The following is a 94,602-nucleotide window of genomic DNA, read 5'->3' as shown; positions in this document are numbered from 1 at the left end:
GGCTTCACTGCCTTGGGCGCGCGGCATGCGGCGCTCGCCCCCCTGCCCGCCGAAGCCGCCTTCCGTGCCGCCCGCCTGGGCACGTTGCACCCGGCGCTCTCCGCTGGCGGGCATGGCGCCCTGCGGGCGCTGCTGGCGGACGAGGGTCAGCGCGCCCATCGGCACGTGCAGCACGTCGCGCGCCTGGGCGACGACGAAATAGACCTGGGCGGTCATCTGCGTCATCAGTTCGCCGCCGTCGTTGGGTACGTCGAACAGCGCGTTGTACAGCACCACGTTGTTGGTGACGGTGGGCGTCGGCTCGACCTTGGCGAGCTTGCCGTACCAGCGCCTGCCCTGGCTGCCGAGCGTGGTGAAATAGGCATCCATGCCCGTGCGCAGCCGGCTCACGTCGGCTTCGGACACCTGGGTCTGCACCGTCATGGTGGTCAGGTCGGCCACGCGAAGGATGGTCGGCGCCGACTGGTTGGTGTTCAGCGTCTGCCCCTGGCGGGCGGTGATGGAGACCACGGTGCCGTTCATCGGCGACAGGATGCTGGAGTATTGCAGGTTGGCTTCGTCGGCGCGCAGGCTGGATTCGTTCTGCTCGATCTGCGCGCGCAGCGCTTCGAGCGAGGCCTCGGCCGACTTGGCGCTGGCCTCGGCGGTCTGCAGGCTTTCCTTGGTGGTGGCGTCCTCCGCCATCAGGGCTTGCTGGCGTCGGAGCTGGATGTGCGCCAGCGCGAGCTGGGCCTCGCGGTCCTTGAGGGTGGCGCGCAGGTTGCGCAATTGGGCGCGGGAGGCATCGACTTTCGAGAGGTACACGGTGGAGTCGATTTCGCCGAGCAGATCGCCGGCCTTGACCACCGAGCCGACTTCGACGTGGATCTTCTTCAACTGGCCGGACACCTGGGCGCCGACGTCGACGTAGTCGCGCGGCTGCAGAGTGCCGGTGGCGGTGACGACGTCCTCGACGTCGCCGCGCTGCACGGTGGCGAACTGGTAGGCGGCATTGGGATCGTTGCGTCCGGACAGGTGGGGCCATGCCAGCCAGGCACCTGTACCGGCGAGGGCAAGGACGAGAACGGCGAGGCTCGTGCGCAGCGCGCGGTTCTTGTTCGTGGGGGAGGGGGCAGTCATCGTTTGCGTCGTTCAGAGGTTCGAAGTGGAAGCCGGGCGCGGTGGTCAGGCATGGCCGTGAGCCGGCAGTGTGCCAAGCATAGGGGCTTGGCCGCGGCGGCTTGTATCGAATTGCAGTGCCTGTTGTACGGAGCCGTTGCTTGAAGTGAGTGTTTCTTGACCAGAATCAATAAGTGCTCGTGAAGAGCTGGGTTTAATGGCTCGGAAATTTAGACGCCGTCTAAATGGACGGCAAGGCAGCTTTCAATCTCACAAGGAGAACAACATGAAACTCAAGGCAATTGCGATCGCTTCAGCGCTGGCCGTGGCCGGTACCGCATGGGCCGCGACCAGCCGCGACGAGCCGATCCAGCCGATCGATCCGGCGAAGGTCGTGAACCCGGCCATGGTCGAACTGGGCAAGAAACTCTACTTCGATCCGCGTTTGTCGCGCTCTGGCTTCATTTCCTGTAATTCTTGCCACAACCTGTCGATGGGCGGCAGCGACAACCTGAAGACCTCGATTGGCGACAAGTGGCAGCAAGGCCCGATCAACTCGCCCACCGTGCTGAATTCCAGCCTGGCCGTGGCGCAGTTCTGGGACGGCCGTGCCGCCGACCTGAAGGAGCAGGCCGGTGGCCCGATCGCCAACCCGGGAGAAATGGCCTTCACGCACGATCTTGCGGTCGATACGCTGCGCTCGATTCCGGGCTATGTGGCCGAGTTCAAGGCGGTGTTCGGCTCTGCCGCCATCAACATCGACAAGATCACCCGTGCGATCGCGTCCTTCGAGGAGACCTTGGTGACGCCGAACTCCCCGTTCGACCAGTGGCTGAAGGGCGATGACAAGGCCTTGACCGACCGTGAGCTGGCCGGCTATGGCCTGTTCAAGGAAAGCGGCTGCGTGGCCTGCCACAATGGTCCGGCGGTGGGTGGGACTTCGTTCCAGAAGATGGGTCTGTTCGAGCCGTACAAGACCAACAACCCGGCCGAAGGCCGTGCCGGCGTCACCGGCAAGGACGAGGATCGCATGAACTTCAAGGTGCCGACGCTGCGCAACGTGGAACTGACCTATCCGTACTTCCACGATGGCGAAGCGGAGACCCTGGAAGAGGCCGTCGACATCATGGGGCGTCTGCAGCTTGGCCGTAAGTACAGCGAGCAGGAAATCTCCGACATCGTCGCCTTCCTGAAGACGCTGACCGGCGATCAGCCCACCTTCGTGATGCCGCTGCTGCCGCCGTCGTCCAACGACACGCCGAAGCCGAATCCCTGGCAGTAAGCCGTCGCGCTACCGGCCCGGCCGGCTCCTGCGGTATATTGGAGCGGCCGGGCGTTTCCTCAGGGATGGGTCGGCGACTGCCGCCTGGATCGGAAGCCGGCAATGCTTCCGATAGTCCCGAAGACAAAAGCGAGGTCCGAACGGGCCCAGAGAGAGACATGAACGTTCATACCACCGAAGATGCGATCGCCTGCCTGCGCAGCGTCGGTGTCCCGGTTACCCTGCAGCGTATCGAGATTGCACGCGTGCTGTTCGCGCGCCCGGTGCATCTGTCGGCCGACCAGGTACTCGAGCGGGTGCGCGTCAGCGCTCCCGAGACTTCGCGTGCCACGGTCTACAACACGCTGCGCCTGTTCCGCGAGAAGAACTTGGTACGCGAATTGATCGTCGATCCGGACCGGGTGGTGTTCGATTCGAACACCGATCCGCATTACCACTTGTACGACGTCGACACGGGCGAAGTGCGCGATGTCGCGGCCGATGAACTGAGCGTCGTCGGCGTGCCGAAATTGCCCGAGGGCGTCGAGCTCGAGCAGCTCGATGTGATCATCCGGGTGCGAAGCCGGCGCGCCTGAGTGCGCTGCCTCCGGAAAGACGCCGGGCCGCATTGCGCGGCCCGGTTTTTTTGCGCCTTTATGCCGATCAGTTGGCAGTGGGGGTGCTTTCGGCGGCGGGGCCGCTGTCCGGCGAAGTGATGAAGCCCATCTTCTCGACGCCGGCCTCGCGTGCCTCCGACATGACTTCGGCGAGCTTCTGGTAACGCGTTTCACGGTCCGCCCGCAGGTGCAGTTCCGGCTGCGGCTTCTGCTCGGCCATCGCCTTCAGGCGCGCCGGCAGCGAAGTATCGTCGAGCGGCTCGTTGTTCCAGAACAGCTGGCCTTCGCCGTTGATCGAGAGCGACACGGTTTCGGGTTTTTCTTCCGTGGGCTGGCTGGACGCCTGCGGCAGGTCGATCTTGACCGAATGCGTCAGCAGCGGCGCCGTGATCATGAACACGATCAGCAGCACCAGCATGACGTCGATCAGCGGCACCATGTTGATTTCGCTTTGCAGGGGACGGCTGTCCCCGTTGTTGAAGCCGCCGAATGCCATCACGCAGCTCCGTTGGCCGGCGCCGTTGAGATGGCGGGCGAGCGGTCGTTGGCGGCCTGGACGCTGACGGGGGCGATGCGGGCACCGGTCGAGAACCAGGCTTGCAGGTCATGGGCGAAGGCGTCCAGTTCGGACAGCTCGACGCGATTGGCGCGCGTGACGGCGTTGTAGGCCAGTACCGCCGGGATGGCCACGAAGAGGCCGAACGCGGTCATGATCAGCGCTTCGCCGACGGGGCCGGCAACCTTGTCGAGGGTCGCCATGCCCGATACGCTGATGTTCACCAGCGCGTGGTAGATGCCCCAGACGGTGCCGAACAGGCCCACGAAGGGCGCGGTCGAGCCGATGGAGGCCAGCACGGTCATGCCCGATTCCAACCCGGCGGTCGACAGGGCGATAGATTTGCGCAGGGCTCGGGTGATGACTTCGTCGGTGTCGAGCTTGCTGCCCAGGGTTTCATTGGCTGGGTGGCGGCGGAGATGCTGCGCAGCGGCCGCGCCCTGCTGGGCGAGGGCCTCGAAGGACGAGTCGGGCGCCTGGTCGCTCAGGCGCTTCAGGCCGGCATCCAGGTTCGGCGCGGTCCAGAAAGCTTCGATTGCGCCGGCATGGCGGCGAGTGCGCAACTGGCGCAATCCCCGTACCAGGATCAGGTACCAGCTCATGATCGACATCAGCAGCAGTATCAGTGCGACGGCGCGGATCACTGCATCGGACTGTGCCCACAGATGAGCCAGCCCGAAGGCCTGCGTTGTTTCCATTGTTCAGTTTCCTGTGAGTTTGAAGACGATTGGTACCAGTACCCAGGCCTCGACCGGGGTGTCGCCCCGTTTGGCGGGTACGAAGCGCCAGCGGGCAACCGCTTGTTCTGCGGCGCGGTCCAGGCGTTCGGAGCCCGAGCTGGTGCGCACCTCGATGCGGCTCGGCTGGCCGTCGGACGAGACCAGGACGCGCAGCATGACCTGTCCTTCCTCGCGCAGTCTGCGCGACAACGGGGGGTAGGGCGGGGTCGGGTTGTTGAGGTAGGCCGCATCGAAGCGCGCAGCGGTGATCTGGTCGCCGCCGGTGGGCGGGCCCGGGGGAGCCGGGCTCGACGGGGCCGCCGCAGCCGGTGCGTCGGTCGTGGGTTCAGCCGATTCGGGCGGGCTGGGTTCTTCCGGCGCAGCTTCCTCCTGGGTCAGCGCGGTCGGCGACTCGGTGACTTTGGGTATGGGCTTGGGTTTCGGCTTGGGCTTCGGTTGGACCTTGGGTGGTGGCGGCTTGACCTCGGGCTTGACCGGTTCGGGCTGCGGCGGCGTTTCGACCGGCGCGGGAGACGTCTGCTCGATGGCCGGCTCCGCCGGGATCAGGGCGACGGCGATACTGGTCAGTTCGGGGACTGCAGTCGGACGGTTCGCCAGATGGGCGATCGTCGCCAGCCCGGCCAGGTGAGCAATCACGACGAAGGTCGCCAGGCCGACACGCTGGGGACTGCTGCCACACGAGAGGTGCGGGCTTGCCCATGAGCGCTCGACCGGCGTATCGACGGTTTCGAGCCGGTATTTGAGCGGATCGGGGGGCGGGTAGAGTGGCAACGGCGGGAGGGCGTGGGCGGCGGTGGTCATCGGTCGGGAAAAAATGCGCCCCGCAGGGCGCATGCCGTCAGGCGAATTTCGTCCATTGGGGTCAGGAGGCGTGCGGCTCCATTTGCGATTGCAGGTAGTTTTGCAGCCCTACGCTGTCGATCAGGCCAAGCTGGGTCTCGAGATAGTCGATGTGTTCCTCGGTGTCGTCGAGGATGTGCTCGAACAGTTCACGCGAGACGTAGTCCTTACAGGACTCACAGTACGCGATGGCTTCGATGAGATTGGTGCGGCCGCCGAGTTCGAGCTTGAGGTCGCCCTGCAGGCATTCGGCGGTGTTCTCGCCGATCAGCAGTTTGTCGAGATTCTGCAGGTTGGGCAGGCCTTCGAGGAAGAGGACGCGCTCGATGAGCATGTCCGCATGTTTCATTTCCTCGATCGATTCCTCGTACTCGTGCTTGCCGAGCCGGTCGAAGCCCCAGTTCTTGTACATGCGCGCATGCAGGAAGTACTGGTTGATCGCGGTCAGCTCGATGGTGAGCTGACGGTTGAGGTACTGAATGACTTTCTTGTCGCCTTTCATACGGCCTCCAGAGCAAGCGGGAATATGGGCCGGGCGAACACGGGGGTGCTCGCTTCGGGGGTGCCGGTGTGCTCTGCCAGCGCCGAACGCAGACAGTCGTGCGCGCAACGCGCACAACGCCCGCATTCGGTCGTCACGCCAAGATCCCGGCGCAGATGGCGCAGGGTCGTAGCGCCCTCGCGCACTGCGGCGACGATGTGGCGCTCGGTGACGGCATTACACACACAGACGTACATATTCTAGCCTCGCTGCTCGATTCTGCCCGAAGGCCTGCGACTTACTTGGTCAGGATCAGCTTTCCGGAACGTGTTGCACGCAGCACGTAATGCACCCCCAGATGCACGATGGTCACCGCATTCCGGCCGGCGAGCAGTACATCGGTGGACAGGGGGGCTCCAGCGGGGAGTGGCCAGGCCACTGGACGTGTCTGGCTGCCGGGCACGAACCGATCGGCTTGCGCCGGACATTTATCCTGTCGGGAATACATTCTGTGCTTGTACTAATAGTAACGATTCGCATTACATCACGCTTCTTGAAGAGGAGTCAATCGTGACGCAAGGCGACCATTCGCGCGGCCAATACCGATTGCATCGACAAGCATCGCAGAGGCGCGCTTTTCTTGTTATAAGCTGCTGTATATGAAAGGAATTCAAGCTCGGCGAGAGTGTGGTGGCGATGCTTCTGCGAGGTCGCCGCGCGGGGTTCCCAAAGACGTGGTTCGGGCGTCAAGAGCGTGTTCCGCCCCCGCTTTCCGGTAGTTGTCGATGTCATAAAAAGAAAGGGCACGGGAGGGTGCCTGCATCCCTCCCGCGCCCTCCCCGGAGGATGGCTTGCAGGGCGATCAGGTGTGAGCGCCGCCGACCGCGTTCGCGATGACGGGTTCGGTGAGCTCCGGGGTACACAGCTCGATGAAGCGGTAGGCGAAGCCGCGCAGATAGTGTCCGCGGCGTATTGCGATGCGGGTGACGTTCTCGGTGAACAATTCGTCGCTGTCGAGTTTTCGCAGGCCGGGGTCCCGTTCCGGACTGAAGGCCATCGAAGCGAGGATGCCCACGCCCAGTTCCAGCTCCACATAGGTCTTGATCACGTCGGCGTCGAGCGCGGACATCACGACTTCGGGTTTGAGCCCCACGCTGGCGAAAGTCTTGTCGATGCGGGTGCGGCCGGTAAAGCCCTCGTGATAGGTGATGATCGGGTACTCGGCGATCGCCTCCAGCGTCAGCGGCTGCACCGCTTCGAGAGGGTGCCCCGCGGGCACGACCACCGCATGCTGCCAGCCGTAGTACGGAAAGGTGGCAAGCTCGGGCACCTCGGCCAGGGCTTCGGTGGCGATGCCGATGTCGGCTTCGCCGTCGAGCAGCATCTGGACGATTTCGTCCGGGCTGCCCTGGTGCAGCCTCAGGTGGACCTTCGGGAAGGCCTTCTTGAAAGCCGTGACGACTTTCGGCAGGGCATAGCGCGCCTGGGTGTGCGTGGTGACGACGGTGAGCTGGCCTTCATCCACGTTGCTGTATTGCTCCGCCAGGCGCTTGATGTTGGCGGCGTCGAGCAGCATGCGCTCGACCATCACCACGAGCTCCTTGCCGGGGGCGGTCAGGCCGAGCAGGCGCTTGCCCTTGCGGGTGAACAGCTCGACGCCGAGTTCGTCCTCGAGATCCTTGATGTGCTTCGACACGCCCGACTGCGAGGTGAACAAGGCGTTTGCCACCTCGGTCAGGTTGAAACCGCGCCTCACCGTTTCGCGGATGATGCGCAACTGCTGGAAGTTCATTTTCCCGCTCCCGCTGTTGCAGCGTGGCTTTGTTCGAAGATGCTCAAGCGCGAGGGCAGCAGCCGCACCGACTGGCCTTCCTCCAGCGAGAGTTCCGAAACACGTTCGCGCGTCAGTTCGACCTCGAAATGCTGGCCGGTGGCGCCGTTCAGGCCATCGAGCTCGACACGGGCGGTGACGCCGAACGCCAGGATGCGGCTGATCCTGGCCGCGATGCCTTGCCCCGCGGCGCCGTCGACGACGATGTCCAGCTCGTGGGGACGGGCGAAGGCGACCACTTCCGCTCCCTGGCCGAAGCTGCCGGCGGCGTGGTTGAGGTGGTCGTCGCCGACGCGCAGACCGTCGCCTTCCACACGGCCGTGGAAGAAGTTCACCGCGCCGAGGAAGCCATAGACGAAGGGCGTGGCGGGGTGGCGGTAGACCTCTTCCGGCGTGCCGATCTGTTCGACGTGGCCGTGGTTCATCAGCACGACGCGGTCGGCGACTTCCAGCGCCTCCTCCTGGTCGTGGGTGACGAAGATCGAGGTGATGTGCAGATCGTCGTGCAGCTTGCGCAGCCAGCGCCGGAGTTCCTTGCGGACTTTGGCGTCGAGCGCGCCGAAGGGTTCGTCCAGCAGCAGCACGCGCGGTTCCACCGCCAGTGCGCGCGCCAGAGCGATGCGCTGGCGCTGGCCGCCGGACAGCTGCGACGGGAAACGGTCGGCCAGCCAGTCGAGCTGGACCAGGTTCAGCAACTCGTGCACTTTCTGCGCGATCTGCTTTTCGGACGGCCGTTCGCGGCGCGGTTTCATGCGCATGCCGAAGGCGACGTTGTCGAATACGGTCATGTGGCGGAACAGCGCGTAGTGCTGGAACACGAAGCCGACCTGGCGATCGCGCACATGGGTGCCCGAGGCGTCCTCTCCGTCGAGCAGCACCTGCCCGGAATCGGCCTGTTCCAGCCCGGCGATGATGCGCAGCAGCGTGGTCTTGCCGCAGCCCGACGGGCCGAGCAGGGCGACCAGTTCGCCGGTCGGGAAGTCGAGCGAGATGTCGTCGAGTGCGGTGAAGGCGCCGAACTGCTTCTGGATGTTGCGTACCTGGATGCTCATGATGCGTCGTCCTGTGAATTGCGGTAGGCCACGGCAGCGCGGTGTTCGACCCAGGTCTTGATGCCCAGGGTCACCAGCGCCAGCAGGGCCAGCAGCGAGGCCACCGCGAAGGCGGCGGCGAACTGGTATTCGTTGTAGAGAATCTCGACGTGCAGCGGCAGGGTGTTGGTTTCGCCGCGGATGTGGCCGGATACGACCGATACCGCGCCGAACTCGCCCATCGCCCGCGCATTGGTCAGGATCACGCCGTACAGCAGGCCCCACTTGATGTTGGGCAGGGTGACGTGCCAGAAGGTCTGCAGGCCGTTGGCGCCGAGCACGATCGCCGCTTCTTCTTCTTCCTTGCCCTGTGCCTGCATCAGCGGGATCAGCTCGCGGGCGATGAAGGGGAAGGTGACGAATACGGTGGCGAGCACGATGCCCGGCACGGCGAAGATGATCTTCACGTCGTGCTCCGACAGCCACGGTCCGAACCAGCCCTGGGCGCCGAACACCAGCACGTAGATCAGGCCTGCGATGACCGGCGATACGGAGAACGGCAGGTCGATCAGCGTGATCAGGAAATGCTTGCCGCGGAACTCGAACTTGGCGATCGCCCAGGCCGCGCATACGCCGAACACCAGGTTCAGCGGCAGCGCGATGACGGCCGCGAGCAGGGTCAGGCGCAATGCCGACAGTGCGTCGGGGTCGATCAGTGCCGTGGCATAGGTTTCCCAGCCCTTTCTTAGCGCCTCGATGAACACCGCGATCAGCGGCATCAGCAGGAAGATCGTGAAGAAGCTGAGGGCGGTGCCCAGGATCAGCCACTTCACCAGCGGCGTCTCGCGCGTCGCCGCGCGGCTTTCGAAGCGGGTGGCCTGGTCGCCGCCCAGGTGCAATGTGGTCGCGCCGGCCATCAGCGGTCCCTCCCGGTACGTTTGGCCGTCCATGCCTGAAGGCCGTTGATGATGAGCAGCAGGATGAAGGACAGGAGCAGCATCACGGTCGCGATGGCCGTGGCGCCGGCATAGTCGTATTGCTCGAGCTTGGTGATGATCATCAGCGGGGTGATCTCGGACACCATCGGGATGTTGCCGGCGATGAAGATCACCGAGCCGTATTCGCCCACTGCGCGGGCGAAGGCGAGCGCGAAGCCCGTGAGCAGCGCCGGGAACAGGATCGGCAGGATGACGTGGCGGAAGGCCTGCCAGCGCCGCGCGCCGAGGCTGGTGGCGGCTTCTTCGAGCTCGGTGTCGAGGTCTTCGAGAATCGGCTGCACCGTGCGCACGACGAAGGGCAGGCCGATGAACACCAGCGCAACCAGCACGCCCAGCGGTTTGAAGGCCACCTGGATGCCGAGTGGGTCGAGGTACTGGCCGAACCAGCCGTTCTTCGCGTACAGCGCGGTCAGCGAGATGCCCGCCACCGCCGTGGGCAGCGCGAAAGGCAGATCCACCAGGGCGTCGATCAGCTTCTTGCCCGGGAAGGAATAGCGCACCAGCGCCCAGGCCAGCATCAGGCCGAATACCGCGTTGATGGCGGCGGCGAGCAGGGACATGCCGAACGACAGTTTGTACGAGGCCAGCACGCGCGGTGCGGTGACGACGTTCCAGAACTCGTCAAGGCTCAGCTCGGCGGTTTTCAGGAATACCGCGGCGAGCGGGATGAGCACGATCAGCGACAGATAGCCGAGCGTGTAGCCGAGCGTCAGGTTGAAGCCCGGCAGAACGCGGAAGGTCTTGGTTGCGGACATCAGCGCGCCACCGGGAACTTGCCGAGGCCTGGCTCGGCGGGGGAGGCGGACTGCGGCGCATGGTGCCCGGTGCGGGCTGGTCTGTGCCGGGAGAAAGCCGGAAACGGCATGATGAAGACTCCTGTAAGCGATAGCTCAGGAGTCTACAAGTGCCAAGATGGATCAAAAAATAATAAAAAAGAAATTCGATATAAAGTTTTGTGCTTTAGGCTGCCGCGACGATGCAGGGCCGCGGCAGCCCCGCGGTAGAAGGCGCCCGATGCTCAGAACGCCGGCACGACGGCACCCTTGTACTTGTCGGCGATGAACTGCCTGACTTCGGGCGAGGTCAGCGCGTCGGCCAGCTTCTTCATCGCCGGGCTGCCGGCGTTGTCCTCGCGTCCGACCAGCAGGTTGGCGTAGGGCGAGCTGGCGTCCTCGATGAAGAGGGAGTCGGTGATCGGGTTGAGCTTGGCCTGGATCGCGTAGTTGGTGTTGATCAGGGCGAGGTCGACCTGGCCCAGGACGCGCGGCAGCGTGGCGGCTTCGAGTTCGCGGAACTTCAGCTTCTTGGGGTTGGAGACGATGTCGCGGGGGGTGGCGATGACGTTGGCCGGGTCCTTGAGCGTGATCAGCCCCTGCCTGGCCAGCAGCAGCAAGGCGCGGCCGGAATTGGAGGGATCGTTGGGCAGGGCGACGGTGCCGCCGTCGGGCAGGTCGGCAATGCTCTTGTGCTTGGACGAGTAGCCGGCGAAGGGTTCGACGTGGATTTTCGCGACGACGGTCTGGATGTCGTTCTTTTGCTTCTTCTTGAATTCATCCAGGTAGGGCTGGTGCAGGAAGAAGTTGCCGTCCACGCGTTTCTCGTTGGTCTGCATGGAGGGCTGCACGTAGTCGGTGAAGACCTTGATCTCGAGTTCCACGCCTTCTTTGGCCAGCCCGGGTTTGACGAATTCGAGCAGTTCGGCGTGCGGCACGGGGGTGGCGGCGATGACCAGCTTGTCCGCGGCATGCGCGGCGGTGGTGAAGGCAAGGGTGCCGAGGGCGGCGCACAGCAGTTTGCGAAGCGTGAGGTTCATGATGGGTTCCTGGGTTGATGCGTCATTTACGGGTGAAGTGCAGCACGAGGCGATCGCCCGCGTGCTGGATGAGTTGCACCAGCACCACCAGCAGCGCGACGGTGATCACCATCACTTCGGTCTGGAAGCGCTGGTAGCCGAAGCGGATGGCGAGGTCGCCCAGGCCGCCGCCGCCGATCACGCCGGACATCGCCGCGTAGGATATCAAGGTGATCGCGGTGACCGTCGTCGCGGCGATGAGCCCGGGCAGGGCCTCGGGGAGCAGGGCGCCGAAGATGATGCGGTGGGTGCGGATGCCCATGGACTGGCAGGCCTCGATGATGCCGCGGTCGATCTCGCGCAGCACATTCTCCACCAGGCGGGCGAAAAAGGGCGCAGTGGCCACCACCAGCGGCGGAATCGCGCCTTCGACGCCGAGCGAGGTGCCGATCAGGATCACCGTCACCGGGATCATCACGATCAGCAGGATCAGGAAGGGGACCGAACGCAGCACGTTCACGATGAAGGACAGCACGCGGTACAGGCCGCGCCGCTCCAGCAATTGCCCGTTGGAGGTGACGAACAGCAGGATGCCGAGCGGCAGGCCGAACAGGATGGTGAAGAACAGCGACACGCCGGTCATCACCAGGGTTTCCCAGGTGGCGAACGCGATGTCGCCCCATTCGATCATCGACAGGTCGATCATTGCAGCACCTCGTGGTGGATGCGATGCCGGTCCAGTTCGGCGAACACCTTGCGGATGTCCTCGTTGCCGCCTTCGAGTTCGAGCAGCAACTGGCCGAAAGGCAGGTCCTTGATGCTCGATACCTCGCCCTGCAGGATCGTGAAGCGCGCCGCGCTGGCCGCCATGATGCGGCTCAGGATGGGCTGGTAGGTGACGTCGCCGAGATAGGTCAGGCGCACCAGCGTGCCGCGCAGCTTGTCCTGGGCGAAGGCATGGGCAGGGTCGAGCATTGCGGCGGTGAGCGGGTCCCCCTGCGCCACCATGCTGCGGGTGACCGGATGCCGCGGGTGCAGGAACACGTCGGCCACCCTGCCGCTTTCGACGATGCGCCCGCCGTCGATGACTGCCACCCGGTCGCACAGCGTGCGGATGACCTGCATTTCGTGCGTGATCAGCACGATCGTGAGGCCGAGCCGGCGGTTGATGTCGAGCAGCAGGCGCAGGATGGATTGCGTGGTCTCGGGGTCGAGCGCGGAAGTCGCCTCGTCGCACAGCAGCAAGCGCGGCCGGTTGGCGAGCGCCCGCGCGATACCGACGCGCTGCTTCTGCCCGCCGGACAACTGCGCGGGGTACTTGTTCGCATGCTCGCTCAGCCCCACCAGCGCCAGCAGCTCGGATACGCGTTCGGCGCGCCGGGCGGCATCCAGGTTGCCGGTGCAGCGCAGTGGCCAGTCGATGTTGCCGGCCACGGTCTTGGCGCTGAGCAGGTTGAAATGCTGGAAGATCATGCCGATGCGCTGGCGCAGTGTATGCAGGCGGTTGTGGTCGAAGCCGGTGATGTCCTCGCCGTCGATCAGCACCTGGCCGGTGCTCGGGCGTTCGAGCAGGTTCAGGCTGCGCAGCAGTGTGCTCTTGCCGGCGCCGGAACGGCCGATGATGCCGAACACCTCGCCCTTGCCGATTTCCAGGGTGATGTCGTCCAGCGCGCTGACTTCCTGGCCTTCGACGCGATAGGTTTTGCTGAGTCGTTCGATCTTGATCACGGAGGCTGCTGCGGCGGAGTCGGGCACGAAAACGCGGAGTGTATCAACGCGATCCTGGCGGCACCATCGCTCCCCGCGATGCCGTGCGGCTCATTCGAGGTGCAGGAGGATGCGCAGGCTCGGATCGTTGGCGTAATGCGACGGAAGGTAGCCGATGGCGCCGGGGTTCTCGAGCAGGAGCCGGCGCGCATCGCTCGCGTCGGCGGCTTCCTTGGGTGGCAGGGCACGGCCGGTGAATACCATGCGCGACCAGTAGGCCCGGATCTGGCTCGGGTTCTTGCCGGTCAGGAGCCGGTAGAACTGGTCGCGCGACTCGCCGGGGGGAAGGTCGAGCAGCAGCAGGGGGGTGCGAGCGGCGAGCGTCGCGCGGCGCCCCAGGTAAAGCTGTTCGGCTTCGTCCCGGCTCAATGCCTCGACGGCGCCGTCGCGCGCCGTGGCGATCAGGAGCTCTGCTCTCGTCTCCCCCGTGGCGAAGGCCAGCAGGATGGAGACGAGGACGATCCAGAGGCGGGGTGCGCCGTGTCGATCAGAAGACCACATCGATCGAGATGCTCAAAGTGTTGATCTTGCGATCGCTGACGCGGGTGGAAGCGATGTCGCCGGTCGGGAAGAAGGCCCCCCATCCGTCAGCGTCGACGTGGGTGCGCGTCAGCTCGATCTTCAGCGCCGCGTTGGTGTGCGCATCCCAGCGCAGGCCCGCGCCGATGCTGCGCTGGCTTGCGTTGCGCGACGCATTGAAGGCCTCGACCGCCGGCAGCCCTGCGCTGAGCGCGTCGCCGACGATCGGCTCGTCCTGCCGGGTACGGGCAAGCCTGACGTAAGGCGTGGTGGGGCCGATGTGCCGCCCCACCGTCAGGTGCCATCCGTGGGCGCTGTTGACGAACCCCGAGGCGCGGCGCGCGGCGTATTCGCCGATCAACTGCCAGCGGTTGTCGTCCCACTGGAAGCCCGCTGACGTAAACGAGGTCGAAGCGCCGTTCCCCTGCATTTCGGCGAGGATGTGCCGGCCTTCCGGCAGGGCCTCCAGAGCGTGCTGCAGGACGCCGAATTCGGCGTCGCCCCAGCGCAGATCGAGGCGCGCACGCGAATAGCCGAGGTGGAGCGTCAGCGATCCTCTGGATAGCCCGAGGTTGAGGCCGCGCAGGCGCGAGAGCGAGGCCCGGCCGGATTCGGTGATGTCGACGCGGCTGCGTCCGAAGTAGGGATGGAGTTCCAGGTCGACATCCCCGATCCGGGTGCGGTAAAGGAGGTCGATGCCGTCGAGATCGGCAAAGGGGTTGAGCGTGTAGACCTCGACCGGAGGGCGTACCCAGGGGTGTGCGTAGTTGATGTCGAGCGAGTCCGACAGCATGAAGGCCGGCACGCGCAGGCGCCCCGCGCGCAGCGTGAATTCCGGGGCGGGCGCGAAGCTGAGGAAGGCCAGCGAGGCGCGGGGTGTGTAGTTGTTCTTGGGCGTCTTGCGGGTCAGGACCTGGAGAACGGCCTCGGTGCTGCCGCCGAGGCGAAAATTGCCTTGCATGCCGAGGACCGAGTCGGAGCCGAGCTTGACCGTGTCGGAGCCGGGCGCTTCGATGCCCACGCGGAGGAACTGGAGGTCGTCCGTCTGCGTGGCCACGGCGCCCAGGGTGCCGAAGCCGGAGAAGGTGGCGGTTTCGATGTCTGCTGCGGCCGGGCTGGCATGCAGGGCCGCGGCGATCGCAAGGGCGGTCAGTCTGTTCTTCATCGATTCTTGGCCTTTGCCGACTCCTGTTCCAGCCATTGCAGCGTCAGGTCGCGGTCCTGGGGACGGGCGAAATGGAAACCTTGTCCGTAGTCGCAGCCGAGCTCGCGCAATACCTCGAGCTGGTGTTCGTCCTCGATGCACTCGGCGACGACAGTCATGCCGAGATCGTGGGCCAGCTCGATGCTGCGCCGGACGATGGCCTGCAGGCGGCGGTCCTCGGTGATCGAACGGACGAACGAGCCGTCGAGCTTGACCGAGTCGCAAGGCATCGTATGCAGGTAGCTCAGCGTGGAGAAGCCGGTGCCGAAGTCGTCGATCAGAATCTCGATGCCGGCGCTGCGCAACTCCTGCAGGCTGCGCGTCGCGGGGCCGTCGGGGCGGGCGAGCAGGCTCTCCGTGACTTCGAAGCGGATCAGTTCGTGGGGCAGGCCGTTGCGGTCGATGACCGCGAGCAGCTCCGTGGCGAGCGTCGGGCGGGCCAGTTGCCGTGCGGAAAGGTTGACGCTGACGCGCGCGCGCAGGCTTTCGGGGCGGTTCTTCCAGTTGCGCATGTCGGCGCAGGCGATGCGCAGCACTTCCATGCCGAGATCGTGGATCAGGTCCAGGGTCTCGGCCAGGGGGATGAATTCGGATGGCGACAGAAGCCCGTGTGTCGGGTGCGGCCAGCGCACCAGCGCCTCGAAGCTTGCCGTGCGGTGGTCCGACAGCGCGACGATCGGTTGGTAGTGGACCGCCAGCCCCCCATGGGCGAGCGCCCAGCGCAGGTCGGATTCGAGCTGCAGGGCACGGACGGCGTGGGTGTGCATCGAGGCGTGGAAGAACTCGATCGGTGAAGTCTCGCTCTGGCGGGCCTTGTGCAGGGCGTTGTCGGCATCGCGCAGCAGGGCTTGCGCATCTTCGTCCCCGGCGTCGCTCAGTGCGATGCCGATCCTGCAGCGCGGGTGCAGGATGCGGTCGGCCGTCGGCGCGGAGAACGAGGGCAGGGCAACGAGTGTTTCGCAGATCCGCAGCGCATCGGCCGAATTCGACAAGTCGTTCAGCAGCACCGCGAACTGGTCGCCGCCCACGCGCGCGGCGACGTCGCCCTCGCGCATTGCGGCCTTGATGTGGGCGGCGACGCGGCGCAGCAGTTCGTCGCCGACGGCGTGACCGTAGCTGTCATTGACGAGGCTGAAGCGCTCGAGGTTGATGGCGACGACCGCGACCATGTCATCGCTGTCGCGCCGGCGCTGGGCAAGGGCGTGGTTGACGTGCTCGATGAACAGTGCCCGGTTCGGGAGGCCGGTCAGCCCGTCGTGCAGCGCGTCGTGGATCAGTTGCTCTTCTGCGCGCTTGCGGATGTCGATGTCGCTGATGGAGCCGGCCATGCGCGAGATCTGCGGTGTGCCGTTGTGGCGCGCGACACCGCGGGTCAGGACCCAGCGGTAGTTGCCGTCGGGTAACCGGACGCGGTGTTCCATCATGAACTGCGCGCTCTCGCCCTTGAGGTGCTCGATCATGCGCTCGCGGTATTCGGGTAGCTCCTCGGGGTGGATGTAGTCGAGGAAGGCCTCGGGGGAGGCAATGAGCCCGCCCGGCGGCAGGTCGAGGATTTCGCAGAAACGATCCGAATAATAGGCCGTGCCGGCGGGAATGTCCCAGTCCCACAGCCCGTCGTTTGCGCCGCGCAACGCGAGCGAGTGGCGCTCTTCGCTGATCTTGAGCCGTGTCGCGGTGTCCTGCAGCTCCGCGACGCGCCGCTGCAGCGTCGCCGCCATGATGTTGAAGTGGCGGGAGATGACCGACAGCTCGTCGTGGCCGCGGGAGGGAACGCGGTGTTCGAGGTGCCCGTCCGCGATGGCCTTGCTGCCGGCGAGCAGTTGCCCCAGGTTGCGGGTGAGCAGGTAGCCGATCGTCGACAGCAGCAGGAAGGTCAGCACGATCTCGGACAGTGCGATCGCCAGGCCTTGCTCGGTGATCGCGCGGCGGGCTGCGGCGAGGCCGGACACCGACACGCCGAACTGCAGCAGGCCCACCTCATTGCGCGGCAGCAGCAGGGGATGGCGCACATGCACGATTTCGTTGCCCAGCACGCCTTCGAAGAAGCCGGTGCGGATCACCGTGGGTTCGGGCAGCGTCTCGATGTCGGGCCGGCCGGCGCTGACCAGCGGCGTGCGGTCGGGCGAGATGATGCGGACATAGACCAGGCCTTCGCTGGCGCCGAGCAGCAGTTCGCCGAGGATGTCCTGCAGCTCTCCGTAGCGCTGCTGTTCGCCGTAGGTGGTGGCCATGGCGTGCAGCATGCTCGAGTTCTGGCTGATGGTGGTGTCCAGGCTCGCCGATGCTGCGTTGTTCATCAGGCGCACGCTGTTGGCCAGCAGCAGGCTCAGCAGCACCACTTGTACCGTGGTGCTTGCCAGCAGCAGGCGGAAGCGGATCGAAGCGTGTCGAAAGCGGAGGAACATCGAGATCGTCCGGTGGCGCCGGGCAGTGAGGCCGGCGTGATGGGAAACGAAGCGTGAGGGCTGGTGGGCTCAGCGCCTTGCCTGGCGCTTGACTGTGGCCGAGGCGTCGATGCGCCCTTCTCCGGCAAAGGCTTCCAGATTGGCTTCGATGCGGTCGGGGTCGTACAGATAGTTGACCATGAGGCCCCATGACTGCGCGAGTCCTTTGGGCGAGGTGTCGGCCTGCCAGTTCAGGCGTTCGACGCGTGCGCCATTGCCGAGATGGAAGCGTGCCACGGTGTCGGCCGGCTTGCCGTCGCGGTTCGCATGCAGCAGGTAGCGGGCGGCGACGCGAAGCAGGGGGTCGTGCAGGGTACGCGCGAGCTGGGGGTCGGACGTCCAGGCGTCCTTGCCCTCCATCAGCTCCGCGAACAGCGCGGAGTCCGGCCCCTCGATGCCGGCGGCGGCGAGGCGCTTCCAGTCTGCCGGGAAAATGGCTTGCGCCAGTTCCTGCGGGTTGCGCTGGACCCAGCGAACCAGGCCGGGAATGGGCGACAGGGTGGCGAAGGTGTTCAGCCGGGGGAAGTCGCGTTGCAGGTCCTCGACCACGCGCTTGAGCAGGAAGTTGCCGAAGGATACGCCGCGCAGGCCGGTCTGCGTCGCGCTGATCGAGTAGAAGATCGCGGTGGTGGCCTTGCTCGCGTCGGCCAGCGGCGCCTCGATGTCGAGCAGGCGCTGGACATCGTCGGCGAGATCTTCCAGCAGGGCGACCTGGACGAAGATCAGCGGCTCGAGCGGCATGCGCGGATGGAAGAAGGCGTAGCAGCGGCGGTCCGAGTCGAGCCGGTTCTTGAGATCGTCCCACGAGCGGATTTCGTGCACCGCCTCGTACTTCACCAGCTTTTCGAGCAATGCGGCGGGAGAGGCCCAGGTGATGCGCTGCAGTTCGAGGAAGCCGACGTCGAACCAGGCCGACAGCCGGGCCTCGAGCTCACGGTCGAGCGGCTTCAGCTGCGGGTCGTCGGCGACGAAGCGAAGCAGGTCGGCGCGCAGGTCGACGAGGAACTTGACGCCCTGCGGAATGGCGTTGAACTGGGTCAGGATGCGCAGCCGGCTCGAGCGCATTGCCGTGCGCAACTGTGCCTCGGCATCCCACTGCGCGGGGGTGCCCACCGCGGCCTGGTAAGCCTGGTGCGCGGCCTCGACCCGGACGGGGTCCGGCCCGAACTCGAGCGCAATCATGCGCAGAATGGCCCTGCGTCCGCTGTCGTCGAGGCGGAGATAGGCCTCGGCCAGGCGCGCGGCGCGCTGGCGCGTCGAGATTTCTCCGCCGCGGCCCTCGGCGCATTCCTGGAGCTGGCTGCGGATCTTCTCCAGGCCGCGTTCGGTAGGCTCCACCTGACGCTCGCTGCGGCTGCCCATCAGTTGCCGCATTCGCGACAAGCTGCGCGATACGAGTCCGTTCCCTGCCATCTTGTCCCCGAATCGTTATGCGTGAACACGCAATCATAACGTCTGAGCGCTTGCGACCAGGCGAATTGGTCCAATTGGTAAGGAAGTATGTCACAGCCCGGGGCATTTGCTCCGGCGGGTCCCGTCTCGCGCGTGAGGAATGTCCTATGCGTGCCGGCGGTTCAGTGCCAGCAGCGCGGCGCCGGCGAGGATCATCGGTAGGCAAAGCCATTGTGCCGTCGACAGCCCCAGCGACAGCGTGCCGAAGATGCCGGGGTCCGGCGTGCGGAAGAACTCCGCGGCGAAGCGAAGGCTGCCGTAGCCGATCAGGAACACGGCCGATACCGCGCGCAGCGGGCGCGGACTGGCCGAGTACCACCACAGGACCGCGAACAGCAGCACGCCTTCGCCAAGCGCCTGGTAGAGCTGGGACGGGTGGCGCGGCAGCGCGTCCACCCAGGGAAAGACCATCGCCCACGGCAGTTCGCCGTCCACCGGGCGTCCCCACAGCTCGCCGTTGATGAAATTGCCGATGCGTCCGGCGGCGAGGCCGGTCGGAACCAGCGGGGCGATGAAGTCCGTCACCTGCCAGAAGGACTTGCCATGGCGGCGGGCGTAGAGCCACATGGCGGCCAGCACGCCGAGGAAGCCGCCGTGGAAGCTCATGCCGCCTTTCCAGATCGCCAGGATCTCGGCCGGATGCTGCAGGTAATAGCCGGGCTGGAAGAACATCACCTCGCCGAGGCGGCCGCCGATGATGACGCCGAGCACGCCATACATCAGCAGGTCGTCCAGCATCTGCGCGTTCCAGCCCAGTTCCGGGCGGCGGCGCGCGTGCAGGCGCCCGAGCACGATGAAGAGCGTGAAGGCGATCAGATACATCAACCCGTACCAGCGCACCGAAAGCGGGCCGAGGGAGAAGGCGATGGGGTCGAACTGCGGGTGGGTCAGCATGGGCGTGGCCTGGGAGGGGAGGCTGGAAGGCGTCCGCCGGACGAAACCAGCCGGGCGGGATCAGTCGAACTGCTGGCGGAAGGTGTCGAATTCGCCCCGCAGGGCGTCGAAGTCCTCACGCAGACGGCGAATTTCGTCCTCGAGTTCCGCAATCCGCCCGCGTCCGCCCGCGCCGCCGCTGCCGGCCTGCTGGCTTTCGGCCATTTCCTCGACCGCGGCCTGGCCGCCGAGCAGATGGGCGTGGCGCGTTTCCTTGGTGCCGGGCGCGCGCGGCAGCGGCGTCGCGAGCGGAGGGTATTTCTCCGCCAGATGCTCCAGCACCGCATCCACCGCCGCGATGTCGTCGAAGCGATGCAGGCGCTCGCAGCGCTGGCGCAGTTCGCCCGCGGTCTGCGCGCCGCGCAGCATCAGCGTCGCCAGCACGGCCTGCTCGGGCGGTGGCAGCGAATGGCGCAGGCGCACGAGGTGTTCGTACTTGGCGACGCGCGCGCTGGGCTGGTCGCGCTTGGCGGCAAGCCGCCGCCCGATCAGGCTGTCGATCGCGGCCTGGACTTCCGCTTCGGACAAATGCATCACCGGCTCGCGCGCGGTCAGTTGATTGCAGCCGGTGACGATGGCGTTGACCGACAGCGGATAGGCGTCGGGGGTGATGAAGGCCTTCTCGATCAGGATGCCGAGGACGCGGACCTCGGCGGCGTCGAGGTCGAAGCCTGCCTCGGCTGCGGACGAGTCGGTGTTGGCGGCGACGGGGGCGATGGCGGGCTCCTGCATGGCGACTCCTGCGAAAGGCGAGAGCCGGGATGATACGCATGCTTCGTTGCGCGCGTTAGAATCACGCGCTTTACTGCAGAGTTTCCGGAGCGCCCCCATGCCCCAGTACCGTTCCCGCACATCCACCGCCGGCCGCAACATGGCGGGTGCCCGCGCCCTGTGGCGCGCTACCGGCATGAAGGACGGCGATTTCGAAAAGCCGATCATCGCCATCGCCAACAGCTTCACCCAGTTCGTGCCCGGCCACGTGCACCTGAAGGACATGGGCCAGCTCGTCGCGCGCGAGATCGAGGCCGCGGGCGGCGTCGCCAAGGAATTCAACACCATCGCCGTCGATGACGGCATCGCCATGGGCCACGGCGGCATGCTGTACTCGCTGCCCAGCCGCGACCTCATCGCCGACAGCGTCGAATACATGTGCAATGCCCACACCGCCGACGCGCTGGTGTGCATCTCGAACTGCGACAAGATCACCCCGGGCATGCTGATGGCCGCGCTGCGCCTCAACATCCCGGTGATATTCGTCTCCGGCGGGCCGATGGAGGCGGGCAAGGTCAAGTGGGAAGCCAAGGTCATCTCGCTCGATCTGGTCGATGCGATGGTCAAGGCCGCGGACAAGAGCTGTTCGGATGAAGAGGTGGATGCGATCGAGCGCTCGGCCTGTCCGACCTGCGGTTCGTGCTCGGGCATGTTCACCGCCAACTCGATGAACTGCCTCACCGAGGCGCTCGGCCTGTCGCTGCCGGGCAACGGCACCACGCTCGCCACCCACGCCGACCGCGAACGGCTGTTCAAGGAGGCCGGCCGCAGCATCGTCGCCCTTGCGCGCCGCTACTACGAGCAGGACGACGTCTCGGCGCTGCCGCGTTCGATCGCCAGTTTCAAGGCCTTCGAGAACGCGATCAGCCTGGACGTGGCGATGGGCGGGTCGACCAATACCGTGTTGCACCTGCTGGCGGCCGCGCGCGAGGCCGGGGTCGATTTCACGATGCAGGACATCGACCGCATCAGCCGCCGCGTGCCTTGCCTCTCCAAGGTCGCACCGGCGGTGCCGGACGTGCATATCGAGGATGTTCATCGTGCCGGCGGCATCATGTCCATTCTCGGCCAGCTCGACCGCGCCGGCCTGCTGCATACCGATGTGCCGACGGTGCACAGCGCCTCGATGGCCGAGGCCCTGGACAAGTGGGACATCACGCGCACCACGGACGAGGCGGTGCACACCTTCTTCCGCGCGGCGCCGGGCGGCGTGCCGACCCAGGTCGCGTTCAGCCAGAACCGGCGCTGGAACGAACTCGACAGCGACCGCGAGCACGGCGTGATCCGTAGCAAGGAGCATGCCTTCACCGCCGACGGCGGTCTCGCCGTGCTGTACGGCAACATCGCCGAAAAGGGCTGCATCGTGAAGACGGCCGGCGTGGACGAGTCGATCTGGAGATTCACCGGCACGGCGCGGGTGTATGAGAGCCAGGAAGACGCCGTCGATGGCATCCTCGGCGAACGGGTGCAGGCCGGCGACGTGGTCATCATCCGCTACGAAGGGCCGAAGGGCGGCCCCGGCATGCAGGAGATGCTGTATCCGACCTCGTATCTGAAGAGCCGCGGGCTCGGCAAGGAATGCGCGCTGCTCACCGACGGCCGCTTTTCCGGCGGAACCTCCGGCCTGTCGATCGGCCACGCCTCGCCCGAGGCGGCCTGCGGCGGCGCGATCGCGCTGGTCGAGGACGGCGACACGATCGAGATCGACATCCCCGGGCGCCGTATCCACCTGGCGATTTCCGATGCCGAACTGGCCGCCCGCCGCGCGGCGATGGAGGCGAAGGGCAGCGCGGCCTGGAAGCCGGCCAGCCGCCAGCGCGTAGTGTCGGCGGCGCTGCAGGCCTATGCGGCGCTGACGACGTCGGCCGATACCGGCGCCGTGCGCGACGTGACCCAGGTCCAACGCTGATTGACCGTTCCCGACCCACTGTTCTACGATCGGCGCCATGGATAGCGAACTTGCTCAGCTCGAAGCCCAGCTCGAGCAACTCATCAGCCTGCACAACCGGACCAAGGCCGAGAACGTCGGCCTGCACGGCCGTGTTGCCCAGCTCGACGCCGAGAACCGCCAGCTTGCTGCCAAGCTCAAGCTGGCGGTCGATCGCCTCGATGCCTTGCTCGACAAATTGCCGGAGGCCTGAAAAACGTGTCGATGGATCATCTGGACGTGATGCTGCTCGGCAAGGAGTACCGCGTTTCCTGCACCCCCGAGACGCGGGACGACCTGCTGGCGACCGTCGCCTATCTGGACGACCGGCTCCGTGAACTGGAGGGCAGGACGAACGCGTCGGGCGAAAAGTTGGCGGTCATGACCGCACTCAACATCGCCCACGAATTCTTGCAGCACCAGCGCGGGAACGGGTTTGACATACCGGGCGTGAAGCGTAGAATCGGACTCATGAAAGCACGCCTCGACGGCGTACTGGCCCAGCAGGAAAAACTGTTCTGAGGGCACGCCATACGCAATACCGATCAATCCCCTGCAGTGTTCGTTGAAGTCGTAGATTCCTTGAACCAATAGTCGAGAGACTCGGTTGCCGACCATCAAGGCCGCTGGTGTGAACGCCCCTCGCGGGTGATCCTGAAGCGGAAGGGACGCGACCTCCCTGAACCCATGGTTCAGGATGCCCGGCGGAGACGGCACAGGCGGGGGGCCAGACGAAAAGGCGCAGCCATCGTGGTTGCGCCTTTTTCGTCTACATGGCGTCGCGCGGGCGCCAGCGCCGACCAGGGGCCATCACGTGTCGCCCGCAATCCGGCGGCCAGGCCTGATACATAGTGGATTTTTCGTATGACTTTCGATATCTGGTGGCTCACCTATCCCGTTCTCGGCGCGGTCGTCGGCTTCTTTGCCGGCCTGCTCGGCGTCGGCGGTGGCGGCATCATGGTGCCGATGCTGACCACGCTGTTTCTCGCCCAGGGTTTTCCGCTCGACCAGGTGGTGCACATGGCGCTGGGGACCTCGATGGCCAGCATCGTGCTGACCTCGGTGTCCAGCCTGCGCGCGCATCATGCCCACGGCGCGGTGCACTGGGACGTGGTGCGTTCGATCACGCCAGGGATCCTGCTCGGCACCTTCGGCGCCACCTTCATCGCAGCGCGGGTGAACACCGCCGCGCTGGCGATCTTCTTCGCCGTTTTCATGGCCTACGTGGCCATCCAGATGCTGCTCAACATCAAGCCCAAACCCAGCCGCGACCTGCCCGGCCCGGCCGGTATGACAGGCGCGGGGCTGGTGATCGGCGGCGTATCGGCGCTGGTCGCGATCGGCGGTGGATCGCTGTCGGTGCCCTTCATGACCTGGTGCAACGTCAAGGTGCAGAACGCCATCGGCACCTCGGCCGCGATCGGGCTGCCGATCGCCCTGGCCGGCACGATCGGCTATCTCGTCAATGGCTGGAACGCGCCGGGCACTCCGGCACTGACGCTGGGCTACGTCTATCTGCCGGCACTGGTGTTCGTGTCGCTGGTCAGCATGTGGGTGGCGCCGTTCGGCGCCAGCCTGGCGCACCGGCTGCCGGTGGCGACGCTGAAGAAGATCTTCGCCGGGCTGTTGATTGCACTGTGTGCCAAGATGCTCCACAGCGTTTTCGGCTGATCGCGGCCGCGCTGCGCCGCGGCCGTCCGCTCATTGCGCCGCCAGTGCGTCGTGCAGCACCTTGAAATTGGAGCGCATCATCGACAGGTAGTCGGGGGCGGGGCCGCTGGGCGCTGACAGCGCGTCCGAGTACAACGTGCCGCCGATGCGCGTGCCGCTTTCGCTGCGGATGCGCTCGATCAGGCGCGGGTCGGCCACGTTTTCGATGAACACGGCCGGAATCTTCTCGGCCTTCAGCTGTTCGATCAGGCGTGCAACGCCCTTGGCCGTGGGCTCGGCGTTGTTCGACACGCCCACCGGCGCCAGGAAGCGGATGCCATAGGCTTTGCCGAAGTAGGCGAAGGCATCGTGCGAGGTGACCACCTTGCGGCGTTCGGCCGGCAGGGCGGCGAAAGCTGCGCGGATCTCGGCGTCCAGCGCCTTCAACCTGCCGTTGTAATGCGCTGCGTTGGTCCGGTAGTCCTCGGCATGCGCGGGATCGGCGGCGGCGAGTGCCGCGGCGATGTTCGCCACGTAATGCTGCGCGTTGGCGAGGTCCTGCCAGGCATGGGGGTCGGCGCCATGGCCGTGGTCATGATCGTGGCCGTGGTGGTCATGATCGTCATCGGCCATCTCGATCGTGCTTACCCCTTCGCTGGCGACGACGATCCTGCCCTTGTAATTCCCGGAGCGGGCCAGCCGCGTCATCCAGTCGTCGAAGCCGAGGCCGTTGACCACCACCAGTGCGGACGTGCCGATGTCGCGTGCATCGGACGGACGTGGCTGGAAGGCATGGGCATCCTCGTTGGCGCCGACCAGGGCACGGACCCTGACCTTGTCGCCGCCGACCTGGCGCACGAGGTCGCCCAGGATGCTGAAACTGGTGGTGACTTCGAGTGGCGGGGTCTGCGCGAGCGTGGCACCCGGGCCGGAAAGGGCGAAGAGCGCAAGGAACCCGGCGAGCCGGCGCAGTGAGGGGCGGGGTGTTTTCATATGGAGCCTCTCTCGTGAGGGGGAAGGTCGTGGGGCATCAGGATTCGAGGTGGCGGCGAACCGGCAGGCGCCCGGCCAGCAGGCCGCCTGGTGCGGCGAGCAGCGACACGAAGTAGACGAGGCCGCAGACCAGCACGATGGCCGGCCCGGCCGGAACGTCGGCGTGGAAGGACAGCAGCAGGCCGGCAACGCCGCTGCCGAAGGCGAACAGCACGGCCAGCAGCAGCAGGGCCGGTAGCCCGCGCGCCCACAGCCGCGCGGCGGCCGCGGGCAGGATCATGATGCCGACCGCCATCAGCGTGCCGAGGGCGTGGAAGCCGCTGACCAGGTTCAGGACCACCAGCATCAGAAAGCCATAGTGCGCCACCGGCGACCATCTGCTGATACCGCGCAGAAAGGCGGGGTCGAAGCACTCCATCACCAGCGGGCGGAACAGAATGGCAAGGCAGAACAGCGTGACGCTGGCGATCGAGGCGATCAGCAGCAGCGAGCCGTCGTCGAGCGCCAGCACCGAGCCGAACAGCACGTGCAGCAGGTCGAGGTTGCGGCCGCGCAGGGACACGATCATCACCCCCGCCGCCAGCGACAGCAGGTAGAAGGCCGCGAGGCTGGCGTCTTCCTTCAGGACCGAGGCGCGCGTCACCAGACCGGCGGCCAGTACCACGACGATGCCGGCGACGATGCCGCCGATCGTCATCGCGCCGAGCGACAGGCCGAAAGCCAGGTAGCCGAGCGCGGCGCCGGGCAGGATGGCATGGCTCATCGCGTCGCCCATCAGGCTCATGCGGCGCAGCAGCAGGAACACGCCCACGGGCGTGGCGCCGAGCGCGAGCGCCAGGCAGCCGGCGAGCGCGCGGCGCATGAAGGCGAAGTCGGTGAAGGGGGAGAGCAGGAATTCGGTCACGATGCGGGGAGGGAACGGTTGCCGGAGGGCCGGGCGCAGCGCGGCTCAGTGCCGGTGCGATGCATGGTTGTGGTGGTGCGCGTGTTCATCGGTGGGCGAAACGGCGGTGGGCGGCAGTTCGATGTGACACTCGGGGGCATCGTCGTCGAAGGCTTCGGACAGGCGGCGCGCGCGCGCGAGCATGTCCGGTGTCAGCACCTGGGCGGTGGGGCCGAAGGCGACGGGCTCGCGCGACAGCAGCAGGCAGGTGGGAAAGTGGCGGCGGACCTGTTCGAGGTCGTGCACCACGGTCAGCACCGTGCGGCCTTCGCGATGCCAGCCGAGGATGAGTTGCACGAGGTCATCCACGGTGCGGCTGTCGATCGCGGCGAAAGGTTCGTCGAGCAGGATCAGCGGTGCGTCCTGCAGCATCAGGCGGGCGAAGCGGGCGCGCTGCAACTGGCCGCCCGACAGCGAGCCGATCGGCCGCGCTTCGAAGCCGGACATGCCGACCGCGGCCAGCGCATCGCGCACCCGCTGGCGCTGCGTCCGCGACAGCCCGCCAAAGGCGCCGACCTCGCGCCACAGCCCCATGGCGACGACGTCGAACACCGATACCGGAAAGCTGTGGTCGATCTCGCCGCGCTGCGGCAGGTAGGCCAGCGCGCCCGGCGGCAGGCCGGGCATCACGATGCGCCCGCCGATGGGGCGCAGTTCGCCGGCGAGCCCCTTCAGCAGGGTCGACTTGCCGGCGCCGTTGGGACCGATCACGGCGACCAGGGCGCCGGCGGGAATGTCGCCGCTCAGGTGGTGTACCGCCGGGTGGCGGTCGTAGCCGAGGGTCAGGTTCTCGATGCGGATGAAGGGCGGTGGAGCGGGGTGCATCGCGTCAGTCCAGCGCCCACAGCACGGCCAGCCACAGCAGGCCGGTGGCCAGGGCGGCAAGGCCCAGGCGCGCCATGATGCCGGTGCCGAGCAGGCTGTGCGGGAGGGGGGGGGGCCGAAGGCCGGGCGCCGGGCGTCCGCCCGTCCGGGAGGGGTCGTGTGTTGCCGGGGTGTTCATCATTTTCCGGTTTGGTCGTTCTGGCGGCCGCAGTCGGCACAGGCGCCATGCAGGACGAGTTCACTGCGGGCAAGCTCGAAACCTGCCGGCAGCACTGGAGCTGCGGTCGCGGGAACGTCTTCGAGGCACAGGATCTGGCCGCAGCGGTCGCAGTGAAAGTGCGCATGGCGATGGTCGCCGCCGCTTTGGAGCTCGAAGCGCCAGGCCCGCTCGCCGCCGGCGATGCGCTGCGCGATGCCTTGTTCCACCAGCCAGTCGAGCGCGCGGTAAAGGGTGACGCGGTCGTGGGCGATGCCGGCGGCGTTCAGCGCCGCACCGATCTCGTCGTGCGACAGCGGATGCTGGCCGGTCTGCAGCGCTTCGATGACGGCCACGCGGGTACGCGTGATCCGGCCGCCGTGGGCGGCGATCAGGTCGCGGGCGGAAACAGGAACGAAGGCGGAATGCGAGTGGTCTGGCATCTCGTGCAAAACTTGCTCGGCGTTGATGCAACATTGTAGCATTAAAGCGGTCTGTCCGAGTCTCGTCCGTTTCCGGAGAAAGCATGAAACCTGCAGTCCTTGCCGCGATGGCCTGCGCCGCGCTCGTCGGCGCCGCGCCGCTTCAGGCCGTGCATGCCCATGAGGGGCATGAAACCCACGAACATCATGGCGACCATGAAGCGCATGCCGCGCACGAGCATGGCGTGGCCACGCTGCGCGTGGTGAGCGCAGATACGGTGCTGATGATCGAATTCGCCAGCCCCCTCGACAATCTGGTGGGCTTCGAGCATGAACCCCGCACCGATGAACAGCGCAAGGCCATGGCCGACGCCGAGCGGCTGCTGCGCGATGGCGCGGGCCTGTTCCGTCCGTCCGCGGGGGCGGAGTGCCTGTTGCTGGGCGTGAAGCTCGATTCTCCGTGGCCGCAGGACGGGCACCACGAGCATCGGCACGGGCATGACGAGGCGCACGAGGCCGGGGGCGATGATGGCCACGCCGACCTGGAGGCGGAGTACCGCTTCGAATGCGCCACGCCCGACAGGCTCAAGGTCCTGCAGACTCGCCTGTTCGACACTTTTCCGCGGCTGCGGGAGCTGCGTGCCGAGCGGGCGACGGCGAGCGGGCAGGGGAGCGCGGCGCTGACGCCGGGCAAGGCCGACCTCCCCCTGTGATGGCGGAGGCGCCGCGCGGCCGCGGCCAGGCCGCGCCGATGGTCATGGCGGCCGGGATGCGGTATCGCTGGCCGAAGGCGCGGACCGATTGCCTCGTCATCGACGAGCTTGTGCTGGAGGCGGGCGAGCGCGTTTTCCTGCGCGGCCCGAGCGGCAGCGGCAAGAGCACGCTGCTGTCCCTGATCGGGGGGGTGATCCAGCCCGGCGCCGGCACGATCAGTGTCGCCGGGCAGCCGCTTGCCAGCCTGTCGGCCGGTGCGCGCGATCGTTTCCGGGCGGACCATGTAGGCTTCGTCTTTCAGTTGTTCAACCTGCTGCCCTACCTGTCGGGCCGCGACAACATCCTGCTGGCCTGCCGTTTTTCCGCGGCGCGGCGGTCGCGGCTGGCGGAAGCGGGTGTCTCGCCGGAAGCCGAGGTCGCGCGTCTGGCCGCACGCCTCGATCTGGCGCGCGAGGTCCTCGCCCGCCCTGCTGCGGAACTCTCGGTCGGCCAGCAGCAGCGCGTTGCGGCGGCGCGCGCCCTGATCGGGCGGCCGGGGCTGGTGATCGCCGACGAGCCGACCTCGGCGCTCGATGCCGACCGCCAGCAGGCCTTCGTCGATCTCTTGCTGGGCGAATGCGCGGTGTCCGGGGCGGCGCTGCTGTTCGTCAGCCATGACCTGCGGCTCGCGGCGCACTTCGACCGTGTCCTCGACCTGGAAGCGATCAACCATGCCGCAGGCGCGGCGGAGCAGCGGGCATGACGCCGGTGCTGGCGCTCAGCCTGCGCAGCATCGGCAATCGGCGCCTGTCGGTGGCGTTGACGGTGATCGCGGTCGCGCTCTCCGTGGCCCTGCTGCTGGGCGTGGAACGCTTGCGCAACGATGCGCGCGAGGGCTTCGCGCAGACGATCTCGGGTACCGACCTGGTGGTCGGCGCGCGCGGCGGCGCGGTGCAGTTGCTGCTGTATTCGGTGTTCCACATCGGCAATGCCAGCAACAACGTATCGTGGCAGAGCATGCAGCGCCTCGCCGCCCTGCCGCAGGTGCAGTGGCTGGTGCCGATCTCGCTGGGCGATTCGCATCGCGGCATGCGGGTCGTCGGCACGACGGCGGATTTCTTCACCCACTACCGCCATGGCGCCGGCCGCGCGCTGGGGTTTGCCCAGGGGCGCGCGTTCGCGGCCGCGCCGGACGGCCTCTTCGAGGCGGTCGTCGGTGCCGAGGTGGCGGCGCGCTTCGGCTACCGCATCGGGCAACGGATCGTGCTCAGCCACGGCAGCCTGGGCGGCGAAGGCGGGCCGCGTTTCGCCGATCATGCCGACAAGCCTTTCACCATCGTGGGCGTGCTGGGGCGTACCGGCACGCCGGTGGACCGCTCCGTGCTGGTGGGGCTCGAAGGCATCGAGGCGATCCATGTCGACTGGCATGGCGGCGCGCCGATCCCCGGGCTGTCGATCGCGCCGGAGCATGTGCGCAAGTTCGACCTGAGCCCGAAGTCGGTCACCGCGGCGCTGATCGGCCTGGACAGCCGCGTCGCGGTGTTCCGCGTACAGCGCCAGATCAATACGATGGGGCCGGAGCCGTTGAGCGCGATCCTGCCCGGTGCCACGCTGCAGGAGCTGTGGTCGCTGGTGGGCGTGGCCGAGCGCGCGCTGCTGGCGGTGTCGGCGCTGGTCGTGGCCGTGGGGCTGGCCGGCCTGGTGGCGGTGGTCGTTGCCAGCCTGGGCGAGCGGCGGCGCGAACTGGCGATCCTGCGCGCCCTGGGAGCCAGTCCGTTGCAGATATTCGCCTTGCTCGCGCTCGAAAGCGTATTGCTGTCGCTGGCGGGTATCGCGGGCGGGCTCGGTCTGCTGTATGGTGCGATCGCGCTGGCGGCGCCGTGGCTGTCTGCGAGCTACGGCTTGGATCTCGCCGCGGGCTGGCCGTCGGCGGGCGAGTGGCGCCTGCTGGGGGCGGTGCTCGGCGCCAGCCTGGCGGCCAGTCTGGTGCCGGCGTGGCGCGCCTACCGTTATTCGCTGGCCGATGGTCTGACGATCAGGATATGAACATGTTTTTTTCGCTGAATGTCCGCTGTGCCGTGATGGCCTGCGCATTGTCCATCGGCCTCGGCATGGCTTCGCCGTCGGCCGCGCAATCCGGCGGCGACTACAAGGTCGGCGACAGGCTGGCTGCGCCGGCGAAGGAGAAGGCGGGGAAGGGCGCCAAGGCGGTGTTCCGCGAGATCAGTTGGGACGACCTCATTCCGGCCGACTGGGACCCGCAGAAATTCTTTGCCGACCTGCAACTGGACGATCTGCAGGACAACGATCCGCGCGCGCTCGAGATCATGGCGCGCATGCGCGCGGAGTGGGACCGTGCGCCAGTGGTCGAGCGCCTGTCGGGCCAGTCGGTGCGCATTCCCGGCTTTGTCGTGCCGCTCGAAAGCGATGGCCGGACGATTCGTGAGTTCCTGCTCGTGCCGTATTTCGGCGCCTGCGTGCATGTGCCGCCGCCGCCCGCGAACCAGCTCATTCATGTGATCCCCGACAAGCCCGTGCCGGCTGGCATGAACATGTCGCCGGTGTGGGTGAATGGGGTGCTGAACGTGGGGCGGATCGAGTCCGAAATGGGCAGTGCCGGCTATCAGATGCGCGGCATCAGGGTCGAAGAGTACAAGGAGCCGCTGCCGGAATGAGGCCGGTGCCTCTTCAGGGGCATTGACCCCGCAATCGGATAGGCAATCCATGCCGGTGCCTGTTTTGCATGGATGGCGAACGTGGCGTGGATTTGCGATGCCGGCCCGGCCTTTGGTGCTTTGGCGGATGCTTTCCCGCTCGTGTTCCGGGGAGTGTTCCGGCCTGCCGGACCGTCGGAAACATTTACAGTCGCCTCGAAAAAAGCATCGGCAAGATTCAGGAAAACTTGCCTTTGGCCTTTTCCGAATGGCTCCGTGAAAGAGATCACGGCCCTCTGAATCGAATAGAAAAATCAAGTGCTTAAGAAACCTGTTTTTCATAGAATCAGGCTGTTGCAGGACATTCGGCTGAGTTTTCCGGGTTTTCCCGATTCGACGTGAAAATCATGGCACGCCTGTTGCTGATAATTGGCTGACTCAGTCGCTCTGTTTTGAGTGAGCAATTATCAGGAGCTTGTCCATGTCTTATAAGAACTGTTTCGTGAAGAAATCGACTGTACTTTCGAGCCTGATTGCGGCAGCAACGCTGTGCTTCTCCGCAATGGCTTCCGCCGCGCCGACGAATGTTGCTGGATCGCTGCCGGGCGGTTGGACGGGAACGGGCAGCTACGGCACCCTGGGCGCGAATGGTGTGGTGACGGCCTCGTCCAGCGGCGGCGCCTACGGCTGGGTGTCGACGAGCGGTGGAGTCGGTGGCGCATCGCTGCCCGGAGTCGGCGGCACCACCGGGTCTTATGTGCGGAGCAGCGCTTTCTCTGCCAATGCGGGCGATAGCCTGGCATTCGATTTCAATTACATAACGTCCGACGGCGGGCGCTTTGCCGATTATGCCTGGGCGCGTTTGCTGTCCTCGGATCTGACTCAATCCCAAGTGCTGTTTACCATCCGCACGACACCGGACGGAAATGATCTTATCGGTGCGTCAGGTTTGGGCAAGAGTGCCAATTCGGCGAATGTGTCCATCATTGGCGATGAGCCTGTCTGGTCGCCGCTGGGCGCGGACTCCGGCGAGTGCTTCGACGATGGTTGCGGCTACACAGGCTGGATCAACACCCGTTTCGACATTGCCGATGCCGGTGAATACATTCTCGAGTTCGGCGTGTCGAGCTGGGATGACGTGTCCTATCATTCCGGCCTCGCCTTCGACGGCATCACCGTTGGTGGCAGGTCGCTGATTCCCGGCCAGGTGCCGGAACCCGCCTCGCTGGCGTTGCTCGGCCTGGGGTTTGCCGGGCTGCTGGCCTGCGGGCGCCGCCGCCGGATCGCTTGATCGCATAGCGGGCGCGGGGCGGCGCCCGTGGGGGCCGCCAGAAAAACAGAAGCCAGGCGAATGAAGAATTCGCCTGGCTTCTGCCTTGTTCGAAATGACTTTCGCGCCCGGGGTTAAAGCAGCCCCCCATCGTCATCGAGCAGATCCGCATTGCCGTTGAGCGAACTGCGCAATGAGCGCCTTTGCAGGAGACGGTTCTGGGCCGGCAGCGGGAGGTCGGTGAAGCGGATCACATCCTTGGCGAGCAAAGTGTCGATGAGGTCTTCGAGCACGCGGATCAGCCCCTGATCGGTGTATTCGAGGGATGCGCGCGTGTCCTCCGGCATCCGCTTGCCGGTCAGGGCGGCCAGTCCGGGGTCGCTGGGGGCGACCCACTCCGGCGCGCTTTCCGAGCGTGTCAGCCGGGCTGCAATGATCTTTCCGCTGGAATTCCGCTCGACGAACGGCATGCTGTGGCCTCCGTGGCTGTTCTGGTTCAGAAGACGCCGAGCTTGCGGCGCTGGATCACGGTGTCGAAGATCGACAGGTAGCGCGGCGCGACCTTGCTGATGTGGAAGCGCCGATGGGCGTCGGCCAGCGCGTTTTCGCCCAGATGGACGAAATCCTGTGGCGCGTCGATGATCTCGGTGGCATAGCGCACCCAGCTTGCGATGTCGTCGTACTTGCACAGCAGGCCGTTATGGCCGTGGCGGATGACTTCGGGCACGAAGCAGCGGTCGCTGGCGACGATGGTCTTGCCGCGGAACAGCAGTTCGAACAGCCCCCAGTTGGCCGAGCCGAACTGCAGCGGGTAGAGGAACATGTCCATTGCCTCGACGTAGCTGGCGAAGTCGTCGTAGCCGGCGAAGCTGACGTGCTGGAAGCTCGCGCCCTCGCCCAGCGTGATGCCTTCGCGCTGCAATACGTATTGCATGAAGGATTCCGGCCGCGATTCGGCGGGGAAACTGTTCTGCAGAAAAGCGTCCTCGTAGCTGTAGAGCACTTTCGGCGCGCCGCAGAAAACGAAGCGTACCTGCGGCCTGAGCTTGAGAATTTCCTTGGCGATCAGAATGAACTGCTCGAAGCCTTTTGCCGAGGACAGGTCGCGCGCGGAGAAGCCGATGTGGAACACATCTTCTTCCTTGGCGAAGGTGGAGGGCTTGCGTTTGATGTCGAAACCTTCCATCTGCGGCGCGATGCGCTCGTGCAGGCAGGCCGGAAACATCTCTCTCGCATAATTGCTGGGTACGATCACCAGGTCGCTCTTGAGCACCTGGTGATAGCTCGTCATCTCGAATACCTTGTCGCGGAAAGTGGCGTAGTCCGGCTGCGGGTATTTCGGATCGTGGCCGTGATGGCCGAAGGACGGAAACTCGATGTAGCTGATGATGGGAATGTCGAATTCATCGAAGAGCTGCAGCGGGAAGCCGCCCGAGCCGTGGGCGACGATGAGGTCGATGCCGGTCTTGTTGAGCAGTTCGCCGATCGCCTGCTTGATCAGGAAGGAACGCTGAATGCGGGCTTCGAGGTTCTTGGTGTAGAAGTAGCTGTTCGCGTTTTCGCCGGCGACGGCGAACGGGACCAGGTTGGGGATCTTGTCCTTGTTGGTGTTGTAGACACCGGTGCTGCACAGAAACCAGGAGTGCGCCAGCCCTTCGCCATTCAGGTATTCGTGCAGGGTCTGGAACTGGCCCAGTCCCTCGTGGATGAACAGTATCCTCATCGATCCTTCGCCTCTTCGGAAAAGCATGCGGCGGCGGGCCGGAGCCCGCCGCCATTCAGCGCGAACCTTCGCGTTTCATTCGACAGCCGGTGTGTTGTGCAGCAAGGGGCCGGCCGGGTCCGAGTGGAAAGCCACGAAAGCGTCGAGGCCCAGGCCGTCGCCGCCGCCGGAACTGCTGCCGCCGGCCAGGCTGTCGTCCTGGAGCAGCACGTCGCCCGCAGACAGCGCGGCGCCGGTGACGGTCTGGCTTTGTACCGTATCGGTGGCCGTACTGGTCACGGTCGCGGTGTCGGTGATCGTTTCCGTCGCGGCCGGCAACGTCACCGTCTCGGTCCATTGGCTGAGCGTGACCGTCTCGGTGTATTCGGTGACGGTCTCGGTCAGTTCGGGGCCGGCAGCAGTCTGCGTCACCGTATCGGTGAAGGTTTCGGTCACGGTGGCGGTGCCGGTTTCGGTGGTGGTCACGGTTTCGGTCGCGGCCGGGCCGTTGGCGGTCTGAGTGACCGTGTCGGTGCCGGTTTCGGTCACGGTGCCGGTGCTGGTCTCGGTGAGGGTCACGGTTTCGGTGACGGCCGGGTCGGCGGTGGTCTGGGTAACGGTGTCGGTACTGGTTTCGGTTACGGTGGCGGTGCCGGTTTCCGTGGCGGTGACGGTTTCGGTCAGGGCTGGGCCGGTCACGGTCTGGGTGATGGCGCCGGTGCTGGTTTCGGTCACGGTGGCGGTGCCGGTTTCCGTGGCGGTGACGGTTTCGGTCAGGGCCGGGCCGGTCGTGGTCTGGGTGATGGCGCCGGTGCTGGTTTCGGTCATGGTGGCGGTGCCGGTTTCCGTGGCGGTGACGGTTTCGGTCAGGGCTGGGCCGGTCACGGTCTGGGTGATGGCGCCGGTGCTGGTTTCGGTCACGGTGGCGGTGCCGGTTTCCGTGGCGGTGACGGTTTCGGTCAGGGCCGGGCCGGCGGTGGTCTGGGTGATGGTGTCGGTGCTGGTTTCGGTCACGGTGGCGGTGCCGGTTTCCGTGAGGGTGACGGTTTCGGTCACGGCGGGGCCGGTGGTGGTTTCCGTGGCGGTCGTGGTGATGGTCTCGGTTTCGGCGACTTCCCGTTCACCGCCGGCCTTGAGGCCGCCGATCTTGAATCTGCCCTTGTCATGCTCGATCCCGAACTCGCTGAAAGGCGTGGTGGAATTGATGGTGATCTCGTGCACACCTTTTCCCAATGTATGGGTCTCGGGCATGCCATTCACCATTACCGTGAATATGGCCTCCTTGCCCTCGACATTGACCTTCAGTACCAATGAATGGACGTTCGCAGGCGACCCGTCGGCGTTGGTGATGGATGCATTGACCGCATCGTGGTCGTTCATGCTTACGTCGGTCAGGTACTGATCACGGACGCCGAGCCAGCCTTCCTCGACCACGATGCTGCGGCCGCCGGCTGCCGAGTATGCGATTTCGATCTCGCCCGTGTCGATGCGCCCGTTTGCATCGATCTCGTGATCCTGGGCAACGAGCGATGTGGTGGCGGTCGCGGTAACGGTCTCGGTGAGGGTGACGGTTTCGGTCACGGCCGCGCCGTTGGCGGTCTGGGTGACGGTGGCGGTAGCGCTTTCGGTCACGGTGGCGGTGCCGGTTTCCGTGGCGGTGACGGTCTCGGTGACGGCCGGGCCGGCGGTGGTCTGGGTGACGGTGGCGGTACCGGTTTCGGTCACGGTGGCGGTCCCGGTCTCCGTGACGGTAATGGTTTCGGTGGCGGCCGGGCCGCTGGCGGTCTGGGTGACGGTGGCAGTACCGGTTTCGGTCACGGTGGTGGTGCCGGTTTCCGTGACGGTGAGGGTTTCGGTCACGGCCGGGCCGTTGATAGTCTGGGTGACGGTGGCGGTACCGGTCTCGGTCACGGTGGCGGTGCCGGTTTCCGTGGCGGTGATGGTCTCGGTGACGGCGGGGCCGCCGGTGGTCTGGGTGATGGTGGCGGTAGCGCTTTCGGTCACGGTGGCGGTGCCGGTCTCCGTGACGGTGAAGGTTTCGGTCGCAGTGGCACCGGCGGTGGTCTGCGTGATGGTGGCGGTGCCGGTTTCGGTCATGGTGCCGGTACTGGTTTCGGTGGCGGTCACGGTTTCGGTGACGGCCGGGCTGGCGGCAGTCTGCGTCATCGTGCCGGTGACGGTGCCCGTGATGGTGCTGGTACCGGTTTCGGTGAGGGTGACCGTTTCTGTCACCGTGGAGTCCGCCGTCTGGGTGACGTGTCCGGTGATCGTGTCGGTGATGATGCCGGTGATGGTGCCGGTGACCGGCTGGGTGACGGTTTCGGTCAGCGTGATGGTGTCGGTGAGCGTGACGGTGATGGTCTCGGTGACGTTTTCCGTCGGTGGCGGCACCAGGGTGCTGGGCGGTTCCGGTGTGTCGTCGGATTCGTCCGGTCCGCCGAGAAAGAATAGCGGTTCTTCCGGCGGCAGGATGCCGAACTCGAATTCGAGCGGCGCCACGCCTTCGGCGATGCGGAGCAGGCGCACGAAGTTGTTGCCTTCGCCGCCGCCACCGCCGCCGGCCAGGCCGGCGGCCGGATCTTCGAGCGCGTCGCCGAGATCGCCGCCCTGTTCCAGCACCCGGATCACGTTGTCGATGTCGGCACCGGCCAGCTGAGCGTCGGTTGCGGCCGGGCGGGTGCCCTCGTCCATTTCGGCGCCGATGGCGACGGTCTGGTGTTCGGGGATTGCCAGATGGCTGCCATCGGCCATGGCCAGTTCGACGCGGCCGCCGGCGGCGGTGACGAGGGTTTCGCCTTCGCGCAGCACGTCGCCGGCCTTGAGTGAGCGGGTGTTGCCGTCTGCATCACGGGCGAATGCAGCGCCATGGAGCGTGACGACGGTTGCGACGGGAGGAAGGCTGGTAGCCATTGCACACCTCTTCTGGAATGGGAAGTCAATCGAACGCCAGCGCGCCCGGACAGGATTTCAATATGACCCGATCCTATGCCGCACCGGCGGCCAAGGCCATTGGACCGAAGGACAGGGGCGGGGACATCGTTTCAGGGGGCCGTGCGGGCGGAGCGCCAGCCTGCATCCTGGCGGCGCCGACGCGCAGCGCCAGTTGCAGCCGGTCGCGCACGTCCAGCTTGCCGAAGATGGCGCCCAGATGGGCTTTGACCGTGCGCTCGGTGATGCCGAGCCTGCGTGCCGCTTCCTTGTTGCTCATGCCGGAGGCCACCGCCTGAGCCACTTCGCGTTCGCGCTGCGACAGCCCGGCCAGGGTGTCGCCACTCGCGGCCGGCAGGCGCGACTGCAGGGCGGCCAGCAGCCGGCTGATCAGTTCTCCGCCCACCCACAGGCCGCCGTGCCGCACCACCGTGGCGACCTCGCGCAGCAGGGCGGGCGCGGCGAGCGCATGCGCGTAGCCGCGGGCGCCCAGTTCGAGGGCGGCGATCGCTTCGCGCTGGTCGGGCTGCAGTGAAAGCACGACGACGCTGCAGCCGTTCTGCTTGACCAGGTCGGCGATCCGGCTGCGCCAGTCGGGCAGCTCGGCGCTGAGCCAGACGAGGTCGTTCGGGCCGATGCCGAAGCCGCGGCCGGACGCGGCGATCAGCGCATGCGGGATGGCTTGTTGCCAGCGGGCGGCCGCGATCGAATGGCCGCTGATGAAAATGTCTCGGTTCATCGTTCTGTCAGCGCGTTGGCTTTTGCCCGCAGCACGGGCTTGAGCAGATAGGAAAGAATGGTTTTCTTGCCGGTGAGGATATCCACGTCGGCCATCATGCCGGGGATGATGGGCAGGTTCTCGCCCAGCGTCGACGCGTGCGTCCGCACGCGGACCACATAGGCCGCATTGCCTTTTTCATCGACCACGGTATCCGCCGAAATATGCTCGACCTCGGCCTGGAGCCCGCCGTAGATGGCGAAGTCGTAGGCGGAGAACTTGACCAGCGCCTGCTGGCCAGGGTGCAGGAAGGCGATGTCGCTCGGCTTGATTCTGGCTTCGAGGATCAAGGCGTCGTCGAGCGGAACGATTTCCACCACTTCCTTGCCGGGCTGGACCACGCCGCCCACGGTGTTCACCCGCAGGCGCTGCACGGTGCCGCGTACCGGCGAACGGATTTCGGCATGCTTGACGCGGTCGGCCAGCATCCGGCTGCCCTGCGACAGGCTGCCCAGCCGCGACATGGTCTCGGAGAGTTCGCCGCGCAGCTGGTTGCGGACGTTCAGCTCGACCTCCTGGATCTTGCGCGTCGACTCCGTGATTGCCGATTGCACCCGCGATATCTGGGCGGCGGCCTGGTCGCGCTCGCCGCGCAAGCGTGCGACGTCGCGTTCCAGGCGCAGCAGCTCGACTTCGGAAACCGCGCCCGACGAGGCCAGCGGCTTGGTCACCGCCAGTTCCTGCTGGGCGAGGCCGAGGGCGCTGCTGGCCTGCGAGTGGCGCGCCCGCACTTCGTTCAGCTCCTGTTCTCGCTGGCGCCGTTGGTCGCGGGCGATCGAAAGCTGGGCCTCCATCTCGGCCTGCGTCGACGCGTAGAGCCGGCGCTCGTGCGCGACGATGTCCGCTGCTTCCTGCTCGACTTCCGCCGGCGGCGAGAACGGCGTGCCCTGGGTCAGCGCTTCGAGCCGTGCGCGCTTGGCCTCGAGCGACAGGTATTCGGCACGGTTTTCGAGCAGCGAGGACATGAAGCGGGTGGGGTCCACCTTCAGCAGCAGCTCGCCGGCTTCGACGATCTGGCCTTCGCGCACCTCGATGCTGTCGACGATGCCGCCATCGACCGACTGCACGACCTGCAACTGGCGCGACGGGATCACCCTGGCCTCGCCGCGCGTGACTTCATCCACCTTGGCGAAGGCCGCCCAGATCAGCAGCAGCACCACCACCACCGCAGCGATGCGCAGCAGCGCGCGGGCGCGCAGCGGCTCCTGCTGCAGGCGTGCCCAGTCGGCATCGCTCGACCAGTCGAGGCTGTCGTCGCGCTCGATCGAGCTCAGCCGCGACAACAGCCCGCCGAACATCCGGCTGCCGATGCCCGCGGGGCGGCCGGAGAGCTCGCCGATGCGCTTGAAGGCGCGTTCTTCGATGGCGGCCATCACGCTCCCCTCCCGATGCGGCCCTGGCGCAGGGCTTCGACCACCTGGACCTTGGGGCCGTCGGCGACGATGCGCCCGCCGTCGAGCACGATGACGCGATCGACGAGGTCGAGCAGCGAAGTGCGGTGGGTGACGATGAGCAGTGTCTTGTCGCGGGCGAATTCGGCCAGGCGGCGCTTGATCGTCTCCTCGCTCGAATGGTCCATCGACGCGGTCGGCTCGTCGAGCAGCAGCATGGGCGGGTCGTTGATGACCGCGCGCGCGATGGCGACGCCCTGGCGCTGGCCGCCGGAGAGGGATTCGCCGCGTTCGCCGATGGGCATGTCGAAGCCGCGCGGGTGCGAATTGACGAAGTCGAGGATGCCGGCCGTCTCGGCGGCACGGATGACCGCCGCGTCGTCGGCGTGCGGCGCCGCGATGGTGATGTTCTCGCGCAGGGTGCCGTAGAACAGCGTGGAATCCTGCTGCACGTAGCCGATGTGGCGGCGGAGTTCGGCGGGGTCGAGCTGGCGCTGGTCGATGCCGTCGATGAGCACCGCGCCGGCGGTGGGCCGGTACAGGCCGAGGACGAGTTTTTCCAGCGTCGTCTTGCCCGAGCCGATGCGGCCGAGGATGCCGACCCGCTCGCCCGGGCGGATGCGCAGCGACACCGCACGCAGCGATTCGGTTTCCTGGCCGGGATAGGCGAAGCTGACGTCGCGGAATTCGATCTCGCCACGGAAGCTGCCGCGGCTGATGAAGCTGCTGCCTTCGGGGCGTTCGACTTCGCGTTTCATCATCTGGTCGAGCGATTCGAGCGCGGTGGAGGCGTTGTGGTACTGGATCAGCAGGCCGGCGACCTGGCCGATCGGCGCCATTGCGCGCGACGACAGCAGATAGCAGGCGATCAGGCCGCCCATCGACAGTTCGCCGCGGCCGATCAGATAGACGCCGAGCACGATCATCGACACGTTGACCAGTTGCTGCACCGTCGACGTGCCGTTGCTCACGGTTGCCGACAGCAGCCGCAGTTGCGCCGCGACCCGGGCGAGCAGCGCGGCGCTTTTTTCCCACTTGAGCTGCAGTGGCGCTTCGGCGCCGAGCGACTTGACGGTTTCGAGTCCGACCAGGCCTTCGATGAGCGTGGCGTTGCGCTGGGCGCCGGCACGATAGGTCAGCTCGGACAGTTCGTGCATGCGGCGCTGCACGCTCAGGGCGTAGAGCAGCACGATCGCCACGCCGGCGACGAAGGGCAGCAGCATCGGCCATGCGATCCAGCCGATCACCACCAGGAAGACCACGGCGAAAGGCATGTCGATGAAGGCCACGACCGTCGCCGAACCGATGAAGTCGCGTACCGACTCGAATGCGCGCAGGTTGGCGGCGAAGGAGCCGGCCGAGGCGGGGCGCTCTTCCATGCGCATGCCGAGCACCCGCTCCATGATCAGCGCCGAGATCCGCAGGTCGGCACGATTGCCCGCCAGATCGACGAAGTACCCGCGCAGCGTGCGCAGCACGAAGTCGCCGACGAGCACGACGATGACGCCCGCGGCAAGCACCCACAGGGTTTCGACCGCGTTGTTCGGTACCACGCGGTCGTACACGTTCATGGTGAAGAGCGGAACGCCGAGCGCGAACACGTTGATCATGAAGGCGGCCAGCAGTACGTCGCGGTACAGCGAGCGGTTCTCGATGATCGCGCCCCAGAACCAGTGCTCGCCACGTTGGGCGCGCACGGCCGGCGTCCGCGCATCGAAATGCACCTGCGGCCGCATGTGGATCGCGCGGCCGGTCCAGCGCGCCTGCAGTTCCTGCACCGGGATGTCGACCACCGCCTCGCCAAGCTCGGGGAAGACCACGCGGGCGTGGCCGCGATCGCCGCTCCAGCCCGTCAGCACGCAGGCGGTGTCGCCATGCAGCAGCAGGATGGTCGGCAGCAGGGCGTCGTTGAGCCTGTCGAGCGGCTTGCGCACGATGCGGCTGGTGAAGCCGGCCCGTCTGGCCGCACGCTCGAACAGCGAGGGCTGCAGGCCTTCGTCGCCGACCGGCAGGCCGGCGAGGACCGCATCGCGCGTCATCGCGCGGCCGTGGGCGCGCGCCACCAGCAGCAGGCAGTCGAGCAGGTCGTCGGCCGTGCCGGACGCTGCGTCCGCAGCCGCCCCGGCGAGCTCCGGCGGTGTCGCCGCGAGCGGGAAGTCCGCTACAGATCCTTCGGCCACGAGTCAGGCAACCTCTCAGAAAGAAATGGTCAATCGAGCGCGTCCGGGCGTGGTTCGATGCGATGTCCGCGGCATCGACCCGAGGTGCCCGGAGGCGCACGCTACATGCGGGATTCTGGCATGCGGCCGCCATCGCGAAGCGTGACCGTGTTCCTCTGTCGGTCAAAGAAAGGCGCTGCGGCCACTGCGCGCCGGGGCGCCGGCGCGGATTCAGGCCACGATTCGGCGGGGCGAGGCCGGCAGGCCGGGGCCGGTCATGCCGTCCAGGCCGAGGCCGGCCAGGGCCGAGGCTTCGTCGAGCGTGCCGACGCCCTCGGCAATCACCTTCAGGCCGATGGAGTGGGCGAGCGTGCATATGCTGCGCACCAGGGTCTGATTGCCCGGTGTGCGGTCGATGTCGCGGACGAAGGCCGCGCTGATCTTGATGTAGTCGAGCCCCAGATCGTGCAGCTCGGCAAAGCGGGCAAAGTCCTGCCCGCCGTGCTTGAGCCCGAGCTTGCAGCCGAGTGCGCCGAGCGCGGCGCAGAGCATGCGGAACTCGGTCGGGTGGCGCAGCGCGGAGCTTTCCTGCACGTCCACCCACAGCCGGGGTGCGATCCGGCGGTGGGCTTGCAGGGTGGCGATGAAGTGCTCGCGCATGCCGGTGTGGCCGAGCGCCTCGGCGGACAGGTTGATTGCCAGCCCGGTGCAGGCCGGATCGCCGGCGAGTGTCTCGCAAGCGGTGGCGAGCACCTGCGCGTCGATCCGCGCGGCCAGGCCGCAGCGGGCGGCCCAGGGCAGGAAGCGTCCGGCATCGAGCCAGTTGCCTGCCAGGCGGAGCCGGACCGGCGATTCGTAATGGATCACGCGCCCCGCCATGTCGAGCACCGGAAAGCGGTGCAGGCCCAGGTCGCCGTGCTCCAGCGCCTCGGTGATGGCCTGCCGCCAGGCATCGGCGCTGGTGTGCAGCGGCGGTTGCGCGTCGGCGGCCACGGTGTGGGAGGCGCCGCTCTGTTCCGCACTGGCGAGGGCGCCGTCGAGGCGTGCGAGCAGCGGGGCGCGCGTCTCGCCGGCGGTATAGCGGGCGCTTGCGGCGAGGAGTTCGGCGTCCGGCAACTGCTCGCGCACGAGCGTGCGCAAGCGTCCGGTCAGCGTGTCGAGCACGCCGAGGCTGTCCTCGTCCTCGCCCTGGATCAGCAGCGCGAACTCGGAAGCATTCAGGCGGCCGTGATCGAGCCGGGCCGCGGGGAGTGGGACGGTGCGCAGCGCGGCGGCCAGCCGGACGAGTGCCGCGTCCACCCCGGCGCGCCCGGCGTGCCGGTTCAGCTCGGCCAGGTTGGTGATCCGCAGCACGTAGATGGAGCCGCCGGCCTGGGCGTCGTCGCGCGACAGGGCGGCATCGAGCTGGTTCAGGAACTGCGGGCGGTTGAACAGGCCGGTCAGTTCGTCGTGCTGTGTCTGGCGGCGCAACTGCTCCAGGCTCTGCGATTCCTGGACCAGCATCGTGCGGATGCGTTCGGACAAGGTGTTCAGGGCGCGCACGACGCTGCGAAACTCCAGGGTGCGCGGCTCGGGAATGGTGATGAAGCGGCGCTTGCCGATGGCTTCCGCCTGCTCGACCACGCCTTCGAGCGGGCGGGTGAGCCGTTTCAGCGTGAAGGTGCCGAGCAGCCCGGTCAGCAGTCCGCCCCCCAGGAACCACCACAGCAACTGCTGGGTCGAGGTCCACAGCGAATCATAGGCGTAGCGGTCGTGCGTCTCGACCTGCAGCGTGCCGAATTGCTGCCAGCCGTCCTGTACCTGGGCGATGCCGGCGCGGGTCCCGATCGGCACCAGCGTCATGAACCAGCGTGGCGCGCTTGCCGTCTCGCCGCTGAATTCGCGTTCGGCCAGCACTTTGCCGGCGGGATCCGTCAAACGGATCAGGCGGTAGTGCCCGGCGTCGAATTGGGCGGCGATCTGCAGTTCGACGGAGACTTCATCCTTGGGCATCTGCGACATGGACAGCGCCAGCGAAGTCGCGTTGTCCATGTTCTTGAGCGCCAGTTCCTGCTGCAGGTAGTGGCGGGCCGACAAGGTGCTGACAATGAAGCTGCCGCCGAAGGATAGCGTGGTGAGCAGGGCGGTCGCGAGCCAGAGTTGCTTGATCAGGGACATGGTGCGGTGGTTCCGGGAGAAGAGGCGGTCATGGCTGTCTGCCGGGAAGGGCGAGGCCTTCGGCATGGGCGCGGTCGAGCACGTCGCGCCAGCGTGACAGGCGGGTGCCGGGGTCGGCCGACGATTGCCGGGCGCCGGCGACCCACAGGCCGTCGGCATTGAAGCTGAATACCGGGAAGAGATCCGGGCGCCGCGCGGCCGGCCGGACGTCGCGGATCAGGTTGTCGAGGATCAGCGGTTCCGCACTCGGCTCGGGGTAGTAGCCCAGAACCATATGGGCCTGCGATACCTGGCTGCCCGGCCCGCCGATGCGGGCGCGCACGTAGATCAGGCGGAGGCGGCTGTCGTCGACGCCGAGCAGGCGCAGCGTCATGTACTTGGCGATGGCGAAGTCCTCGCAGTCGCCGGCGGCGCGGGCCAGTGTTTCGAGCGGGGTCGCCCAGTAGTCGGCGGTGCGCCATACCGCGATGTCGTCGTCGAAACGGATGCGTGCATTGAAGAAGGCATTCACGCGGGCGAGCCTGTCTTCGACGGAATGTCCGCCCTGCTGCAGATCGTCGAGCAGCTGCCGCCAGGCGAGGACGGCTTGCGCCGCCGACGGATCGTATCGCTGTGCGGCGATCTCCTGCATGCGGTCGAGGCCCGGAAAAGAGGAGGCTGCACCAACCGCTGCGCTGAGGCTCAGCGTGCACAGCCACGCCGCGAACGCTGGCGGAGCGAGTCCTGAGCGGCGGCGGGGAGGGGCTGTGGCGGGCATGGGCGGGGGAGGAGGGCTGTGGGGGCGATTATGGTGGATTGCCACGGCAACTGAATCGCGGCGATGTCCTTAGTTGAGGAGCGACGTTAATTAATTGGCAGATGCTTCAGGATCCGGCAAGTACCATCGTTTCCGATGCTTGACGCGGATTGATGCGCATGGCGTATGCGTGGTGCGCGCCGGACAAGTACATAGGGAAACGGGAAGAATGCGAAAAATATACACGTTGATTTCGGCCGCCGTCCTGGCGGCGCTGCCTTCGCTGTCCGTGGCTCAGGTGCCGGAGCAATTGCGTGATGCGGCGCGCCAGGCGGTGACGTCGAACCCCGAAGTGCAGGCGCGGTGGAACGCCTTCAAGGCCTCGGAGGCCGAGCAGGACGCCGTCCGCGGCGGTTATCTGCCGGAAGTCGATGTGGCCGCCGGCATCGGGCGCGAGAGGCTGAAGCGGCCGGGCGAGGATGCCGAAACCTACAGCCGCCGCGGCGCGGTGCTGTCGCTCAAGCAGATGGTCTACGACGGCTTCTTCACCCGCAATCAGGTCAAGCACTTCGGCCATGCCCGGCTGGTGCGCTACCACGAACTGGTCGATGCGTCCGAAGGCGCCGCGCTGGAATCGGTGCGCGCCTATGCCGACGTGCTCCGCTACCGCGAGCTGGTGGCGCTGGCCAAGCAGAACTATGTCGAGCACAAGCGGGTGCACGACCAGATCGCTGAGCGTACCCATGCCGGCGTAGGGCGGCGGGTCGACCTGGAGCAGGCAACCGGGCGCCTGGCGCTGGCCGAGTCCAATCTGTTGACCGAAGTGTCCAACCTGCACGATGTCAGCACCCGCTACCTGCGCATCGTCGGCGTGGAGCCGGACGAAACCCTGAGCGCGCTGCCCGAGGTGCTCGGGCGCGACAAACTGCCGGTTTCGGTGCAGGAGGCGCTGCGTACCGCGTTCACCATCAATCCCGCGCTCTACGCTGCGGTGGAAAATGTGCGCGCCGGCCAGGCGATGGTCGACGTGCGCCGCGCCGCCAACCATCCGCGTCTCGATCTGCGGGCCCACCAGGCGCTGGATCGGAATCTCGACGGCGTCAGGGGCAATACCCGTGAAGGTGTGGTGGAACTGGTGTTCACCTACAACCTGTACCGGGGCGGCTCCGATCAGGCGCGCATCCGCCAGGCGGCGGAAGAACTGAACACGAGCAAGGATCTGCGCGAAAAGGCCTGCCGCGATCTGCGCCAGACGCTGTCCATCGCCTACAACGACAGCCGGCGCCTGCAGGAGCAGTTGATCTATCTGGATCGGCACCAACTGTCGATCGAGAAGGCGCGCGAAGCCTATCGGGCGCAGTTCGACATCGGCCAGCGCACGCTGCTCGATCTGCTCGACAGCGAGAACGAATACTTCCAGGCCCGGCGGGCGTACGTGAATGCCCGCTACGACCTGTCCGTGGCCCAGGCGCGCACGCTCAACGGCATGGGCAGCCTGATGAGCACGCTCGGCATTGCGCGCGGCGACATGCCGACGCCGGCCGAACTGGGGGCGGAGGACGAAACCATCGACCCGGCCTCGATCTGTCCGCCGGATGCGCCGCTGCCGCTCGAAATCGACAAGGAGGCCTTGTTCCAGGCCGCGCTGAGGGAGGCCGGCGAGCGCTGATCGCCTGCTGCCTCTCCCGACTCCGCTGTCCGCTTCAACGCCCCGTAAACCGGGGCGTTCTCTTGTTCAGAAACGCATCCAGTCCTTCGCGGTAGTCATCCGTCGAGAGGAAGTCGAAGGCCGCCCGTTTTTCCGCCTCGTCCAGCGGCACGCCCGTCATCAGGCGCTTCACCCACTGCTTGTGCCAGCGCGCCACCAGCGGCGCGCCGGCGCAGATTCGCGCAGCGCATGCCGCTGCTTCGTCGAACACCTTCTCGTCATCGACGACGCGTGACAGCAGGCCTTTCTGCAAGGCCTCGCGCGCAGTCAGAATGCGCCCTTCCAGCAGGATCTCGAGCACCACGGCCGGGCCGGCCAGCGCCAGCAGGCCGGCCATCTCGCCCGGGTACATCGAAAAACCGAGGCGGTTGATCGGCGCGCCGAAGCGCGACGACTCGCCGGCGATGCGGATGTCGCAGCAGCCGGCGATTTCCAGCCCGCCCCCTATGCACGCGCCGCGGATCGCGGCCACCGTCGGCAGCGCACAGTTGCGGATGGCTTCCAGGGCGCCGGCGACCAGTTCCTCGTGATAGTGCAGTGCGTCATCCACCGTGGCGCGTACGGTCAGGAATTCCTCGATGTTGCCACCGGCGGCGAAGGCGTCCTCGCCCGCTCCGCGGAGGATGACGCAGCGCAGCGCCTCGTTTTCCGCCACATGTTTGAGGGCTGCGGACAGCCCGCGCCACATTGCCGCGTTCACCGCGTTGAGCTTGGCCGGATTGTGCAACGTGATGGTGGCGATGCCGTCGGCGAGGTCGAGGGAGATCTTCGAATCCATGGTATGTGCGCGCAAATAAATAAAAAATTTCCATACGGACATGTATGGAGTCTTATGGATGATATATCATCCGCGAAATCGAAACGCCGCGTCAGACGGTCGTTCGATCGAAGGAGGGTGGAGGAGTGACATGTCTTATGTTGCTGTTCCTTGAGGAGGGAGAAAGTGTCTAGTCAAATCTATGCACGCATCAGACGGAATCCGCGCTTCGCGGAGCTCGTCAGCAAGCGGGCCCGTGTCGCCTGGTCGATGATGGGCATCCTGTCGGTATTGTTCTACGGCTTCGTCCTGCTGGTGGCGTTCGCCCCCGAATTCATCGCAACGCGCCTGTCCGAGGGTAGCAACCTGACCTGGGGCATCCTGCTCGGTTTCCTGCAATTCGTCGTTTACATCATTCTGACGTTCATCTATGTGCGCCGCGCAAACGGAGAGCTGGATGCGATCAACGCGGAAGTCGTGGCTGCGGCGTGGAAGGAGGAGCGGTGATGAGGTACTCGAACAAAATGCCGTCCCGCCTTGGCGCCGGTCTGCTGGCGCTGTCCATGCCCGCGCTCGCGCTGGCCGCGCCCGCAGTGGCTGAAGCGGAGAAGCAGCCGCTGAACCTGCACGCCATCGCGATGTTCTTCGTCTTCGTGCTGATGACGCTCGGCATCACCTACTGGGCGGCCAGCCGCACCAAGTCGGCATCCGACTTCTACACCGCCGGCGGCGGCATCACCGGCGGCCAGAACGGTCTCGCGATCGCCGGCGACTACATGTCGGCCGCGACGCTGCTGGGCCTGACCGCGATGCTGTACATGCAGGGCGTGGATGCCTACATCTACATGGTGGCCTTCTTCGTCGGCTGGCCGGTGATCCTGTTCCTGATGGCCGAACGCCTGCGCAACCTGGGCAAGTTCACGTTTGCCGACATCACCTCCTACCGCCTCAACCAGGGCAAGGTGCGCACGATGGCGGCGATCAGCTCGCTGATCGTGGTGTGCTTCTACCTGGTGGCGCAGATGGTCGGTGCCGGCCAGCTCATCAAGCTGCTGTTCGGGCTGGACTACGCCGTCGCGCTGGTCGTCGTCGGCGCGCTGATGATGATCTACGTCACGTTCGGCGGCATGGTCGCCACCACCTGGGTGCAGATCATCAAGGCCTGCATGCTGCTGATCGGCGGCACCGCGGTGATGCTGCTGGCCTTCAGCCGCTTCGGCTTCAGCTTCCAGGAGCTGACCGACCGCGCGATGGAAGTGCACAAGCTCGGCACCAACCTGCTGGCGCCCGGCAGCCTGCTGGCCGATCCGGTGACCGCCTTGTCGATGGCGCTCGGCCTGATGTTCGGCATCGCCGGCCTGCCGCACATCCTGATGCGCTTCTTCACCGTGACCGATGCCAAGGAAGCGCGCAAGTCGGTGCTCTATGCCTCGGGCATCATCGGCTACTTCTTCAACGTCATCGCTATCATGGGCCTGTGCTCCATCGTCATCGTCGGTACCGACCCGCAGTTCTTCGAGGGTGGCGAGGTCGGCGGCAAGGTGATCGGCGGCGGCAACATGATCGCCATGCACCTGGCGCAGGCAGTCGGCGGCAACCTGCTGCTGGGCTTCCTGTCGGCGGTGGCCTTCGCGACCATCCTCGCGGTGGTGGCCGGCCTGGCGCTGGCCGGCGCCTCGGCGATCTCGCACGACCTCTATGCCCGCGTGATCATGAAGGGCAAGGCCAGCGAGGCGACCGAGATCAAGATCTCCAAGTTCGCCACCGTCGGTCTGGGTATCGTCGCCGTGCTGCTGGGCATGGCCTTCGAGAAGATGAACGTCGCCTTCATGGTGGCGCTGGCCTTCGGCGTCGCGGCGTCGGCCAACTTCCCGGTGCTGGTGTTGTCGATGTACTGGAAGGGGCTCACGACCAAGGGCGCACTGGCCGGCGGCTATCTGGGCCTGTTCAGCGCGGTGGCCTTCGTGACGTTGTCGAAGTCGGTGTGGGTCGATGTGCTGGGCTTCGCCTCGCCGATCTTCCCCTACACCCAGCCGGCGCTGTTCTCGATGCCGCTCGCCTTCCTCGCCACCATCCTGGTGTCGAAGATGGACAACAGCGCCGAGGCCAAGGCCGAGATCGAAGCCTTCGAAGACCAGTACGTACGTGCGCAGACGGGGGTCGGTGCGGCCTCAGCGTCGTCGCACTGATCGCGCCTTCCGGGCTGCGGCGTGGTTCGCCACGCCGCAGCATCGATCGAAAAACCCGCCGTTCAGCGATGTCCGGCGGGTTTTTCATTGTCAGGCCGCCCCAAGATGAAAAGCGCCCCCTGGGGGCAGCGACCTCACGTAGTGGGAGCGTGGGGGGCATTTTCATTTTGCATGGCGCCGGGGTGGCGTTACGGTGCTTCTGCGAGGGCGAAATATCGAAGTGATAGACTTCCGGGCGATCCATTCCGGTTTTGCCTTCCGGCGGGACCCCATCCCAAAGGAGCCATCGTGTTGCTCGACCAGTTGTTCTTCATCCTGTTGCTCATCGCAGTCAGCGCCTTCCTGTCGATGTCCGAGATCTCGCTCGCGGCCTCGCGCAAGGTCAAGCTCCGCCTCATGGCGGAGGGCGGCAACGTCAATGCGCAGCGCGTGCTCGTGCTGCAGGACAGCCCGGGAAACTTCTTCACCGTGGTGCAGATCGGCCTGAACGCCGTCAGCATTCTTGGCGGCATCGTCGGCGAACAGGCGCTGTCGCCGCATGTCGAGGGCTTCCTGCGGCCCATGTACGATGGTCCGATGCTGGGGACGTTGAGTTTCGTCGTGTCCTTCGTGTTCGTCACCTCGCTGTTCGTGCTGTTTGCCGACCTGATGCCCAAGCGGCTGGCGATGGTGAGGCCCGAACGCATCGCCGTGGGCGTGGTGCGGCCGATGCAGGTTTGCGTGTGGCTGTTCGCGCCGCTGGTGTGGGTCTTCAATGGCCTGGCCGATATCCTCTTCCGCTGGTTCAAGGTGCCGAGCGTGCGTGTCGAGGACATCACGGCCGACGACATCGTCGCCATGGCCGATGCCGGTGCCCAGGCCGGTGCGCTGCTGCGCCAGGAGCAGCACCTGATCAGCAACGTGTTCGAGCTCGATTCGCGCATCGTGCCCTCGGCCATGACCTCGCGCGAGAGTATCGTCTTCCTCACCCTCTCCGAATCGGAGGAGAGCATCCGGCGCAAGATCGCCGAACACCCGCATGGCAAGTTTCCGGTATGCGAAAGCGGCATCGACAGCGTGATCGGTTATGTCGATTCGAAGGACATTCTGCCGCGCATCGTGCAAGGGCAGGATCTGTCGCTGCGTACCCAGCCGATCGTGCGCAAGATACTGATGCTGCCGGACACCTTGAGCCTGTTCGAGGCGCTGGAGCGCTTCCGCGACGCCAAGGAGGATTTCGCCCTGGTCATCAACGAATACGCGCTGGTGGTCGGCCTGCTGTCGCTACAGGACGTGATGAACACCGTGATGGGCGACCTCGTCAGCCCCTTCCAGGAAGAGCTGATCGTGCGCCGGGATGACAATTCCTGGCTGATCGACGGTGTCACGCCGATCGAGGACGTCATGCAGGCGCTGAACATCGAGGCTTTCGAAGGATTCGAGAACTACGAGACCGTGGCCGGCTTCTTGATGTACCGCCTGCGCAAGGTGCCCAAGCGAACCGATTTCGTCGTCTATGCGGGCTACAAGTTCGAAGTGGTGGATATCGACAACTACCGCATCGATCAGGTCCTGGTTACGCGGGAGGTGGAGCCGGGAGCCTGATTTTCGTAACCGGGCCGTAGACGAAAAAACCGCCCCCGAGAGGGCGGTTTTTTTCATGCTGCAGGTGCTTGCTCAGGCCTTCTTGCGACGCAGGGCGCCGAGACCGGCCAGGCCGAGGCCCAGCAGAGCCAGCGAACCGGGTTCCGGAACCGGGTTCGTCGGGGTGTTGTCGGTGTAGGAGTAGGTCACCTTGGCGCCGCAGCCGGCTTGGGTGTTCTGCGTCACGATGACGTTGCCGCCGCCGCCGGATTGCGAGTTGGTCACGAAGCTCTCGCACTGGAAGGTCAGAAGGTCGGAGCCGATGAAGTTGGTAAACAGGTTTGCAGCAACGTTCAGGCTCAGCGATTCGCTGATGTCGACCTGGCCCAGATCCACCGTGTTGCCGCTGCCGATGCTGATGAAACCATTGGTGTTGAACAGCTCGATCGAGACAACGTCTGCGAGCGGGCCGGTGAAGACCAGATCCAGAACGCTGCTGAAGCGGAAGCTCTGATCTTGGGCTGCGGTGTTCTGGATGGTGACACCGGAAACGCCTTGACCGAAGAATTCGACCGTTACCGCTTCCAGAGTACCGAGGCCGCTGTCGAACTTGTTCAGCGTGAGGGTTTGGTTGATTTCGGTGACTTGGAGGTTCAGCGGAGCTTCAAACGAGATCACAGCTGCGTTGGCGCCGAAGCCCAGGGTAGCGAGAGCGATGGCAAAAGCGGTCTTTTTCATGACTGTTGGTACCTATTTCAGGGCTCGTGGCCTGTTGGTTGGAAAATCAAATCCAGTAAAGCAAGGGGTGTGCCACGGTATGTAATATATTGTTTTAAAAGGTGTTATGTTTATGGAATTCACCCGCAATGCTTTGCGTGTAAAGAATGTCGACATCCTTCAGGCGTGACCAAGGTCCCGGGAATGCCGCGGCGCGGGGCCCCTTTAATTCATTGGCATGAAGGGGGCGTACGGGTCTGCCCAAACCGGATGAAGCCTGAAGTGGAGTGTGATGCTGGATGGGGTTGGCTGAAGGGAAGGGGGCTTCCAGGCTCAGGCGACTTTCGTCCTGGCTGCGGCAATGCGCGCCACTGCCTCGCGGCCGCTGCGGATGTGCGAGCGCATCAGGGCTTCGGCCGCGCTTGCATTGCGTGCGACGAGTGCGTCGAGGATTGCACGGTGTTCGGCGAGCGATTGCTCGAGCCGCCCTTCTGAAAACAGGGAGTGATGGCGCGACAGTTTGATGACCTTGCGCAGGTCTTCGATCACATGGAGCAGCCAGTGGTTGTCGGCAAGTTCCTGGATGGCGCGGTGAAAGCCCTGGTTGGCCTCGAAGAAGCCTTCTATGTCCTTGGCCGCGGCGGCGCGCTCGAGATCGGCGTGGATGGCCTTGAGGCGTTCGAGATTGGTGTCGGTCGCACGGCTGACCAGCACGCGCGCGCATTCCCCTTCGAGCAGCGCCATGACGGAGAACACCTCGTCGAGGTCGCGTTCCGATATCTCCGTCACGTAGCAGCCGCGGCGCGGCTTGAGGGTGACGAGCCCTTCGGAGGTGAGGACTTTCAGCGCCTCGCGCAGCGGCGTGCGCGAGATGCCGTACTGCTCGGCCAGCGCCTGCTCGTCCACCCAGGTTCCCGGCGGAAGTTCGTGCGAAAAGATCCGCTCGCGCAGGCGTTCGGCGACTTCCTGGTACAGGGCGAGTGGAGCGATGCGGGATGCTTTCATGAATGCGGTGTGGGCGGAGTGCGTTTGTCGCATATCTGCCAGTTTCAGAGTGCGGCCATTATCACCCTGTTGCTTAGGATTTGCGTTCATAATTATGGATAAAGTATTATTTCGCCGATGCAACAAGTCAACTTCCTTCACGCTGCGCGGCGTGGGAGGCGCAGGGCGACAGCCCGGCGAACAGGAGAGGGGCCGTGCGGCGTGGCGGGACGTCGACGGCCGCTCGCGGCATTGAGCCGCGGGCGGCTTCGTCGCCGTCTGCCGTGGTGTGGGCGCGGGATAAGATCGTCCCGCCAGCACCCTGGCTGTGTCGCCATCTGATACTGAACTGCCGCAGTTGCGGCGCCTGATTTCAAGAGGTTTCCATGTCGAACGCCAATGAGCCGATCTACCCCCAGCCCGATCCCGAGGCCTGGAAAAAAGCCGCAGCCAAGCATGCGCCCGGCGGTGACATCGAGAAGCTCAACTGGATCACGCCCGAAGGCCTGACGGTCAAGCCGCTGTATACGAAGGCCGATACCGAGAATCTGCCGCACGCCGATACGCTGCCGGGCTTCGAGCCCTTCCTGCGCGGGCCGCAGCCGACCATGTACGCGGTCAAGCCGTGGACCATCCGCCAGTACGCCGGCTTCTCCACCGCCGAGGCGTCCAACGCCTTCTATCGCAAGGCGCTTGCCGCCGGCGGCCAGGGCGTGTCGGTGGCCTTCGACCTGGCCACCCACCGCGGCTACGACTCCGACCATCCGCGCGTGACCGGCGACGTCGGCAAGGCCGGCGTGGCGATCGACTCGGTGGAGGACATGAAGATCCTCTTCGACAGCATTCCGCTCGACAAGATCTCGGTATCGATGACCATGAACGGTGCGGTGCTGCCGATCCTGGCCGGCTACATCATCGCCGCCGAAGAGCAGGGCGTGAGCCAAGACAAGCTCTCGGGGACCATCCAGAACGACATCCTCAAGGAGTTCATGGTCCGCAACACCTACATCTACCCGCCGACGCCGTCGATGAAGATCATCGCCGACATTTTCCAGTACACGTCGGCCAACATGCCCAAGTTCAACAGCATCTCGATCTCGGGTTACCACATCCAGGAAGCGGGCGCGAACCAGGCCATCGAGCTGGCGTTCACGCTGGCCGACGGCCTCGAATACGTGCGCACCGGCATCAATTCCGGCATGGACGTGGATACTTTCGCCGGGCGGCTGTCGTTCTTCTGGGCGGTGGGCATGAACTTCTACCTGGAGATCGCAAAGATGCGCGCGGCGCGTCTGCTGTGGTGGCGGATCATGAAGCAGTTCAACCCCAAGAGCGCCAAGTCGATGATGCTGCGCACCCACTCGCAGACTTCCGGCTGGTCGCTCACCGAGCAGGACCCGTACAACAACGTCGTGCGCACCACCATCGAGGCGATGGCGGCGGTGTTCGGCGGCACCCAGTCGCTGCACACCAACGCGCTCGACGAAGCCATCGCGCTGCCGACCGAGTTCTCCGCGCGCATCGCGCGCAACACGCAGATCATCATCCAGGAAGAAACGCACATCTGTAACGTCGTCGACCCCTGGGCCGGCTCCTACATGATGGAGAAGCTGACCCAGGACATGGCCGACAAGGCGTGGGCGCTGATCGAAGAGATCGAGGCCATGGGCGGCATGACCAAGGCGGTGGAATCCGGCTGGGCCAAGATGAAGGTCGAGGAATGCGCCGCCGACAAGCAGGCGCGCATCGACTCGGGCAAGGACGTGATCGTCGGCGTGAACAAGTACAAGCTGGCGAAGGAAGACCCGATCGAGATCCTCGATATCGACAACCACGCCGTGCGCGAGGCGCAGATCGCCCGCCTCAACAAGATGCGCGAAACACGCGACGCCGTCGCCGTGCAGGCCGCGCTGGATGCGCTGACCGCGTGCGCCGAGACGGGCGAGGGCAATCTGCTCGACCTGACGGTGAAGGCGATCCGCCTGCGTGCCTCGGTGGGCGAGGTGTCGGATGCGCTGGAAAAGGTCTTCGGCCGTTTCCGCGCCAATCCGCAGGCCGTGTCCGGCGTGTATGGAGCCGTCGTGGAAGAACAGGAAGACTGGAAGGCCTTGAAGGCCGAGATCGAAGCCTTCGTCGCCGAAGAAGGGCGCCGTCCCCGCATCATGATCGCCAAGCTCGGCCAGGATGGCCACGACCGTGGCGCCAAGGTGGTGGCCTCGGCGTTTGCCGACCTCGGCTTCGACATCGACATCGGCCCGCTCTTCCAGACACCGGAAGAAGCCGCCCGCCACGCGGTGGAAAACGACGTGCACGCGGTGGGCTGCTCCAGTCTCGCCGCCGGCCACAAGACTCTGGTGCCGCAGATCATCGGCGAACTGAAGCGGCTGGGGGCGGACGACATCATCACCTTCGTCGGCGGCGTGATCCCGGCGCAGGACTACGATGCCTTGTATGCTGCCGGCGCCAAGGGCATCTTCGGGCCGGGCACACCGATCCCGACCGCTGCCCGCGAGGTGCTGAAACAGATCCGCGCCGCCCGCAGCGCCGCCTGAGCCGGAGCGCCTTCACGGCCCCGCGCGGCTCGTCCGCCGCGCGGGGCCGCGCAGCTTATGCAACAGCCGTCCCGATGCCGATGAACATGTCCGAATCCCTGTCCGCAACGAGGCCCGATCTTGAAGCCGCCGACCGTGCCCTGGTCGAGGGCGTGATCGCGCGTCAGCTGCGCCCGCTGGCCAAGACGATCACGCTGATCGAGTCGCAGCGCGAAGACCACAAGGCGCGCGCCCAGCAGGTGCTCGAAGCCTTGCTGCCGCATACCGGCGGCGCGATGCGGGTGGGCATCTCGGGCGTGCCCGGCGTGGGCAAGTCGACCTTCATCGAGGCGCTCGGCCTGTATCTGATCGAGCAGGGCCTGCGCGTCGCGGTGCTGGCGGTGGACCCCTCATCCTCGGTCACGGGCGGCTCCATCCTCGGCGACAAGACGCGCATGGAGCTGCTCAGCCAGAACCCCGCGGCCTTCATCCGCCCCAGTCCCTCGGCCTGCAGTTTGGGCGGCGTGGCCGAGAAGACGCGCGAATCCATGCTGGTGTGCGAGGCGGCGGGCTTCGACGTGATCATCGTCGAGACGGTCGGCGTCGGCCAGAGCGAGACCGCGGTGGCGGGCATGACCGACATCTTCTGCCTGCTGCAACTGCCTAATGCCGGCGACGACCTGCAGGCGATCAAGAAGGGGATCATGGAGATCGCCGACCTCATCGTCATCAACAAGGCCGACATCGATCCCGCCGCGGCGATGCGCGCCAGGTCGCAGATCAAGACCGCGCTGCACATGCTGCGCCCGGCCAGCCCGAACTGGACAGTGCCGGTGCTGACCTTGTCGGCGCTGCACAAGCAGGGCGTGGCCGATTTCTGGAATGCGGTGACGGACTACCGCAAGGCGCTGACGGCTTCGGGCGAGTTCGCCGCCAAGCGCCAGCAGCAGGCCATGGCATGGATGTGGGAGCTGATCGATTCGGGGCTGCGCAGCCGTTTCCGCAACCACCCGCAGGTCAGGCACGAATTGCCGGCGCTGGCGCGCGCGGTGGAAGAGGGCAGCACCACGCCCTCGGTCGCCGCGCTGCGCCTGCTCGGCCACCTTTGAGGTAAATCGAGCGTCCGCGCGCGCCGCGGGCGGACAATCCATACGATCTGACAGGAGATCATCAATGCAAGACATCATTCGCCAGCTGGAGGAGAAGCGCGAGAAGGCCCGCCTCGGCGGTGGCCAGAAGCGCATCGACGGCCAGCACGCCAAGGGCAAGCTGACCGCCCGCGAACGTATCCAGCTGCTGCTCGACGACGATAGCTTCGAAGAGTGGGACATGTTCAAGGAGCACCGCTGCAACGAGTTCGGCATGGATGCCGACCATACGCCGGGCGACGGCGTCGTCACCGGCTACGGCACCGTCAACGGCCGCCTGGTGTTCGTGTTCTCGCAGGATTTCACCGTGTTCGGCGGCTCGCTGTCCGAAACCCACGCCGAGAAGATCTGCAAGGTCATGGACCATGCGATGAAGGTCGGCGCGCCGGTGATCGGCCTCAACGACTCGGGCGGCGCCCGCATCCAGGAAGGCGTGGATTCGCTCGGCGGCTACGCCGACGTGTTCCAGCGCAACGTGCTCGCGTCCGGCGTCGTGCCGCAGATCTCGCTGATCATGGGGCCGTGCGCCGGCGGTGCGGTGTACAGCCCGTCGATGACCGATTTCATCTTCATGGTCAAGGATTCGTCCTACATGTTCGTGACCGGTCCCGAAGTGGTCAAGACCGTGACCCACGAAGAGGTCACCGCCGAGGAACTGGGCGGCGCCGTCACCCACACCAGCAAGTCGGGCGTGGCCGACCTGGCGTTCGAGAACGACGTCGAGGCGCTGATGATGACCCGCCGCCTGGTCGGCTTCATCCCCGCCAGCAATCGCGAAAAGCCGCCCTCGGTGCCTGCCGTCGACCCCGCCGACCGTCTGGATCATTCGCTCGACACGCTGGTGCCGAGCAACCCCAACCAGCCGTACGACATGAAGGAGCTGATCGTCAAGATGGTCGACGACGGCGACTTCTTCGAGCTCCAGCCCGACTACGCCAAGAACATCATCATCGGCTTCGCGCGCATGGAGGGTTCGCCGGTGGGCATCGTCGCCAACCAGCCGCTGGTGCTGGCCGGCTGCCTCGACATCAAGTCCTCGATCAAGGCCGCGCGCTTCGTGCGCTTCTGCGACGCCTTCAACATCCCGGTGGTGACGCTGGTCGATGTGCCCGGCTTCATGCCCGGCACCGCGCAGGAATACGGCGGCATCATCAAGCACGGCGCCAAGCTGCTGTACGCCTACGCCGAATGCACGGTGCCCAAGGTCACCCTGATCACGCGCAAGGCCTATGGCGGCGCCTACGACGTGATGTCGTCCAAGCACCTGCGCGGCGACGTCAACTTCGCCTGGCCGAGCGCCGAGATCGCGGTGATGGGGCCGAAGGGCGCGGTGGAGATCATCTTCCGCGAGGAAAAGAACGATCCCGCCAAGATCGCCGAGCGCGAGGCCGAATACAAGCGCCGCTTCGCCAACCCCTTCGTGGCCGGCGCACGCGGCTTCATCGACGACGTCATCATGCCGCACGAAACCCGCAAGCGCGTGTGCCGTTCGCTGGCGATGCTCAAGGACAAGGAACTGGAAAACCCGTGGCGCAAGCACGGCAACATCCCGCTCTGATCTGCGCACGAGGAAAACATCAATGTTCAAGAAAATACTGATTGCAAACCGGGGGGAGATCGCCTGCCGGGTCATCAAGACCGCCCGCAAGATGGGCATCGCCACCGTGGCCGTGCACTCGGAAGCGGACAAGGACGCGCTGTTCGTCGACATGGCGGACGAGGCCGTGTGCATCGGCCCGGCGCCGTCCAAGGAATCCTACCTGGTGATGGACAAGATCATCGCTGCCTGCAAGCAGACCGGCGCTGAAGCGGTGCATCCGGGCTACGGCTTCCTGTCGGAGAACGCCGAGTTCTCGCGCCGCCTGGAAGAGGAAGGCATCAAGTTCATCGGCCCGAAGCATTACTCGGTCGCCAAGATGGGCGACAAGATCGAGTCCAAGAAACTGGCGATCGAAGCGGGCGTGAACACCATTCCCGGCTACAACGACGCGATCGCAGGTCCCGACGAGGCCGTCGAGATCGCGAAGAAGATCGGTTATCCGGTGATGATCAAGGCCTCCGCCGGCGGTGGCGGCAAGGGCCTGCGCGTGGCCTTCAACGACAAGGAAGCGCATGAAGGCTTCGCCTCCTGCGTCAACGAAGCGCGCAATGCCTTCGGCGACGACCGCGTCTTCATCGAGAAGTACGTGCTCGAACCGCGCCACATCGAGATCCAGGTGCTGGGCGATTCGCACGGCAACTACGTCTATCTGAACGAACGCGATTGCTCGATCCAGCGCCGTCACCAGAAGGTCATCGAGGAAGCGCCGAGCCCCTTCGTCGATCCCGAGATGCGCAAGGCGATGGGCGAGCAGGCCGTGGCGCTGGCGCGTGCGGTGAACTACGAGTCGGCCGGTACGGTCGAGTTCGTGGTGAGCGGCGCGACCAAGGAGTTCTACTTCCTGGAGATGAACACCCGCCTGCAGGTGGAGCACCCGGTCACCGAGCTCATCACCGGCCTCGACCTGGTCGAGCAGATGATTCGCGTGGCCTACGGCGAGAAGCTGCCGCTCAGCCAGGCCGACGTGAAGATCGACGGCTGGTCGATGGAATGCCGCATCAACGCCGAAGATCCGTTCCGCGGCTTCCTTCCTTCCACCGGTCGTCTGGTGAAGTTCCAGGCGCCGCAGGAGGTTCCTGGCCAGGTGCGCGTCGATACCGGCGTGTATGAGGGCGGCGAGATCTCGATGTACTACGACTCGATGATCGCCAAGCTGATCGTGCACGGCAAGGATCGCAACCAGGCCATCGAGCGCATGCGCGACGCGCTGAACCTCTTCGTGATCCGCGGCATCAGCTCCAACATCCCCTTCCAGGCGGCGCTGCTGCAGCACCCGCGCTTCTGCTCGGGGCAGTTCAACACCGGCTTCATCGCCGAAGAGTACCCGCAAGGCTTCGACGCCTCGATGGTGCCGCACGACGATCCCGCGCTGCTGGCGGCGGTCGCCACCTTCGCCCGCATGCGCTACATCGAGCGCGCGGTGCAGATCGACGGCCAGCTCGCCGGGCACGGCCGCAAGGTCGCCAAGAACTGGGTCGTGGTCATGGGCGGCAAGCACTACCCGCTGACCACCCGGCCGATCGAGGGCGGCCTGTCCGTCACGCACGAAGGCAAGACCTACGACATCGTTTCCAACTGGACCTTCGGCGACCTGCTGTTCAGCGGCACCGTCAACGGCGCGCCGATCGGCCTGCAGATCGAACGCCGCGGCCTGCGCTACCGCATCTCGCACTTCGGTCTGCAGGTCGAGCCGATGGTGATGACGGTGCGCGCCGCGCATCTGCTGTCGCTGATGCCCGAGAAGCTGCCGCCCGACATGTCGAAGTTCCTGCTGTCGCCGATGCCGGGTCTGCTGCGCGAAGTCGCCGTGGCCGAAGGGCAGGAAGTGAAGGCGGGCGAGAAGCTCGCCGTCATCGAGGCGATGAAGATGGAAAACCTGCTCAAGGCCGAGCAGGACGGCAAGGTCAAGAAGATCGTCGCCAAGCCGGGCGCCAGCCTGTCGGTGGACGAAGTCATCATCGAGTTCGAATGAGCGGGCGCGATCGACGTTTTTGATCGATAGGGAGGGAGATCCGGGCATCAGCCCGGGTGCCTGTCGGATCGGCGGGCCTGCGTAAGCAGGCCCGTTTTTTTCATGTGTAGCAGATGAATGTTGCGGACTGGCAACAACGGGAGGGATTAGTTATGTAAATGAGAATCCGTATCAGTATCATTATAGTTTTCGGTTTCTCGCAGAACCATTGGAAGGGGATTTTCATGACGCACCGCATCATTCGTCTGCCGCGCCTGAGCCGTATCGCTTTGGCTGTCTGCGCCTTGTCCGCGCAGCTTGCCCATGCGCAGGACAATGCCAAGCAACTCGAGGAAGTCGTGGTGACGGCCTCCGCAGAAGAAGAGGCCAAACGCTCCCTGGGGGTCTCCATCCTCACCGCCGAAGATATCGAAAAGCAGCCGCCGGCGGCCGATCTTTCCGAAGTGCTGCGCCGCGAACCCGGCGTCAATCTCACCGGCAGCGCGTCCTCCGGCATGCGCGGCAACCGTCGCCAGATCGACCTGCGCGGCATGGGGCCGGACAACACCCTGGTTCTCATCGATGGCCGTCCGGCGCGCTCGCGCAACGCCTCGCGCCAGGGCTGGACCGGCGAGCGCGACACCGACGGCGACACCGGCTGGGTCCCGCCCGAGGCCATCGAGAAGGTCGAGATCCTGCGTGGCCCGTCGGCGGCCCGCTATGGTTCCGGCGCGATGGGCGGCGTGGTCAACATCATCACCAAGCGCCCCACCGACAAGCTCGCCGGCTCGGTCACGCTGTACGGCAACTTCCAGCAGGATGGCGACGAAGGCGACACCTACCGTACCACCTTCAACCTCGCCGGCCCGCTCGGCGAGCGCCTGGGCTTCCGCCTGTACGGCGGCTATGCCAAGACCGAGCCCGACGCGCTGGGCATCAATGCCGGATATTCGCATGTGCAGAACGGCATCCCCGCCGCTGCCGGCAAGACCGGCAACCGCAACCAGTACATCAACGGCCTGCTGACGCTGGACATCGACAGCAGCCAGAAGCTCGAAATGGACCTGGGCTACAGCCGCAAGAGCGACCTGTACTCCGGCGACACGCAGAACATGAACGGCTACGAGACCGGCGGCTCGGCGATCTTCGATTCCGTGGCCGACCTGCACGGCAAGGAAACCACGGTGGTGTACCGCAGCAGCGCCGGCCTGACGCACCGCGGCAACTGGGACTGGGGCAGCTCGCGCGTGGGCCTGTCGTATGCGGAAACCCGCAATTCGCGGGGCACGGAAGGGCTGTTCGGCGGCCCGGAAGGCGCTTTCCTCTCCGAATCGGGCGCCCAGGGTCAGCCCGGCCGCTACCGCGCCGATCTCAAGGAAGCCCGGCTGGACGGCGAGGTCAACCTGCCGCTGAAATGGTTCGGCGTCAGCCAGTTGCTGACCGTGGGCGGCGAGATCGCCCATGAATCCCTCGACGATCCGGGCAGCACCCGCGTCCTCATCCATCCCAGCACCGGCGCCAGCCTCGACCCGGACAGCCTGGCGGGCCGCACCGGGCGCAACGACATGTCGTACACCAGCTACGCGGTGTTCGTGGAAAGCAACATCGCCGTCAGCGACGACCTGATCCTCACGCCCTCGCTGCGCCTGAACGAGCACGAAAAGTTCGGCTTCAATGCCAGCCCGGGCATCTCCGCCTCGTATGCGCTGAATCCGGCGTGGACGATCAAGGGCGGCGTGGCGCGTGCCTACAAGACTCCCAACCTCTACCAGGCCAACCCCAACTACCTGCTCTACAGCCAGGGCATCGGCTGCCGTACGGATGCGGCGCCTTGCTTCCTGCAGGGCAACGAGGACCTCGACAGCGAAACCAGCGTGAACAAGGAAATCGGCATCGCCTACGACGCTGGCGGCAGGCTCAGCGCCAGCGCCACCTACTTCCACAACGACTACAAGGACAAGATCGTCGCCGGCGTGACCCCGATCGGGCAGGTCGCCTCCGGCCCGCGCAACCCCTACGTCCTGCAATGGGAGAACACCCCCGAGGCGGTGGTGTCCGGCGTGGAAGGCAACCTGCTCATCGCGCTGAGCGACGCGCTGGATTGGAACACCAACCTGACCTACATGATCGAGTCCGAGGACAAGACCTATGGCCAGCCCTTGAGCGTGATCCCCAAGTACACCGTCAACACCACGCTGGACTGGCAGGCCACCGACAAGCTGTCGGTGTCGGCGCAGGTGACCTGGTACGGCAAGCAGGAGCCGGCCACCTTCGACATCCGCCGCGGCGAAGAGATCAGCGACTCCGGCGGCAAGCTCGGCGCCTACTCGCTGGTGGGCCTCAACGCCGGCTACAAGTTCGACAAGACCTTCTCGCTGCGTGTCGGCGTCAGCAATCTGTTCGACAAGAAGATCCACCGCAGCGGCCTCAACAGCGGCACCAGCAACGTTCTGGTGCGCGGCGCGGGCGCGCGCACCTATAACGAACATGGCCGTGCTTTCTTCGCCAGCCTGACCGCATCGTTCTGAGCGCGGACGAACGGCCGGCAACAAAACCTCCTGGGCCCGTCCCAGGAGGTTTTTTTTCGTCCGTCGCGTTTCGTGCGCCGGGGTGGGGAACCAAACGGCCGACTCACGTTCGTATTTACACAAATATACTTTGTGAAATACCATGCGCCCACTTCCATCGAGCCCGCGAAGCGGGCGCATGCCGGTCCGGACCCTGGTGCCCCCCCACTTTCGTGCGCCGCCGGACCGATTCCCGACTCCCTGACGACTGAACGACCCGAGCCGACCGGCTCCGGTCGCAAGGCCGTGGGCGCCGTATCTGCGGTGGTCCGCATGTCGTCAGGCCAGACCGAAAGGAGACGACAGATGAGTGCTCAAGTCCAGCCCCTCAAGGCCAGTTGGAGCATCGAACAGGCGACCCAGGCGGCTTTCGAGCCGGTGCCGTTCAAGGTATACACCCAGCGCGACCTCGACCGCATCGTGCAACTCGGCAGGCTCTCCCCCGAGCAGCGCTTCGAGATGAAGGTGGTGTCCTCGGTATTGCCGTTCCGCGTCAACCAGTATGTCATCGACGAACTGATCGACTGGAGCGACATTCCCGCCGATCCCATCTTCCAGCTCACCTTTCCGCAACGCGGCATGCTCGCGCCGGAACATTTCGAGCGTATTGCCAGCCTGCTGCGCAGCGGGGCGGACAAGGCCGAGCTGGATCAGGCCATCGCCGAGGTGCGCCACGAGCTCAACCCGCATCCCGCCGACCAGATGGAGATGAACATGCCGCGCGACGAGTCCGGCGAACGTCTCGACGGCATCCAGCACAAGTACCGCGAGACCGTGCTGTTCTTCCCCAGCCAGGGGCAGACCTGCCACAGCTACTGCACCTTCTGCTTCCGCTGGGCGCAGTTCGTCGGCGACAAGGAACTGCGCATCTCCGCCTCCGAGGCGAAGACGCTGCACGACTATCTGCGCCGCAACACCGAGGTGACCGACCTGCTGTTTACCGGCGGCGATCCGATGGTGATGAAGACGCGCCATCTGCGCGACTATCTCGAGCCCCTGCTCAAACCCGAATTCGACCACATCCAGACGATCCGCATCGGCAGCAAGGCCCTGACTTTCTGGCCGCACCGCTTCCTGGGAACCGAGGACGCCGACGACCTCATCTGCCTGCTGACGCAACTGGTCGAGGCAGGCAAGCACGTCGCGCTGATGGCGCACTACAACCACTGGAAGGAACTCGACACCGATGCCGCGCAGGCGGCGATCCAGCGCATCCGCAGCACCGGCGCGGTGATCCGCGCCCAGGGGCCGCTGCTCGCGCACATCAACGACGACCCGGCGGTATGGGCGAAGATGTGGAAGCTGCAGGTCAAGCTCGGCATCGTGCCCTACTACATGTTCGCCGAGCGCGACACCGGCGCGCGGGCCTACTTCGAAGTGCCGCTGGCCCGCGCATGGGAAATCTACCGCGAAGCCATGCAGCAGGTGTCCGGTCTCGCGCGTACCGCGCGCGGCCCCAGCATGAGCGCCAGCCCCGGCAAGGTCGAGATTCAGGGCGTGGCCGAAGTGGCCGGCGAAAAGGTCTTCGTGCTGCGCTTCATCCAGGGGCGCAACCCGGATTGGGTTCAGCGCCCGTTCTTCGCCAAGTACGACGAAGAAGCCACCTGGCTGCACCACCTGAAGCCCGCCTTCGGCGAGGAAAAGTGGTTCTGGGAAGACGAGTACGAGGCGATTCGCTGCGACAAGCTCAGCGCGGCGGGCTTGGCCGCCTAGGCGAGGGGCGCTGTCCGGCGTCCGCCCCCTCCCGCATCGTCCGTCGGCGGAGTAGCATCCCGTCAGGAACAGGTGGGAGGAGATGATGGATTTTCGCAATGGCAGGGAAAGCCGCAACGTCGAAGACAGGCGAGGCCAGGGTGGGCGCAGCCTGGGCGGGCGCGGCAAGATCGGCATCGGCACCATCGTGCTGGCGCTGGTGGCGATGTACTTCGGCATCGACCCGAGCGTCGTGCTCGACACCGCCTCCGTCGCGCAGCCGCCCGCCGGCTCTTCGCAGCCGGCGGCGGTCCGGTCCGAGGCAGAGAACGAGTTGGCCCGTTTTTCGTCGATGGTGCTGGCCGATACCGAGGACACCTGGGGGCCGATCTTCCGGGCCTCCGGCCAGCAGTACCGGGAGCCGGGCCTCGTGCTGTACACCGGGACGACGCGCAGCGCCTGCGGCGTCGGAAAGGCGCAGATGGGGCCGTTCTATTGCCCGGCGGATGGCAAGGTCTACCTCGACCTCTCTTTCTTCGACGATCTGCACCGGAGTTTCGGCGCGCCTGGCGATTTCGCCCAGGCCTACGTGATCGCGCACGAGGTTGGCCATCATGTCCAGAACCTGCTCGGCATTTCAGGCAAGGTGCAGCAGGCGCGCCAGCGCGCGTCGGAGCGCGAGGCCAACCAGCTGTCGGTGCGGCTCGAACTGCAGGCCGACTGCCTGGCCGGCGTCTGGGCCCACCACGCCGACCGTGCGCGGCAGATACTGGAGCAGGGCGACATCGAGGAAGCGCTGGGCGCGGCGAGCGCCATCGGCGACGACCGCATCCAGAAGCAGGCGCAGGGCTACGCGGTGCCCGACAGCTTCACGCACGGCAGCGCGGCGCAGCGCATGCGCTGGTTCCGCACCGGGCTGGAGCGGGGCGATCTGCGTGAATGCGATACCTTCTCGGCGGCGGCGCTGTAGAAGGAGGGGCGATGGGGTTCGCCTGCACCGCCCGGCTTGTCCGTAGGAGCGGTGCTATCGGCAGGGGCGAAGCGAAACCTGCCATTTCATGGAGCGCTCAAGCTTCCAGCTTCGCGAACGCCTCCACCACTTCCACGGGCGCCTGTACCAGTTCGACCAGCACGCCTTCGCCGCCGATCGGGAATTCGTCGTTGCCCTTGGGGTGCAGGAAGGTGATGTCGTAGCCGGCGGCGCCGCGGCGGATGCCGCCGGGGGCGAAGCGCACGCCGTTGGCGGCGAGCCATTCCACCGCCTTGGGCAGGTCATCCACCCACAGGCCGACGTGGTTCAGCGGCGTGGCATGCACGGCCGGCTTCTTTTCCGGGTCGAGCGGCTGCATCAGGTCGACCTCGACCTTGAACGGGCCGCTGCCCATTGCGCAGATGTCCTCATCGACGTTTTCACGTTCCGAGACGAAGTTGCCGGTCACTTCCAGGCCGAGCATGTCGACCCACAGGGTCTTGAGCTTTTCCTTGCTGGGACCGCCGATGGCGATCTGCTGGATACCGAGGATCTTGAACGGGCGTTGGGACGACATGCGGGACTCCAATGTACGGTTAATCAATAACTCATAATTATGAACGTGAAGGCCGTGCTTGCAAACCGCGGGCGGCGATCCTTCAACGCCAGCCGACCTGCGTGGCGAACAGATAGCCCGCGCCGTACACGGTCTTGATCAGCTTCGGATTGTGCGGGTCGTCGTCGAGCTTGCGCCGCAGGCGCGAGATGCGCACGTCGATGCTGCGGTCGAACGGGTCGACGTCGCGTTCGCCCAGCAACTGCTCGCGCGACAGGATCTTGTTCGGGCGGCGGAGCAGGGTGGCGAGCAGGCCTGCCTCGGCGGCCGACAGGCCGATCTCCCGCCCGTCGGGAGCGGTCAGGGTGTGGCGGTTGCTGTCGAACTCCCAGCCGGAAAAACTGGCGATGCCCGGTTCGCCGGACGTTTCCGGCGCGGCCGAGCGCTGGTAGCGGCGCAGGATGGAGCGTACGCGCGCAACCAGTTCGCGCGGCTCGAAGGGTTTGACGATGTAGTCGTCGGCACCGAGCTCCAGGCCGAGCACGCGGTCGGTGACGTCGTTGCGGCCGGTCAGGATCAGCACCGCGCAGGGCGTGCCGTCCTGCAACTGGCGCACGACCTGCATGCCGTCCATGTCGGGCAGGCCGAGGTCGACGATGCACAGATCGGGCGACAGACCGCGCGCGCGCGCCAGCAGGTCGCGGCCGGTGCGCAGATGCTCGCAGCGGAAGCCGTATTCGGCCAGGTTGGCGCAGATCAGGCGGGCGATGTCCGGCTCGTCCTCCAGGACGAAGACCAGCGGCGCGGGGTTGTCCGGTGTGCTCGTCGTCATGTCGGGCTTTCCTCCTTTGCCGGGTTCGTGGGGGTGGGGCCTGCATCCGCGCCGGCGGCCAGCCCTGCCAGCGCGGTGGCCAGCGCCGGCGGATCGAAAGGCTTGCGCAGCACGGGTATGTTGGCCACGGCATCGTCGCCGGCGGGCCGTTCGCTGGCGTAGCCGGTGATCAGCAGGATGGGCAGCGCGGGGCGCAGCGCGCGCGCGCGCCGGGCCAGCTCATGGCCGTTCAGGCCGCCCGGCATGACCGTATCGCTGACCAGCACCGCGATGTTCTCGATGTTCTCGAGCAGGGCCAGGGCCTCGACGCCGTCGCCGGCCTCGATCACTGGGTAGCCGAGCGTGGTGAGCTGCATGCGGATGACCTTGCGCACCTCGGGCTCGTCCTCCACCAGCAGCACCGGGCCGCATCCGCGCGCCGCCGGCACCGATGCGGCGCTTTCCTGCGCCCGGGCCGGCGCGGACGGCTGGGTCGCGGGCAGCACGAAGCGGACGTTGGTGCCCTTGCCCGGCGTGCTGAGGATGCGGATGTTGCCCCCCGACTGGCGCACGAAGCCATACACCATCGACAGGCCGAGGCCGCTTCCGCCGCCGAAGGGCTTGGTCGTGAAGAAAGGTTCGAAGACACGCGCCAGCACCGTGGGCTCGATGCCCTTGCCGGTGTCGCTGACGTCGATCTGCACGTAGTCGCCGGGCGGCACTTCGCTGAGCCGGGCCAGGCTGCCGCTGATGTGGCGCGGCTGGACGGTGATCGTGAGCTTACCGCCGCCGCTCATCGCATCGCGTGCATTGATGGCGAGGTTGAGGATCGCGTTCTCGAGCTGGTGGGGGTCGGCGAGCGCGTGGATCGGCGCATCCGGGTACTGCTGCCGCACCGTGATCGTCTCGCCCAGCGTGCGTACCAGCAACTGCGTCATGTTGCGCACCAGCCCGCCGACCTCGACCGCCGCTGGCTCCAGTGTCTGGCGGCGCGAAAAGCCGAGCAGGCGCCGGATCAGCTCGGCGCCGCGGCGCGCTGCCTGCAGTGACGGATCGACGTACTCGGCCCCGTCCCCGCCCGCCAGCTTGTCCTGCAGTGCCGACAGGTTGCCGATGATGATCGTGAGCAGGTTGTTGAAATCGTGCGCGAGGCCGCCGGTGAGCTGGCCCACCGCCTCCATCTTCTGCGCCTGCACCAGCGCGGCCTGGCTGGCCTTCTGTTCGGTGATGTCGATGGACATCACGAAATAGCCGCGGAAGCCGCCTTCGAGCGAGACGTCGGGGACGACCACGCTGCGCGCATGGACCAACTGGCCCTCGGCATTCCTGCGCGCGTACTCGTAGCTCACGCGTTCGCCGGTTTCCGCCTCGCAGAGATAGGTGTCGATGGCGGCGTAGGTATCCTCGCCGAAGACGTCCTCGATCGAGCGGCCGACGATCTTCTCCTTCGTCAGGCCGAACCATTCGGCGTAGGCGCGGTTGGCGAAGCGGTAGCGGCGCCCGGCGTCGACATGGGCGATCATCGCCGGAATGGCGTCCAGGATCAGCCGCATGCGCCCTTCGGACAGGCGCAGGGCGCCGGCGATCTGGTCGATCTCGCGGTTGGCCTGTTCCAGTTCGGCGGTGCGTTCGCGCACCCTGGCTTCGAGGCGCGCGTTCTGTTCCTGGACGAGCGCCTCGGCACGGCGCTGCTCGGTGACGTCGGTCCACAGGGAGACGAAGCCGAGGTTGGGAATGGGCACGCCGCGCACCGCCAGCACCTTGCCGTTGGGGCGCACGCGCTCGACGTAATGCGGCTCGAAGGAGCGCGCCGAGGCCATGCGCGCGGCGACCAGCTTTTCGATGTCGCCCGGGCCGTACTCGCCGCGCTCGGCGTTGAAGCGCACGAAAGCCTCGAACGGCGTGCCGACCTTGACCAGCGATTCGGGAAAGTCGAGCAGCCGGAGCAAGGCCTTGTTCCAGGTCACCAGCTTGGGCGTGGCGTCGAATACCGCGATTGCCTGGTCGAGCAGATCGAAGCCGGCCATCAGCAGGTCGTGCCGGCGGCGCTGCTCGGGCGTGGGTACAAGGTCGTCGGGCTGCGCCATGTGGCGGAGGTCTCCTCTGTCGCGTGTCTCTGGCTATGGTTGCACATTCGGACATGGGCGGGAATCGTTCGCCCGCCTGGGTTGACGTTAGCGTCAACCAACCGCGCGTGCAGCATAGCGGATCGTGCCAGCGGTGTCGCGACGAAGGGCGGCGGCTATCCGCCGCTTTCCGCATGCAGGCGCTCGCGCAGTGCTTCGGCCCGGCGCGCCACGGCCCGGGCATCGGCATCCCGCCGCTGGCTGCGGTACAGCGCCAGCAGGTTCTCCAGTACCGGCAGCAGGCCGGGGCTGTCCGCCCCGTGTGCCTGCTCATGCAATGCCAGCGCACGCAGGTACTGGGTTTCGGCTTCGGCGAAGCGGCGCCGGCGGTAATGCAGCCCGGCCAGGTTGTTGAGCGCCTGCGCTTCGTCCAGCCGCGCTGCGGCCGTGCCGTCGTACAGGGCTTCGGCCTGGCCGTAGCGGGCCTGGGCCTCGTTCGCTGCCGCCTGGCTCAGCAGTACCCGCGCCACTTCCAGGCTGGCCGCGCCGTGCTGCCGTTCCAGCAGGGCGCGTGCGCGCGCGAACAGCGCCGCTGCCGCGTCGAATTCCCCCTGGTTCGCGTGCCACAGCGCCAGTTCGTTCAGGTGCACCGCCAGTTCGGGCGCCGGCGGGTCCAGCGCCTCGCGGAGCGCCAGTGCCCGCCGGTGCAGGGGCAGGGCGCGCTCGTGCAGGCCCTGCGTGCCGTACAGCGCCGCCAGGTGGCGAGGGCCTGGGCAAGCTCCGCCGGGGCGTCCTGTGTTTCATGCAATGCCAGCGCCTGTTCGAGCAGGCGCGCGGCCTCGTCGCGGCGCCCCTGCGCCCGGAGATTCAGCGCCAGTTGCGTCTGCGCCCGTGCGCGTGCCAGCGGGCCGCCCGCCTCGCCATCCTCACCGGACGTTTGCCGGCGGGCGTAGGCTTCGGCCTGTGCCGTCTGGCCGAGCGCGGCATGTATCCGTTCCAGCGCTTGCAGCAGCCGGGTCTGTCCGGCCTGGTCGCGCTGCGCGTCCGGCTGGCCGTCCAGAATCGCCAGGCCGCGCGCGTAGTGCCCGGCCGCCGCCTCCAGCCTTCCCTCGGCTTCGAGCAGGCTGCCCAGGTTATGGGCCAGCGAAGCGGTGTTCGGATGCGCGCCCAGGGCCTGCTCGCTCACCGCCAGCGCGCGCTCCAGCAAGAGGCGGGCCTCGTCCGGGGCGCCTTGCGCGCCGCGGACGAGGGCCAGCAGGTTGAGGCTGTTCGCGAGGTGCGGCAGCGCCGCGGCGTTGCCGGCCTCGGCCAGCGCCAGGGCGGCGCGGGCCTGGGTTTCGGCCTGTGCGTACTCGCCGGCCTGGTAGTGGCGCAGCGCGGCCTGCTGCAGTTCGTCCCAACTGGCGGCATGCACCGGGTGCAGCCAGGCCAGCGCGCACAGCAGGGCGATGCGGATGGAGGCTTTCGTCATCGTTCCTCCGGTTCCGGCCGCAGCCAAAGCCAGAGCAGCACGGCGGCCATGCAGGCGAGGCCGATGGCGAGGCTGGGCCGGTGCGAGATCCCGAGCGGCATCGCCAGCGCGGCCAGACCCATGGTACAGGTGGCCGCCCACTTGGCCTTGCGCGGCAGCCGCCCCCGCTGCCAGTGTTCCAGCAGCGGCCCGAACAGCCGGTGGCCGGCGATCCAGGCATGCAGCTGCGGCGAACTGCGCGCCGCCGCCCAGGCCGCCAGCAGCACGAACTCGGTGGTCGGCAGGCCAGGGATCACCAGGCCCGCCGCGCCCACGGCGAGGCTCGTCACCGCCAGTGCCAGCAGCAGCCAGCGCTTCAGTCCGCGCGCGGGCTGGGCGATCATCCGCGGCCCTGCCGCCATCCGCCCACGGCCAGCGCCAGCCAGCCGAAGATCAGGAAGAAGCCGCCGGCGGGCACCGCGTTGGTCAGCGCGCCTTCGTGGATGCCGAGAAAGATGCGCAGCACGTAGATGCCCCCGGAAAAGCCGAGGATGCCCAGTGTGAACAGGACCCCCGCCGCGTGTGCCCACGGGTTCGGCCCCTGGCGCAGCCACAGCCCGATGCCGAACAGCGCCACGGTATGCAGCAGCAGGTGCAGGTTGGCCGCCTGGGCACGTGCCTGGCCGAGCGCCAATTGGTCGGCGGGCAGGAAATGCGGCAGGCCGTGGCTGCTCCACGCCGCCACGCCGACCCCCAGCGCGCCGAGCAGGCCTGCGAGGGTGATCCAGCCGTTGCATCCTTTGTTCATCGTTTCTTCCTTTCAGGTGGTCAAGGGGCAGAAGTCTTCCACATAGGGTCTTCCACATAGGCGAAAACTTGTCTGAATGCCGCCTCGGCGCCGGCATCGGCCCGTGCCTCGCCGGCCGCGTCCAGCGGCACCGCGTCGAGCTGGGCGGCGAAGGGGTTCAAGCCCATGATGCGCCGGTCGAGCACGTCGTGGGTTTCCTTGGTCCGGGCCTTGAAGCGTTTGGCGCGGGATTCGGGGATTTCGGTGACGGGTGTGTTCATCGGTCGGTCCTGTGCAAGAAGAGCCCGGCGTGCCACGCGACGCGACGGGCTGGCGGAAGCCGGGTTCAGAATTTCAACGTGGCCGTGAGGCGTGCCGTACGGCCGGGGGACGGCAGATTGATCATGTTCGTTCCCGCCTCCACGTAGAAGGTGTCGCGCAGGTTTTCCACGCTTAAACCGACGTCCAGGTACTTGTTGACCCTGTAGTTGCCGAACAGGTCGTAGATGGTGTATTCCTGCCAGTGGTACCGGTTTATCCGGTCGGTGCCCATCAGCGGATCGGATGTCTTGTTGACGTTGACACCGACGACCAGCGACTTGTTGAGCAGACGGACGCCGGCGGTCAGATACTGGCTTGTCCGCGGCAGCGCCATGGGATCGAGGCCGCTTCTGCCCACGCCGTTGATGCACTCCATGGGCATGGAAAGCTGGTTGAGCATGCGATAGCAGGCCTCGGCCTTGCTGTAGTGGGTCAGCGCGTACTCGGCGAACATCCAGCCGGCGTCGTAATTCAGGGAAAGCTCTTCGCCGCGGGCGTGGAACCGGGGGATGTTGTCGAAGAAGACCAGGAAGGCGCCGTTGCCGTAGATGTAGTTGTCGTACTTGCTGTCGAACCAGCCGAGCTTGACGCCCAGTTTGTCGCCGTCGCGCAGTACATTGGCGAACGCCAGGTTCATGCCCAGATCGATGCTCTTCGAGCGCTCCGGCTCCAGTCCTTCGGCCGAATTGTCGACACTGCTCAACAGGTTTTCGCGCATGCTTGGGGCACGCCAACCTTCGCTGTAGCGGGCGTAGAACTGCATGCCCTGCATGGGTTCTACGGTCAGGCCGTAATTGAAGCTGACTTCGCTTTCTTCGTCATCGGTGACGGGGGAGGTATAACCCGCGGGGCGCTCATCGGTACGGCTCCTTGCCATCTTGAAATGATCGTAACGCCCGCCGCCGTTGAGCGTCAGCCATCCATTGACCGGCAGGGTGAGGTTGCCGAAGAAGGCATATTGGGTGGTCTTGCCTGCCGGCTCCCCGCGGATGTCGTTTTGCTGCACGACTGAGGCGGAATTCCTTCGCGACGAAGCGACCGCGGTTTTCTCCTGCGTCCACTGACCGCCGTAGTTGAGGCTGAGCGGAAACCAGGGCAGATCGAGCCGACTGGTATTGTGCATGCGCAGGCCCAGGGTCTCGACGTCGTTGTCCTGGTAGTTCGGGCCGCGGAGCTCCTCCGTTTCGACATACCAGAGCTCGGTTCTCAGATCCCACCAGGGGCTGTCCGGCTGCCAGGCGTGGCTGAGGTTGTAGCGCTTCTGACTGGTTTCGCTGGGCGGCGGAAAGCAATCTTCAATGTTGCCGACGACGAGGCAGTACTCGGTATCCCTCACTTCTCCAAAAGTGCTCCGGTAGTGGTTGTAGCCTGCTTCCAGGGTCTGGTCCGCGGGTAGGTGGAGCTTGCCTTTCAGCAGGTACGTGGATGTATCCTGATGGCTCAGGACCTCCTCGCCGGGCTGCTTGGCTGCAATGTCGCGTTCCTGGGGGGCGCCGGCTCTTACATAGGTGGCGGTTCCGCGCTTGCCCGATGCGTAATTGCCGGAAAGCCGCTTGCTCAGCCCGGCGACGAGTTCCAGCTTGTCGAACGGACGCCATGCGCCGATGATGCTGCCGGCGTAGTTCTTGTCCGCGTAGCTGCCGGAACCATGTTCGCGCCGATCGTCATAAACCCGGCCATTTCGCGGGTCTGTCCAGGTCGTGCCGTTGCTGCATGCTTCGCCGCGTGCGCCAAACGATGTTGCGCAATAGCGGGTGCGTTCGAGATCGTCGCTGGTGTTGTCGCCGTGCATGCCCTTGATCTGGATGGCCCACTGCTTGTCGGGATCGGTGATCAGATCGTCCGCCGCCAGCGTGTGCATCCGGACGGCGCCGCCGATGGCGCCGCCACCGTAGGCGCTGTTGACGGGGCCCTTCTCCACATCGAAGCCGGCAAGGAAGTCGGGATCGACGAAGCTGTGGTCGCGGTTGCCGCCGTAGCCCTTGTAGGCGGAGGACACGGCCTCGGTGCCGTCCACCAGCACCTTCACGCGCCCCATGCCCTGCATGCCGCGGATATTCGGTTCGATGCTCACGCCGTTGCGGACGTTGCCGGCCAGCACGCCGGGCACGCCTTTGAAGATGTCGCCAGTGGAGGCCTGCGGCACGCGGTCCAGTTTTTCGCGGGCGACGCTGAATACCGCGCGTGGCGTGGTGTACACGCTTTCCTGCTGGGCGGTCACGGTAACCGCGCTCAGCGTCGCCGGCGGGACATCGGGTAGCCGCTGCACGATGTACTTTCCGCCGCCCTGGCCGATGGCGGTATAGCCACTGCCTTGCAGCAGGATGGCGAAGCCGTCCTCGGGAGTATGGCTGCCGCTCAGCCCCGGGGAGGCCATCCCTTGCAGGTGGGAGGCGTCGAAGGACAGGGCAATGCCGGTTTCGGCGGCGAACTGGCCGAGCACCTGCGCCAGCGGGCCAGCCGGAATGCGGTACTGGCGGGCCTGGAGCGGCGCGCCGTCGGCGGCCGAGGCGGCCTGCCCGGTCAGCGTGCCGCCGGCGAGAAGCAGCAGCGCGCTGCACAGGGCGGCGGCCAGCGGCCTGGGGGCACGGCGCGCGTGCGGCAGGCGGGGCGAGCGGGAAGGGCGCTTGTTATGGATGTGGGACATGCGTGCTCCTGGGTAGGGGTGATGCGGTGAGTACCCAGGAGCCGAACGAGCTGCGGGAAAAGTGCAATGGCGATGCGGTTTTTTTCGTCCGCGGGGCGGGCCGTGCCTTCAGCGCAGCGGAACGAGGCGTACACGGCTGGCGGAGAGGCGTTCGATGCGGACGGGGAAGGAGGCGGCGAGAACGTCCAGCGCCTTGTCGGTATCGTCGAGCGGGAAGGCGCCGGACACCTGGATGCCGGCGACGGCGGGGTCGTATTCGAGGAGGCCGGAGCGGTAGCGGGCCAGTTCGGGCAGCAGTTCGCTCAGCGGCATGTCGACCACCACCAGGCTGCCGCCCGCCCAGGCGTCGGCCAGCGGCGGTGCCGGCACCGCTACCGCGGGGGCGGACGGCGTCAGGACGAGCTGCTGGCCTTGCCGCAGGTCGGTTGCGGCGCCGTCCGCGGTGGCGACGCGCACGGCCTTTTCCAGCACGACGATGCGGGTTTCGCTGTCTTCCACGCGCACGCTGAAGCGCGTGCCCAGTGCCTGTATGGCAGCGAGCGGGGTCTGGACGAAGAAGGGGCGGGGCGGGACGACGTAGTCGGGCGCGGTCTGTACCAGTATCCGGCCCTGGCGCAGGCGCAGCAGGCGCTGCCCGCCCGAAAAGTCCACATCCACCGCGCTGAGGGTGTCCAGCACCAGGGTGCTGCCGTCGGCGAGCATGATCTGGCGGCGCTGGCCCGCGGCGGTGGCATGGTCGGCGCGCCAGCGCCACGGCAGCTGCCGATGGACGAGCAGCCCCAGCGGAACGGCGACGGCCAGCGTCAGCAGGCTCTTGAGCAGATGGCGCCGGCCGCGCTCGGCGTTTCGCAGCGAGGGGGCGGCAATGGGGGCGGGAACGCCGTGGAACTGCGCCTGCACGGCTTGCACGTGCTGCCAGGCCAGGCGGTTGCAGTCGGATTGCCGCAGCCAGGCTTCCCAGCCGGCGCGTGCGGCCTGGTCGCCCTGTCCGGCGTGGAGGCGCGCGTACCAGTGCGCGGCCGCGCGGACGGCTTCGCGCAGTTCCGGGCTGGCGGAGACGGGGCCGTTCATGGCAGCGGCAGGCCGTGCTCGATGCGGAACAGGCAGCAATGCTCCATGGCGCGCGCCATGCGGTAGTTGACGGTGCGCAGCGAGATGCCGAGACGCTTGGCGATCTGCTGGTAGCTGAGGCCGTCGAACTGGGCGAGGATCAGGACGTCCTTCACGCCCTTGCCCAGACCGTCGAGCATGGTGTCGAGCTGGACGAGCAGGTCCAGCATCTGCGCGCGTTCTTCCTCGGACGGCAGGCTGTCTTCCGCCAGATGCGCGACGGCCGCCAGGTATTCGCGCTCGAGATCGCGACGGCGGAAGAGATCGATGGTGAGGCCGCGCGCGATGGTCAGCAGATAGCTGCGCGGAGCGTCGAGACGGTCGGGCTGGAGGGCCGAGCCGATGACGCGGACGAATGTGTCCTGGGCGAGATCCTCGGCGTCCTGCGGGCAGCCCAGGCGGCTGCGCAGCCAGCCTTGCAGCCAGGCCTGATGGCCGGCGTAGAACGCGGCCATCTTTTCCCGCAGGGCGAATTCTTGACTCGGCACGGTTTCCATCCAGTTTCGTCAGGCGGCGGGGCGAACGGCCGGTTCGTGCCGCGGGGAAGGCATGATGCTGATTAGTTAATGAGTATCATTATCAAATATTCGATGTCAAGCCGGTTTGCCCGCTTGCTGCCGAAGCGCCGCGAGGCGGCTGCGGTACTGTTCGGGGGAGATGCCGGTCCAGCCGACGAAGGCGCGGTAGAAGGCTGACGGGTCGGCGTAGCCGAGATCGGCTGCCAGCGCGCCGACCGGCTGGGCGGTCTTGGTGAGGAGGGCGATGGCGATGTCGCGGCGCGTGGCTTCCTTGATCAGCCGGAAGCTGGAGCCCTCGTCTTCCAGGCGGCGGTGCAGCGTCCGCGTCGACAGGTGGAGCTGGCGCGCGACGTCTTCGATCGACAGATTGTCCGGCAGCGCGGCGCGCAGCAGGTCGCGGACGCGCACCACCATTTCGCGGTCGCGCCGGTAGAGCATCGAGATCCGCCCCGGCGCGCCTTCCAGGAAGTGGCCGAGCGCCGCGTCGTCGCGCCGGACCGGCAGATCGAGCAGGTTGTCGTGGAAGCGCGCGAGCAGCGTGCTGCCTTCGAAGCTCGAATGCTCGGTATAGACGAGGGCGTAGTCGTCGGCATGGGCCGGCCGGGCGTAGGGAAAGCGCACCGCGTCGAGCGCGATGCCGCGATTGACGAACCAGCAGGCGACGCTGTGGATGAGGCGCAGTAGCCATTCGAAGGCGAACACGCGGGCGGGGTCGTCGCGGCCGCCGAAGGACGCGTGCGTCTCGGCGATCTCGATCTCGGCATGCGTGCCCCGGCGCCTGACCGCCACCCGCAGTTCGGCCAGCACCAGGCGCAGGAAGCGGCAGGCGCGCGACAGCGCTTCTTCCAGCGTGGTGGTGCCGAGCATGCCGCGGCAGAGGAATTCGAAACTGCCCGGCGGCATCGGCCGCGAGAACAGGCCGAAGGCTTCGTCGTCCAGCTCGGCGATGATCAGGTTGTACAGGGTGGCGTAGCGGTCGACCGGAATGCGGTTGGCGGCATCTGCAAGGCTGATGCCGGTGGCGGCGAGCAGCGGGGCAGGGTCGTGCCCGTGGCGCAGCATGCCTGACAGCATGCCATTGACGAAGCCCATGGCCACCGTGGCTTGATGCCTTCTCGCCTGGGGCAGCGTGCGCGGGACGGGGAGCGGGGGCAAAGGCATGGCGGCGCGGGCTCTGGCATGTTTCGCAAGCATGCGAAAGATTGTTCGCAAAGATGCGAAAGATTGGCGGATTTTGCATGATCGTCGTCGGCAAGCGCAATGGCAAAGCCGCCGGCCGCCTTCTACCATGCAGTTCATAAAGGCAGCACCGCCATCGAAGACACATCGCCATCAATTCGCCGGGGGGAGACCGACATGACCGACCTGAGCATCGCCAAGCAGCTTTTGCCCTACAAGCCCAAGAACAAGGTGCGTTTCGTCACCGCCGCGGCCCTGTTCGACGGCCATGACGCATCGATCAACATTATGCGCCGCATCCTGCAGTCGACCGGCTCCGAGGTGATCCACCTCGGCCACAACCGCTCGGTGGGCGAGATCGTCAAGGCCGCGCTGCAGGAAGACGTGCAGGGCATCGCCATCACCAGCTACCAGGGCGGCCACGTCGAGTTCTTCAAGTACATGATCGACCTGCTCAAGGCCAATGGTGGCGAGAACATCAAGGTGTTCGGCGGCGGCGGCGGCGTGATCGTGCCGGCCGAGATCAAGGAGCTGCACGGCTACGGCGTGACCCACATCTTCTCGCCCGAGGACGGGGCGACGATGGGCCTGCAGGGGATGATCAACAGCGTGGTCGAGCGCTGTGACGTCGATATCACCCAGGCCGCGCCGCAAAAGGCGGCCGATGTGCTGAAGGCGCTGGCCAAGGGCGACCGCCGCGCGCTGGCGAAGATCATCACCGCGCTCGAGAACGGCGGCTACGGCGACGACGTGAAGAAGGCGCTGATCGAGGCCGCGGCCAAGACCAAGGTGCCGACGCTGGGCATCACCGGCACCGGCGGCGCGGGCAAGTCCTCGCTGACCGACGAACTGGTGCGCCGCTTCCGCCTCGACCAGGCGGACCGCCTCAAGCTCGCCATCGTCTCCATCGATCCCTCGCGCAAGCGCACCGGCGGCGCGCTGCTGGGCGACCGCATCCGCATGAACGCGATCGAGCACGACAACATCTACATGCGCTCGCTCGCCACGCGCGACACCGGCTCTGAGGTCTCCGCCGCGCTGCCGGAAGTCATCGCCGCGTGCAAGCTGGCCGGCTTCGACCTCGTCATCGTCGAGACCTCGGGCATCGGCCAGGGCAACGCCGCGATCGTGCCCTTCGTCGATCTGTCACTGTACGTGATGACCCCCGAGTTCGGCGCCGCCAGCCAGCTCGAGAAGATCGACATGCTCGACTTCGCCGATTTCGTCGCCATCAACAAGTTCGACCGCAAGGGTGCGCAGGACGCGCTGCGCGACGTGCGCAAGCAGTACCAGCGCAACCGCGAGCTGTTCGCCACGCCCACCGAGGACATGCCGGTGTTCGGCACCATGGCGGCGCGCTTCAACGACGACGGCGTCACCGCGCTGTACCAGGCGGTGCTGCCGGCGCTGGTCGGCAAGGGCCTGAAGGTGGCCAAGGGCACGCTGCCGGCGGTGGCGGTGAAAGCCTCGTCCGAAGGCCGCGCCATCGTGCCGGCCGATCGCATCCGCTACCTGGCCGAGATCGCCGACACGGTGCGCGGCTATCACAAGCACGTCTCCAGCCAGGCGCGCGTGGCGCGTGAGCGCCAGTCGCTGCGGATCGCCAAGGGCTTGTTCGAGCAATGCGGCAAGGACGCTGCCGCGTTCGGCGAACTGATCGACTGGAAGGACGGCGAACTCACGCCGATGGCGAAGAAGCTGCTGGAACAGTGGCCGACCGAGAAGGCGCTGTACGCCGCCGACGAATACGTGGTGAAGATCCGCGACAAGGAAATCCGCACCCAGCTCACCCACACTTCGCTGTCGGGCAGCAAGATCCGCAAGGTGGCGCTGCCGAGCTTCGAGGACGACGGCGAGACGCTCAAGTTCCTGATGAAGGAGAACGTGCCCGGCTCCTTCCCCTACACCGCCGGGGTGTTCGCCTTCAAGCGCGAGGGCGAGGACCCGACCCGCATGTTCGCCGGTGAGGGCGACGCCTTCCGCACCAACCGCCGCTTCAAGAAGGTGTCCGAGGGCATGCCGGCGCACCGCCTGTCCACCGCCTTCGACTCGGTGACGCTGTACGGCTGCGACCCCGACCTGCGCCCCGACATTTACGGCAAGATCGGCAACTCCGGCGTCAGCATCGCCACGCTGGACGACATGAAGGTGCTGTACGACGGCTTCGACCTGTGCGCGCCGACGACCTCGGTGTCGATGACCATCAACGGTCCGGCGCCGATCATCCTGGCCTTCTTCTTCAATACCGCGCTCGACCAGCAGATCGCCAAGTTCAGGGCCGACAACGGCCGCGAGCCGACCGAGGACGAATACGCCAAGATCCGCGCCTGGACGCTGTCGACCGTGCGCGGCACGGTGCAGGCCGACATCCTGAAGGAAGACCAGGGCCAGAACACCTGCATCTTCAGCACCGAGTTCGCGCTGAAGATGATGGGCGACATCCAGGAGTTCTTCGTCCACAACAAGGTGCAGAACTTCTACTCGGTGTCGATCTCCGGCTACCACATCGCCGAGGCCGGCGCGAACCCGATCAGCCAGCTCGCGTTCACGCTGTCGAACGGCTTCACCTACGTCGAGAGCTACCTGGCGCGCGGCATGCACATCGACGACTTCGCGCCCAACCTCAGCTTCTTCTTCAGCAACGGCATGGACCCGGAGTATTCCGTGATCGGCCGCGTTGCCCGCCGCATCTGGGCGGTGGCGATGAAGAACAAGTACGGCGCCAACGAGCGCAGCCAGAAGCTGAAATACCACGTGCAGACCTCGGGCCGCTCGCTGCACGCGCAGGAGATGGACTTCAACGACATCCGCACCACGCTGCAGGCGCTGATCGCCATCTACGACAACTGCAACAGCCTGCATACCAACGCCTACGACGAGGCGATCACCACGCCCACGGAAGAGAGCGTGCGCCGCGCGATGGCGATCCAGCTCATCATCAACCGCGAATGGGGCCTGGCCAAGAACGAGAACCCGAACCAGGGTGCCTTCATCATCGACGAGCTCACCGATCTCGTCGAAGAGGCGGTGCTGAAGGAGTTCGAGGCCATTGCCAGCCGCGGCGGCGTGCTCGGCGCCATGGAAACCGGCTACCAGCGCGGCAAGATCCAGGAAGAGTCGCTGTACTACGAGCACAAGAAGCACGACGGCTCCTACCCGATCATCGGCGTCAACACCTTCCTCAACCCCAAGGGCCATGCCCAGCAGGAGATCGAGCTGGCGCGCTCCACCGAGGAAGAAAAGCAAGGGCAGCTCAAGCGCCTGGCCGATTTCCACGCCCGCAACGAGGCCGAGGCGCCCAAGTGGCAGATCAGGCTGCAGCAGGCCGTCATCGACAACGGCAACGTGTTCGCGGTGCTGGTCGATGCGGTGCGCTACTGCTCGCTGGGCCAGATCACCGAGGCCTTGTACAAGGTCGGCGGCCAGTATCGCCGCAGCATGTAATCCAGCGGCACGTTTTTCCCACTCCCCCTCTCCCATTGGGACACGGCGCTTCGGCGCCGTTTTTTTTGCATTGCGCCACCGCCCCGTCCTACTCTGCAGGCATACTCATTCAAGAAATGCCGTTTGCGTCCGTTGAAGAACGGGCCCCTGCAAACAACCTTCCTGCGGAAGAAAAAAATGAGAATCAACCAACCCGTGACATCGGTGGAGACGCCGGTTCCCGATGGCGAGTTCATCTATAGCAGAACGGACAAGGAGGGGAGGATCGTCGCGGCCAATGATCTGTTCGTCGCCCTGTCCGGCTTCGAGCGGGAGGAACTGATCGGCCAGCCGCACAACATCGTCCGCCACCCCGACATGCCGCCCGAAGCCTACGCGGACGTGTGGCGTGCGCTGGGGGCGGGCCGGCCCTGGAGCGGCTACGTCAAGAACCGCCGCAAGGATGGCGGCTACTACTGGGTGCATGCGTTCGCCTCGCCGGTGCGCGAGAACGGCCAGGTGGTCGGCCACGAATCGGTACGGCGCCACGCCGACCGCGCCACCATCGACACGGTCGCCGCGGCCTACCGCCGGGTGCGGGCGCACCCTGGTCGCTTCGATGTCCGCGACGGGCGCGTGGTCCGCACCGGCGTGCTGGGGCGCTTGTCGGACTGGTCACTGGCGGCGCGTTTCGGCTTCGGGCTGGGGGTCGCGGCGGTGGGCGCGATGGTGCTGGCCGCGGCGGCGCAGGGCCGTTGGGCCGTGTCCGAAGCCTGGCTCTGGGGCGTGCTGGCGGTGGTGCTGGCGGCCATGGGCTGGCTGCAGTTCGGCGTGCTGCGCGGCATGCTGGCCGATCTGTCGCGCCTGCGCGAGACGATGTCCGCCACCCAGCGGGATGGCGACCTGCGCCGTGTCGCCCGCATCAGGGGCAGTGGCGAAGTCCGTGCAATCGGGGATGCCTTCAACGCGATGATGGCCAACCTGCAGGCGGTCATGATCAACGTCCGCGAGGCGGCCGCTCAGATCGTGATGGAGTCCGACACCCTGAAGCAGTCGAGCGGCCAGGTGTCGGGCGGGGTCGCCGGGATGAGCGATTCGGCCTCCACCACCGCCGCGGCCGTCGAGCAGGTGACGGTGGCGGTCGGCGAGGTCGCGGAGCACGCGGTCGCTTCCGCCGAAGCCGCGCACGAAACGCAGCGCGTGGCGGCCGAAGGCATGGCGCAGGCGGGGCTGGCGGCGAGCGAGGTCGGGCATCTGGCGCAGGCCGTGAGCGAGACGGCCGCGAGCATGCACAGGCTGCGCGCGGCATCGGATGAAATCGGCAAGATCGCCATCGTGATCAAGGAGATCGCCGATCAGACCAACCTGCTGGCGCTCAATGCCGCCATCGAGGCGGCGCGGGCCGGCGAGCAGGGGCGCGGCTTCGCGGTGGTGGCGGACGAGGTGCGCAAGCTTGCCGAGCGCACGACTTCGGCGACGATCGAGATCGGCGTGATCATCGGTTCGCTGCACAGCGAGACCCTGACCGCGGTCGGCAATGCTGAGTCCGGCAGCGCGCGCGTGCAGTTCAGCGTGGAACTGATCGGGCAGACCCAGGCGGCGCTGACGGCGATCCGCGCGTCTGCCGAGAACAGCCTCGATCTGATCGGCGGCATCGAGCTGGCCACGCGCGAGCAGTCCGCCGCCGTGACCGCGATCGCCACCAGCGTCGAGGACATCGCGCGCCGTGCCGAGCATTCCGCCATCGCCGTGAGCGGGATTGCCGATGCCTCGCATGGCCTGGCCGACGTGTCGTGTGCGCTCGACGCCGCGCTGGCGCGGATGCGGGTCTGAGGCCGGCGAGGCGGTTAAACTTGCGGCCATGATGAACCTGACCACCCCCGCACTGCTGTTCCCGGCGATTTCGCTGTTGCTGCTCGCCTATACCAATCGCTTTCTCACGCTGGCGCAGATCATCCGCCAGTTGAACGCGTCCACCGACCGGGGGGCGGCGCTGGTGCAGCGGCAGTTGCCGGGGCTCAAGCGCCGCATCCTGCTGACCAAGTACATGCAAGGCTTCGGCGTGCTCAGCTTCCTGCTGTGCGCGCTGTCGATGTTCGCGCTCTTCCTGCAGGCCGAGCTGCCGGGCAAGCTGCTGTTCGGCGCCAGCATCCTGACGCTGGCGCTGTCCCTGGTGCTGTCGCTGGTCGAAGTGCTGCTGTCGACCGAGGCCTTGTCGCTGGTGGTCAAGGACCTGGAGTCGGCGCGGATCAGCGGTTCGTGAGCTTGAGTTCGATGCGGCGGTTGCGGGCATAGGCCTCGTCGCTCGCGCGTGCATCCAGCGGGTGGAACTCGCCGTAGCCGGTGGCGGCCAGGCGCTGCGGCGCGATGCCCTGGCTGCGCAGGAACTTGACGATGGCCAGCGCGCGCGCGGTGGATAGCTCCCAGTTGGACGGGAAGCGCGCGGTGGCGATGGGCCGGCGGTCGGTATGGCCGTCGACCTGCAGCACCCAGGGCAGGTCGGCCGGAATCTCGGCGGCCAGGGCCTTCAGCGTTTCGGCAAGGCGGGTGAGCTGGATCATGCCTTCGGCGCTGACCTCGTCGGACGCGGTCGGGAACAGCACCTCGCTCGAGAACACGAAGCGGTCGCCGACGATCTGGATGTCCTTGCGCTCGCCCAGCACCGCGCGCAGGCGACCGAAGAATTCCGAGCGGTAGCGGGCCAGCTCCTGCACGCGGGCGGCCAGCGCCAGGTTCAGCTCGCGCCCCAGTTCCTCGATCTTGAGATCCTTGTCGCGCGCGGCGGTCTCGGCGGCCGCCAGTGCGGCGTTGAGCTGTTCGAGCTGGGTGCGCACCGCGGCCAACTGGCGGTTGAGCAGTTCGACCTGGGCGATGGCCTGCTCGGACATCGCGGTTTGCTCCTTGAGGCCGCGTTCGCTGGTGTCGAGGGCGCTGGCGAGGCGCGCGGCCTCGGCTTCGAGCTCGGCCTTCAGGCGTTCGAGCGCGGCGATGTCGGCGCCCAGCCGGGCGGCTTCCTCGCGCTGCGCGCGCGCTTCGTCCTGCGCGGCGTGCAGTTCGCTGCGGGCGCTGAGCAGTTCGGTGGACAGCGCGTCGCGCTCTCGCTCGGCGCCCGTCAGCGAGGCGCTGAGCTCGCCGACGCGGGTATCGGCCTGTTCGCGCGCCGACCGTTCCAGGCTCAGCGTCTGTGCCAGCGCGGCCAGCTCGGCGTTGAGGCTCGCCAGCGCGCGGTCGCGTCCACTGACCGCGTCGGCGAGTACGAACTGGCCGATGACGAAGATCAGGATGACGAATACCAGCACCATCAGCAGCGAGGCCAGGGCGTCGACGAAGCCGGGCCAGAAGTCCAGCGCGCGGCGGTGGGTCAGGCGGGCCATGGCTCAGTCCGCCTTCTGCCCGCCGAGCGCTGCGGCGATGGTGCGCGACAGCAGGCGCAGCTCGGCGCGCAGATCTTCGGAGAACTGCGCGTTCTGAGCCGGCTGCTGGGCGATCTGGCGGATCAGGCCGCGCAGGTCTTCCTGCGACGAGGACAGTGCCGACAGATCGCGCGATTCGCGGCCGATGAGTTCGGTCAGGCGGCCGATCTGGGTGTTGAGCTCGGCGAGGTGGTCGGCGGTGCTGCGGCGCTCGCGTTCGGATTCGGCGGCCGAGCGCTGCATGCGGTCCATGCCCTCGGCGGTCTGTTCCAGCAGGGCCTGCACGTAGGCCGGCACGCTCGCCTCGCCTTCGATACCGGCGGCCGACGGCAGGCGGGTGATGTGCGACAGCCATTCTTCCAGCTCGTTGTAGAAGCGGTTCTGCGCATGCCCGGACTGCAGGTCGAGAAAGCCGACGATGAGCGAGCCCGAGAGCCCGAACAGCGAGGTCGAGAAGCTGGTCGCCATGCCGCCGAGCGGCTCGTCGAGGTGGGACTTGAGTTCCTCGAACATCGCCACCGGGTCGGTGCCGACGCTCAGGTTGCCGATGATCTCGCTGATCGAGCGGATGGTAATGAGCAGGCCCCAGAAGGTGCCGAGCAGGCCGAGGAAGATCAGCAGGCCGATGAGGTAGCGCGACAGGTCGCGCTGTTCCTCCAACCGGATCTGCACGCCGTCGAGCAGGCTGCGCATCGAGGCCGGCGACAGATGGGTCTCGCCGCGCCTGCGGCTCGACAGCAGCCGCGCCATCGGCGCCAGCAAGGCGGGCCGCAGCGAATCCGGGGCGGCGTCCGGGTGGCGCTGGAAGGCTTCGATCCACAGCACTTCGCGCTGCAGCCGCCAGACCTGGCGCAGGTTGACCGCGATGCCGATCGCCAGCACGAAAATGATCACGCCATTGAAGCCCGGATTGGCGAGGAAGGCGTGCTTGAGCTGGGGTACCAGCACCGCGGCGAGCAGCGCCACCAGCGCCAGGAAGACGCCCATCCAGGTCGTGACGTGGACCGGCTTGGTGAAGACCTTGTGTTCCATGGATGAAACATCCTCATCGCGGGGCGCGGTGCGGGCGCGCCTGTCGTGGGGGAATTTTCCGTGCCGTCGAAGTCTAGCGCGAATCCGGGGCCGGGGACGGCGCGCGCCTGGATCGTGCGCGCGCTCCGCTACCGTTTCTTTGCACCTCCGGGCGATTGCAACAATTCAGTACATTCCGCAAACAGTTGCGCAAACATGCCTTGCGAGACTGCAGCCTGAATCGACACGGGCAGCATGCCGTGCCGTACCCGGACCGCACAACGAGTCGAAAGCGCCGGGCGGGGAGACAGGCAGTACGACACCGAAGGAGACAGGGGCATGTCCGACAATCATCGGCGGGATGCGGGGCAGGCGGGCGGGTTGGATGCAAGCGGGCTGGATACCTTTCCGCGCTACCTGATGCACCACGCCAGGCAAAGGCCGCAGCGGCCCGCCATGCGCGAGAAGAAATACGGTATCTGGCAGACCTACGACTGGGGTCAGGTCGCCGAGAACGTGCGGGCGATCGCCTGCGGCCTGGCGCAACTGGGCTTCCGGCGCGGCGACCGGCTGGCCGTGGTCGGCGACAACCGGCCGCGGCTGTACTGGTCGGTGATGGCCTGCCAGTGCCTCGGCGGCATTCCGGTGATGATGTACCAGGATGCCGTGGCGCAGGAAATGATCTACGTGCTGCAGGATGCCGAGGTCAAGTTCGCCGTCGTCGAGGACCAGGAGCAGGTCGACAAGATGCTCGAGATCGCGGGCGAGGCGCCACTGCTGCAGCACGTGATCTACGACGATCCGCGCGGCATGCGCCACTACGGCCAGTCCTTGCTGCTGGGGCTGGATGCGCTGCAGGAAACGGGCCGGGCCCATGAGCGCGCCCAGCCGGACTTCCTCGACGGCGAGATCGCCAAGGGCGCGCCCGACGACATCTCGGTGATGCTGTATACCTCGGGGACGACCGGCAAGCCCAAGGGCGTGTGCCAGACGCACGAGGCTTTCATTTCGGCGGCGCGCGGCGCCATCCAGTTCGATGGCCTGACCGAGGGCGAGGACATCCTGTCCTACCTGCCGATGGCCTGGGTGGGCGACCACCTGTTCTCCTTCGCCCAGGCGACGGTGGCCGGCTTCACGATCAACTGCCCGGAGTCTGGCGAGACGGTGATGACCGACCTGCGCGAGATCGGCCCCACCTATTACTTCGCACCGCCGCGGGTGTTCGAGAACCTGCTGACACAGGTCATGATCCGCATGGAGGATGCCGGTGCGCTCAAGCGCGGCATGTTCCACCATTTCATGGACGTCCCCCGCCGCTGCGGCGCCGACATCCTCGATGGCAAGCCGGTGTCCGGCGGCGACCGCTTCCAGTACTGGCTGGGCAAGCTGCTGGTGTACGGCCCGCTCAAGAACGTGCTCGGCATGAGTCGCATCCGCGTGGCCTACACCGCCGGCGCGGCGATCGGTCCGGACCTGTTCCGCTTCTACCGCTCGATCGGCATCAACCTCAAGCAGTTGTACGGCCAGACTGAGACCTGCGCCTACGTCTGCCTGCAGCCCGACGGCCAGATCAAGCTGGATTCGGTGGGCAAGCCCGCGCCCTTCGTCGAGGTCAAGCTCGCCGACAACGGCGAGATCCTGGTCAAGGGGCCGATGCTGCTAAAGGCCTACTACAAGCGCCCCGACGCCACCGCCGAGTCGATCAACGCCGACGGCTATTTCATGACCGGCGACGCGGGCTACTTCGACGAGGACGGCCACCTGAAGATCATCGACCGTGCCAAGGACGTCGGCAAGATGGCCGACGGCTCGATGTTCGCGCCCAACTACATCGAGAACAAGCTCAAGTTCTTCCAGCACATCAAGGAGGCGGTGACCTTCGGCAGCGGCAGGGATTTCGCCACCGCCTTCATCAACATCGACCTCGAGGCCGTGGGCAACTGGGCCGAGAAGAAGGGCATGGCCTATTCCGGCTATACCGATCTCGCTTCGCAGGATGCCGTGTATGCGCTGATCCGCGACTGCGTGGAGAAGGTCAATGCCGACCTCGCCGCCGACCCGAAGATGAGCGGCGCGCAGATCAAGCGTTTCCTGGTGCTGCACAAGGAGTTGGACGCCGACGACGGCGAACTGACCCGCACGCGCAAGGTGCGCCGCAACTTCATCGCCGAGAAGTACGCCGTGCTGGTCGATGCGATGTTCGAGGGCCGCGCGCGCCAGTTCATCGAAACCCAGGTCACCTACGAGGATGGCCGCGTCGGCAAGGTGTCGGCCGACCTGCGCATCGAGGAAGCGAAGACTTTTGCGCCGCAGGCCGGCCAGCGCGCTGCCTGAGGAGACGAGGAATGGACATGAACGATATCAACTCCGCCGCCTCCGCCGCCGCGGGACCGGGCCGCCGCTTCGGCGAGGTGATCCTCGACCTGCAGAACATCTCGCTGCGCTTCGGCGGCGTGAAGGCGCTGACCGACATCAGCTTCAATGTGCGCGAGCACGAGATCCGTTCGATCATCGGCCCCAACGGCGCGGGCAAGAGCTCCATGCTCAACGTCATCAACGGCGTGTACCACCCGCAGGAAGGCAAGATCCTGCACCACGGCCAGGAGCGCAAACGGCTCGAACCCTACATGGCGGCGCGCCAGGGCATCGCCCGCACCTTCCAGAACATCGCGCTGTTCAAGGGCATGAGCGTGCTCGACAACATCATGACCGGGCGCAACCTCAAGATGAAGAGCAACATCCTGCAGATGGCGCTGTACTGGGGTGCGGCGCAGAAGGAGGAGATCGCCCATCGCGAGAAGGTGGAGGAGGTCATCGATTTCCTCGAGATCCAGGACGTGCGCAAGACGCCGGTGGGGCAGCTTCCGTATGGCTTGCAAAAGCGCGTCGAGCTGGGCCGCGCGCTGGCCGCGGAGCCGTCGATGCTGCTGCTCGACGAGCCGATGGCGGGCATGAACGTGGAGGAGAAGCAGGACATGTGCCGCTTCATCCTCGACGTCAATGACCAGTTCGGCACCACCATCGTGCTCATCGAGCACGACATGGGCGTGGTCATGGACATTTCCGACCGCGTCGTGGTGCTCGACTACGGCAAGAAGATCGGCGACGGTGCGCCAGACGAGGTGCGCAACAACGAAGACGTCATCCGTGCCTATCTGGGCACATCGCACTGAGCGGGGACACAGTCATGGGATTTTTTCTTGAAACCTTGTTCGGCGGTTTGATGGCCGGCATGTTGTATTCGCTGATCGCGCTCGGCTTCGTGCTGATCTACAAGGCCTCGGGCGTGTTCAACTTCGCCCAGGGGGCGATGGTGCTATTCGCCGCGCTGGCGATGGCGCGCTTCGCCGAGTGGTTTCCGAAGTGGTTCGGCTTCGAGAGCCTGCTGCTGGCCAACTTGCTCGCCTTCATCGCCGCGATGGCGCTGATGGTGGTGCTGGCGTGGGCGATCGAGCGCCTGTGCCTGTCCAAGCTGGTGAACCAGGAAGGCATCACGCTGTTGATGGCCACGCTGGGCATCGCCTACTTCCTCGACGGCTTCGGCCAGACCCTGTTCGGCAGCGACATCTACAGCATCAACGTCGGCATGCCCAAGGACCCGGCCTTCATCCTCGAAGGCATGTTCGAGGGCGGCGTCATGGTGAGCAAGGAAGACCTCGTCGCCGCGGTCATCGCCGCGCTGCTAGTGGTCGTACTGGCGCTGTTCTTCCAGAAGACCAAGACCGGCCGCGCGCTGCGCGCGGTGGCCGACGACCACCAGGCAGCTCAGTCGATCGGCATTCCGCTCAACAAGATCTGGGTCATCGTGTGGTCGGTGGCGGGCTTCGCCGCGCTGATCGCCGGCATCATCTGGGGCTCCAAGCTGGGCGTGCAATTCACGCTGTCGCTGGTCGCGCTGAAGGCGCTGCCGGTGGTGATCCTGGGCGGGCTGACCTCGGTGCCGGGGGCGATCATCGGCGGGCTGATCATCGGCGTCGGCGAGAAGTTGTCGGAGATCTACATCGGGCCGATGCTCGGCGGCGGCATCGAAATCTGGTTCGCCTACGTGCTCGCGCTGGGCTTCCTGCTGGTACGGCCGCAAGGGCTGTTCGGCGAAAAAATCATCGACCGCGTCTGACGCCGCTACTGATTCAGGGAGACACTCCGCATGCTGTACAGAGAAAACGGCCAGTTCAAGACGAGCTACGCGGCCGACCAACAGATCTTTCCCATCCTGCAGGACCGCTGGGCCATCGGCCTGCTGCTGCTGGCCGCCTTCGTGGCGATGCCGATGCTGGGCTCGGAATACTTTTTCCGCGCCATCCTGATCCCCTTCCTGATCCTGGCGCTGGCGGCGCTGGGGCTCAACATCCTGGTCGGCTACTGCGGCCAGATATCGCTGGGCACCGGCGCCTTCATGGCGGTGGGCGCCTACGCCGCCTACAACTTCATGGTGCGCATCGACGGCATGCCGCTGATCGGGGCGATGCTGCTGGGCGGGCTGTCGGCGACGGTGATCGGCGTGCTGTTCGGGATTCCGTCGCTGCGCATCAAGGGCTTGTACCTGGCGGTGGCGACGCTGGCGGCGCAGTTCTTCACCGACTGGGCTTTCCTGCGCATCGGCTGGTTCACCAACAATTCCACTTCGGGTTCGGTGAGCGTGGGCAACCTGAGCGTGTTCGGCATCGCCCTCGATTCGCCGGTGAGCAAGTACCTGTTCTGCCTGAGCGTGGTGTGCGTGTTCGCGCTGATGGCCAAGAACCTGACGCGCAGCGCCATCGGCCGCCAGTGGATGGCGATCCGCGACATGGACGTGGCGGCGGCGGTGATCGGCATCCGCCCGGTGTATGCCAAGCTGACCGCCTTCGCGGTGAGTTCCTTCATCGTCGGCGTGGCCGGCGTGCTGTGGGCCTTCGTCCATCTCGGTGCGTGGGAGCCGGCGGCGTTCTCCATCGACCGTTCGTTCCAGCTGCTGTTCATGGTCATCATTGGCGGGCTGGGCTCGATCTCCGGCGCGTTCCTGGGCGCCGCCTTCATGGTGCTGCTGCCGGTGGTGCTGGACCAGATGCCACACTGGCTGGGCATTCCCATCTCCACGGCCACCGTCTCGCACCTGGTGCACATGATTTTCGGCGCGCTGATCGTGTTCTTCCTGATCGTCGAGCCGCACGGCCTGGCCAAGCTGTGGAGCGTGGGCAAGCAGAAGATGCGTCTGTGGCCGTTCCCGCACTGATTTCCCGGTGCGGTTCCCGGTCCGGCTCACGGTCCGGGTTCTTGTTGCAGGTTCCGGGTACGCGGTACGTACCACTCACCAAAAACACGAGGAGACACCCATGAAACTCAAGCCCCTGGCACTCGCTGCGACGCTCGTCACCCTGGGCGCGGCATCCTTCGCCACGCCGGCCATGGCTCAGGAACAGTACATTCCGCTGCTGTCCTACCGTACCGGCGCCTATGCGCCCAACGGTATCCCCTGGGCCAACGGCAAACAGGACTACGTCAAGTACATCAATGCCAACGGTGGCATCAACGGCGTCAAGATCGCCTTCGACGAGTGCGAAACGGGCTATGCCACCGACAAGGGGGTGGAATGCTATGAGCGCCTGAAAGGCAAGGGCGCCGCGGTGTTCGACCCGCAGGCCACCGGTATCACCTTCGCGCTGACCGACAAGGCGCCGGTCGACAAGGTGCCGCTGATCACGTTGGGCTATGGCCTGGCGGCCTCGCAGGACGGTGGCGTGTTCAAGTGGAACTTCCCGCTGATGGGCAGCTACTGGACCGCGGCCGACATCCTGATCCAGCATCTGGGCAAGAAGGAAGGCGGGCTGGACAAGCTCAAGGGCAAGAAGATCGCGCTCGTCTACCACGATTCTCCGTTCGGCAAGGAGCCGATTCCGGCGCTGCAGAAACGTGCGCAGATGCATGGCTTTGATCTCAACCTGCTGCCGGTGACTGCACCTGGCGTCGAGCAGAAGGCAACCTGGCTGCAGGTGCGCCGCGACCGCCCGGACTACGTGCTGCTGTGGGGCTGGGGCGTGATGAACTCCACCGCGCTGAAGGAGGCGGTGGCGACCGGCTTCCCGCGCGAGAAGCTGTTCGGCGTGTGGTGGGCTGGCGCCGAGCCGGACGTCAAGGACGTGGGCGCCAACGCCAAGGGCTACAGCGCGCTGGCGTTGAACCCCAACGGCACCGGCTACCCGCTGATGCAGGACATCCTCAAGAAGGTGCATGACGCCGGTCAGGGTTCCGGTCCGCGCGACGAGGTCGGCTCGGTGCTCTACACCCGCGGCATGCTCATTTCCATGCTGAGCGTCGAGGCCATCCGGACCGCGCAGGAGAAGTTCGGCAAGGGCAAGGTCATGACCGGCGAGCAGGTGCGCTGGGGCTTCGAGAACCTGAACATCGATGACAAGCGCCTTGCGGAGCTGGGCCTGAAGGATGTGATCCGCCCGATCAAGACCAGTTGCGAAGACCACATGGGTTCGTCGTGGGCGCGTATCCACCAATGGGATGGCGGCAAGTGGGTGATGGGCGCCGACTGGTACGAGGCCGACAAGAGCGTCCTCGATCCGCTCATCAAGGAGGCCGCCGACCGCTACGCAGCCGAGAAGCAGATCAAGCGCCGCGATGCGGCCGACTGCCAGTCCTGATGAGCCGTGCATGGCCGTATCTTTTGGACATCGTGCCGGAAAGATACGGCAGCACTGCGGGTGAATCATTCCTGGCGCCGCTGCACGGCGGCGCCGATCTGATCGGATGAAGCGATGAACGCACCGAATCTCCTTCTCAATGTGAATGGCATCGAGGTGATCTACAACCACGTCGCGCTGGTGCTCAAGGGCGTCTCGCTGCAGGTGCCCGAGGGCGGCATCGTCGCCATCCTCGGCGGCAACGGCGCGGGCAAGACCACCACGCTGCGGGCGATCTCGAACCTGCTCAAGGGCGAGCGCGGCGAGGTCACCAAGGGCATGATCGAGTACCGCGGCGAGCGCGTCGAAGCGCTGTCGCCGTCCGACCTCGTGCGCCGCGGCGTCGTGCAGGTGATGGAAGGGCGCCACTGCTTCGCCCACCTGACGATCGAGGAGAACCTGCTCGCCGGCGCCTACACGCGCGGCGACAAGGGCGAGATTGCCGCCAACCTCGACAAGGTCTACACCTATTTTCCCCGCCTGAAGACGCGCCGCACCAGCCAGGCGGCCTACACCTCGGGCGGCGAGCAGCAGATGTGCGCGATCGGCCGCGCGCTGATGTCGAACCCGAACATGGTGCTGCTGGACGAGCCCTCGATGGGCCTGGCGCCGCAGATCGTCGAGGAAGTGTTCGAGATCGTGAAGGACCTCAACGCCAAGGAAAAGGTGAGCTTCCTGCTCGCCGAACAGAACACCATGGTCGCCCTGCGCTATGCGGATTTCGGCTACATCGTCGAGAACGGCCGCATCGTCATGGAAGGCGCCGCCCAGGATCTGGCGACCAACGAAGACGTGAAGGAGTTCTACCTCGGCCTGTCGGGCGAGGGGCGCAAGAGCTTCCGCGAAGTCAAGCACTACCGCCGCCGCAAGCGCTGGCTGAGCTGAGAGCGGGGCCGCCGCTGCGCGCGGCGTGAATCTCACAACGCACCGGACAGGGATGCCGACATGAATTTCTACGACGCGCGGGAAAACCGCGACCCCGAAAGCCGCGAGCGCGACCTGATGGCGCGCCTGCCGGCGCAGATCGCCCATGCGCGCGCCAGCACCACGGCCTTCGCCAGGCTGCTGGCGGATGTCGACGCGGATGCGGTGGCGAGCCGCGGCGCGCTCGCCGCCCTGCCGGTCACGCGCAAGTCGGAACTGCTCGAGATGCAGAAGGCGGCGCGGCCCTTCGGCGGTTTTGCCGCCGTGGGTTGGGGGGCGGCCTGCCGGCGCGTGTTCGCCTCGCCCGGGCCGCTGTACGAGCCCGAGGGCGCGCACCCCGACTACTATCGGCTCGCACGCGCGCTGTTCGCCGCCGGCTTCCGGGCCGGCGACCTGGTGCACAACACCTTCTCGTATCACTTCACGCCTGCCGGCTCGATGATGGAAACCGCCGCGCACGCCATCGGCTGCACCGTGTTCCCGGCCGGCATCGGCCAGACCGAGCAGCAACTGGCGGCGATCGCCGATCTGCAGCCCGATGCCTACGTGGGCACGCCGTCCTTCCTGCGCATCCTGCTGGACAAGGCGGACGAATTCGGCGTGAAACCGTCCTTCACCAAGGCCTTCGTGTCCGGTGAAGCCTTCCCGCCCAGCCTGCGCGACGTTTTCGCCGCGCGTGGCATCCAGGCCTTCCAGGCCTATGCTACCGCCGACATCGGCCTTATCGCCTACGAGACCGAGGCGCGCGAAGGGCTGGTGGTCGACGAGGACGTCGTGCTCGAGATCGTCCGTCCGGGCACCGGCGATCCGGTCGCGCCCGGCGAGGTGGGAGAGGTGGTCGTGACCACCTTCAACCCCGATTACCCGCTGGTCCGCTTCGGCACCGGCGACCTGTCGGCGCTGCTGCCCGGCACCTCGCCCTGCGGGCGCACCAATCTGCGCATCAAGGGCTGGATGGGGCGGGCCGACCAGACCACCAAGGTCAAGGGCATGTTCGTGCATCCGGGGCAGATCGCCCAGGTCGTCCGCCGCCATCCCGAGATCACGCGGGCGCGGCTGGTGGTGGACAACCCCGGCCTCAACGACCGCATGACGCTGATGTGCGAGGCCGCAGGCGGCGGCAGCGAGGCGCTGGCGGCGGCGATCGCCGCCAGCCTGCGCGAGCTGACCAAGCTGCGCGGCGAGGTCGCCTTCCTGCCGGGCGGGGCGCTCGCCAACGACGGCAAGGTGATCGACGACGTGCGGACCTACGCGTAAGCTGCGTCCGTTCGGTTTTACCGTGCGGCGCCTGCGGGCGCCGTTCTCGTGTGAGGATGCCCATGGCCGAAACCCCCCGTGATTCCGCACGCGCGCCGCTGGCCGGCGTGCGCGTGCTCGACCTGACACGCTTGCTGCCCGGCCCGCTGGCGACGCAGCATCTGGCCGACTACGGCGCCGACGTCATCAAGATCGAGGACACCGGCGCCGGCGACTACGCGCGCGGCATGGGTGCGATGGGCGGCGACACCAGCTATTTCTACCAGGTGGTCAATCGCAACAAGCGCAGCCTGCGCCTGGACCTCAAGCATCCGGACGGCAAGGCCGTGTTCGAGAAGCTGGTGGCGGGCGCCGACATCCTCGTCGAGGGCTTCCGCCCGGGCGTGATGGACAAGCTCGGCATCGGCTACGCCGCGCTGGCGCGGATCAATCCGCGCCTGGTGTTCTGCAGCATCTCCGGCTACGGCCAGACCGGCCCGTACGCGCAGCGCGCCGGGCACGACATCAACTACATCGGCTATGCCGGGGTGCTCGACCAGATCGGCACTGCGGGCGGCGCGCCGGCGATCTCGAACCTGCAGCTGGGCGATCTGCTCGGCGGCACGATGACAGCCCTGTTCGGCGTGCTGGTGGCCCTGGTCGATGCGCGTGCGAGCGGCAAGGGGCGCCTGGTCGATGTGTCGATGACCGACGGCGTGATGGCCCACGCCATCTTCCCGCTCACCGAGGTACTGGCCAGGGGCCGGGTGCGGCCGCGCGGCGAGGACCTGCTGACCGGGCAGGTGCCGTGCTATGGGGTGTACCGCACGGCGGACGGCCGCTACATGGCGGTCGGCGCGCTGGAAGAGAAATTCTGGAACATGGTGTGCGACACCCTGGCGCGGCCGGACCTGAAGCCTTTCCATCTGGCGACGGGCGAGCCAGGGGAAAAGGGCCGGGCCGAGGTGGCGGCCATCTTCGCCGCCCGGACCCAGGCCGAATGGGTGGCGGTGTTCGACGGTGTCGATTGTTGCGTGACGCCGGTGCTGACGCTGGACGAAAGCCTCGAGAACCCGCAGTTGAAGGCGCGCGGCATGGTGACGGAGGTGGGCGGGGTGCGCCAGTTCGGTCCGCCGGTGCGCCTGTCGGGCATGCCCGTGGCGGAGGTCCGTCCCGCGCCGGTGGCTGCGGGGGCCGACAGCGATGCGGTGCTGGCCGAAGCGGGCCTGGATGTGGCGGAGATCGCCCGCCTGCGCCAGGCGGGCGTCATCTAGCGCGGGTGTTCCATCCATGGCCCCGTTTCGGGGCCGGGTGGGGCGTGCCGCTACTTGTCGTCGGCCGGTTTGCGGCGCGTGCTGCGCGCGGCCGTCTTGGATTCGGTGCCCGCCTTCGCGGTGTCGGCCTGATTCTGCTCGGGGTTCATCAGGTTCCAGGGCCACATCGCCGCCGCTGCGGCAAAGGGGTTGGGGCTGGCTTCCGACGCGGCTTCGTCGGTATTCGCGCGCGAGCCCATCGCCTTCACCGCGGCGATCGCGGCGCGCTGCAGCTCCAGGCCCTGGATGCTCATCTGCAGCATGTTCAGGTTCATCTTCAGCCAGCCCTCGACCGCTTTCATGTCGGTGATGCGCTTGTCGAGCTCTTCGACATCGAGCGTGGGCGTGACCATGCCGGGCAGCGAGAAACCCATGCTGTTCCACATGCCGCGAACGAATTCGAGCGGATCCTGCGCGTTTTGATCCTGAGACATGGAACACTCCCGGTGGGTTGTGGTGATGACTGAATAGTACCCGATGCCTTGCTTTGCCGCTGCAACCGCATCCGCCGCGCGCTCCCGGCTCAGGCCCCGCCGAGCATGCGGTGCATCAGGGCGCGCAGTTTTGCCGGGCGCAGCGGCTTGTGCAGCAGCGGCAGTCCGGCGGCGCGGGCGCGGGCGAGGGCTTCCGGCGCGGTGTCGCCGCTGATGAGCACCGTGTGCGGCGGGCGCCCGGGAGGACGGCGCAGGCGCAGCGCGAGGTCGATGCCGTCGAGCCTGCCGCCCAGGCGCAGGTCGGTGATCAGCACCTCGGGCGGTTCGGTTTCGTCTTCGAGCTGTTCGAGCAGGTGCTCGGCATCGTTGGCGACGATCAGCTCGCAGCCCCAGGATGCGAGCAGGCCAAGCATCGCGTCCCGTACCAGCGGGTCGTCTTCCACCACGGCGACGCGGATGCCGTTCAGGCTGCCGAGGGCGCGGGCGTCCTCGGTCGTGGCCGCCTCGGCTTCGGCGGCGCTCAGCGGCAGCTCCAGGGCGAATACCGAGCCCCGGCCAGGCGCCGAGCGCAGTTCGAGGCGGTGGCCGAGCAGCACGAC

The 94,602-nt window shown here is 66.4% G+C and carries 84 protein-coding genes, 1 other RNA gene and 1 pseudogene (1 of these 86 only partly in view); 34 read left to right on the top strand and 52 right to left on the bottom strand.

Annotation, left to right across the window (positions count from 1 at the left end):
• The coding region (locus C666_RS00960; protein WP_004332574.1) for an efflux RND transporter periplasmic adaptor subunit at positions 1-1,119 on the bottom strand (1,119 nt) is incomplete at its 3' end.
• A gap of 265 nt (positions 1,120-1,384) precedes the next feature.
• Between C666_RS00960 and C666_RS00955 the strand changes: the two genes are divergently transcribed.
• Together C666_RS00955 and C666_RS00950 are read left to right on the top strand one after the other, a co-directional pair.
• Positions 1,385-2,380 carry a cytochrome-c peroxidase gene (locus C666_RS00955; protein ID WP_004332572.1) on the top strand — a complete coding sequence of 332 codons (996 nt, stop codon included), beginning with the start codon at positions 1,385-1,387 and terminating at the stop codon, positions 2,378-2,380.
• 158 nt (positions 2,381-2,538) lie between these two features.
• A complete protein-coding gene (locus tag C666_RS00950) occupies positions 2,539-2,955 on the top strand; it encodes a Fur family transcriptional regulator (protein WP_004332570.1) in 417 nt (138 codons plus the stop codon).
• 67 nt (positions 2,956-3,022) lie between these two features.
• Here the strand turns inward: C666_RS00950 and C666_RS00945 are convergent, their stop codons facing one another.
• The 19 genes and pseudogenes from C666_RS00945 to C666_RS00865 all read right to left on the bottom strand — a co-directional run bounded on the left by C666_RS00945 (position 3,023) and on the right by C666_RS00865 (position 20,296).
• Entirely contained in the window at positions 3,023-3,472 is a 450-nt protein-coding gene (locus C666_RS00945) for an ExbD/TolR family protein (protein ID WP_004332569.1), read from the bottom strand.
• Positions 3,472-4,230, bottom strand: coding sequence for a MotA/TolQ/ExbB proton channel family protein (locus tag C666_RS00940; RefSeq protein WP_004332567.1), 759 nt, complete (start codon positions 4,228-4,230; stop codon positions 3,472-3,474). Before C666_RS00940 ends, C666_RS00945 begins: the two co-directional genes overlap by 1 nt.
• 3 nt (positions 4,231-4,233) lie before the next feature.
• On the bottom strand, positions 4,234-5,073 hold the full coding sequence (locus C666_RS00935) for an energy transducer TonB (RefSeq protein WP_004332565.1): 840 nt from the start codon (positions 5,071-5,073) through the stop codon (positions 4,234-4,236).
• A 61-nt stretch (positions 5,074-5,134) separates the two neighbouring features.
• Positions 5,135-5,614 carry a bacterioferritin gene (gene bfr, locus C666_RS00930; RefSeq protein ID WP_004332563.1) on the bottom strand — a complete coding sequence of 160 codons (480 nt, stop codon included), beginning with the start codon at positions 5,612-5,614 and terminating at the stop codon, positions 5,135-5,137.
• On the bottom strand, positions 5,611-5,850 hold the full coding sequence (locus C666_RS19465; protein WP_081593349.1) for a (2Fe-2S)-binding protein: 240 nt from the start codon (positions 5,848-5,850) through the stop codon (positions 5,611-5,613). The genes bfr and C666_RS19465 overlap by 4 nt, the downstream gene beginning before the upstream one ends.
• Positions 5,851-5,891: 41 nt before the next feature.
• The gene (locus tag C666_RS19460; RefSeq protein ID WP_245603909.1) at positions 5,892-6,032 is read right to left on the bottom strand and encodes a hemin uptake protein HemP; all 141 of its coding nucleotides are present in this window, start codon (positions 6,030-6,032) and stop codon (positions 5,892-5,894) included.
• 423 nt (positions 6,033-6,455) lie between these two features.
• Complete coding sequence (locus C666_RS00925; protein ID WP_004332558.1) at positions 6,456-7,385, bottom strand: CysB family HTH-type transcriptional regulator; 930 nt, start codon at positions 7,383-7,385, stop codon at positions 6,456-6,458.
• Positions 7,382-8,476, bottom strand: coding sequence for a sulfate/molybdate ABC transporter ATP-binding protein (locus tag C666_RS00920; protein WP_004332556.1), 1,095 nt, complete (start codon positions 8,474-8,476; stop codon positions 7,382-7,384). Before C666_RS00920 ends, C666_RS00925 begins: the two co-directional genes overlap by 4 nt.
• Complete coding sequence (gene cysW / locus C666_RS00915) at positions 8,473-9,372, bottom strand: sulfate ABC transporter permease subunit CysW (protein ID WP_004332554.1); 900 nt, start codon at positions 9,370-9,372, stop codon at positions 8,473-8,475. Before cysW ends, C666_RS00920 begins: the two co-directional genes overlap by 4 nt.
• Positions 9,372-10,208 (bottom strand): sulfate ABC transporter permease subunit CysT, encoded by an 837-nt coding sequence (gene cysT / locus C666_RS00910; protein ID WP_004332552.1) that lies wholly within the window; start codon positions 10,206-10,208, stop codon positions 9,372-9,374. Before cysT ends, cysW begins: the two co-directional genes overlap by 1 nt.
• 263 nt (positions 10,209-10,471) lie before the next feature.
• Positions 10,472-11,266 (bottom strand): MetQ/NlpA family ABC transporter substrate-binding protein, encoded by a 795-nt coding sequence (locus C666_RS00905; protein WP_004332550.1) that lies wholly within the window; start codon positions 11,264-11,266, stop codon positions 10,472-10,474.
• Between the two features lie 22 nt (positions 11,267-11,288).
• The gene (locus C666_RS00900; protein ID WP_028792115.1) at positions 11,289-11,948 is read right to left on the bottom strand and encodes a methionine ABC transporter permease; all 660 of its coding nucleotides are present in this window, start codon (positions 11,946-11,948) and stop codon (positions 11,289-11,291) included.
• The gene (locus tag C666_RS00895; RefSeq protein WP_004332546.1) at positions 11,948-12,973 is read right to left on the bottom strand and encodes a methionine ABC transporter ATP-binding protein; all 1,026 of its coding nucleotides are present in this window, start codon (positions 12,971-12,973) and stop codon (positions 11,948-11,950) included. Before C666_RS00895 ends, C666_RS00900 begins: the two co-directional genes overlap by 1 nt.
• A 90-nt stretch (positions 12,974-13,063) precedes the next feature.
• The gene (locus C666_RS00890) at positions 13,064-13,513 is read right to left on the bottom strand and encodes a hypothetical protein (RefSeq protein WP_004332545.1); all 450 of its coding nucleotides are present in this window, start codon (positions 13,511-13,513) and stop codon (positions 13,064-13,066) included.
• Positions 13,500-14,696, bottom strand: coding sequence for a porin (locus C666_RS00885; protein WP_004332543.1), 1,197 nt, complete (start codon positions 14,694-14,696; stop codon positions 13,500-13,502). Before C666_RS00885 ends, C666_RS00890 begins: the two co-directional genes overlap by 14 nt.
• Positions 14,693-17,181, bottom strand: a pseudogene (locus tag C666_RS00880) (EAL domain-containing protein). The gene C666_RS00885 and the pseudogene C666_RS00880 overlap by 4 nt, the downstream one beginning before the upstream one ends.
• Positions 17,182-17,209: 28 nt before the next feature.
• A complete protein-coding gene (locus C666_RS00875) occupies positions 17,210-18,592 on the bottom strand; it encodes a malonyl-CoA decarboxylase (protein ID WP_028792116.1) in 1,383 nt (460 codons plus the stop codon).
• Positions 18,593-18,736: 144 nt separating this feature from the next.
• The gene (gene lgt / locus C666_RS00870) at positions 18,737-19,525 is read right to left on the bottom strand and encodes a prolipoprotein diacylglyceryl transferase (RefSeq protein WP_004332537.1); all 789 of its coding nucleotides are present in this window, start codon (positions 19,523-19,525) and stop codon (positions 18,737-18,739) included.
• 60 nt (positions 19,526-19,585) lie between these two features.
• Positions 19,586-20,296 (bottom strand): YceH family protein, encoded by a 711-nt coding sequence (locus tag C666_RS00865; protein WP_004332535.1) that lies wholly within the window; start codon positions 20,294-20,296, stop codon positions 19,586-19,588.
• A gap of 97 nt (positions 20,297-20,393) precedes the next feature.
• On the opposite strand from C666_RS00865, the gene ilvD reads away from it, so the two are divergent.
• From ilvD to C666_RS00845, 5 genes are all read left to right on the top strand, one after another.
• Positions 20,394-22,244: a dihydroxy-acid dehydratase gene (gene ilvD / locus C666_RS00860; protein ID WP_004332533.1), complete on the top strand. Its 1,851-nt coding sequence runs from the start codon at positions 20,394-20,396 to the stop codon at positions 22,242-22,244.
• Positions 22,245-22,281: 37 nt separating this feature from the next.
• On the top strand, positions 22,282-22,476 hold the full coding sequence (locus C666_RS00855) for a coiled-coil domain-containing protein (protein ID WP_004332530.1): 195 nt from the start codon (positions 22,282-22,284) through the stop codon (positions 22,474-22,476).
• A gap of 11 nt (positions 22,477-22,487) precedes the next feature.
• Positions 22,488-22,784 (top strand): cell division protein ZapA, encoded by a 297-nt coding sequence (locus tag C666_RS00850; protein ID WP_004332528.1) that lies wholly within the window; start codon positions 22,488-22,490, stop codon positions 22,782-22,784.
• 25 nt (positions 22,785-22,809) lie between these two features.
• A non-coding RNA gene (gene ssrS / locus C666_RS19455) (6S RNA) lies at positions 22,810-22,992 on the top strand.
• A gap of 134 nt (positions 22,993-23,126) precedes the next feature.
• Positions 23,127-23,933, top strand: coding sequence for a sulfite exporter TauE/SafE family protein (locus C666_RS00845; RefSeq protein ID WP_004332526.1), 807 nt, complete (start codon positions 23,127-23,129; stop codon positions 23,931-23,933).
• Positions 23,934-23,963: 30 nt separating this feature from the next.
• On the opposite strand, the gene C666_RS00840 is transcribed toward C666_RS00845, so the two are convergent.
• Genes C666_RS00840 through C666_RS00825 form a run of 5 tightly spaced genes read right to left on the bottom strand, consistent with a single transcriptional unit; the run spans position 23,964 to position 27,312 of the window.
• Positions 23,964-24,905, bottom strand: coding sequence for a metal ABC transporter solute-binding protein, Zn/Mn family (locus C666_RS00840; RefSeq protein ID WP_004332524.1), 942 nt, complete (start codon positions 24,903-24,905; stop codon positions 23,964-23,966).
• A gap of 37 nt (positions 24,906-24,942) precedes the next feature.
• Complete coding sequence (locus tag C666_RS00835) at positions 24,943-25,809, bottom strand: metal ABC transporter permease (RefSeq protein WP_004332522.1); 867 nt, start codon at positions 25,807-25,809, stop codon at positions 24,943-24,945.
• Between the two features lie 45 nt (positions 25,810-25,854).
• A complete protein-coding gene (locus tag C666_RS00830) occupies positions 25,855-26,673 on the bottom strand; it encodes a metal ABC transporter ATP-binding protein (RefSeq protein ID WP_004332520.1) in 819 nt (272 codons plus the stop codon).
• A 4-nt stretch (positions 26,674-26,677) separates the two neighbouring features.
• Complete coding sequence (locus C666_RS20250; protein WP_154666160.1) at positions 26,678-26,854, bottom strand: hypothetical protein; 177 nt, start codon at positions 26,852-26,854, stop codon at positions 26,678-26,680.
• Positions 26,851-27,312: a Fur family transcriptional regulator gene (locus C666_RS00825; protein ID WP_028792119.1), complete on the bottom strand. Its 462-nt coding sequence runs from the start codon at positions 27,310-27,312 to the stop codon at positions 26,851-26,853. Before C666_RS00825 ends, C666_RS20250 begins: the two co-directional genes overlap by 4 nt.
• Positions 27,313-27,395: 83 nt before the next feature.
• Between C666_RS00825 and C666_RS00820 the strand changes: the two genes are divergently transcribed.
• The 5 genes from C666_RS00820 (at position 27,396) to C666_RS00800 (ending at position 31,929) form a co-directional block, all read left to right on the top strand.
• A complete protein-coding gene (locus C666_RS00820) occupies positions 27,396-28,004 on the top strand; it encodes a DUF2796 domain-containing protein (protein ID WP_051019849.1) in 609 nt (202 codons plus the stop codon).
• Positions 28,004-28,747 (top strand): ABC transporter ATP-binding protein, encoded by a 744-nt coding sequence (locus C666_RS00815; RefSeq protein WP_004332514.1) that lies wholly within the window; start codon positions 28,004-28,006, stop codon positions 28,745-28,747. Before C666_RS00820 ends, C666_RS00815 begins: the two co-directional genes overlap by 1 nt.
• On the top strand, positions 28,744-30,030 hold the full coding sequence (locus tag C666_RS00810; RefSeq protein ID WP_004332512.1) for an ABC transporter permease: 1,287 nt from the start codon (positions 28,744-28,746) through the stop codon (positions 30,028-30,030). The genes C666_RS00815 and C666_RS00810 overlap by 4 nt, the downstream gene beginning before the upstream one ends.
• Positions 30,031-30,032: 2 nt before the next feature.
• Entirely contained in the window at positions 30,033-30,659 is a 627-nt protein-coding gene (locus C666_RS00805) for a DUF3299 domain-containing protein (protein WP_004332510.1), read from the top strand.
• 460 nt (positions 30,660-31,119) lie between these two features.
• Positions 31,120-31,929, top strand: a complete 810-nt coding sequence (locus C666_RS00800; RefSeq protein ID WP_004332508.1) for an NF038132 family protein — start codon at positions 31,120-31,122, stop codon at positions 31,927-31,929.
• Between the two features lie 113 nt (positions 31,930-32,042).
• Here the strand turns inward: C666_RS00800 and C666_RS00795 are convergent, their stop codons facing one another.
• From C666_RS00795 to C666_RS00760, 8 genes are all read right to left on the bottom strand, one after another.
• Positions 32,043-32,378, bottom strand: a complete 336-nt coding sequence (locus C666_RS00795; RefSeq protein WP_004332507.1) for a hypothetical protein — start codon at positions 32,376-32,378, stop codon at positions 32,043-32,045.
• A 26-nt stretch (positions 32,379-32,404) separates the two neighbouring features.
• Entirely contained in the window at positions 32,405-33,631 is a 1,227-nt protein-coding gene (locus C666_RS00790) for a glycosyltransferase (RefSeq protein WP_004332505.1), read from the bottom strand.
• 75 nt (positions 33,632-33,706) lie between these two features.
• Positions 33,707-36,520, bottom strand: a complete 2,814-nt coding sequence (locus C666_RS20245) for a retention module-containing protein (protein WP_004332503.1) — start codon at positions 36,518-36,520, stop codon at positions 33,707-33,709.
• 73 nt (positions 36,521-36,593) lie between these two features.
• Positions 36,594-37,277, bottom strand: coding sequence for a helix-turn-helix transcriptional regulator (locus C666_RS00780; protein ID WP_004332501.1), 684 nt, complete (start codon positions 37,275-37,277; stop codon positions 36,594-36,596).
• Positions 37,274-38,689, bottom strand: a complete 1,416-nt coding sequence (locus C666_RS00775; protein WP_004332499.1) for an HlyD family type I secretion periplasmic adaptor subunit — start codon at positions 38,687-38,689, stop codon at positions 37,274-37,276. Before C666_RS00775 ends, C666_RS00780 begins: the two co-directional genes overlap by 4 nt.
• The gene (locus C666_RS00770; RefSeq protein WP_004332497.1) at positions 38,689-40,887 is read right to left on the bottom strand and encodes a type I secretion system permease/ATPase; all 2,199 of its coding nucleotides are present in this window, start codon (positions 40,885-40,887) and stop codon (positions 38,689-38,691) included. The genes C666_RS00775 and C666_RS00770 overlap by 1 nt, the downstream gene beginning before the upstream one ends.
• A 210-nt stretch (positions 40,888-41,097) precedes the next feature.
• Positions 41,098-43,023 carry an EAL domain-containing protein gene (locus C666_RS00765; RefSeq protein ID WP_028792123.1) on the bottom strand — a complete coding sequence of 642 codons (1,926 nt, stop codon included), beginning with the start codon at positions 43,021-43,023 and terminating at the stop codon, positions 41,098-41,100.
• A 28-nt stretch (positions 43,024-43,051) separates the two neighbouring features.
• Positions 43,052-43,654 (bottom strand): transglutaminase-like cysteine peptidase, encoded by a 603-nt coding sequence (locus C666_RS00760; RefSeq protein ID WP_004332493.1) that lies wholly within the window; start codon positions 43,652-43,654, stop codon positions 43,052-43,054.
• A gap of 334 nt (positions 43,655-43,988) precedes the next feature.
• On the opposite strand from C666_RS00760, the gene C666_RS00755 reads away from it, so the two are divergent.
• Positions 43,989-45,428 carry a TolC family outer membrane protein gene (locus C666_RS00755; RefSeq protein WP_028792125.1) on the top strand — a complete coding sequence of 480 codons (1,440 nt, stop codon included), beginning with the start codon at positions 43,989-43,991 and terminating at the stop codon, positions 45,426-45,428.
• A gap of 34 nt (positions 45,429-45,462) precedes the next feature.
• On the opposite strand, the gene C666_RS00750 is transcribed toward C666_RS00755, so the two are convergent.
• Entirely contained in the window at positions 45,463-46,245 is a 783-nt protein-coding gene (locus tag C666_RS00750; protein WP_028792126.1) for an enoyl-CoA hydratase/isomerase family protein, read from the bottom strand.
• Between the two features lie 165 nt (positions 46,246-46,410).
• On the opposite strand from C666_RS00750, the gene C666_RS00745 reads away from it, so the two are divergent.
• The 3 genes from C666_RS00745 to paeA all read left to right on the top strand — a co-directional run bounded on the left by C666_RS00745 (position 46,411) and on the right by paeA (position 49,997).
• Positions 46,411-46,731 carry a DUF485 domain-containing protein gene (locus C666_RS00745; RefSeq protein WP_245603910.1) on the top strand — a complete coding sequence of 107 codons (321 nt, stop codon included), beginning with the start codon at positions 46,411-46,413 and terminating at the stop codon, positions 46,729-46,731.
• Positions 46,731-48,413 carry a cation acetate symporter gene (locus tag C666_RS00740; RefSeq protein WP_004332486.1) on the top strand — a complete coding sequence of 561 codons (1,683 nt, stop codon included), beginning with the start codon at positions 46,731-46,733 and terminating at the stop codon, positions 48,411-48,413. The genes C666_RS00745 and C666_RS00740 overlap by 1 nt, the downstream gene beginning before the upstream one ends.
• Positions 48,414-48,701: 288 nt before the next feature.
• Complete coding sequence (gene paeA / locus C666_RS00735) at positions 48,702-49,997, top strand: polyamine export protein PaeA (RefSeq protein ID WP_028792128.1); 1,296 nt, start codon at positions 48,702-48,704, stop codon at positions 49,995-49,997.
• 72 nt (positions 49,998-50,069) lie between these two features.
• Here the strand turns inward: paeA and C666_RS20855 are convergent, their stop codons facing one another.
• Positions 50,070-50,714 carry a choice-of-anchor E domain-containing protein gene (locus C666_RS20855; protein WP_004332482.1) on the bottom strand — a complete coding sequence of 215 codons (645 nt, stop codon included), beginning with the start codon at positions 50,712-50,714 and terminating at the stop codon, positions 50,070-50,072.
• A gap of 312 nt (positions 50,715-51,026) precedes the next feature.
• Positions 51,027-51,698, bottom strand: a complete 672-nt coding sequence (locus C666_RS00725; protein ID WP_028792129.1) for a GntR family transcriptional regulator — start codon at positions 51,696-51,698, stop codon at positions 51,027-51,029.
• A gap of 365 nt (positions 51,699-52,063) precedes the next feature.
• Here C666_RS00725 and scpA point away from each other — a divergent pair, with 365 nt between their 5' ends.
• The 7 genes from scpA (at position 52,064) to ypfJ (ending at position 64,136) form a co-directional block, all read left to right on the top strand.
• Positions 52,064-54,229 carry a methylmalonyl-CoA mutase gene (gene scpA / locus C666_RS00720; protein ID WP_004332477.1) on the top strand — a complete coding sequence of 722 codons (2,166 nt, stop codon included), beginning with the start codon at positions 52,064-52,066 and terminating at the stop codon, positions 54,227-54,229.
• Positions 54,230-54,303: 74 nt separating this feature from the next.
• Complete coding sequence (meaB, locus tag C666_RS00715) at positions 54,304-55,317, top strand: methylmalonyl Co-A mutase-associated GTPase MeaB (protein WP_004332475.1); 1,014 nt, start codon at positions 54,304-54,306, stop codon at positions 55,315-55,317.
• Between the two features lie 64 nt (positions 55,318-55,381).
• Complete coding sequence (locus C666_RS00710) at positions 55,382-56,914, top strand: acyl-CoA carboxylase subunit beta (protein ID WP_004332473.1); 1,533 nt, start codon at positions 55,382-55,384, stop codon at positions 56,912-56,914.
• 22 nt (positions 56,915-56,936) lie between these two features.
• A complete protein-coding gene (gene accC, locus C666_RS00705) occupies positions 56,937-58,928 on the top strand; it encodes an acetyl-CoA carboxylase biotin carboxylase subunit (protein WP_004332471.1) in 1,992 nt (663 codons plus the stop codon).
• A gap of 224 nt (positions 58,929-59,152) precedes the next feature.
• Complete coding sequence (locus tag C666_RS00700) at positions 59,153-61,435, top strand: FepA family TonB-dependent siderophore receptor (protein ID WP_004332470.1); 2,283 nt, start codon at positions 59,153-59,155, stop codon at positions 61,433-61,435.
• A 345-nt stretch (positions 61,436-61,780) separates the two neighbouring features.
• Positions 61,781-63,187, top strand: a complete 1,407-nt coding sequence (locus tag C666_RS00695) for a KamA family radical SAM protein (RefSeq protein WP_004332467.1) — start codon at positions 61,781-61,783, stop codon at positions 63,185-63,187.
• 85 nt (positions 63,188-63,272) lie between these two features.
• Complete coding sequence (gene ypfJ, locus C666_RS00690) at positions 63,273-64,136, top strand: KPN_02809 family neutral zinc metallopeptidase (RefSeq protein ID WP_004332465.1); 864 nt, start codon at positions 63,273-63,275, stop codon at positions 64,134-64,136.
• Between the two features lie 97 nt (positions 64,137-64,233).
• On the opposite strand, the gene C666_RS00685 is transcribed toward ypfJ, so the two are convergent.
• From C666_RS00685 to C666_RS00630, 12 genes are all read right to left on the bottom strand, one after another.
• On the bottom strand, positions 64,234-64,713 hold the full coding sequence (locus C666_RS00685) for a VOC family protein (RefSeq protein WP_004332463.1): 480 nt from the start codon (positions 64,711-64,713) through the stop codon (positions 64,234-64,236).
• 82 nt (positions 64,714-64,795) lie between these two features.
• Positions 64,796-65,524 carry a response regulator transcription factor gene (locus tag C666_RS00680; protein ID WP_004332461.1) on the bottom strand — a complete coding sequence of 243 codons (729 nt, stop codon included), beginning with the start codon at positions 65,522-65,524 and terminating at the stop codon, positions 64,796-64,798.
• Positions 65,521-67,590 (bottom strand): PAS-domain containing protein, encoded by a 2,070-nt coding sequence (locus tag C666_RS00675; RefSeq protein ID WP_004332459.1) that lies wholly within the window; start codon positions 67,588-67,590, stop codon positions 65,521-65,523. Before C666_RS00675 ends, C666_RS00680 begins: the two co-directional genes overlap by 4 nt.
• 155 nt (positions 67,591-67,745) lie before the next feature.
• Complete coding sequence (locus C666_RS00670) at positions 67,746-68,300, bottom strand: tetratricopeptide repeat protein (protein ID WP_350338127.1); 555 nt, start codon at positions 68,298-68,300, stop codon at positions 67,746-67,748.
• The gene (locus C666_RS19260) at positions 68,210-69,040 is read right to left on the bottom strand and encodes a tetratricopeptide repeat protein (RefSeq protein ID WP_004332454.1); all 831 of its coding nucleotides are present in this window, start codon (positions 69,038-69,040) and stop codon (positions 68,210-68,212) included. Before C666_RS19260 ends, C666_RS00670 begins: the two co-directional genes overlap by 91 nt.
• Positions 69,037-69,423 (bottom strand): YbaN family protein, encoded by a 387-nt coding sequence (locus tag C666_RS00660; protein ID WP_004332451.1) that lies wholly within the window; start codon positions 69,421-69,423, stop codon positions 69,037-69,039. The genes C666_RS19260 and C666_RS00660 overlap by 4 nt, the downstream gene beginning before the upstream one ends.
• A complete protein-coding gene (locus tag C666_RS00655) occupies positions 69,420-69,827 on the bottom strand; it encodes a DUF423 domain-containing protein (protein ID WP_004332450.1) in 408 nt (135 codons plus the stop codon). Before C666_RS00655 ends, C666_RS00660 begins: the two co-directional genes overlap by 4 nt.
• A gap of 20 nt (positions 69,828-69,847) precedes the next feature.
• Positions 69,848-70,087, bottom strand: coding sequence for a hypothetical protein (locus C666_RS00650; RefSeq protein ID WP_004332448.1), 240 nt, complete (start codon positions 70,085-70,087; stop codon positions 69,848-69,850).
• A gap of 65 nt (positions 70,088-70,152) precedes the next feature.
• Positions 70,153-72,774 (bottom strand): TonB-dependent receptor, encoded by a 2,622-nt coding sequence (locus C666_RS00645; RefSeq protein WP_004332446.1) that lies wholly within the window; start codon positions 72,772-72,774, stop codon positions 70,153-70,155.
• Positions 72,775-72,882: 108 nt separating this feature from the next.
• Entirely contained in the window at positions 72,883-73,845 is a 963-nt protein-coding gene (locus tag C666_RS00640; RefSeq protein ID WP_004332444.1) for a FecR domain-containing protein, read from the bottom strand.
• The gene (locus C666_RS00635) at positions 73,842-74,381 is read right to left on the bottom strand and encodes a sigma-70 family RNA polymerase sigma factor (RefSeq protein WP_004332442.1); all 540 of its coding nucleotides are present in this window, start codon (positions 74,379-74,381) and stop codon (positions 73,842-73,844) included. Before C666_RS00635 ends, C666_RS00640 begins: the two co-directional genes overlap by 4 nt.
• Positions 74,382-74,477: 96 nt before the next feature.
• Positions 74,478-75,563: an AraC family transcriptional regulator gene (locus C666_RS00630; protein ID WP_028792133.1), complete on the bottom strand. Its 1,086-nt coding sequence runs from the start codon at positions 75,561-75,563 to the stop codon at positions 74,478-74,480.
• A gap of 195 nt (positions 75,564-75,758) precedes the next feature.
• Here C666_RS00630 and icmF point away from each other — a divergent pair, with 195 nt between their 5' ends.
• From icmF to C666_RS00615, 3 genes are all read left to right on the top strand, one after another.
• Complete coding sequence (icmF, locus tag C666_RS00625) at positions 75,759-79,025, top strand: fused isobutyryl-CoA mutase/GTPase IcmF (protein ID WP_004332438.1); 3,267 nt, start codon at positions 75,759-75,761, stop codon at positions 79,023-79,025.
• A 177-nt stretch (positions 79,026-79,202) separates the two neighbouring features.
• On the top strand, positions 79,203-80,837 hold the full coding sequence (locus C666_RS00620) for a methyl-accepting chemotaxis protein (protein ID WP_004332435.1): 1,635 nt from the start codon (positions 79,203-79,205) through the stop codon (positions 80,835-80,837).
• A gap of 31 nt (positions 80,838-80,868) precedes the next feature.
• Positions 80,869-81,267 (top strand): DUF2721 domain-containing protein, encoded by a 399-nt coding sequence (locus tag C666_RS00615; RefSeq protein WP_028792134.1) that lies wholly within the window; start codon positions 80,869-80,871, stop codon positions 81,265-81,267.
• Here the strand turns inward: C666_RS00615 and C666_RS00610 are convergent.
• Both C666_RS00610 and C666_RS00605 read right to left on the bottom strand, forming a co-directional pair.
• Positions 81,254-82,378: a peptidoglycan -binding protein gene (locus tag C666_RS00610; protein WP_004332432.1), complete on the bottom strand. Its 1,125-nt coding sequence runs from the start codon at positions 82,376-82,378 to the stop codon at positions 81,254-81,256. The genes C666_RS00615 and C666_RS00610 overlap by 14 nt on opposite strands.
• 3 nt (positions 82,379-82,381) lie before the next feature.
• Positions 82,382-83,449 (bottom strand): hypothetical protein, encoded by a 1,068-nt coding sequence (locus tag C666_RS00605; protein ID WP_004332430.1) that lies wholly within the window; start codon positions 83,447-83,449, stop codon positions 82,382-82,384.
• Positions 83,450-83,767: 318 nt separating this feature from the next.
• Here C666_RS00605 and C666_RS00600 point away from each other — a divergent pair, with 318 nt between their 5' ends.
• The 8 genes from C666_RS00600 to C666_RS00565 all read left to right on the top strand — a co-directional run bounded on the left by C666_RS00600 (position 83,768) and on the right by C666_RS00565 (position 93,530).
• Positions 83,768-85,762 (top strand): AMP-dependent synthetase/ligase, encoded by a 1,995-nt coding sequence (locus C666_RS00600; RefSeq protein ID WP_004332428.1) that lies wholly within the window; start codon positions 83,768-83,770, stop codon positions 85,760-85,762.
• An 11-nt stretch (positions 85,763-85,773) separates the two neighbouring features.
• Positions 85,774-86,601, top strand: coding sequence for an ABC transporter ATP-binding protein (locus tag C666_RS00595; protein ID WP_004332426.1), 828 nt, complete (start codon positions 85,774-85,776; stop codon positions 86,599-86,601).
• A 14-nt stretch (positions 86,602-86,615) separates the two neighbouring features.
• Entirely contained in the window at positions 86,616-87,545 is a 930-nt protein-coding gene (locus C666_RS00590; protein WP_004332424.1) for a branched-chain amino acid ABC transporter permease, read from the top strand.
• Positions 87,546-87,575: 30 nt separating this feature from the next.
• Positions 87,576-88,640 carry a branched-chain amino acid ABC transporter permease gene (locus C666_RS00585; protein ID WP_004332422.1) on the top strand — a complete coding sequence of 355 codons (1,065 nt, stop codon included), beginning with the start codon at positions 87,576-87,578 and terminating at the stop codon, positions 88,638-88,640.
• A gap of 100 nt (positions 88,641-88,740) precedes the next feature.
• Positions 88,741-90,057 carry an ABC transporter substrate-binding protein gene (locus tag C666_RS00580; protein WP_004332420.1) on the top strand — a complete coding sequence of 439 codons (1,317 nt, stop codon included), beginning with the start codon at positions 88,741-88,743 and terminating at the stop codon, positions 90,055-90,057.
• A 114-nt stretch (positions 90,058-90,171) separates the two neighbouring features.
• On the top strand, positions 90,172-90,981 hold the full coding sequence (locus C666_RS00575; RefSeq protein ID WP_004332418.1) for an ABC transporter ATP-binding protein: 810 nt from the start codon (positions 90,172-90,174) through the stop codon (positions 90,979-90,981).
• A 60-nt stretch (positions 90,982-91,041) separates the two neighbouring features.
• Entirely contained in the window at positions 91,042-92,277 is a 1,236-nt protein-coding gene (locus C666_RS00570) for a phenylacetate--CoA ligase family protein (RefSeq protein ID WP_004332416.1), read from the top strand.
• A gap of 62 nt (positions 92,278-92,339) precedes the next feature.
• Positions 92,340-93,530 (top strand): CaiB/BaiF CoA transferase family protein, encoded by a 1,191-nt coding sequence (locus C666_RS00565; RefSeq protein ID WP_004332414.1) that lies wholly within the window; start codon positions 92,340-92,342, stop codon positions 93,528-93,530.
• A gap of 50 nt (positions 93,531-93,580) precedes the next feature.
• Here C666_RS00565 and C666_RS00560 read toward each other — a convergent pair whose 3' ends face one another.
• Positions 93,581-94,003 (bottom strand): PhaM family polyhydroxyalkanoate granule multifunctional regulatory protein, encoded by a 423-nt coding sequence (locus C666_RS00560; protein WP_004332412.1) that lies wholly within the window; start codon positions 94,001-94,003, stop codon positions 93,581-93,583.
• 89 nt (positions 94,004-94,092) lie between these two features.
• Positions 94,093-94,602, bottom strand: the 3' portion of a protein-coding gene (locus tag C666_RS00555; protein WP_004332410.1) for a hybrid sensor histidine kinase/response regulator. Its footprint extends 1,431 nt past the window's final position; 510 of the gene's 1,941 nt are visible here — the last part of the coding sequence; its start codon lies off the right edge, out of view; the stop codon is at positions 94,093-94,095.

Source organism: Thauera linaloolentis 47Lol = DSM 12138, assembly GCF_000310205.1.
GTDB classification, from domain to species: Bacteria; Pseudomonadota; Gammaproteobacteria; order Burkholderiales; family Rhodocyclaceae; genus Thauera; species Thauera linaloolentis.
The sequence above is the reverse complement of the archived record's forward strand: the minus strand, read 5'-3'. Positions and strand labels throughout refer to the sequence as shown.

Coding starts and splice junctions, on each gene's coding strand:
- C666_RS20245 (WP_004332503.1), bottom strand. CDS start 36,520: ATGGCTACCAGCCTTCCTCCCGTCGCAACCGTCGTCACGCTCCATGGC.
- C666_RS00760 (WP_004332493.1), bottom strand. CDS start 43,654: ATGCAGGAGATCGCCGCACAGCGATACGATCCGTCGGCGGCGCAAGCC.
- C666_RS00865 (WP_004332535.1), bottom strand. CDS start 20,296: ATGCAGGAGCCCGCCATCGCCCCCGTCGCCGCCAACACCGACTCGTCC.
- C666_RS00855 (WP_004332530.1), top strand. CDS start 22,282: ATGGATAGCGAACTTGCTCAGCTCGAAGCCCAGCTCGAGCAACTCATC.
- C666_RS00680 (WP_004332461.1), bottom strand. CDS start 65,524: ATGACGACGAGCACACCGGACAACCCCGCGCCGCTGGTCTTCGTCCTG.
- C666_RS00875 (WP_028792116.1), bottom strand. CDS start 18,592: ATGGCAGGGAACGGACTCGTATCGCGCAGCTTGTCGCGAATGCGGCAA.
- C666_RS00585 (WP_004332422.1), top strand. CDS start 87,576: ATGCTGTACAGAGAAAACGGCCAGTTCAAGACGAGCTACGCGGCCGAC.
- C666_RS00935 (WP_004332565.1), bottom strand. CDS start 5,073: ATGACCACCGCCGCCCACGCCCTCCCGCCGTTGCCACTCTACCCGCCC.
- C666_RS20855 (WP_004332482.1), bottom strand. CDS start 50,714: ATGAAAAAGACCGCTTTTGCCATCGCTCTCGCTACCCTGGGCTTCGGC.
- ilvD (WP_004332533.1), top strand. CDS start 20,394: ATGCCCCAGTACCGTTCCCGCACATCCACCGCCGGCCGCAACATGGCG.
- C666_RS00580 (WP_004332420.1), top strand. CDS start 88,741: ATGAAACTCAAGCCCCTGGCACTCGCTGCGACGCTCGTCACCCTGGGC.
- C666_RS00810 (WP_004332512.1), top strand. CDS start 28,744: ATGACGCCGGTGCTGGCGCTCAGCCTGCGCAGCATCGGCAATCGGCGC.
- C666_RS00685 (WP_004332463.1), bottom strand. CDS start 64,713: ATGTCGTCCCAACGCCCGTTCAAGATCCTCGGTATCCAGCAGATCGCC.
- C666_RS00565 (WP_004332414.1), top strand. CDS start 92,340: ATGGCCGAAACCCCCCGTGATTCCGCACGCGCGCCGCTGGCCGGCGTG.
- C666_RS00630 (WP_028792133.1), bottom strand. CDS start 75,563: ATGCCTTTGCCCCCGCTCCCCGTCCCGCGCACGCTGCCCCAGGCGAGA.
- C666_RS00795 (WP_004332507.1), bottom strand. CDS start 32,378: ATGCCGTTCGTCGAGCGGAATTCCAGCGGAAAGATCATTGCAGCCCGG.
- meaB (WP_004332475.1), top strand. CDS start 54,304: ATGCCGATGAACATGTCCGAATCCCTGTCCGCAACGAGGCCCGATCTT.
- scpA (WP_004332477.1), top strand. CDS start 52,064: ATGTCGAACGCCAATGAGCCGATCTACCCCCAGCCCGATCCCGAGGCC.
- C666_RS00640 (WP_004332444.1), bottom strand. CDS start 73,845: ATGAACGGCCCCGTCTCCGCCAGCCCGGAACTGCGCGAAGCCGTCCGC.
- C666_RS00645 (WP_004332446.1), bottom strand. CDS start 72,774: ATGTCCCACATCCATAACAAGCGCCCTTCCCGCTCGCCCCGCCTGCCG.
- cysT (WP_004332552.1), bottom strand. CDS start 10,208: ATGTCCGCAACCAAGACCTTCCGCGTTCTGCCGGGCTTCAACCTGACG.
- C666_RS00605 (WP_004332430.1), bottom strand. CDS start 83,449: ATGGAACACAAGGTCTTCACCAAGCCGGTCCACGTCACGACCTGGATG.
- C666_RS00620 (WP_004332435.1), top strand. CDS start 79,203: ATGAGAATCAACCAACCCGTGACATCGGTGGAGACGCCGGTTCCCGAT.
- C666_RS00840 (WP_004332524.1), bottom strand. CDS start 24,905: ATGAAAACACCCCGCCCCTCACTGCGCCGGCTCGCCGGGTTCCTTGCG.
- C666_RS00750 (WP_028792126.1), bottom strand. CDS start 46,245: ATGGATTCGAAGATCTCCCTCGACCTCGCCGACGGCATCGCCACCATC.
- C666_RS00905 (WP_004332550.1), bottom strand. CDS start 11,266: ATGAACCTCACGCTTCGCAAACTGCTGTGCGCCGCCCTCGGCACCCTT.
- C666_RS00660 (WP_004332451.1), bottom strand. CDS start 69,423: ATGATCGCCCAGCCCGCGCGCGGACTGAAGCGCTGGCTGCTGCTGGCA.
- lgt (WP_004332537.1), bottom strand. CDS start 19,525: ATGCTGACCCACCCGCAGTTCGACCCCATCGCCTTCTCCCTCGGCCCG.
- C666_RS00590 (WP_004332424.1), top strand. CDS start 86,616: ATGGGATTTTTTCTTGAAACCTTGTTCGGCGGTTTGATGGCCGGCATG.
- C666_RS20250 (WP_154666160.1), bottom strand. CDS start 26,854: ATGATGAACACCCCGGCAACACACGACCCCTCCCGGACGGGCGGACGC.
- C666_RS00570 (WP_004332416.1), top strand. CDS start 91,042: ATGAATTTCTACGACGCGCGGGAAAACCGCGACCCCGAAAGCCGCGAG.
- C666_RS00700 (WP_004332470.1), top strand. CDS start 59,153: ATGACGCACCGCATCATTCGTCTGCCGCGCCTGAGCCGTATCGCTTTG.
- C666_RS19260 (WP_004332454.1), bottom strand. CDS start 69,040: ATGACGAAAGCCTCCATCCGCATCGCCCTGCTGTGCGCGCTGGCCTGG.
- C666_RS00675 (WP_004332459.1), bottom strand. CDS start 67,590: ATGGCGCAGCCCGACGACCTTGTACCCACGCCCGAGCAGCGCCGCCGG.
- C666_RS00650 (WP_004332448.1), bottom strand. CDS start 70,087: ATGAACACACCCGTCACCGAAATCCCCGAATCCCGCGCCAAACGCTTC.
- C666_RS00595 (WP_004332426.1), top strand. CDS start 85,774: ATGGACATGAACGATATCAACTCCGCCGCCTCCGCCGCCGCGGGACCG.
- C666_RS00725 (WP_028792129.1), bottom strand. CDS start 51,698: ATGAAAGCATCCCGCATCGCTCCACTCGCCCTGTACCAGGAAGTCGCC.
- C666_RS00635 (WP_004332442.1), bottom strand. CDS start 74,381: ATGGAAACCGTGCCGAGTCAAGAATTCGCCCTGCGGGAAAAGATGGCC.
- cysW (WP_004332554.1), bottom strand. CDS start 9,372: ATGGCCGGCGCGACCACATTGCACCTGGGCGGCGACCAGGCCACCCGC.
- C666_RS00920 (WP_004332556.1), bottom strand. CDS start 8,476: ATGAGCATCCAGGTACGCAACATCCAGAAGCAGTTCGGCGCCTTCACC.
- C666_RS00800 (WP_004332508.1), top strand. CDS start 31,120: ATGTCTTATAAGAACTGTTTCGTGAAGAAATCGACTGTACTTTCGAGC.
- C666_RS00790 (WP_004332505.1), bottom strand. CDS start 33,631: ATGAGGATACTGTTCATCCACGAGGGACTGGGCCAGTTCCAGACCCTG.
- bfr (WP_004332563.1), bottom strand. CDS start 5,614: ATGAAAGGCGACAAGAAAGTCATTCAGTACCTCAACCGTCAGCTCACC.
- C666_RS00830 (WP_004332520.1), bottom strand. CDS start 26,673: ATGCACCCCGCTCCACCGCCCTTCATCCGCATCGAGAACCTGACCCTC.
- C666_RS00600 (WP_004332428.1), top strand. CDS start 83,768: ATGTCCGACAATCATCGGCGGGATGCGGGGCAGGCGGGCGGGTTGGAT.
- C666_RS00890 (WP_004332545.1), bottom strand. CDS start 13,513: ATGTGGTCTTCTGATCGACACGGCGCACCCCGCCTCTGGATCGTCCTC.
- C666_RS00925 (WP_004332558.1), bottom strand. CDS start 7,385: ATGAACTTCCAGCAGTTGCGCATCATCCGCGAAACGGTGAGGCGCGGT.
- C666_RS19465 (WP_081593349.1), bottom strand. CDS start 5,850: ATGTACGTCTGTGTGTGTAATGCCGTCACCGAGCGCCACATCGTCGCC.
- C666_RS00805 (WP_004332510.1), top strand. CDS start 30,033: ATGTTTTTTTCGCTGAATGTCCGCTGTGCCGTGATGGCCTGCGCATTG.
- C666_RS00950 (WP_004332570.1), top strand. CDS start 2,539: ATGAACGTTCATACCACCGAAGATGCGATCGCCTGCCTGCGCAGCGTC.
- C666_RS00615 (WP_028792134.1), top strand. CDS start 80,869: ATGAACCTGACCACCCCCGCACTGCTGTTCCCGGCGATTTCGCTGTTG.
- C666_RS00850 (WP_004332528.1), top strand. CDS start 22,488: ATGGATCATCTGGACGTGATGCTGCTCGGCAAGGAGTACCGCGTTTCC.
- C666_RS00655 (WP_004332450.1), bottom strand. CDS start 69,827: ATGAACAAAGGATGCAACGGCTGGATCACCCTCGCAGGCCTGCTCGGC.
- C666_RS00885 (WP_004332543.1), bottom strand. CDS start 14,696: ATGAAGAACAGACTGACCGCCCTTGCGATCGCCGCGGCCCTGCATGCC.
- C666_RS00815 (WP_004332514.1), top strand. CDS start 28,004: ATGGCGGAGGCGCCGCGCGGCCGCGGCCAGGCCGCGCCGATGGTCATG.
- C666_RS00755 (WP_028792125.1), top strand. CDS start 43,989: ATGCGAAAAATATACACGTTGATTTCGGCCGCCGTCCTGGCGGCGCTG.
- icmF (WP_004332438.1), top strand. CDS start 75,759: ATGACCGACCTGAGCATCGCCAAGCAGCTTTTGCCCTACAAGCCCAAG.
- C666_RS00780 (WP_004332501.1), bottom strand. CDS start 37,277: ATGAACCGAGACATTTTCATCAGCGGCCATTCGATCGCGGCCGCCCGC.
- C666_RS00575 (WP_004332418.1), top strand. CDS start 90,172: ATGAACGCACCGAATCTCCTTCTCAATGTGAATGGCATCGAGGTGATC.
- C666_RS00940 (WP_004332567.1), bottom strand. CDS start 4,230: ATGGAAACAACGCAGGCCTTCGGGCTGGCTCATCTGTGGGCACAGTCC.
- C666_RS00825 (WP_028792119.1), bottom strand. CDS start 27,312: ATGCCAGACCACTCGCATTCCGCCTTCGTTCCTGTTTCCGCCCGCGAC.
- C666_RS00740 (WP_004332486.1), top strand. CDS start 46,731: ATGAGGTACTCGAACAAAATGCCGTCCCGCCTTGGCGCCGGTCTGCTG.
- C666_RS00955 (WP_004332572.1), top strand. CDS start 1,385: ATGAAACTCAAGGCAATTGCGATCGCTTCAGCGCTGGCCGTGGCCGGT.
- C666_RS00775 (WP_004332499.1), bottom strand. CDS start 38,689: ATGGCCGCCATCGAAGAACGCGCCTTCAAGCGCATCGGCGAGCTCTCC.
- ypfJ (WP_004332465.1), top strand. CDS start 63,273: ATGGATTTTCGCAATGGCAGGGAAAGCCGCAACGTCGAAGACAGGCGA.
- C666_RS00560 (WP_004332412.1), bottom strand. CDS start 94,003: ATGTCTCAGGATCAAAACGCGCAGGATCCGCTCGAATTCGTTCGCGGC.
- C666_RS00765 (WP_028792123.1), bottom strand. CDS start 43,023: ATGTCCCTGATCAAGCAACTCTGGCTCGCGACCGCCCTGCTCACCACG.
- C666_RS00845 (WP_004332526.1), top strand. CDS start 23,127: ATGACTTTCGATATCTGGTGGCTCACCTATCCCGTTCTCGGCGCGGTC.
- C666_RS00945 (WP_004332569.1), bottom strand. CDS start 3,472: ATGGCATTCGGCGGCTTCAACAACGGGGACAGCCGTCCCCTGCAAAGC.
- C666_RS00820 (WP_051019849.1), top strand. CDS start 27,396: ATGAAACCTGCAGTCCTTGCCGCGATGGCCTGCGCCGCGCTCGTCGGC.
- C666_RS00695 (WP_004332467.1), top strand. CDS start 61,781: ATGAGTGCTCAAGTCCAGCCCCTCAAGGCCAGTTGGAGCATCGAACAG.
- accC (WP_004332471.1), top strand. CDS start 56,937: ATGTTCAAGAAAATACTGATTGCAAACCGGGGGGAGATCGCCTGCCGG.
- C666_RS00710 (WP_004332473.1), top strand. CDS start 55,382: ATGCAAGACATCATTCGCCAGCTGGAGGAGAAGCGCGAGAAGGCCCGC.
- C666_RS00610 (WP_004332432.1), bottom strand. CDS start 82,378: ATGGCCCGCCTGACCCACCGCCGCGCGCTGGACTTCTGGCCCGGCTTC.